The sequence below is a fragment of the Barnesiella intestinihominis YIT 11860 genome (assembly GCF_000296465.1).
In the GTDB taxonomy this organism is placed as follows: Bacteria; Bacteroidota; Bacteroidia; order Bacteroidales; family Barnesiellaceae; genus Barnesiella; species Barnesiella intestinihominis.
The window spans coordinates 550113-665455 of record NZ_JH815204.1 but is presented as its reverse complement, the minus strand read 5'-3'; the positions used below and the strand labels follow the sequence as shown (position 1 = coordinate 665455).

General features: G+C 42.6%; 98 protein-coding genes and 2 pseudogenes (1 of these 100 only partly in view). 65 read left to right on the top strand and 35 right to left on the bottom strand.

The genetic code is table 11. The annotated features are described in order from the left end of the window. Positions 1 to 175, bottom strand: the start of a protein-coding gene (locus HMPREF9448_RS07585; protein ID WP_008862007.1) for a DUF2461 domain-containing protein. Its footprint begins 491 nt before the window's first position; the window shows 175 of its 666 coding nt (coding positions 1-175); its start codon is at positions 173 to 175; its stop codon lies beyond the left edge, outside the window. A 178-nt stretch (positions 176 to 353) separates the two neighbouring features. Between HMPREF9448_RS07585 and HMPREF9448_RS07580 the strand changes: the two genes are divergently transcribed. Further along, the gene (locus tag HMPREF9448_RS07580) at positions 354 to 2315 is read left to right on the top strand and encodes an OPT family oligopeptide transporter (protein ID WP_008862006.1); all 1962 of its coding nucleotides are present in this window, start codon (positions 354 to 356) and stop codon (positions 2313 to 2315) included. 95 nt (positions 2316 to 2410) lie between these two features. After that, a complete protein-coding gene (locus HMPREF9448_RS07575) occupies positions 2411 to 2983 on the top strand; it encodes a sugar O-acetyltransferase (protein WP_008862005.1) in 573 nt (190 codons plus the stop codon). 128 nt (positions 2984 to 3111) lie between these two features. Here HMPREF9448_RS07575 and HMPREF9448_RS07570 read toward each other — a convergent pair whose 3' ends face one another. From HMPREF9448_RS07570 to HMPREF9448_RS07545, 6 genes are all read right to left on the bottom strand, one after another. Next, positions 3112 to 3558: a YhcH/YjgK/YiaL family protein gene (locus HMPREF9448_RS07570; protein WP_008862004.1), complete on the bottom strand. Its 447-nt coding sequence runs from the start codon at positions 3556 to 3558 to the stop codon at positions 3112 to 3114. A gap of 8 nt (positions 3559 to 3566) precedes the next feature. Beyond that, the gene (locus tag HMPREF9448_RS07565) at positions 3567 to 4328 is read right to left on the bottom strand and encodes a CDGSH iron-sulfur domain-containing protein (RefSeq protein ID WP_008862003.1); all 762 of its coding nucleotides are present in this window, start codon (positions 4326 to 4328) and stop codon (positions 3567 to 3569) included. A gap of 61 nt (positions 4329 to 4389) precedes the next feature. Then, positions 4390 to 5148 (bottom strand): MBL fold metallo-hydrolase, encoded by a 759-nt coding sequence (locus HMPREF9448_RS07560; RefSeq protein WP_040296123.1) that lies wholly within the window; start codon positions 5146 to 5148, stop codon positions 4390 to 4392. Positions 5149 to 5153: 5 nt separating this feature from the next. Further along, complete coding sequence (gene murB, locus HMPREF9448_RS07555) at positions 5154 to 6170, bottom strand: UDP-N-acetylmuramate dehydrogenase (protein WP_008862001.1); 1017 nt, start codon at positions 6168 to 6170, stop codon at positions 5154 to 5156. Position 6171: 1 nt separating this feature from the next. Then, entirely contained in the window at positions 6172 to 7107 is a 936-nt protein-coding gene (locus tag HMPREF9448_RS07550; RefSeq protein WP_008862000.1) for a hypothetical protein, read from the bottom strand. Between the two features lie 496 nt (positions 7108 to 7603). After that, positions 7604 to 8149, bottom strand: coding sequence for a hypothetical protein (locus HMPREF9448_RS07545; RefSeq protein ID WP_008861999.1), 546 nt, complete (start codon positions 8147 to 8149; stop codon positions 7604 to 7606). Between the two features lie 437 nt (positions 8150 to 8586). Between HMPREF9448_RS07545 and HMPREF9448_RS14195 the strand changes: the two genes are divergently transcribed. The 12 genes and pseudogenes from HMPREF9448_RS14195 (at position 8587) to HMPREF9448_RS14185 (ending at position 27500) form a co-directional block, all read left to right on the top strand. After that, the gene (locus HMPREF9448_RS14195) at positions 8587 to 8991 is read left to right on the top strand and encodes a hypothetical protein (RefSeq protein ID WP_008861998.1); all 405 of its coding nucleotides are present in this window, start codon (positions 8587 to 8589) and stop codon (positions 8989 to 8991) included. Position 8992: 1 nt separating this feature from the next. After that, positions 8993 to 10252, top strand: a pseudogene (gene bioA, locus HMPREF9448_RS07530) (adenosylmethionine--8-amino-7-oxononanoate transaminase); the annotation flags it as partial. Continuing rightward, positions 10252 to 11418 carry an 8-amino-7-oxononanoate synthase gene (locus tag HMPREF9448_RS07525; RefSeq protein WP_008861996.1) on the top strand — a complete coding sequence of 389 codons (1167 nt, stop codon included), beginning with the start codon at positions 10252 to 10254 and terminating at the stop codon, positions 11416 to 11418. The pseudogene bioA and the gene HMPREF9448_RS07525, both read left to right, overlap by 1 nt. Further along, positions 11415 to 12803, top strand: coding sequence for a malonyl-ACP O-methyltransferase BioC (bioC, locus tag HMPREF9448_RS14190; RefSeq protein ID WP_008861995.1), 1389 nt, complete (start codon positions 11415 to 11417; stop codon positions 12801 to 12803). The genes HMPREF9448_RS07525 and bioC overlap by 4 nt, the downstream gene beginning before the upstream one ends. After that, positions 12800 to 13447 (top strand): dethiobiotin synthase, encoded by a 648-nt coding sequence (gene bioD / locus HMPREF9448_RS07510; protein ID WP_008861994.1) that lies wholly within the window; start codon positions 12800 to 12802, stop codon positions 13445 to 13447. Before bioC ends, bioD begins: the two co-directional genes overlap by 4 nt. 178 nt (positions 13448 to 13625) lie before the next feature. Then, positions 13626 to 14795 (top strand): C40 family peptidase, encoded by a 1170-nt coding sequence (locus HMPREF9448_RS07505; protein WP_040296118.1) that lies wholly within the window; start codon positions 13626 to 13628, stop codon positions 14793 to 14795. Between the two features lie 7 nt (positions 14796 to 14802). Beyond that, positions 14803 to 15933: a dipeptide epimerase gene (locus tag HMPREF9448_RS07500; protein ID WP_008861992.1), complete on the top strand. Its 1131-nt coding sequence runs from the start codon at positions 14803 to 14805 to the stop codon at positions 15931 to 15933. Between the two features lie 143 nt (positions 15934 to 16076). Further along, a complete protein-coding gene (locus HMPREF9448_RS07495) occupies positions 16077 to 16775 on the top strand; it encodes a hypothetical protein (protein ID WP_008861991.1) in 699 nt (232 codons plus the stop codon). Positions 16776 to 17504: 729 nt separating this feature from the next. Continuing rightward, on the top strand, positions 17505 to 19193 hold the full coding sequence (locus HMPREF9448_RS07485; RefSeq protein WP_008861989.1) for a helix-turn-helix transcriptional regulator: 1689 nt from the start codon (positions 17505 to 17507) through the stop codon (positions 19191 to 19193). 224 nt (positions 19194 to 19417) lie between these two features. Then, positions 19418 to 22696 carry a choice-of-anchor J domain-containing protein gene (locus HMPREF9448_RS07480; protein ID WP_008861987.1) on the top strand — a complete coding sequence of 1093 codons (3279 nt, stop codon included), beginning with the start codon at positions 19418 to 19420 and terminating at the stop codon, positions 22694 to 22696. Between the two features lie 357 nt (positions 22697 to 23053). Continuing rightward, a complete protein-coding gene (locus tag HMPREF9448_RS07475; RefSeq protein ID WP_008861986.1) occupies positions 23054 to 23836 on the top strand; it encodes a formate/nitrite transporter family protein in 783 nt (260 codons plus the stop codon). A gap of 409 nt (positions 23837 to 24245) precedes the next feature. Then, on the top strand, positions 24246 to 27500 hold the full coding sequence (locus HMPREF9448_RS14185) for a metallophosphoesterase (RefSeq protein WP_008861985.1): 3255 nt from the start codon (positions 24246 to 24248) through the stop codon (positions 27498 to 27500). 56 nt (positions 27501 to 27556) lie between these two features. Here HMPREF9448_RS14185 and glmM read toward each other — a convergent pair whose 3' ends face one another. The 3 genes from glmM to HMPREF9448_RS07455 are packed head-to-tail and all read right to left on the bottom strand — an operon-like array spanning position 27557 to position 30593. Further along, positions 27557 to 28948, bottom strand: a complete 1392-nt coding sequence (gene glmM / locus HMPREF9448_RS07465; RefSeq protein WP_008861984.1) for a phosphoglucosamine mutase — start codon at positions 28946 to 28948, stop codon at positions 27557 to 27559. Between the two features lie 6 nt (positions 28949 to 28954). Next, a complete protein-coding gene (locus tag HMPREF9448_RS07460; protein WP_008861983.1) occupies positions 28955 to 29539 on the bottom strand; it encodes a DUF4827 family protein in 585 nt (194 codons plus the stop codon). A 16-nt stretch (positions 29540 to 29555) separates the two neighbouring features. Then, on the bottom strand, positions 29556 to 30593 hold the full coding sequence (locus HMPREF9448_RS07455) for a DHH family phosphoesterase (RefSeq protein WP_008861982.1): 1038 nt from the start codon (positions 30591 to 30593) through the stop codon (positions 29556 to 29558). Positions 30594 to 30938: 345 nt separating this feature from the next. On the opposite strand from HMPREF9448_RS07455, the gene HMPREF9448_RS07450 reads away from it, so the two are divergent. From HMPREF9448_RS07450 to HMPREF9448_RS07430, 5 genes are all read left to right on the top strand, one after another. Further along, positions 30939 to 32894 (top strand): protein-disulfide reductase DsbD family protein, encoded by a 1956-nt coding sequence (locus HMPREF9448_RS07450; protein WP_008861981.1) that lies wholly within the window; start codon positions 30939 to 30941, stop codon positions 32892 to 32894. 4 nt (positions 32895 to 32898) lie between these two features. After that, positions 32899 to 33687, top strand: a complete 789-nt coding sequence (mazG, locus tag HMPREF9448_RS07445) for a nucleoside triphosphate pyrophosphohydrolase (protein WP_008861980.1) — start codon at positions 32899 to 32901, stop codon at positions 33685 to 33687. 63 nt (positions 33688 to 33750) lie between these two features. After that, on the top strand, positions 33751 to 35388 hold the full coding sequence (locus HMPREF9448_RS07440; RefSeq protein ID WP_008861979.1) for a hypothetical protein: 1638 nt from the start codon (positions 33751 to 33753) through the stop codon (positions 35386 to 35388). A 126-nt stretch (positions 35389 to 35514) separates the two neighbouring features. Continuing rightward, a complete protein-coding gene (locus tag HMPREF9448_RS07435) occupies positions 35515 to 37578 on the top strand; it encodes a DNA topoisomerase 3 (protein ID WP_040296029.1) in 2064 nt (687 codons plus the stop codon). After that, on the top strand, positions 37571 to 38113 hold the full coding sequence (locus HMPREF9448_RS07430; protein WP_008861977.1) for an NUDIX hydrolase: 543 nt from the start codon (positions 37571 to 37573) through the stop codon (positions 38111 to 38113). Before HMPREF9448_RS07435 ends, HMPREF9448_RS07430 begins: the two co-directional genes overlap by 8 nt. A 116-nt stretch (positions 38114 to 38229) precedes the next feature. Here HMPREF9448_RS07430 and ybaK read toward each other — a convergent pair whose 3' ends face one another. From ybaK to tilS, 5 genes are all read right to left on the bottom strand, one after another. Then, positions 38230 to 38706 (bottom strand): Cys-tRNA(Pro) deacylase, encoded by a 477-nt coding sequence (gene ybaK, locus HMPREF9448_RS07425; RefSeq protein ID WP_008861976.1) that lies wholly within the window; start codon positions 38704 to 38706, stop codon positions 38230 to 38232. 105 nt (positions 38707 to 38811) lie between these two features. Continuing rightward, positions 38812 to 39501, bottom strand: coding sequence for a 2,3-diphosphoglycerate-dependent phosphoglycerate mutase (gpmA, locus tag HMPREF9448_RS07420; protein ID WP_008861975.1), 690 nt, complete (start codon positions 39499 to 39501; stop codon positions 38812 to 38814). A 7-nt stretch (positions 39502 to 39508) separates the two neighbouring features. Next, positions 39509 to 39994, bottom strand: a complete 486-nt coding sequence (locus HMPREF9448_RS07415; protein ID WP_008861974.1) for a hypothetical protein — start codon at positions 39992 to 39994, stop codon at positions 39509 to 39511. Positions 39995 to 40110: 116 nt separating this feature from the next. Next, positions 40111 to 42183, bottom strand: coding sequence for a transcription termination factor Rho (gene rho / locus HMPREF9448_RS07410; protein ID WP_008861973.1), 2073 nt, complete (start codon positions 42181 to 42183; stop codon positions 40111 to 40113). 197 nt (positions 42184 to 42380) lie between these two features. After that, positions 42381 to 43751 (bottom strand): tRNA lysidine(34) synthetase TilS, encoded by a 1371-nt coding sequence (tilS, locus tag HMPREF9448_RS07405; RefSeq protein ID WP_087879924.1) that lies wholly within the window; start codon positions 43749 to 43751, stop codon positions 42381 to 42383. A gap of 137 nt (positions 43752 to 43888) precedes the next feature. Between tilS and pheS the strand changes: the two genes are divergently transcribed. Genes pheS through nth form a run of 3 tightly spaced genes read left to right on the top strand, consistent with a single transcriptional unit; the run spans position 43889 to position 45976 of the window. Continuing rightward, positions 43889 to 44908 (top strand): phenylalanine--tRNA ligase subunit alpha, encoded by a 1020-nt coding sequence (pheS, locus tag HMPREF9448_RS07400; protein WP_008861971.1) that lies wholly within the window; start codon positions 43889 to 43891, stop codon positions 44906 to 44908. An 11-nt stretch (positions 44909 to 44919) separates the two neighbouring features. After that, a complete protein-coding gene (gene crcB / locus HMPREF9448_RS07395) occupies positions 44920 to 45315 on the top strand; it encodes a fluoride efflux transporter CrcB (RefSeq protein ID WP_008861970.1) in 396 nt (131 codons plus the stop codon). Between the two features lie 4 nt (positions 45316 to 45319). After that, positions 45320 to 45976, top strand: coding sequence for an endonuclease III (gene nth / locus HMPREF9448_RS07390; protein ID WP_008861969.1), 657 nt, complete (start codon positions 45320 to 45322; stop codon positions 45974 to 45976). 36 nt (positions 45977 to 46012) lie between these two features. On the opposite strand, the gene HMPREF9448_RS07385 is transcribed toward nth, so the two are convergent. Together HMPREF9448_RS07385 and HMPREF9448_RS07380 are read right to left on the bottom strand one after the other, a co-directional pair. Further along, positions 46013 to 46987, bottom strand: coding sequence for a type I phosphomannose isomerase catalytic subunit (locus HMPREF9448_RS07385; RefSeq protein ID WP_008861968.1), 975 nt, complete (start codon positions 46985 to 46987; stop codon positions 46013 to 46015). Positions 46988 to 47016: 29 nt separating this feature from the next. Continuing rightward, positions 47017 to 48471 carry a glycoside hydrolase family 10 protein gene (locus HMPREF9448_RS07380; RefSeq protein ID WP_008861967.1) on the bottom strand — a complete coding sequence of 485 codons (1455 nt, stop codon included), beginning with the start codon at positions 48469 to 48471 and terminating at the stop codon, positions 47017 to 47019. A gap of 225 nt (positions 48472 to 48696) precedes the next feature. Between HMPREF9448_RS07380 and HMPREF9448_RS07375 the strand changes: the two genes are divergently transcribed. From HMPREF9448_RS07375 to HMPREF9448_RS07255, 25 genes are all read left to right on the top strand, one after another. Next, positions 48697 to 49329 carry a trimeric intracellular cation channel family protein gene (locus HMPREF9448_RS07375; RefSeq protein WP_008861966.1) on the top strand — a complete coding sequence of 211 codons (633 nt, stop codon included), beginning with the start codon at positions 48697 to 48699 and terminating at the stop codon, positions 49327 to 49329. Positions 49330 to 49338: 9 nt separating this feature from the next. Then, entirely contained in the window at positions 49339 to 49746 is a 408-nt protein-coding gene (locus HMPREF9448_RS07370) for a GtrA family protein (protein WP_008861965.1), read from the top strand. A 12-nt stretch (positions 49747 to 49758) separates the two neighbouring features. Further along, complete coding sequence (locus tag HMPREF9448_RS07365) at positions 49759 to 50712, top strand: glycosyltransferase family 2 protein (RefSeq protein WP_008861964.1); 954 nt, start codon at positions 49759 to 49761, stop codon at positions 50710 to 50712. A gap of 14 nt (positions 50713 to 50726) precedes the next feature. After that, positions 50727 to 52445, top strand: a complete 1719-nt coding sequence (locus HMPREF9448_RS07360; RefSeq protein ID WP_008861963.1) for an ArnT family glycosyltransferase — start codon at positions 50727 to 50729, stop codon at positions 52443 to 52445. Between the two features lie 77 nt (positions 52446 to 52522). Then, positions 52523 to 53203 carry a response regulator transcription factor gene (locus tag HMPREF9448_RS07355; RefSeq protein ID WP_008861962.1) on the top strand — a complete coding sequence of 227 codons (681 nt, stop codon included), beginning with the start codon at positions 52523 to 52525 and terminating at the stop codon, positions 53201 to 53203. 3 nt (positions 53204 to 53206) lie between these two features. Beyond that, positions 53207 to 54982 (top strand): sensor histidine kinase, encoded by a 1776-nt coding sequence (locus tag HMPREF9448_RS07350; protein ID WP_008861961.1) that lies wholly within the window; start codon positions 53207 to 53209, stop codon positions 54980 to 54982. Positions 54983 to 55080: 98 nt separating this feature from the next. Beyond that, positions 55081 to 56739: an AMP-binding protein gene (locus HMPREF9448_RS07345; protein WP_008861960.1), complete on the top strand. Its 1659-nt coding sequence runs from the start codon at positions 55081 to 55083 to the stop codon at positions 56737 to 56739. A 98-nt stretch (positions 56740 to 56837) separates the two neighbouring features. Further along, a complete protein-coding gene (locus HMPREF9448_RS07340) occupies positions 56838 to 58796 on the top strand; it encodes a putative porin (protein ID WP_008861959.1) in 1959 nt (652 codons plus the stop codon). Positions 58797 to 58800: 4 nt separating this feature from the next. Then, positions 58801 to 59607, top strand: coding sequence for a transporter substrate-binding domain-containing protein (locus HMPREF9448_RS07335; RefSeq protein ID WP_008861958.1), 807 nt, complete (start codon positions 58801 to 58803; stop codon positions 59605 to 59607). 40 nt (positions 59608 to 59647) lie between these two features. Beyond that, a complete protein-coding gene (locus HMPREF9448_RS07330; protein ID WP_008861957.1) occupies positions 59648 to 60073 on the top strand; it encodes a SoxR reducing system RseC family protein in 426 nt (141 codons plus the stop codon). A 3-nt stretch (positions 60074 to 60076) separates the two neighbouring features. Further along, positions 60077 to 60922, top strand: a complete 846-nt coding sequence (locus HMPREF9448_RS07325; RefSeq protein ID WP_008861956.1) for an RnfABCDGE type electron transport complex subunit B — start codon at positions 60077 to 60079, stop codon at positions 60920 to 60922. Next, positions 60916 to 62250 (top strand): electron transport complex subunit RsxC, encoded by a 1335-nt coding sequence (gene rsxC, locus HMPREF9448_RS07320; RefSeq protein WP_008861955.1) that lies wholly within the window; start codon positions 60916 to 60918, stop codon positions 62248 to 62250. The genes HMPREF9448_RS07325 and rsxC overlap by 7 nt, the downstream gene beginning before the upstream one ends. An 11-nt stretch (positions 62251 to 62261) precedes the next feature. Continuing rightward, positions 62262 to 63263, top strand: a complete 1002-nt coding sequence (locus HMPREF9448_RS07315; protein WP_008861954.1) for an RnfABCDGE type electron transport complex subunit D — start codon at positions 62262 to 62264, stop codon at positions 63261 to 63263. Beyond that, on the top strand, positions 63260 to 63868 hold the full coding sequence (locus HMPREF9448_RS07310; protein WP_008861953.1) for an RnfABCDGE type electron transport complex subunit G: 609 nt from the start codon (positions 63260 to 63262) through the stop codon (positions 63866 to 63868). The genes HMPREF9448_RS07315 and HMPREF9448_RS07310 overlap by 4 nt, the downstream gene beginning before the upstream one ends. Beyond that, entirely contained in the window at positions 63861 to 64445 is a 585-nt protein-coding gene (locus HMPREF9448_RS07305; protein WP_008861952.1) for an RnfABCDGE type electron transport complex subunit E, read from the top strand. Before HMPREF9448_RS07310 ends, HMPREF9448_RS07305 begins: the two co-directional genes overlap by 8 nt. A 2-nt stretch (positions 64446 to 64447) precedes the next feature. Next, positions 64448 to 65029 carry an electron transport complex subunit RsxA gene (gene rsxA, locus HMPREF9448_RS07300; protein WP_008861951.1) on the top strand — a complete coding sequence of 194 codons (582 nt, stop codon included), beginning with the start codon at positions 64448 to 64450 and terminating at the stop codon, positions 65027 to 65029. 218 nt (positions 65030 to 65247) lie between these two features. Next, positions 65248 to 65475, top strand: coding sequence for a 4Fe-4S binding protein (locus HMPREF9448_RS07295; protein WP_008861950.1), 228 nt, complete (start codon positions 65248 to 65250; stop codon positions 65473 to 65475). Positions 65476 to 65502: 27 nt separating this feature from the next. Then, the gene (locus HMPREF9448_RS07290; RefSeq protein WP_008861949.1) at positions 65503 to 66582 is read left to right on the top strand and encodes a 3-methyl-2-oxobutanoate dehydrogenase subunit VorB; all 1080 of its coding nucleotides are present in this window, start codon (positions 65503 to 65505) and stop codon (positions 66580 to 66582) included. Positions 66583 to 66620: 38 nt separating this feature from the next. After that, a complete protein-coding gene (locus HMPREF9448_RS07285; RefSeq protein WP_008861948.1) occupies positions 66621 to 67382 on the top strand; it encodes a thiamine pyrophosphate-dependent enzyme in 762 nt (253 codons plus the stop codon). 15 nt (positions 67383 to 67397) lie between these two features. Then, complete coding sequence (locus HMPREF9448_RS07280; RefSeq protein WP_008861947.1) at positions 67398 to 67940, top strand: 2-oxoacid:acceptor oxidoreductase family protein; 543 nt, start codon at positions 67398 to 67400, stop codon at positions 67938 to 67940. A gap of 169 nt (positions 67941 to 68109) precedes the next feature. Next, positions 68110 to 68565: a DUF4252 domain-containing protein gene (locus HMPREF9448_RS07275; RefSeq protein ID WP_008861946.1), complete on the top strand. Its 456-nt coding sequence runs from the start codon at positions 68110 to 68112 to the stop codon at positions 68563 to 68565. A 20-nt stretch (positions 68566 to 68585) separates the two neighbouring features. Beyond that, positions 68586 to 69020 (top strand): DUF4252 domain-containing protein, encoded by a 435-nt coding sequence (locus HMPREF9448_RS07270; protein WP_008861945.1) that lies wholly within the window; start codon positions 68586 to 68588, stop codon positions 69018 to 69020. Between the two features lie 2 nt (positions 69021 to 69022). Then, positions 69023 to 69520, top strand: a complete 498-nt coding sequence (locus HMPREF9448_RS07265; RefSeq protein WP_008861944.1) for an RNA polymerase sigma factor — start codon at positions 69023 to 69025, stop codon at positions 69518 to 69520. Beyond that, positions 69517 to 70011 carry an anti-sigma factor family protein gene (locus tag HMPREF9448_RS07260; RefSeq protein ID WP_008861943.1) on the top strand — a complete coding sequence of 165 codons (495 nt, stop codon included), beginning with the start codon at positions 69517 to 69519 and terminating at the stop codon, positions 70009 to 70011. Before HMPREF9448_RS07265 ends, HMPREF9448_RS07260 begins: the two co-directional genes overlap by 4 nt. Before the next feature lie 2 nt (positions 70012 to 70013). After that, positions 70014 to 70493: a DUF4252 domain-containing protein gene (locus HMPREF9448_RS07255; RefSeq protein ID WP_008861942.1), complete on the top strand. Its 480-nt coding sequence runs from the start codon at positions 70014 to 70016 to the stop codon at positions 70491 to 70493. Positions 70494 to 70749: 256 nt separating this feature from the next. Here the strand turns inward: HMPREF9448_RS07255 and HMPREF9448_RS07250 are convergent, their stop codons facing one another. The 3 genes from HMPREF9448_RS07250 to HMPREF9448_RS07240 are packed head-to-tail and all read right to left on the bottom strand — an operon-like array spanning position 70750 to position 72573. Then, positions 70750 to 71337 carry a hypothetical protein gene (locus HMPREF9448_RS07250; RefSeq protein WP_008861941.1) on the bottom strand — a complete coding sequence of 196 codons (588 nt, stop codon included), beginning with the start codon at positions 71335 to 71337 and terminating at the stop codon, positions 70750 to 70752. Continuing rightward, positions 71327 to 71623, bottom strand: coding sequence for a DUF2089 family protein (locus tag HMPREF9448_RS07245; RefSeq protein WP_008861940.1), 297 nt, complete (start codon positions 71621 to 71623; stop codon positions 71327 to 71329). Before HMPREF9448_RS07245 ends, HMPREF9448_RS07250 begins: the two co-directional genes overlap by 11 nt. Further along, complete coding sequence (locus tag HMPREF9448_RS07240) at positions 71620 to 72573, bottom strand: alpha/beta hydrolase (RefSeq protein ID WP_008861939.1); 954 nt, start codon at positions 72571 to 72573, stop codon at positions 71620 to 71622. The genes HMPREF9448_RS07245 and HMPREF9448_RS07240 overlap by 4 nt, the downstream gene beginning before the upstream one ends. A gap of 250 nt (positions 72574 to 72823) precedes the next feature. On the opposite strand from HMPREF9448_RS07240, the gene HMPREF9448_RS07235 reads away from it, so the two are divergent. Beyond that, the gene (locus HMPREF9448_RS07235; protein ID WP_008861938.1) at positions 72824 to 73942 is read left to right on the top strand and encodes a DUF362 domain-containing protein; all 1119 of its coding nucleotides are present in this window, start codon (positions 72824 to 72826) and stop codon (positions 73940 to 73942) included. 27 nt (positions 73943 to 73969) lie between these two features. Here HMPREF9448_RS07235 and HMPREF9448_RS07230 read toward each other — a convergent pair whose 3' ends face one another. The 9 genes from HMPREF9448_RS07230 to HMPREF9448_RS07185 all read right to left on the bottom strand — a co-directional run bounded on the left by HMPREF9448_RS07230 (position 73970) and on the right by HMPREF9448_RS07185 (position 86819). Then, positions 73970 to 74560, bottom strand: a complete 591-nt coding sequence (locus tag HMPREF9448_RS07230; RefSeq protein WP_008861937.1) for an HAD-IB family hydrolase — start codon at positions 74558 to 74560, stop codon at positions 73970 to 73972. A gap of 5 nt (positions 74561 to 74565) precedes the next feature. Continuing rightward, positions 74566 to 75447, bottom strand: coding sequence for a decaprenyl-phosphate phosphoribosyltransferase (locus HMPREF9448_RS07225; protein ID WP_008861936.1), 882 nt, complete (start codon positions 75445 to 75447; stop codon positions 74566 to 74568). Between the two features lie 235 nt (positions 75448 to 75682). After that, on the bottom strand, positions 75683 to 77248 hold the full coding sequence (locus HMPREF9448_RS07220; protein ID WP_008861935.1) for a DUF3943 domain-containing protein: 1566 nt from the start codon (positions 77246 to 77248) through the stop codon (positions 75683 to 75685). 190 nt (positions 77249 to 77438) lie between these two features. After that, positions 77439 to 80093 (bottom strand): AsmA-like C-terminal region-containing protein, encoded by a 2655-nt coding sequence (locus HMPREF9448_RS07210; protein WP_229033563.1) that lies wholly within the window; start codon positions 80091 to 80093, stop codon positions 77439 to 77441. 9 nt (positions 80094 to 80102) lie between these two features. Next, a complete protein-coding gene (locus tag HMPREF9448_RS07205; RefSeq protein WP_008861933.1) occupies positions 80103 to 82142 on the bottom strand; it encodes a tetratricopeptide repeat protein in 2040 nt (679 codons plus the stop codon). Between the two features lie 92 nt (positions 82143 to 82234). Beyond that, positions 82235 to 83863 (bottom strand): OmpP1/FadL family transporter, encoded by a 1629-nt coding sequence (locus tag HMPREF9448_RS07200; RefSeq protein ID WP_008861932.1) that lies wholly within the window; start codon positions 83861 to 83863, stop codon positions 82235 to 82237. A 28-nt stretch (positions 83864 to 83891) separates the two neighbouring features. Next, on the bottom strand, positions 83892 to 85229 hold the full coding sequence (locus tag HMPREF9448_RS07195; RefSeq protein ID WP_008861931.1) for a hypothetical protein: 1338 nt from the start codon (positions 85227 to 85229) through the stop codon (positions 83892 to 83894). Positions 85230 to 85483: 254 nt separating this feature from the next. Then, a complete protein-coding gene (locus HMPREF9448_RS07190; protein WP_008861930.1) occupies positions 85484 to 86038 on the bottom strand; it encodes an HdeD family acid-resistance protein in 555 nt (184 codons plus the stop codon). 67 nt (positions 86039 to 86105) lie between these two features. Continuing rightward, positions 86106 to 86819 (bottom strand): tRNA1(Val) (adenine(37)-N6)-methyltransferase, encoded by a 714-nt coding sequence (locus HMPREF9448_RS07185; protein WP_040296109.1) that lies wholly within the window; start codon positions 86817 to 86819, stop codon positions 86106 to 86108. A 193-nt stretch (positions 86820 to 87012) separates the two neighbouring features. On the opposite strand from HMPREF9448_RS07185, the gene lon reads away from it, so the two are divergent. Beyond that, positions 87013 to 89445, top strand: a complete 2433-nt coding sequence (gene lon, locus HMPREF9448_RS07180; protein WP_371417637.1) for an endopeptidase La — start codon at positions 87013 to 87015, stop codon at positions 89443 to 89445. A gap of 8 nt (positions 89446 to 89453) precedes the next feature. Beyond that, positions 89454 to 90518 carry a D-2-hydroxyacid dehydrogenase gene (locus HMPREF9448_RS07175; RefSeq protein WP_008861927.1) on the top strand — a complete coding sequence of 355 codons (1065 nt, stop codon included), beginning with the start codon at positions 89454 to 89456 and terminating at the stop codon, positions 90516 to 90518. Positions 90519 to 90728: 210 nt separating this feature from the next. Here the strand turns inward: HMPREF9448_RS07175 and HMPREF9448_RS14430 are convergent, their stop codons facing one another. Together HMPREF9448_RS14430 and HMPREF9448_RS15000 are read right to left on the bottom strand one after the other, a co-directional pair. Next, positions 90729 to 90980 (bottom strand): pentapeptide repeat-containing protein, encoded by a 252-nt coding sequence (locus HMPREF9448_RS14430; protein WP_008861926.1) that lies wholly within the window; start codon positions 90978 to 90980, stop codon positions 90729 to 90731. Next, positions 90977 to 91207 (bottom strand): annotated as a pseudogene (locus HMPREF9448_RS15000) (pentapeptide repeat-containing protein); the annotation flags it as partial. The gene HMPREF9448_RS14430 and the pseudogene HMPREF9448_RS15000, both read right to left, overlap by 4 nt. 231 nt (positions 91208 to 91438) lie before the next feature. On the opposite strand from HMPREF9448_RS15000, the gene HMPREF9448_RS07165 reads away from it, so the two are divergent. The 6 genes from HMPREF9448_RS07165 (at position 91439) to lpdA (ending at position 98177) form a co-directional block, all read left to right on the top strand. Continuing rightward, positions 91439 to 92413 (top strand): lipoate--protein ligase, encoded by a 975-nt coding sequence (locus HMPREF9448_RS07165; RefSeq protein ID WP_008861925.1) that lies wholly within the window; start codon positions 91439 to 91441, stop codon positions 92411 to 92413. 29 nt (positions 92414 to 92442) lie between these two features. Then, positions 92443 to 93537 (top strand): glycine cleavage system aminomethyltransferase GcvT, encoded by a 1095-nt coding sequence (gcvT, locus tag HMPREF9448_RS07160; RefSeq protein WP_008861924.1) that lies wholly within the window; start codon positions 92443 to 92445, stop codon positions 93535 to 93537. Between the two features lie 28 nt (positions 93538 to 93565). Continuing rightward, the gene (gcvH, locus tag HMPREF9448_RS07155; protein WP_008861923.1) at positions 93566 to 93943 is read left to right on the top strand and encodes a glycine cleavage system protein GcvH; all 378 of its coding nucleotides are present in this window, start codon (positions 93566 to 93568) and stop codon (positions 93941 to 93943) included. Between the two features lie 18 nt (positions 93944 to 93961). Beyond that, positions 93962 to 95290: an aminomethyl-transferring glycine dehydrogenase subunit GcvPA gene (gene gcvPA, locus HMPREF9448_RS07150; protein ID WP_008861922.1), complete on the top strand. Its 1329-nt coding sequence runs from the start codon at positions 93962 to 93964 to the stop codon at positions 95288 to 95290. A gap of 3 nt (positions 95291 to 95293) precedes the next feature. Continuing rightward, positions 95294 to 96757 (top strand): aminomethyl-transferring glycine dehydrogenase subunit GcvPB, encoded by a 1464-nt coding sequence (gene gcvPB / locus HMPREF9448_RS07145; protein WP_008861921.1) that lies wholly within the window; start codon positions 95294 to 95296, stop codon positions 96755 to 96757. Between the two features lie 70 nt (positions 96758 to 96827). Continuing rightward, positions 96828 to 98177 carry a dihydrolipoyl dehydrogenase gene (lpdA, locus tag HMPREF9448_RS07140; protein WP_008861920.1) on the top strand — a complete coding sequence of 450 codons (1350 nt, stop codon included), beginning with the start codon at positions 96828 to 96830 and terminating at the stop codon, positions 98175 to 98177. A 71-nt stretch (positions 98178 to 98248) separates the two neighbouring features. Here the strand turns inward: lpdA and HMPREF9448_RS07135 are convergent, their stop codons facing one another. Further along, positions 98249 to 99505, bottom strand: coding sequence for a Por secretion system sorting domain-containing protein (locus HMPREF9448_RS07135; RefSeq protein WP_008861919.1), 1257 nt, complete (start codon positions 99503 to 99505; stop codon positions 98249 to 98251). A 550-nt stretch (positions 99506 to 100055) separates the two neighbouring features. On the opposite strand from HMPREF9448_RS07135, the gene dnaG reads away from it, so the two are divergent. The 4 genes from dnaG to HMPREF9448_RS07115 all read left to right on the top strand — a co-directional run bounded on the left by dnaG (position 100056) and on the right by HMPREF9448_RS07115 (position 105107). Next, positions 100056 to 102299, top strand: coding sequence for a DNA primase (gene dnaG, locus HMPREF9448_RS07130; protein ID WP_040296107.1), 2244 nt, complete (start codon positions 100056 to 100058; stop codon positions 102297 to 102299). 122 nt (positions 102300 to 102421) lie between these two features. Then, positions 102422 to 103354, top strand: coding sequence for an ABC transporter ATP-binding protein (locus HMPREF9448_RS07125; protein ID WP_008861917.1), 933 nt, complete (start codon positions 102422 to 102424; stop codon positions 103352 to 103354). Positions 103355 to 103365: 11 nt separating this feature from the next. Continuing rightward, positions 103366 to 104706, top strand: coding sequence for an ABC transporter permease (locus HMPREF9448_RS07120; protein ID WP_008861916.1), 1341 nt, complete (start codon positions 103366 to 103368; stop codon positions 104704 to 104706). A gap of 83 nt (positions 104707 to 104789) precedes the next feature. Next, positions 104790 to 105107, top strand: a complete 318-nt coding sequence (locus tag HMPREF9448_RS07115) for a hypothetical protein (protein ID WP_157260353.1) — start codon at positions 104790 to 104792, stop codon at positions 105105 to 105107. A 95-nt stretch (positions 105108 to 105202) separates the two neighbouring features. Here HMPREF9448_RS07115 and HMPREF9448_RS07110 read toward each other — a convergent pair whose 3' ends face one another. Genes HMPREF9448_RS07110 through HMPREF9448_RS07100 form a run of 3 tightly spaced genes read right to left on the bottom strand, consistent with a single transcriptional unit; the run spans position 105203 to position 106881 of the window. Further along, a complete protein-coding gene (locus HMPREF9448_RS07110) occupies positions 105203 to 105988 on the bottom strand; it encodes an amidohydrolase (protein WP_008861914.1) in 786 nt (261 codons plus the stop codon). A gap of 54 nt (positions 105989 to 106042) precedes the next feature. Further along, positions 106043 to 106591: a lysophospholipid acyltransferase family protein gene (locus HMPREF9448_RS07105; RefSeq protein ID WP_008861913.1), complete on the bottom strand. Its 549-nt coding sequence runs from the start codon at positions 106589 to 106591 to the stop codon at positions 106043 to 106045. Positions 106592 to 106599: 8 nt separating this feature from the next. Continuing rightward, positions 106600 to 106881 carry a hypothetical protein gene (locus HMPREF9448_RS07100; protein WP_008861912.1) on the bottom strand — a complete coding sequence of 94 codons (282 nt, stop codon included), beginning with the start codon at positions 106879 to 106881 and terminating at the stop codon, positions 106600 to 106602. Between the two features lie 219 nt (positions 106882 to 107100). Between HMPREF9448_RS07100 and HMPREF9448_RS07095 the strand changes: the two genes are divergently transcribed. From HMPREF9448_RS07095 to HMPREF9448_RS07075, 5 genes are all read left to right on the top strand, one after another. After that, entirely contained in the window at positions 107101 to 108753 is a 1653-nt protein-coding gene (locus tag HMPREF9448_RS07095; protein WP_008861911.1) for a glycosyltransferase, read from the top strand. A 23-nt stretch (positions 108754 to 108776) separates the two neighbouring features. Next, positions 108777 to 111332, top strand: a complete 2556-nt coding sequence (gene glgP / locus HMPREF9448_RS07090) for an alpha-glucan family phosphorylase (protein ID WP_008861910.1) — start codon at positions 108777 to 108779, stop codon at positions 111330 to 111332. A 248-nt stretch (positions 111333 to 111580) separates the two neighbouring features. Next, positions 111581 to 112693 (top strand): peptide chain release factor 1, encoded by a 1113-nt coding sequence (prfA, locus tag HMPREF9448_RS07085; protein ID WP_008861909.1) that lies wholly within the window; start codon positions 111581 to 111583, stop codon positions 112691 to 112693. A 12-nt stretch (positions 112694 to 112705) separates the two neighbouring features. Next, on the top strand, positions 112706 to 113536 hold the full coding sequence (gene pyrF / locus HMPREF9448_RS07080; protein WP_008861908.1) for an orotidine-5'-phosphate decarboxylase: 831 nt from the start codon (positions 112706 to 112708) through the stop codon (positions 113534 to 113536). Between the two features lie 96 nt (positions 113537 to 113632). Then, complete coding sequence (locus HMPREF9448_RS07075; RefSeq protein WP_008861907.1) at positions 113633 to 114895, top strand: phosphoglycerate kinase; 1263 nt, start codon at positions 113633 to 113635, stop codon at positions 114893 to 114895. Positions 114896 to 115343 lie beyond the last annotated feature (448 nt).

The window sequence follows — 115343 nt, the reverse complement described above, 5'->3', positions numbered from 1 at the left end:
TCTTAGCCTCCAACCCCACGATATCTTCGTCGAACTGCGATATTTGCTGTATAAGTTCTTGGATTTTCTCAACAAACAAAGGACGCAACCGATCATACTCTTCCTTATGAGCTTGAAACCATTCTCTATTGTTGTTTTCTCTCAATCGGGACAAATAATCCAATATTTCTTTCATCTTCTCAGTGTTTATACCGTAACAAATGTACAAGTTTTTTTACTTTCTTCCTCGCATAAATTTTCATTTTGTAATATAATTATCAAAAACGCCGCCTAAGTTATCGGCTATATTTGCATTTTTTATTAACTTGCCACGTTTTTAAGAAAAAGCAATACACAAAAAATAAAAATATAATATGGAAACAAACGAAAAACAACCTGTCGATTTGCCCGAAAACGCATTTCGGGAATTAAAACCGGGCGAAGAATACAAACCCATTCTTTCGCCCGAAAAAGTCTATCCCGAAGTCAATGCATGGTCAGTCTCGTGGGGTATTGTCATGGCTGTTATCTTCTCGGCCGCCGCAGCATTTCTAGGATTGAAAGTCGGCCAAGTATTCGAGGCCGCCATACCTATCGCCATAATAGCCGTAGGACTATCGGGAGCCGCTAAACGGAAAAACGCATTGGGCGAGAACGTGATTATCCAGTCCATCGGAGCCTGTTCAGGAGTGATTGTCGCCGGTGCTATCTTCACTTTGCCGGCTCTATACATTTTACAAGCCAAATACCCCGAACTGACCGTGAACTTTATGGAAGTATTCATGAGTTCACTGCTAGGCGGTATATTGGGTATCTTGTTTCTCATTCCGTTCCGCAAATATTTCGTTTCGGATATGCACGGGAAATACCCCTTCCCCGAAGCTACGGCTACGACTCAGGTACTTGTTTCGGGAGAAAAAGCCGGTAACCAAGCCAAGCCTTTGATTCTGGCAGGATTGGTGGGTGGTCTGTACGATTTTTGCCTCTCGACGTTCGGCTGGTGGAGCGAAGTGCTTACCACCCGCATTTTACCGTGGGGAACAGAGATCGCCAACCAAGCGAAAATGGTATTTAAAGTGAATACAGGCGCAGCCGTGTTAGGACTCGGATACATTGTCGGCTTGAAATACTGCTTGATTATTTGTTCCGGCTCTCTTTTCGTTTGGTTCGTCATCATTCCTCTGCTGGGCAGCATACCCGGTAGCGAATTAGCAGCGGCTGCTCCCGAACAAATATTTACCGATTACGGCCGGTACATAGGTATCGGCGGTATAGCTATGGCGGGAGTGATAGGTATTATCCGCTCTTGGGGTATCATTAAAGGAGCCGTAGGACTGGCTACAAAAGAATTTTCGGGGAAAAATAAGGAAGCGATAGAGGATCAAGCCCCCCGCACACAACGAGACCTCTCTATGAAATTCATCATCTCGGCTGCCGTATTCGCCTTGATTATCACATTCCTATTCTTCTATTTGGGAGTTATCAATAATTTCATGCAAGCAACGGTCGCTTTCTTGGTAGTCGCCGGAATTTCATTCCTGTTCACCACCGTAGCGGCAAATGCTATCGCTATCGTGGGAACGAACCCCGTTTCGGGAATGACACTGATGACACTGATTTTAGCGTCGGTTATCCTTGTGGCGGTCGGACTTAAAGGGACAAGCGGAATGGTTGCCGCGTTGGTTATTGGAGGAGTGGTCTGTACGGCGCTCTCGATGGCCGGTGGATTCATTACCGACTTGAAAATAGGTTACTGGATAGGCTCCACTCCTCGCAAACAAGAGACTTGGAAATTCCTCGGTACACTCGTCTCTGCCGCAACCGTAGGAGGTGTTATTCTCATTCTGAACAAATCGTACGGATTCTCCGGGGAAAACGCGTTGGTAGCACCTCAGGCCAATGCTATGGCGGCAGTTATCGAGCCCCTCATGATGGGACAAGGCGCACCGTGGCTGCTCTACGGAATCGGTGCTATTCTTGCCGTTCTGCTGACATGGCTGAATGTCCCGGCTTTGGCGTTCGCTTTGGGTATGTTCATTCCGTTGGAACTAAATACACCTTTGGTCATCGGAGGGCTTATCAGTTGGTATGTAGGCAGCCGTTCAAAAGATACCGCTCTGAACAAAGCCCGTTTGGATAAGGGCACATTATTGGCTTCGGGATTCATTGCCGGCGGTGCGCTCATGGGAGTCGTCAGTGCGGGAATGAAATTTGCAGGATTCGAGTATACCCACGATTTGAGTGAAGCGACTCTGCAAACTGTCGGATTGATTATGTATTTGCTGCTCATTGCCTTTTTAACCATATCGAGCATGAAAGCAAAAAAACAAGATTAGAAACTTCTTGATGTGAATCATAAAAACGGATTGAGATATTAAAATTTCAATCCGTTTTTCGTATATTTGTTAGACCATGAGAATAATTTAAGATTATGAAAACAGAAAAAGAGAAAATGCTTGCCGGAGAGCCCTATGATTGCGGTGACACGGAATTAATCAACAGATGGCATAAAGCAAAGCAATTACAAAAAGAATATAACGATACCCCATCTGACGATATAGAAAAACTATCCTCATTATTAGACGATTTAATTGGATCAAGAGGAGAAAATGTTTGGATTTCAGCTCCCTTCTTCGTGGACTACGGTGAGAATATACATATCGGGCGAAATGTGGAAATAAATATGAACTGCGTATTTTTGGATTGTAATACCATCACTATCGGCGATTATTCGGGAATAGGTCCGGGTGTACATATCTATACAGTCTTCCATCACACCGCACCTCAGGAACGTTTGGGCGAAAACAGCAGTTTTTGGAAATCTCTCACCAAACCGGTGAACATCGGGAAAAACGTTTGGATTGGAGGTGGTAGTATAATCTTACCCGGCGTAACCATAGGAGACGGTACGACAATCGGAGCGGGAAGTGTCGTCACCAAATCTACACCCGCCAATTGCATAGCCGTCGGAAATCCTTGCAAAGTAATAAAGGATAATTTATAAAAGTAACCATATACGACAAACAATACTCGAAATCTCGTGGTAACAAAATTTAGGGTATTGTCGTATATATATTTGCCTTTGTAAATAATACGAATAAAAATATTTATCGATTCTCAATCGATACCCGATCACAACTTTATTTTAGCACAAATTTTGCGCAGTCTACCCTCCCCGATAATAGGAGCATGGCCGTCCTCTGGAAATACAATTAGGAACTGACCGGGATATACGGTGAAATAAGTCGACGGCCTATCGGAATAAAAGGCACAATCTTTCTCCTCGGAATACGCTTGCTGCACCTCCTTCAAATCGCACAGAGGCTTCCACCCCACTATTTCAGGAGCATCAAGAGGGACATGCACATCGAGGTAACGTCGATGTACCTCTATAACCTGTTCCGATTGAGAACGTAATATCGGATAATCGTTGTTGATGAAAACTCGATCACCGTCCAATTCGATACGCCCAATCGAATCGGAAAGAAAATCATGCTCTTTAATATAACTGAAAAGTTTCCCCAGCAAAGGATGCAAAGCCTCTACCCGCTTCGTGTCACTCAAATCTCCTAAAATCATATATCGTCTTATTCTACTTCTGCTTCCTGCTCCATCGGTAATTTGTCATGCCATTTAGCCGACACATGTGTCCCGTCGCAAAAAGGCTTGTTTTGCGATTGTCCGCACCGACACAAGGTAACCCTGTTTCTTATCTCATAACTGCTTCCGTCCGAACTTTCTATACGAATTCCTCCCTTTACCCAAATGGGGCCACTGACTTTAATCACAGGGTCTTCGATCAATCCTATCGCCGGATCAAATGGAGGTTCAAAAATCTCGCCTGTTTCTTTATCCCAAACGACCAAACGGCCGGCCGGACAATGCTCGGCTTCATGAATGACTAAATCACGTTCTTCTTGGGATTCGGCCGTTTGTACCAAATTCCAAATTCTACCGTAGGCATCGCAAAAACGAGCGAAAGCGCAATATTCTTCATTATCAGCGAGCACCATAGTTGGCCCTATATATTCTTCGGCATCTTCCAATAAAGGCTTATGAGAGGCCGTCTCTTTCGGGTCCCAGTCCGTGTGATGATGGGAACCATCGCAATAAGGCTTGTTCTTGGATGCTCCGCATCGGCATAAAGCCGTAGGCTCCTCTGTCGTACTAAAATGGTTACCCTTACGATAGGTCCAAGAAGAACCTTCGTCATTAGGAACTATAATCTCTTGATCCATAGGAGGATTACCATAAAGCAAATAAGGGCCGTCCGGCGTAATCTTTATATAGAATTTCGCGGGAGCCATACGAGAACCGGCTTCGATAGCAGTTTGAATTGTTTTTGCCATAATCAAATTGTTTTTTATTCTTATAGCTAAAACAAGCTATAAAGAAGATGGTTCAAAATAATCACAAGCTGTCGATAACCAAACCATCGTATGCGAAATGCACATGGGCAGGCAATTCTTTTTCTACCTCCGAAGTCAATCCCATATGATGACTCATGTGAACCAAGTAGGCTTCCCGCGGCCCCACTCTATCGATGATTCGCGACGCATCGGCTAACGTTTGATGCGAAAGATGGGGCTTTTTCCGCAAAGCATTTACGACCAATACATCTATATCTTTTAACTTCTCATATTCCGATTCAGGAATAGTAAGAGCATCCGTTATATAAGCAAACCGTCCTATACGATACCCCAAGATAGGCAATTTATAATGCATCACCCTTATGGGAACAATTTCTATTCCAGCTATTAAAAACGGTGACAAACCTATCTCCTGCAAACAAATATTGGGAACTCCCGGATAGCGATGATCGGCAAAACAATAAGGCAACCTGTTTCGTATTCCCTCGGCGACCGAAGGCTCCAAATAAATAGGAACAGTACCGTTTTCCCCGAAAGGACGCAAATCGTCTATCCCTCCGGTATGGTCATAATGTATATGAGTAACCAATACCGCATCGATTCGTTTAATATGGAATCGCAACATTTGCTGACGAAAATCGGGGCCACAATCAATCAATATGTTCTTACCCTCTATCTCAACTATGGCCGAGGTTCTCAACCGACTGTCCCTCGGATCGGTAGAAGTACATACCGAACACGTACAACCGATTTGCGGTATTCCGGTTGAAGTTCCTGTCCCTAAGAAAGTAACCTGCATCATACTCATTCAATATAATTAACCTCAGGATTGATAACGATACCATAAGTGTCCGATACCGATTTACGAATCATTTCCGCGAGAGCAACCACATCGTTGGGCTTTGCATTGTTTTTATTTATCAATACCAAGCACTGCTTCTCATAAACCGCCGCACCGCCGAAACTTTTTCCTTTCCAGCCGCAACGATCGATAAGCCAACCGGCAGGGACCTTAACATGCATATCGTCTACGACGTAATGAGGCATATCGGGATAAGACGATTTCAGCTTCTCATATTGTTCCGTAGAAATTACAGGATTCATGAAAAAACTACCGGCACTGCCATATTCATCGGGTTCCGGCAATTTCGACCGCCTGATTTCTATGACAACTTTACGGACATCTGCGATAGAAATGTCATCGCCGGGCAATGAAGCCCGCAGATTTCCATAATCCAAATGCAGCTCGGGCGATTTTTGCAATCTGTACACTACCGATGTAACGATATATCTACCCTTCCAATCGTGCTTGAAAACACTGCTTCTGTAACCATACCTACACTCTGCATTTCGAAAGGTACGGGATTCGCAAGTCTCGACATCTACCGCTTTTACTTCATGGATAATATCTTTCACCTCCACGCCGTAAGCTCCTATATTTTGAATAGCGCTCGCTCCCACTTCGCCCGGTATATACGACAAATTCTCGGCTCCCCCCCAACCGTTAGAGACCGTCCAAGCGACGAAGTCGTCCCACACGACACCTGCTCCTATTTCCACAAGCACCTCGGTATCGGTCTCCTCCGACACAGCCATGCCCTGTATGGCAGAATGCAACAATACGCCATTGTACATTTCTTTTACAAAAAGCAAATTGCTTCCCCCTCCTATCGGGAAAAAAGTATGTTCCCGCAATAAATCGGACTGCAACAACGTCACCAGCTCCTCGACCGTTTCATACTCTACAAACCACTTGGTATAAACGGGTATGCGGAATGTATGCCTGTCCTTTATAAAATAATTCTCCTCTATCTTAATCATATCATAACCTATAATCGGCCAACAAATCATCGACAAAAAACAGATACGCTCCCGAGTTGTATATCCACTGCTCTCTCAATCCGCTGTATGTGGGAATCTTCTTCACCTCGTTCGGATTGCCCAACGAAAGTTTACATTCGGCCTTCGTCATACCCGTTTTTACTTTTCCCAACGTAATTTGCTCCCAAGCATCGTCCTGTATTTCCTTATATTGCAAACGCGGATTCTCGAAAGAAAACAAGCGGTCGAACGTGATATATTGGGAGCGGGACGAAGAAAGCAATGACATGAAAACTCCCGCTTGATTTCCTTTATCGTCCTCGAACCAAACTTCGACCGGCAACACGTTATTTCCCGGACGAATATCCACAACTCGGACAGGTATCAACTTTCGCCCCTCTATCGCTTCCGATTTTTCATTGTACCACATAGGCGTTTTTATATACAGAACTCTGTCTTTCAAAAGGGAGCGAGCCATATTTAAATCATCGATATCGATGAACGGAGGTATCAATGGCGTATATTTCAACCGACCGATCTCCTCCCGGGTCTTCCCTGTTTCATAGCGAAACTTATGACCTTCGCAATCGAATAACAAAACAACTTTGTCGTCCCCGCCGAAAGGACTTTCTTCTATACTTCCGGCATACGTAAAAATTTTTCCCTTCAAAGAGATACTATCCGGGAATGTAGGCTTTTCCGGTCTGAAAACGAACGAAAGTTTTTCATCGGTATAATAAAATGGCTTTCCTATGCGCCACGTATCGCACCCTTGTTGAACGAAATAAGACTCTATAAAACGATCTTCGGGACTCTGTGCCGCAATTTCGCCTGTATCGGGCATAGTTATTTTCTTTGTACTCTCGACTCCTGTAAAACAAGAGGTTACGAAAATACACAAAACCGTTGCCACCATATAAACTATACCAGTTCTCATATCTCATTAAATTCCGATGATTTCCATTTATCTATGTTATATGAATCATAGACGTATAATTTACAAAGATAGCGAAAGGTGAGCGCAGAGACAAACGGAAATCACATTCCCGACTTGGCTATGCCGAACCGCATCCTATCTTCGTATTTACAAAGATAGCAGAAGCGATGTAGAGAAACAAATTTATTTTAGATTTTCATAAAATCAGCTTAACTAATTGAAAAATAAACTTTTATCTAATTATTTAAGAAGTAGAGGCAACGATTTAGCAACATATAAGGCTTGCAGTCCCGTGTCGATTCCACACAATAAGAACCGTCGAGTTATCCATTATAGTCTGCAAATCGCTCCTTTACTATTTATTGTGCGGGAACCATACCGCACAACAATAAAAATGAGATGTATAGTGTTAAATTCTATTCATTGTATTTCTGTCATTTCGAGATTGCTAACGGGGTACAGTTTGCCACCATTAGAATAGGCGCCTGTTATCCAACTACGCAATCTGTTCTATTCGACTTTTTTGACATAAAGGATAAGAAGCAATGAACGGTTCTATTTTTTGTTTCATTTCAACAAATGAAACCCCGTAAAAATACAAGGCTGTCCATTCATTACCTTCCCAATAACTATAAAAACGACCTATGCCATTCATTGCTGATTCCATCTGCTCAATGACGTGATTGATATCGCAACTCTCATAAATTTCATCTGGTAAATCCGTTCCATTGACATAAAAAGCCAATCCCTCCAAAGTCCCTACTTCTATCTTAATTTCAGGTACTGTGCATAATAAAGCTGAGCCTTTGGGGATTCCTATTATATTCATAAGCTCCACCAAACGGTTTACACTATCTTGTTTATCATCATTTAGGTGAATCTCTATATCACAGGATACAATTTCTCCGGTTTGTCTTTGTAGTGTTCCTCCACCCGTTACTTCTCCCAATTTTCCCTTTTCAAGAATTTCTTGAAGTGCATCTTCCAAATCATGTCTGTGCATGGGTTGCAAACGTGAGTTCAAATTCAATGTTAGGTCCATATTTTCTATGATTTTATTTGTTGGATAAATTATACTATCAGCCGATTTGACTGTTGTTCTTTTCAAACATATCACTTTGTGAACAAATATAGTGAAAGGTGAGTGCAGAGACAAGAGGGAATTATATTTCCGATTTGACTATGCCGAACCGAATCCTATATTCGTGTTTACAAATATAGCGAAAGGCGAGAGCAAAGACAAGAGGAAATCCCATTTCCGACTTGGCTATACCGAGCCGCATCCTATATTCGTGGTTACAAATATAAAAAAGTAATGTACACCACGAACGACACACCGCACTTTTTTCGGTAAATCGGGCAGTATTTAACATTTATAGCTCGAACTACTATCTTACACCGTCAGCCGTTTTTTTATCCGCACGATTTCAATAAGAAAAAAAGAGAAGTCGTTTCTAATTTTTTTCGTACTTTTGCGATATGGAAACTTCTACCTCCTTATCGGTTCACAGGGTATGGTTCCGCCGATGGAATCGCCACAACTATGCTACCTTTTGCAGTATAGGCAAATGTGTAAACATAGGAAGTGTCCGTAAGGAAATAGCCGACAAGTCTTTGAAAAAAGGACTTTCCACAACTTCCACCGATACTGTCGTGGGAAATATGGAACGTTCGGATAAACCGTCCGAAGAAGAACACACGGCGGGAAGTTTTTTTCTCCCCAAAATTTTGGCGAGTACCGTAGATACTCCGGTGACAAGCTGCTCCACCGGTCATTCGTGCGACAATAAACAGACATTTACTAACTATATATTCCGGGATAACAGCGGCCGTTTCGCTTTATACCGGATTTTTCATATTCTAAAAACGCTTGCTTATGGATAATTTTGATGCCGAACATCTATGGCATCCCTACACCTCGACCATTGCCCCCCTGCCCTGCTATCCCGTCAAGAGGGCGGAAGGGGTATACATAGAATTGGAAAACGGACAAAAGCTCATTGACGGCATGTCGTCATGGTGGGCAGCCGTACACGGATACAACAACCCCACGCTCAACAAGGCGGCGGAAGAGCAACTGAAAAAAATGTCGCACGTCATGTTCGGTGGGCTCACCCACCAACCGGCGATCGACCTCGGGAAACTGCTTTTGCAAATCGTTCCCCCGTCCATACAACACATATTTTATTGCGATTCGGGTTCCGTATCGGTCGAAGTCGCCATGAAAATGGCTATACAATATTGGCACGCCCGCGGAAAGGTCTCTAAATGTAACCTCATCACCATACGGTCGGGGTATCATGGCGACACATGGAATGCCATGTCGGTGTGCGACCCGGTAACCGGTATGCACTCCATTTTCGGGGATGCGCTCCCCACCCGCTATTTTGTTCCGTCTCCCTCCTGCCGATTCGACGACGAATGGGATCCCGCCTGTATCGCTCCTCTTCGGGAAGCCATAGAAGCCCATCACGAAGAATTGGCGGCACTTATCCTCGAACCCATCGTGCAAGGAGCCGGCGGCATGTGGTTCTATCACCCGCAATACCTTCGGGAAGCCAAGCAGCTATGCGAACGATACAACCTGCTGCTCATTTTCGACGAAATCGCCACCGGATTCGGCCGCACCGGGAAACTGTTCGCTTGGGAACATGCGGGAGTCACCCCCGACATCATGTGCATAGGCAAAGCCCTGACCGGAGGATACATGACTATGGCGGCCACTTTGACGACACACGAAGTCGCCCACACGATTTCCAGCGGGAATCCGGGAGTATTCATGCACGGGCCCACCTTCATGGGTAACCCTTTGGCCTGTGCCGTGGCCTGTGCGTCCGTCTCTCTCCTCCTCTCTTCCGGCTGGAAAGAGAAAGTCGCCGCCATCGAAGCCCAGTTAAAACGGGAGCTGAGTCCGGCGGCGACACTGCCCCAAGTTTCCGACGTAAGAATACTGGGTGCTATCGGAGTCATCGAAATGAAAAAACCAGTCGATATGGCTTCCATACAGAAACAATTTGTCGAGCGGGGCATTTGGGTAAGGCCGTTCGGGAAATTGGTATACATCATGCCGCCGTTCATCATAACCCCTTCCCAACTTTCCACACTCACCTCGGCTCTGTTGGAGGTAGTAAAAACCCTGCGATAATGAATACCTATTCTTCCCAATTGGAACAACTCTCTCGACAAGGAAATTTGCGATCCTTGCCGGCCGTGGATGCACAAGGCCTGTCCATCGTCCGTGACGGGAACACCATGTTGAATTTCTCCTCGAACGATTATCTGGGACTGGCCGATGACACGAACCTGAAAAAGGAATTTTTGCAAAACCTGAATTCCCGTAATGTTCGTTTTTCCTCGACATCTTCTCGGTTGTTGACCGGCAATTTCCCCGTGTACGCTCGATTGGAAAAAAGACTCGCCGAACTGTACAAAGCCGAAGCCTCTCTCGTATTCAACAGCGGTTACCATGCCAACAGCGGCATCCTGCCGGCAGTGACCGACAACCGCTCTTTGATTTTGGCCGATAAACTCGTCCATGCGAGCATAGTCGACGGGATAGGACTCTCCAAAGCCCGCTGCATACGCTACCGACATAACGATTACGAACAATTGGAACGGTTGGTTTCCGAGTCGGCCTCGCAATACGAAGCGATATTCATCGTGACCGAAAGCATATTCAGCATGGACGGTGACGAATGCGACTTGCCCCGCTTGGTGGCGTTGAAGAAACACTACCCCAATATTTACCTGTATGTCGACGAAGCCCATGCTTTCGGCGTGAGAGGTCAATGCGGATTGGGCTGCGCCGAAGAACAAGACGTTATTAAAGAGATAGATTTCTTGGTCGGCACGTTCGGAAAAGCGGCCGCCTCGGTAGGAGCATTCGTTATCTGCTCCGATGAAATGAAACGATATTTGGTCAACAAAATGCGGACGCTGATTTTTACGACCGCATTGCCACCTGTCAATCTCGAATGGACGCTGTTCATCATCGATAAAATCGTCGATATGCAATCGCACCGGGAACATTTGGAGGCAATCGGCCACAAAGTAAGACAAGCGCTCAATCCGTTGAACGGAGCGATTGTCAGCAGCAGCAGCCACATCGTCCCTTTCGTATTGGGCGAAACGGAACGCACCGTACAAACCGCCTTAAAATTACAGCACGAAGGCTTTTATCTGTTGCCGGTTCGCCCGCCCACCGTACCACAAGGAACCTCCCGGTTAAGGATTTCGCTGAGCGCCGGACATACCGACACGGAGATAGACCAGCTCATTCACACGTTAACCAAGATTTCATCGGGCCTATGATACAAACTTTCATTTCTCGCAGACACACCGACGACTTAATCCTCCTCTTCGCCGGTTGGGGAATGGATACGCATCCGTTTGCCTATCTGAGTCACATAGGCTGCGACTGTTGTGTCTGCTACGACTACACCGACCTGAACTTCGACACCACCCCATTCCTCGACTATAAAAACATCGAAGTCTATGCGTGGTCGTTTGGCGTTTGGGCGGCGGCAACGGTCTTACCCGATAAAGGACTCCCCATAAGACACGCCACGGCCATCAACGGAACCGAATGCGGAATCGACATCGAGAAAGGCATCCCCCCCGAAATATTCCGGGCGACTCTCGAACATTTGAACGAAGCGAGCTTGAAAAAATTCTACCGGCGCATGTGTTGCGAACACCTCGACGATTTTAAGGAGGCTTTCCCCGAAAGAGACATGAACAGCTTGTACGACGAATTGCGTGCCATAGGCGAGAACATAACCCTGCACCCTCGTCCCCGTTTCCGTTGGGACAAAGCGATAATCGGGACAAGAGACCTCATATTTCCCGCAAGAAACCAAGTGAACGCATGGGAAGGGACAACGGTCGTTCAAGAGCTGGACGAACCCCATTTTTTCCATTTCCGCCCGGTTGTGTTGGAAAATAGGCTCGACAAAGCGACCATTAAAAACAGCTTCGGAAATGCAGCCTCCACCTATGAACGGGAAGGCCTTATCCAAAGCCGGATAGCCCGACAGCTGAACGACAAGATTCCGAGCCGTTTGAACAAATGCATCGACAATATACTGGAAATCGGTTGCGGGACAGGAAAACTGACCCGCTGCCTCATCGACAGGTTCCCCGATGCCCGGTTCACGATAAACGACCTGTCGCCCGAAATGAAAGACTACATAACCGCATTGCCGTTCAAACAGTTGAGTTTCAAGGAAGGCGATGCCGAAAAAATCGAGTTCGACGAAACATACCATTTAATTACCTCCGCTTCGACGATTCAATGGTTCACCGATTTGGAAGGATTCTTGAAGCGCATATCCGGCAATTTGTCCGATACGGGCACGATCGCTGTCAGCACATTCGCAGCCGGCAATCTGCCCGAAATACAATCTTTAATGACCGCAGAAATGCCCTATTGGGAGTATGCCGAGTTAAAACGATTGTTCGAAAAACACTTTCGGGTCGAACTTTTCGAACAAGAGGAATACACCCTTCGTTTCGACACTCCCGTCGAGTTACTCCGGCATCTCAAAAACACCGGCGTGACAGGTATTTCGGGACACTCCCGGCAAAAAGGATTCGACTTTATAAAGCGATATAGAAAGACTTTCGACGGGAAAAAAGAGATCACGCTCACCTATCGACCCGTCTACATCGTCGCACATAAAAAAACACAGATATGAAAGGAACTTTTTTTATCACCGGTATAGATACCAACATCGGGAAAAGTTACGCCACGGGGTGGCTGGCGCGTGAATGGAACAGCAAAGGGATTAAAACGATCACTCAAAAAATGATACAGACCGGGAATGTAGGCCACTCCGAAGACATAGACCTGCATCGGGAAATTATGGGAATACCGTTCACCCCGGAGGATAAGGAGCGAATCACATTCCCCATTGTCTATTCCTACCCCGCTTCTCCGCATTTGGCAGCCGAGATAGACGACCGCATTATTCCCATAGAAAAAATAACAGAGTCTACCCGGATACTCCAAAGCAGGTACGACGTGGTTCTGCTCGAAGGAGCCGGAGGTTTGATGGTTCCTATTACTCGCCGATACCTGACGGTCGATTACATCGCCGACCAAAAGCTGCCGGTTATCTTGGTAACGTCCGGACGTTTGGGCAGCATCAACCACACGCTGCTCTCTATCGAAGCGCTGGTAAATAGGAATATTCCCCTTTACGGAATGGTCTACAATACCTTTCCGAAAACAGACGAGCGGATAGACAAAGACACCGAGGAATATTTGAAAACCTATTTGAACGAACATTTTCCCCAAGCACATTTTTGGACACTACCCGAGATTGCTTTACACCGATAACCGGATTGTAAAAAACAGATGAAATTTATCGGGTTGTAAAGTTCGATCTATCGAGGCTTTTCAATATATTTGTAGCTACGAAGATAAGAAGCGGTTCGGCATAGCCAAGTCGGAAATGCGATTTCCGTTTACACGGCTCTTACCGTTCGCTATAATTGTTTACTATTCGAACACCCCCATGAACACATCGACTGTAAAGATCATACTTTGTTTTCTGTTGATTATCCCGATTATGGCAAATGCCCAGTCCAATGATATGCAAACTTGGATAGAACAAATCGGACGGCAATATGCACCCGATTCCCGCACAGCCGTTTATACGGTATCGAGCGAGCTATTGAACGATTCTATCCATATTCTGAAAGGAAAGTGCGACAACCGGCAAGCCGTCGAAACATTGCTCCGAACGCTCGACACGGCCGGTATCTCCTATATAAATGCGATAAAGCTACTGCCCGACCGTCGTCTTGGCGAAAAGACAAGAGGTATTGTCACAGTCTGCTGTGCACATTTGAGAAGCGAGCCGAGGCATTCGGCCGAGATGGTCTCTCAGGCTATTCTCGGTACGCCCCTGCTCATCTTGGAAGAGCAAAAGGGTTGGTACAGAGTGCAAACTCCCGATAATTACATCAGTTGGATAATCGCAAATTCGATCTCCGTAAAAACTACTGCCGAGTGGACCGAATGGAAAAATGCCACCCGATATGTCTATACCGGACTGCAAGGCTATGTATATGCCTCCGCAGATAAAAATGCCGAGACCGTGTCCGACATCGTATCGGGCTGTATTCTGCAAGCCGCAGGAAAGGCGGGAAAAAAGTTCATACCTGTGTCTTTCCCCGATGGAAGAACCGGATTCTTGAAACACGACGAATGTCGCGAACTCTCCGAGTGGGCATCGACCCCTGTAAACATGAATAAAATCATACAGACCGCCGAAGGAATGATGGGAACGACTTACCTCTGGGGCGGCACTTCGGTCAAAAGTGCCGACTGTTCGGGATTTGTCAAAACGGCCTATTTTTCTGCCGGAATCATTCTCTCCCGTGATGCTTCGCAACAAGCCCTCACCGGCGACATCATGCCGGCAGAACAACGGGACGAATGTCAGACCGGAGACCTCCTGTTCTTCGGCAACGCCCCCGGCAAAGTCTCGCACGTGGCTCTCTACCTGAACGATGGGAAATATATACACTCTTCGGGACAAGTCAAAATAAACAGTATCGATTCTGCTGATACCGACTATTACGCTATTCCGCTTCTCGGTATCAGCAGAATCGTGAACAAGATAGGGACTCCGGGAATCACGACCGTAAAACGACACCCGTGGTACTTCGAGCAAAAATAAACTGAAAATGGACAGACGAGATTTTTTGCGCAAAAGTGCGATAGGCACATTAGGATTGACACTATCCCCCGCTTTTTTTAATAGTTGCGGAACTTCCGTATCCAAAGGAACAAGTTCAGATAGATTGCAACTTTCTTTCAAACCGTATGATTTGAAATTGAAACACGCCTTCAATTTGGCGAAAAGTTCTCGTACCCACACCCCCGATGTACAAGTACAACTCCGTTTCGGAGAATGGACAGGATACGGAGAAGCCTCCATGCCGCCTTATTTGGGCGAAACCCAAGAATCGGTATGCCGCTTTCTTGGGCAACTCGACTTGAAGCAGTTTACCGATCCTTTCCGCATGGAAGAAATTCTCGACTATGTAGATTCCGTTGCACCCGACAACCGGTCGGCAAAAGCATCGGTAGATATAGCTTTGCACGATCTCGTCGGTAAAATCATGGGACAACCGTGGTACAAAATATGGGGACTCTCCCCCGAAAAATGCCCCGATACCTCCTTTACTATCGGGATAGATACCGCAGAAGTTGTCCGTCAGAAACTGCGGGAAGCATCCCCCTACAATGTATTGAAAATCAAGATGGGATTGGACAACGATAAAGAATTGGTAAAAATCATTCGTTCAGAGACCGACCGCCCCATCTGTGTCGATGTCAATCAAGGTTGGGACAATAAGGAGTATGCGCTCGAAATGATACAATGGCTTAGTGAACAAAACTGCCTGTTCGTGGAACAACCCATGCCCAAAGAAAAGATAAACGAACAGGCTTGGCTCCACGAACGCGCTCCTCTGCCTATCATCGCCGATGAATTTTTGCAACGTATGCCCGATGTACGACGAGCATACGGGCTCTACGATGGTATCAATATAAAACTAATGAAAAGCACCGGTATGCGCGAAGCCTACCGAATGGCCATATTGGCAAGAGCTTTGGATATGAAAGTGATGATCGGTTGCATGACCGAGACCTCCTGTGCCATCTCTGCCGCGGCACAACTGTCGCCGTTGGCCCACTGGGCCGACCTTGACGGAAACCTGCTTATATCCAACGATCTATTCGATGGAGTGAAAATTGTCGAAGGAAAAATAACACTGCTGGATCGCCCCGGCATTGGAGTCGTTCCATTATAAATTTATTTTCCAAAAATTGTGACAAGTCCATAACAGAAATAACAAAAATAAAAAACGGTAAGAACGTCTCTTTCATCAAAGTATCATCATGCCATAAACCTCCGACAACAAGAATATACCTTTGTCGAAAAAACAAACGAGCGATGATAGATACAAGATTCGACACGAGCATAGATTTAAGAGGAGAAATCGAGAACTACCGTCAAGTAGCCCTAATCAAGTACTACAAGATGCTCCTCGAAATCGATCCTAAAAAGGACCGGTTGACCTTGCTCGCCGTCCTTCGATGTATCGACAAGCTCGAAAGACATTCCCAAGAGAGAAAACGTCCCCGCTGCGACCGGAAGAAAATGCAAGCCGATGGAACACTCGCTTGGCACTACCAAAAGAGAAACCAACTCTTTCGGAAAGCCGGGCTATACGACATCGAGTCCACACAGTACCTTGTCGACCACGAAGAGATATTCGACACACCCGAGGAACGGGAGGAACGCGAACAATTCGAAGCCTGCCGGCGCGAAGCGCTCAGGAAACAAGAGGAAAGAAAAAACGAGGAGAACGAAAAAGCCGCCTCGGAAACCGCATCAACCCCCGAAAACAGAGAAGAAAAAGAATCCGATTCATACGAAAGAAAACCCGGTGACACCCCCGAATCATTAGAAAATGAATTCGGGAACCGGGAAGAGAACCTTACGAATCACATCGATACACCGGAATATCGGCCCAGTCCCCTTTCGCCTCTTTCCGGCAATATCTGGTGCGAAACTTACGTAAGAACTCCGATCGGTGAACCGAATCCCGGATTCCATGCCGCCTCTTTCGGCTGCAATAGACGAGAATAAAAGAAAATATTTCATTCTCCAAATACACATCTCACCCCCCTGTATCCCATTTTCTTGTGGAATACAGGGCAGAGGCATATATCCACACAAAACAACGATCAAAAACAATCAGGGCTCTGTCGATAATTAATGGGGATTACCCGTTTTATACCTCTAACTCCTCAATCAAAGATTATATAATATCTTCTCAATCCCTCCGTCACTTCGTGCCACCTCCCCTATGGCTGCGCCACACCCCGCAATGCTACGAGGCACGGCAAGGGAGAAGGACAAACACGATCCGTCTCATTCGATAAATAATACGATAGAAGGGTATTAAACCTCCTCCTCTGTGTTTTGCACAGCAAAATATAGGGGAGGTGGCACGAAGTGACGGAGGGGTTAATTCAATGGATATATCGAAAAATACAGGCAGTAACGGAGAAAAAGTCAAGCATCGGCCTCTCCCCTGCCATGTTCCGTAGCTTTACGAAACAGTATAGAGGAGAGGGATTGCAAAAAAACGTTTAATTGTAAAATGTATTCCCCTCGCCTGTGGGTACTTCCGCCCTATCGCACAGCACTTTTATGAACCTGTAAATTTGCCTGTGCTTTTTCTTTGCACTATCTTTGTTGTCGAAAGGTACAATATTGTTAAATAACAAACAAGACCTACCGGTTGCACATACCACAAAAAGAGTGATAAACTGGTAATGATTACCCGACTTTAAGCTCTTAATCAGCATTCGAATGAACAGCATTTTATCATACATATTTCTGATAATATTGCTTCTCTCCGGCTGTAAGGAACAGGAGAAGAACGCCATGACCGTACAGACGCCTGCAACACATACAGATTCCTACGCACTTATCAAAAGTTGGGGAGAGTACGTACGTAAAGGAGAATACGAAATACTGATAGACACAGCTAAAACTTACTACCGTAAAGCCATTGCCAACCACGACAAGAAAACACAAGCCTATGTGGGCGCATACATCGGACAAGCTTATATACTTTCCGGCCAAGCAGACTCCATGTTCACGTATTTTAATGCAGCTATTCCCTATGTAGAAGAATATCACGACACCTATATACAGACCATTATAGCCAACGGGTTAGGAATAAACGCACGCAATACGACACTCAATTACAATGCCTCCCTCGCCTACTTCCAAGAGGCTCTGCAATATGCCGACGCAAGTGAGGATAAAACAAATTATTATATCATTTTAAGCAATATGACGAGGATTTACTACCTTCGAAACGACCCCTCAGGTATAAAATACGCATTGGAGGTATACGAAGGGGGAAGCAAACTACATAATGATTATGTACGCTTTCTCGGCGCATTGAACGTTGCCACCATGTACTATCTTTCGAAAAATTATGACGAAGCGCTACATTATATATCTGAAGCCACCGCCATTGCGACACATATGGCCAACACCGACGAACCGGACGTAATCCACGGGAACATACTTGCCGCCATTGGAAAACCTCAACAAGCCGAACTATATTTCCGAAAAGTACTAAACCACACGCAACGCACCAATATAGACGTACTCACCGAAGCCTACCTTTATTACGGCAACTTTCTGAAAGCGGAAAGACGTTACGACGAAGCAAATACAGCTTACCAAAATGGGCTTATACTAGCCGAACAGCAAAACCATTACTATTACCGCCTCCAATTTTACAAAGGTATGGCCGAGTTATTTCAAGAAAAAGGAGATATTGCTATGGCATCCCAACATAAGGAAAGACATCAATCCCTCGCCGATAGCATTTTTAATATAGAACAAGAACGTTCATTCAGCCACATGATACTAAACTACGAGACAGAAAAAGCTGAAAAAGAACTTAGCCGAAAAGAACTGCTCTTGTCTGAAAAGAACCGGAAACTTCAATTAGCCGTCTTCGTGACCGGGCTCATAGCCGTCATACTCATAGCTCTATATGTTCTTTATGTACGGAAGAACCACATGTACCGGCAACTGGTGATATTATACGACACCCACCGTCAGCGGGAAAGACAACTGCTCGAACAACGGGACGAGAAAACCGATCTGGTAAACACCAGCCAGAAAAACAAAGCACTCTTTGATGCCGTAGAAAAGCTGATGAACGACGAACACTTATACCGCAGCAACAGTATCTCCATCGACATGCTCGTAGAACGGCTTCACTCCAACCGCACCTACTTGTCGCGCATGTTTACGGAGCAAAACACCTCTTTCTCCGAATACATCAATTCATACCGCATCCGGGAAGCGCTCGCTCTGTTATCTGAGCCTGAAAATGACATTCCTCTGAAAGTGCTTTCCGATTCGCTCGGCTACAACTCACTTTCTTCTTTTTACAGAGCATTCCAAAAAGAAATGGGAGTTCCTCCTTCCCGTTTCCGCCAAGAAATAAAAAAACTACATTTGGACTCGTAATCCCTCTCAACCCACTTTTAAACACAGCTAATCCTCTTTATCCAACCAGAGTCGTATACCTCAGCTGATATTTCCCGGCATACCCTCAATCTTTTCGCAAATTATCAAAATTGACAAATTGAGAAGATTTATATTTTTCTGCTTTCTTTTCATCAACTATTTTTGTATTTAATAATAAATAGGTATTAAAAACCATCGTATATTCATCAAATTTTAGTTATCGCATGAAAAGAGTTTTAAATTTGTTTTTGGCAGTGCTGCTTGTATGCACTGTAAACGGTTTGGGAGACTTGCAAGCCCAATCAAACAACAAAGTGGCACAGTTAGAGAAACTGTCCGCCATAGAAAAAAAACCGCAGAAAACAATCCGCAAGCGAACTGCTGCTATCCGTCATTCTCTGAAAACCGCTGCTTCCGCTGAAAGTGTAAAACTGTTCGGCTGTATGACCTACTCTTCCAAGTGGAGTACTTCCGAAAATGGGGAATTCGGCATTTATTCCTTCCCCGCAGAGGAAGGAACCGCTTTCACGCCAGTCAAAACAGCAGCCGATTTCAATCTGTCGGCAGCCGTCTATGCCGACGGGAAATTCTGCGGATACCGAGTCACGACCTACGGCTCTACCGTGTATGGCGTCAATTACTACCTCTTCGACACGGACGGCTGGACGCGAGACATACAGCAGACACTCAAAGCCTCGTACGACAACTATCCTATCAGCCTCGCTTACGATAGCAAGACCAAAACCATTTACGGACAATTCATGTCCGAAGCAGGTACGACGAGGCTCTGCACGGTCGACCTACTCTCCGGACAACCAACACAAGTGGCAAGCACCGGCGACCGCATGTACTTCACTCTGTCTTTTGACAAAGAAGGGACTCTTTACGGCATAGCCGATGATGGCAACCTTTATACTATCAACACCGCCACGGGCACGGCAGCCTCCATCGGCGCCACTGGGATCATGCCCTCAAACAGTCAAAGCGCAACTATCGACCTGAACACAGGTAAAATGTATTGGGCTGCCATCAACAACAAATTGCAATCCGCCCTCTATGAAGTCAACCTCGACAACGGCAAGGCTTCACTCGTGAGCGATTATGACGAAACCGTCGTCCTACTCGGACTTTACACTGTGCCACCGGCAGCAGCCCTTCAAGCACCCGCAGCCGTCGATAAGCTGAGCGTAAACTATACTTCGCCGGAAAGATTAGATGCCAACATTACCTTCACCGCTCCAAACAAAACATTCGAAGGAGACAAACTGGAAGGTTCGTTGGAGGTATCCATCTACGTCGACCACCAAAAGCTCACACTCGAAAACGCAACAGTCGTTGCCGGAGCCGAATTCTCCACGCTTTACACCTTTACGGAAGGCACGCACAAAGTGGAAGCTTTCGTATCGAACGCCGAAGGTGACGGTGTGAAAAGCAAAATCGAAATCTACGCCGGCATAGATAGCCCCGCAGCCGTGGGCAATCTGCAATTCACACTGGAAGACAACCATGCCACCGTAAGCTGGGAGGCTCCCGTCAATGGAGCCAACGGCGGACACTTCGACGCCGAACTACTGAAATATATCCTCGTGCGCTATCCCGGCAATGATACGATAAATGCCGAATACACGGCGACCGTTTTCACGGAAGACCTGCCAGACGTGCTGGGCAATTACTACTACACGGTAACAGCGGTAGCTGAAAAAGCGGGAGTCTCCACCGAATCGAACCGCATCCACTTCGGCTCGGCGTTCAAGGGTGAATTTAAAGAAACGTTCGACCACGCCAGCGCACTCGACATCTTCACCATTATCGATGCCAACGAAGACGGCAAGACTTGGGCTTGGATAAACAATGCTGCCGGAAGCGACCAGTTAGACAAGAACGCCGACGATTGGATCATCACACCTCCCATCGAATTGGGAACGGATTATCTGTATAAACTGTCATTCAAAACAAAAGGATACGGTGAATTCTACACAGAAAGTTTCAGCACCGCATTCGGTTCCAAAAACACGGTTGAAGGTATGCTTAATGCGCTTGGCGACTACACAGTCAGCGGTGACACTTACCTCGAAAAGTCATCGGTCATTGAAGTACAGGAAGCAGGCACTTACTACTTCGGCTTCCACCACACAAGCCAAGGTATGTATATGCTTTACATAGACGACATCGTTATCGAGCCATTCATACCGACCACCGCTCCCGATTCGGTAACCGACTTCACCGCCACTCCCGATCCGACCGGCGCCTTGAAAGCTGTTCTGACATTCAAAGCCCCGAACAAAGCCATCAATGGCGATGAACTCACCACCCTCTCCAAAATCGAGATTCTCAAGGAAGGGAACGTTATCCTAACTGAAAATGAAGTGGAAAAAGGGAAAGAATACTCCTTCACGGTCGATGGCGTGCAAGGTATGAACCATTATAACGTCATCGTGTACGATGAACAAGGACGCGGGCGCGATGCCGAAAAGTCTGTTTTCATCGGCACGGATATCCCGCAACACGTACAAAACCTCATTGCCAGTTGGGACGATGAAAACGACCAGGCCGCTCTATTGACGTGGGATGCCCCGGCGGAAACAGGAGCCAACGGAGGATTCATCAATCCCGAAGAGCTGACTTACAACTACGGGACATACCTTTTCGGCAGTATAATAGACATGGCTACCGGCATAAAAGAAACCTCTTATCTCATGACAACTGCCGGGCTTACCAAACAAACTTACACACAAGGATACATCTGCGCCGTGTCTGCCGGAGGTAAGGGTGCTTACACCCCATTCGGCATTATGTTGGGTACGCCTCTCGCATTCCCCTTCGCCGAATCGTTTACCCAAGGAAACGTTTCCACCGAAACATGGTCGGTAGCTACCGTAGGCGGAGATGATGCGTGGGGTATGTATCAGAACGGCGGTTCTCTGGACGCTCAAGATGAAGATAACGGCTACGCCATGTTGGTAAATAAAAAAGCGGAAGCAGATGACAGTCGCCTTGAATCCCCTATTATCAACATTACCGGGCAAGACAAACTCACGCTTGAATTCTACCTGCACACGGAAGACGCAGAACTGACGGTAGAAACCACCGTAAACGGCACAATCTACGAAGCAGCAAGCGAGGCTCTTCGATCGGACGGTTCTAACGAATGGACCAAAGTAAGCCTCCCGCTCGACCAATTGGCCGGCAATAAACGCATACAGTTAGGTTTCCGTGGGAAAACAGAAAAAGCCGGTGCACGCATAGCCATAGACAACATTACCTTGACTTCCGGCAGTACCGGTATAGCAGATAACACAGCAGACAACAGCTCGATATACAGCGAAGGACGAAACATCATATTGACCGGATTGAAAGGAGTACAGGTCACCGTTTACTCGCTCGATGGTAAAACGATAACGAATGCCTCTTTGCATACGGATTACGAAGTCATTCCCATGCAGCACGCAGGCTGCTACCTTGTCCATACAGAAAAAGGAGTTACCAAAGTACTCGTCAAATAGCCATAAAACAAATTCATGCTTAACTGGCCGATAAATAGATTTACTTATTTGTCGGTACACCCAATCACCCAAACGGCTGCCGATAGAAAATCGACAGCCGTTTTTACTATATTCCTCTAAGTATTTTCCTCGATAATCCCCCCGCCAACCTCCCAAACAATATTTTATAATAAAAACAAATAAAGTAGTGCGTATATTATTTTAATTGTCTACCTTTGATGACGAATTTCCAGCAATAAAAAATGTGGCAATCAAAGTAATATTTGTGGTTGCTATAACAAAGATAACAAAAGGTAAATCTTGTTTGTGGTTTGACAATGTAGAACCGTCTCCTATCCTCGTAATTACAAATTTATCATGTCATTTTCTACACCCGCCGAAATAGTAGCCCAAGCCGAACGGGCTGCACTGAATAAAATCTCGTTATCCTTTCCTCGAACGCTCGTCGCAGCAATGCTGGCAGGGATTTACATCGCTATGGGAGGACTTCTCTCCCTACTCATCGGATACGGATTCCCCGAATGGACAGCAGGAAATCCGGGGTTACAAAAACTATTGTCAGGTTGCATGTTCCCTTTGGGACTTATCTTGGTCGTTTTGGCCGGGGCAGAGCTTTTCACCGGTAACAATGCCGTGCTGATTCCCGGATTTATGAAGAAGAAATACGGAATCATGCCCATATTGAAAAACTGGACGATCGTCTATATAGGCAATTTCATAGGAGCGATTTTCTTCGTTTATATAATGGTATGGTGTACGGGCATCGTTGATGCCGACCCGTGGAAAAGCGCCATTGTCCAAATCGCACAAGCCAAAGTAGACATGTCTGGGTGGGTCGTCTTCCTCAAAGGAATCGGAGCGAATTGGTTAGTTTGCCTCGCTGTCTGGCTTGGATTCAGTGCACACTCCACCGCTGGGAAAATGATGGGTCTCTGGTTTCCGGTCATGTGTTTCGTCGCCATAGGTTACGAACACAGCATAGCTAATATGTTCTTTATCCCATTAGGCATGCTGCAAGGAGCTGCGATAAGTTGGAGCGATTTCATCTTGGCAAATCTCATTCCTGCCACATTCGGCAACATCGTAGGCGGAGCCCTGTTTGTCGGCTGTATTTACAGTTATCTGTACACCAAGCGATAAATTCATTCGACTATCTACCGTACAGACTGTCACCGAGGAAAACCTCACCACCGATATTGCAAACCTCTTGAACGAAAGGCTATAATATACCTACCCCATCAACAAAAATGTTCTAAAATTCTCATTCAAAAGAAAGCAATCCTTTCAATTTCATCTGTTCTTCATTCCGATATAAGGAGCAAATAATTCTTCTATTGGCTTATTCCTCTGTATAAGGTTTCGATATATTTCATTTCGAAAGTATCCGAAAGGTATATCTATATCCACAGACAAGACACAAACACCTAATTGTCAATTTATTAAAATATATCCATTCAAAATATGTGCTATAAAACATATAAAAATAAGAAATCAAATATGCCCGTTTAAAATAATTTTATAACAAATTCATTAACAAATAATTAATATTATGAAACAAAAATTATCTTGCTTGACATTATCGATAGCCTTATTGGCATCGAGTAATTGGTGTAATGCCACAAACCGATATGTATCGGCAGGTTGTGATGGTGACGGGTTATCTTGGGCTACCGCAAAAGGTTCCATCAAATCGGCCGTAGAAAGCTGCCATACAGGAGATACGGTATTTGTGTCTTCGGGACTCTACAATGAATATGTATCTATTGTAGACGGAGTAAATATTTTAGGCGGATATAATGCAGATACAGGTGCACGAAACATCGAAACATTCGAAACCATACTCGACGGAACAGGTTTGGGAAAATACTTAATCGTCAAATACGATTCCCCGTGCGAAAATCCAACCCTCATAGAAGGACTTACACTTCAAAATGCCGAACATAGCAGCGATGGAGGAGCAGCTTATATCCGGGCGAATATTACTCTTTCGAAATGCCGTATCAAAAACTGTAAAGGACAAAACGGAGGAGGAGTTTTCAATGATGGAGGAGTTATAAAAGATTGTATTATAGAGCTATGCTCCTCCACCAGTTCCGGTGGTGCGATACGTAACTCCGGTGGTATTGTCGAAAACTGTATCATGCGAGGCAATCAAGGCAAATATGGAACCATACGCAACGAGAACGGCGGTATCGTCAGAAACTGTATTATCCATAACAATTCGGCAACAGTAAGCGGTTGGCCCAATAGTGGTGGTATTTATAATCCTTCCGGCATTGTGGCAAACTGTATAATAGCTTGTAATTATGGCTCCCAATATGCCGCAATCCATAGTGAAGGAAAAACAATCAATACGATTTGTTGGAACAATCAAGCAGAAGAAGGATTCGGCGATCCTATCGCTTTTATTGAAGGAAACGGTTCGAGCCACAACGCGGCGGTCAGTGGATTTGCCGATGCCAAAGATGCTTTAACTCTAAGTTCCATAAATACAGATGCGACCGGGCCCAACTTCAAATCCCCCACTCTATTTATAGGTATTCCCACCTCTGCCGCCGATATAGAAGCCATGCGTGCAGCAGACTGGACATTCTCAAATAACTCCCCGTGTATCGACAAAGGGGTTGCCGATAACGATGCTCCTGCCTACGACATAAAAGGGACCGTTCGTCCCAAAGGAACCGGATATGATTTGGGAGCTTATGAATATGATCCAGAAGCAAAAGATGTAGCTGTACAATCTGTTTCTCTGACACTTAAATCTCTATCTATTGAAGAAGAGCAACAACAGTGGTTATCTGCTATCGTACTACCGTCCGATGCCTCTAATAAAAAAGTTTCTTGGAATTCTTTAAACAATTCGATAGCTGTCGTCGAGGGTGGATTAGTTACAGGAAAAGGTATAGGCGAAACAAAAATTATCGTTACGACCCTAGACGGCAACTTTAAAGATACTTGCCACATAACAGTCACCGAAAAACCTGTTATCATTATACACCCCGATGTATTAGAAGCCGATAAACTGTCACAAGATGACTATACGATTCCCTCTTACATAAAAATGCTTATGGCCAAAGAGGCCGCAAGAGCTGACAGCTCTCAAATCAACCTTCTCGCCTTGAAAGAAGAGGTTCAAGCACTCGTACCCAAAGGTATGCCCTATTGCGTAGTTACAAATATCAACGGAGACCCGTCCACCCGAATGGCTTTCGCTTGGTTTACAAACAGTGGTATTTCTTCCGGGAAAGTACAAATTGTAGCCAAAAGCAATGCTGTCGAATCGGATTTTACAAATGCCACAGAAATAGAAGCGGCTCATCAAGCTGCAAACAATCTAAATTATGCGGTAAGTACCAGTGGCATATTAAAAGCAGCCGCACTACCCACTAACACAAAATTCAATTACACAAGCCATAAAGCCATCGCTACCGGACTTACCCCGAATACAACCTATTCCTATCGTGTGGGATATGATGGGAATTGGAGCGATATTAAATCCTTCATTACAGCTAATACGAACAAGGAAGAATTTAAATTCTTATATATGACAGACTCCCATATTATGGACAATGAGTATGTAGAAAATGCACGATGGTCTGCAATCACGGCAGCCCAACAAGTTCCCGATGCAAAATTCTTGTTGTTCACAGGTGATTTTGTAGAAACAGGAACAGAACAAAACTCCGAATGGGAATGGGAACAATGGTTCGAAGTAAGCATGAAACCTCTTTTATCCCGAATGGCCTTAGCTCCGACCGATGGAAACCACGATGACACTCCTAATTTGAATTATACATATCATTTCAATACCGACAAGACTTTCAACGAAACAGCGACAGTCAAACCTCAATTCGATGGAATTACCTACTCATTCGTTTATGGCGATGCTTTATTTATGGTATATAGCCATCAAGATTTTTGGCGGGGAAGTTACAGTTATGCGAATGGGACCAGTACATATCTGAGCAACGACGTAGCCAATTGGTTTAGAGACCAAGTAGAAAAATATCCCGATACCAAATGGAGAATTGCTGCCGTACATAAAAACTTATTTACCGGTAGCGGACATCAGACCGATGAAGACGGGGCTTTGTTCAGAGCCACCCTACTGCCTGTATTTCAAGAATTGAACATAGATTTTGTCATACAAGGGCATGACCACATTTATGAAGTAATGGGTCCCATAAACAATACGACGAAAACGATCGTTCCGGGAAGCGTGACAAATGTAGAACTAGTTTCTCCCGACAGCAATAAAAACCCCAAAGGACAACAAGGCGGGACATTCAATGTAAAGGACGGGACTCTTTACTTTGTAAACGGAACCTGTGGACGAAAACGTTACTATCCTTATACACAAGACGAAATGGAAGCAGGATTTGACAAACATAAAGTCGAAGGTTATTGGGATTTATTCACAGGGAAATATGGACAACCCGGAGCACCTGCATTTAGTGAAATAAGCGTAAGCAGTTCTGAAATAGAAGTCAAAACATACACATCGGATGCAAATGCCCAAGCGACTCTATTCGATACTTTCAAAATCGTGAAAAACGGAAATACAGGAATCGAAGAAAACAAACAATCGGCAAAGTTGTATCCTACCTATGCAAAAGATAAAATTAATACTACCGAGAGCGATATAATTCGAGTAAACGCCATAGACCTTACCGGGAAAATATACCCCCTGCCTTTTGACAATCAGCATATAGATGTCTCAAATCTGACCGACGGTATATATGTAGTACAGATATTCACAAACGAAAAAACGAGAAGCGAACGGATTGTAAAAACATCTAGATAAAAACAGAAGGAGGAGGCTCGACGAGTCTCCTCCTTCTGTCAGAATATAATCATGCATTATTTCCTTGTCATCTCTGCAATTACAGCCATTACTCCGGCAGCTGTCTCTTCGGCCAATCCGGGAGTACGGGCTTCGGAATACACTCGAATGATAGGCTCCGTATTGGACTTACGCAAATGCACCCAACGATCGGGAAAATCGATCTTTACTCCATCGATATCCGTAATATCGTATTGAGCATACTTTTCCTTAACAGCAACCAACAAGGCATCGACATCGATATCGGGAGTAAGTTGTATTTTCTGTTTGGCTATACTGTAAGCCGGATATGTGGCTTTCAACTGGCTGACAGTCTTTTTCTCTTTCGCCAAATGCGACAAGAATAAAGCGATACCCACCAAAGCGTCACGACCGTAATGGCTGGCCGGATAAATCACACCGCCATTGCCCTCGCCGCCTATAACCGCTCCGGTCTGTTTCATCAAAGTCACTACATTGACCTCTCCCACGGCCGAGGCGTTATATTGTTGTCCATACAGACGTGTGACATCGCGCAACGCTCTCGAAGAACTTAGGTTCGAAACCGTATTTCCGGGAGTATGTTTCAACACATAATCCGCCACAGCGACTAAGGTATATTCTTCGACAAACATTTCGCCATTCTCGCATACGATTGCCAAACGGTCTACATCGGGATCCACAACGAATCCGACGTCGGCTTTTCCTTCCTTCATTACACCGGCTATTTGAGTTAAATTTTCCGGAAGAGGTTCGGGGTTATGAGGGAATTTTCCGTCAGGCGTACAGTTCAGTTCTATAACGTCTTTTACTCCCAAAGCCTTTAACAATTCAGGGATAACAATACCGCCTACCGAATTTACACAATCTATGGCTACTTTGAATCCGGCCGAGCGAATCGCATCGACATCGACCAAATCCAATGCCAAAACACTCTCGATATGTTTTTGCGTATATGTGTTGTTTTCATACAAACGCCCCAAATGATCGACGTCTGCAAAATCGAATGCCTCGGCAGCAGCTATATTTAATACTTCTTGTCCCTCGGCGGCATTAAGAAATTCACCTTTCTCATTCAGCAATTTCAAAGCATTCCATTGTTTGGGATTGTGACTTGCTGTCAATATAATTCCACCGCAAGCCTTCTCCATAGTCACGGCAATCTCGGTGGTCGGAGTAGTAGCCAATCCGATGTTCACGACATCGAATCCCATTCCCATAAGAGTCCCGATAACCGTATGTTTCACCATCTCGCCAGAGATGCGGGCATCACGTCCGACAACAATTTTGTTCGTTTTTACCGGTGTGTTTTTACGAATAAAGGTAGCATACGCTGCCGTAAACTTAACGATATCCAAAGGATTCAGCCCATCGCCGGCTTTTCCTCCGATTGTACCGCGAATTCCTGAAATAGATTTAATGAGAGACATTTTGTTTTATTTTGATTTGTTATAGCTAATAGTATACAGATACGGTATAACCGTAGAAGTTTCAGCCGTAAATCCCAACTTTGCACGAATCAACAAATTGACTTTACATTCATTGCCGAGAAAATACATCGGGTATTGAATACCCGTCCCATATTGAGTTGTCGAAGACAATGTCGTTTCACCGAAACGAATCGTTATGTAATCGGCCGGATTCGTATTACCCACCGGATCGGGATTCTCGCCATTCATCAATGCTTTCAAATCGACCCTAAGAAAACGAATGTTTACATCATTCCCCTTCTCAAAACGATCGTCTTGTATCCCGGCATCAAGAACCTGCATATATACATTGCCGTCATCGTCCAAACGATAATAGGGCACTGCCAACGTATCGTTGTTACCGACATCTTGCAAAGTAACAAATACCGAATCGGCCGGAATGCTGTTAATTACTATTTTATCGGCCAAAAAGGCTTTCACCGCCTTATCTTCTTCTTTCAACAAATCGGCATAGGATTTTCCATTATCGCAAGACGATAATACCATCATAACCGTAAAAAAAACAAATAAAATTCGTGCTATCTTTACCATATTTATCAAATACTTCTTAGTCTTTATCCTTCACCATATATTTATCATACAAAGGTAGTATACTCCTTAACAGAGCCTGAGCCTCTTCCATCGTACCATGAAATTCTCCACCGGCGGCATTTAAATGCCCTCCGCCGTTGAAATGCTCCGCAGCAACTTTATTAACCGGGAAAAATCCTTTGGAACGCATAGAGACTTTTATATACTCCTTATCCTCTCTGAAAAAAGTAGAAAACCTTATTCCTTCGATACCCAAAGGTACGTTTACCAGACCCTCGCTGTCACCCTTGTGATAATCATACCGCTTCAATTCTTCTCGGGTAAGCGATATCATAGCCGCCTTATATTCCGGGAAAACTTCCATTTTCTCACTGACGGCATATCCGTTCAATTTTATCTTATCTACCGAATTGGTATTATATACCAAAGCATAAATTTTATCTTTATTGATACCTAATTTTACCAACTCTGCTATGATGTAATACATTTCGGGAATGTTGGAGTTATAGGTAAAATTCCCCGTATCGGTCATCATTCCCGTGTAGATGGCTTCTGCGGAATACAGCCCCATGCGATCAAACATACCCATGCGACAAATCAACCTGAAAATCAATTCGCTGGTTGATGCAACCTCCGGGTGAGAGATGGTAACATCGCAAAAATCCTCCGGATTCAAATGATGGTCGATAAGGACTTTCTTCGCTTCGGATAAAGACACAGACTTTTGCAACCGGTCGATACGGCTGATAGCATTAAAATCCAAACAGAATATAAGCTCAGCCTCCGACATCAATTTTTCGGCAAACTCGGGATAACGAGTATAGACTACGATTTCTTTCGTCCCTTTCAAAAACAGAAGATTCCTAGGGAGTAAATCCGGGACAACCACATTTACTTCTTTCCCTAACCCATCAAGAAAATGATACAACCCCAACGAAGCTCCGATAGCATCTCCATCAGGAGATACATGACATGTAATCACAATCTTTTCCTTTTTCTCCAAGAACTTACGAACCTGCTGTATTTTTTCTTCTGCAATTATCTTATTGATCATTTGTCTTTATTGTCTGATTTTTACTTAACGATGAAAAGACTATACTTACATTCATGGCAAAGGTAAAAATTATTATCCACATAGCGAACACTATTTTTGTTCATCTACATATTTTATCTATTATTTCCCAAATCATATCGCCGAATCGGTTTTCGATTTGACTAATATGCACTATCTTTGCAAAAATGCGAAAATAGGCGACACTCGGCATAACCAAATAAATTTGTTTCTGCCCTCGTTTGCACTATCTTTGCAAAAATGCGAAAATAGGCGGCACTCGGCATAATCAAATAAATTTGTTTCTGCCCTCGTTTGCACTATCTTTGCCACACAAAATTGGGTAATATGAAAAAGTTTTTAGGTTTATTGATCGTCGGCATGCTTTTTTGCATGAGTAGTTATTCTCAAATTATAGAGCCTGTCAAATGGAAAGTTTCCATGCAAGGAGAAGGTAATGAGAAGGAGATTGTTTTTCACGCATATATAGAAGATGGTTGGCATTTATATGCTACCGATATTCCCTCCGGAGGACCTATTCCTACTTCGTTCTCTTTCGACGATATATCTAATGTGTCGTTAAAGGGAGATGTAACCCCGTCTAAACGACCTCATGAAGAATATAGCGCTTTATTCGATATGAAATTGGGGTGGTATAATTCTACAATAGATTTCAAGCAAACTATATTTATAGAAAATCCCGATAGTTTTAAAATTACAGGATACATTACTTACCAAGCGTGTAACGATGTAACTTGTTTGCCTCCAACCAAACATGAATTTTCCTTTGGAGAAAGCAAAACTCCAACGACAACCGCCCCGGTTATGACTCCTGTAAATCTTAATACAAACTCATCTTCCAATTTAACCAGTCAAAAAGGCTGGCAGCCAGTAGTTGAAGAACTTCGAGCAATGAGTACCGAAAAATTATTGCAAGAAAGTTCTCTTTGGTTTATTTTCATATCGGGATTTATCGGAGGATTGTTAGCATTACTAACACCCTGTGTTTGGCCCATGATTCCCCTAACAGTGAGCTTTTTCCTGAAAAAACAACAAAGCCGGCACAAGGCGATCGGCGAAGCCATCTTATACGGTTTGTCCATCATCATTATCTATGTAGGACTGGGTTTACTGATTACCCTACTATTCGGAGCCAGTGCCCTTAACGATTTAGCGACAAACGCTTTGTTCAACATACTGTTTTTCGCACTGTTGGTTCTTTTCGCAGTCTCCTTCTTCGGGGCTTTCGATATAACCCTACCTGCATCATGGAGTAATAAACTCGATAGGAAGGCCGACACCGCAACCGGTATCATCGCTATCTTTTTCATGGCGTTTACATTGGTTTTGGTTTCTTTCTCTTGTACCGGACCCATAATCGGCACTCTATTAGTAGAAGCCGCTTCTTGGGGCGGGACGCTCGCACCTGCTGTCGGAATGGGAGGTTTCGCCATCGCCTTAGCCATACCGTTCGCATTATTTGCCATGTTCCCTTCTTTAATGAAACAATTGCCTAAATCGGGAGGCTGGTTAAACACCGTCAAAGTCATATTAGGCTTTTTGGAATTGGCATTATCACTTAAATTCCTATCGGTAGCCGATCTCGCCTATGGGTGGCACATACTCGACCGGGAAACATTTTTGGTGCTTTGGATCGTTATCTTCGCATTGTTGGGATTTTATCTGCTCGGTAAGCTCAACTTTTCGCACGATTCCCCGATTAAACACGTCTCCGTCCCCCGTCTATTCCTCGCCATCATTTCGCTATCTTTTTCATTATATATGATTCCCGGATTGTGGGGAGCTCCGTTAAAAGCGATCAGTGCATTCGCGCCCCCCTTATATACCCAGGATTTCAACTTATATAATAAAGAAGTTCACGCAGCTTTCAACGACTATAACGAGGGTTTGGCGTACGCCCGACAAGAAAAGAAGCCCATACTCATCGACTTTTCGGGGTATGGTTGTGTCAACTGCCGTAAAATGGAGGCTTCCGTGTGGACCGACCCGGTTGTAAAACAGATTCTTGAAAACAAATACGTACTTATTACCTTAATGGTCGATGACAAAGAAAAATTAAAGAAGCCCATTACGGTAACCGAAAATGGGAAATCGGTAAAACTAACGACCGTCGGTGAAAAATGGAGTTTCTTACAAAGACATAAATTCGGAGCCAATGCTCAACCATACTATGTTATTATCAATAGTGACGGAGAGCCATTAGCCGCCCCATACGGATACAATGAAAGCGTAGCTAAATTTATCGATTTCTTACAAAAAGGACTAAAAGCATTTAATAAATAAACACATGTCACACACGAGAGAAGAAAAAATAGAGGCATTCGGCCGGTTTATCGATATCCTCGATATTCTACGCGAAAAGTGTCCGTGGGATCATAAGCAAACGAATGAAAGTTTACGTCCCAACACGATAGAAGAGACCTACGAACTCTGTGATGCTCTTATCAGAAAGGACAACGAAGCCACTAAAAAAGAGTTGGGAGACGTATTGTTACATATCGCTTTCTATGCTAAAATAGGAGAAGAAAACGGTTCTTTCGATATTGCCGATGTTTGCAATGCTCTTTGTGAAAAACTAATCTATCGCCACCCTCATGTATTCGGTACAACCCATGTCGATGGATCGAACGAGGTTGAGCAAAATTGGGAGGAACTCAAACTGAAAGAAAAAGGCGGTAATAAAACCGTACTCGAAGGCGTGCCATCGGCCTTACCGGCTCTAATAAAGGCTTATCGAATACAAGATAAAGCACGCAATGTAGGCTTCGACTGGGAAGAAAAAAGCCAAGTCTGGGACAAAGTTTTTGAAGAGTTCGGCGAACTGAAAAATGAAATAGAAAACATGAACCCGGATAATATGGAAAATGAATTCGGAGATCTATTTTTCAGTCTCATCAATGCGGCAAGACTTTATGACATCAACCCGGAAAATGCATTGGAACATACGAACCAAAAGTTTATACGACGGTTTAACTACCTCGAACAGGAAACATTACAAAAAGGTAAAAATCTAAAAGATATGTCTCTCGCCGAAATGGATGCCATTTGGGACGAAGCCAAACAAAAAGGACTGTAATCAAATTGAACTTACTACGGCTCTCATTTGTTCATTCGCTATAACACATATAACGAATCACTAATGAGAGCTTTTTTATCACTCTTCCTACCTCTGCTCATATCTTCGCTTCATGCAGAAAAAATAATAACCAACCCGAACTGGGTCGCTCGAAATACGCCGGTTGTAACAGTCGACAGCATTCTATTACGAGACACCGTAAGCCGAATGTACATCACGCTAAAACAACTACCACATACGTCTCTCACCATACACGACGATTGGGTCGTCCAAGACAGTATAAAACGGTTTTCTGGGAAAGTACGGGATATAGACGGTGTCGATTTCGACCGAATTTTCCAATTCGATAGCGACAGTACGATCCATATAGAAATGGATTTTCCTGCACTCCCTCCGTCCTTAACGGAGGTCGATATCATCGGAAATCAAAAATCCAACGAAATCAGAATTATAGGTTTATCTCTAACCGAAAAAAGGAACAAGACTTCCATATATCCACAACCCAACCCTATATACAGATCTGCTACACCAGCAATAACCTTCGACACAGACACAGCTATACTACAAGGTAAATTCGTCGGATATCACAAACGGTTGAATTTACCCGACGGGAAAATCATACTGGACGATCTGTTCTCCGGGAAACAGACCGAAATAAACATTCCTATCGCACCAGACGGTTCGTTCTCCGCAAAAATCCCTACACGCTATCCAATCCAACAAAAACTAATTTTTGGGGATCGATATATCCCTTTTTATATCGAATCAACAGATACGCTTTACATAGAAACGTATTTGGACGAATTATTCGCTCCCTATCGATATTCAGGAGAAATAGAACAAAACTGCGTTCATTCGACATACCGAGGCAAGAATGCCCGAATCAATTACGAATTAAGGGAAATACGATTAAAAAACATTTCAGAAACGGAAGATTGGATAAAAAGCCTAAACACCCTTTCAACACAAAAATATTATACTTCGGAAGAAAATAAATTTAAAGTAAAACTTGAATATGTAAACTCGAAATATAATCAAGGAGAAATATCTGATACATCTTATCATTTATCAATTCTAAATAATTACTATAATTTTATTTATCATATATTTGTATATATGAATATTATAGACGAAAATATTATAAACGAATATAGTATTAAAAATATAGATTATATATCATTCGCAGATATTTTTGCCATGAATGACCCTTTATCTACGACTTCGGAATATTACCTGCCTTTTTTAATGTTATTGGAAAGTTGGAGAGCCATGACGACACCTCCTAATTGGGAATATTCAGACTTTATAAAAGCTCTCGAAAAGCGAAATATGGACTTATCAAATACCGAAAAAGAGACTCTGAAATTTGTATTCGGAGAGATCCAAACGCCACCCGATAATGTAGAAAGAACCATAGAGTCGTTCAACAAAAAATCCGAAAAAGAACAAATTTCCATGAGAGAAGAGAAACTCCGAGCACTCAGAAAACAAACATACGAAACCTATTTCGGACCATCTACCGATTTCACTTGCCAGCTTATTAATACCCTCTCGATCATCAGGCTTATACACTCCCTCGACAGGAAACTGACTGAAACTGAAATAAAAGAATTTACCGCCCCGATTACCGACCGCAGACTTCTAAAAGTTATCGACCAGACAAATTTTTCTTACAAGCCCCAATCTCTACAAGGCCATTGACCGGATATTACGAAGAATGAAAATAAAAATGTAACTTTGCATTCGGAAAAGAGCAGCAGTAAGACACGACCGGAAAAACGGATTTTGTCGTTCCTTGTTTCTTCGTTTAAACTACAAAACAATATAATGAAAGTCTGTATAGCCGAAAAACCCAGTGTAGCCAAAGAAATAGCCGATATAGTAGGCGCAAAAAACCGACATGACGGATATTACGAAGGAAACGGCTATCAGGTGACTTGGACTTTCGGCCATCTCTGCACATTAAAAGAGCCTCATGAATATACCGACTCGTGGAAACAATGGACATTGAGATCCCTGCCCATGATACCCACCCGATTCGGGATTAAATTAATCTCCGACCGGGGTATCGAAAAACAATTCGGTATCATAGAATCGCTCATGTCCAACGCCGAAGCCGTCATAAACTGTGGTGATGCCGGTCAAGAAGGGGAACTCATTCAACGATGGGTTATGCAAAAAGCTGCTTGTAAATGCCCGGTCTACCGCCTTTGGATATCGTCCTTGACAGAAGAAGCCATACGAGAGGGATTTCAAAATCTCAAACCTCAAACAGAATTCGACTCTCTTTATTTTGCCGGACTTTCACGGGCTATCGGCGATTGGTTATTAGGAATGAACGCTACCCGGCTTTACACGTTGAAATATGGACAGAACCGTCAAGTCCTTTCCATCGGGAGGGTACAGACTCCCACTTTGGCATTAATCGTAAACCGTCAACTCGAAATCGAACATTTTGTTCCTCAACCTTATTGGGAATTGAAAACCTTATATCGGGAAACGACATTCGCCGTCACCAAAGGGAAATTTCAAACCGAAGCAGAGGGAAAAGAATTTCTACAAAAGATAGAGGGATTCCCCTTCACGGTTACCGATATAACGACCAAACAAGGAAAAGAAGCGCCACCGAGATTATTCGACTTAACCAGCCTTCAAGTCGAGTGTAATAAAAAATTCTCTTTCTCGGCAGAAAACACTTTGAAAATCATTCAGTCGCTTTACGAAAAAAAAGTAACCACCTACCCTCGCGTCGACACTACATTTCTAAGCGACGACATATATCCGAAGGTTCCGGGCATAATGTCGGCATTAACAGCTTACACAACATTAACAGCCCTTTTTTCGACCGGGAAGATCCCCAAGAGCAAAAAGGTATTCGACAACTCCAAAGTGACCGATCACCATGCTATCATTCCCACGAACGTAAAGGCAACCAACCTCACGGGCGAAGAGCAAAAAGTGTACGACTTAGTGGCCCGAAGATTTATTGCGGCATTCTATCCCGATTGTATCGTTTCCAATACGGTCGTACTGGGCGAGGTAAATCAAATCGAATTTAAAGCCACGGGGAAACAAATCTTATCTCCGGGGTGGAGAACCGTATTCGGGAAAGAAGAAAATAACGAAGAGTTGGAAAGCACCTTGCCTGCTTTCACCAAAGGTGAAACCGGCCCCCACACACCTTCTTTGGCAGAAAAATGGACCCAGCCTCCCAAACCGTATACCGAAGCCACATTATTGCGAGCCATGGAGACGGCTGGAAAATCGGTAGAGGACGAAGAACTGAGAGATGCCTTGAAAGAAAACGGTATCGGACGTCCTTCCACGAGAGCCGCCATTATTGAAACGCTGTTCAAACGCCACTATATCCGTAAAGAAAGGAAGAATCTGGTTGCCACTCAAACAGGAGTGGAACTAATCGGGACTATTCGCAACGAGTTGCTAAAATCGGCCGAATTGACCGGTATTTGGGAAAACAAATTGCGTAAAATAGAACGCAACGAATATCGTGCCGCCGATTTCCTGGAAGAACTGAAAAAAATGGTGGGCGAAATCGTTTTGTACGTACTAAGCGACAATTCCGGCAAAATCACAGCGGCTCCACCCCCGGAGGAACCGAAGAAAAAATCAACGACATCGGCCAAACCCGGGAAGAAAAAAACAACAAATAAAACATCTACGGAGAAGAAACCAAAAGAACAACTTTTATCATGTCCCGTATGCCACACCGGCCATATCATACAGGGAAAGACGGCATACGGATGCAGCCGATGGAAAGAAGGATGCGGTTTCAGGTTGCCATTCGACGAAGCCGGGAACCCTCTCGATGAAGAAACGCTGCAAAAACGTATTCAAGACTATAACCCGAATACTCATTTGAATCATGAATAAAGAAGAATGGTTTCCTCTGATAGACGAACAAGGTAACACAATAGGAAAAGCGACCCGCCGTGAATGCCACAACGGATCGAAATTACTCCACCCGGTAGTCCACCTACATATTATAAATAACGACGGGGAGTTGTATCTTCAAAAGCGATCGACGAATAAAGACATTCAACCCGGCAAATGGGATACGGCCGTAGGCGGTCATATCGATTACGGGGAGACCGTCGAAGAAGCGTTGGCAAGAGAAGTTCGCGAAGAGTTGGGAATCACGCATTTCATTCCGATACATGTGCTTACTTATATCTTCGAATCGGATCAGGAACGCGAGATGGTAAACACATTCTATACGGTATATACCGGAAAAATGCAAATCGATCCAGTCGAAATCGACGACGGAAAGTTCTGGACATTTTCAGAAATACATGAAAATATGGGGAAAGGAATCTTCACTCCTAATTTCGAACAAGAATTTCTCCGCATAGAATCCCGGCTTATCCGAGCCTTTAAACAGGAAACTATGAAAAAAGACTGTGAATAAAGACGAAGACTCTGTTCACACCTATGTATCCCCCTTCGGGTTCTATAATCATCTTATATGGACAAGACATTTTACACCCTGTGGACTAATCACACTGAATCTATCGCGTACCAAGATTAACCGACAAGGTCTCCGACCTCCGCTGAAACAAACTCTATAAGAGCCCCGGCTGCTATTTTTATCTGTAATCCTCGTTGTCCGGCACTAATATAAATAGGGTCATGCGACAGACAACTTTCGTGGATATATACAGGATAATTTTTCTTCATGCCAATGGGAGAACAACCACCCCGAATATATCCGGTAGTCGGCAACAGTTCCTTCATGGCAATCATCTCGGCACTCTTATTTCCCGATATTTTAGCAGCCTTTTTCAAATCGACCTCTTTGTCGCCCGGAATCACACAAACGAATATCCCGTGTTTATCGCCACGCAATACCAAAGTCTTGAATACTTGTTCTATATTCTCACCCAGTTGTTCGGCAACATGAGTAGCAGCTAAATTATTCTCGTCGACTTCATAGGGAATCAATTCGTATGGTATTTTCGCCCTATCCAACAGCCGAGCCGCATTCGTCTTATTCGTCTTCATACCTAAATCAATAATCGGACAAATATAGCTATTTACAGAAAACCGAAAAAGAATATATCATGGAAGCTAAAAAAGATTTTACTTCCACAGCCCATGCTGCTTATTTTACCCCAAATAGTATTGATTCAAAACCGTTAAATTTTCTCCTAATTCAAGGATTAAAGGTTTTCCCGTGGGTATTTCTACATCTACAATTTGTTTGGGCGATAAATTTTGTAGCATCATTATCAAGGCCCTCAAACTATTTCCATGAGCTGCAACCAGTATCGTTTTGCCTTTCTCAGCCTCTGGCAAAATACGCTCTTTCCAACAAGGCAACACTCTATGAACAGTATCTTCAAGCGATTCACCATGAGGTAACAGTTTTTCTTGAACCATCTGATAACGGGCATCATGAGCCGGATATCTGGGATCCTCGTCTCCTACTTGCGGAGGTCTGACATCATAACTCCGTCGCCAAATATGAACTTGCTCCGCCCCATACTTCTCAGATGTTTCCAACTTATTCAAGCCTTGCAGCGCACCATAATGTCGTTCATTGAGCCTCCAATCTTTATATGCCGGAGTCCACAACCTATCCAATTCTTCCATAACTAAAAAGCGAGTAACAATAGCACGCTTTAACAAAGACGTAAACGAAATATCGGGATATATGGAAAAACTCCGTAACAGCTCTCCTGCCCGACGAGCTTCATCTCTCCCCTTTTCGGACAATGGGACATCTGTCCACCCCGTAAATCGGTTCTCCTTATTCCATATACTCTCTCCATGCCGGAGCAAAATCAATTTATTCATCGAGGATTCAATTATTGTAATATATATTCAAGTTCTCCCAGATACCCTCAGAATCGGTTATATTCATGGAAGTTAATATTTCGGATACATTTATCAGAGGTAACGGATAATTTTTGAACACTGTATTTTGCGTACGTAGTGCCAACATTCCTCTCATCGACCCGATTGATATACTCAATAACAATGCAAGTAACCGAGTATCAACTGTGACTTGGGAATTTTCGAGCTTAACAAAATCCTTCAATTTCTCAATTTTATAAACCACAGCGATTCTATAAAAAAGAAGTTCTTGACCGATAAAATTACGACGACGAATATAACGGACTCCTGTTATCAACTTAAAATAATCCCGTTTAACATCGGGATAAATATTTACCACAAACTTAACCGGAATAATCTCTTTTCCTATATTTATCGATTTTTTTGCCGCAGGACAGGTAAAATCTAACTCCTCTATATGTTCCAAACTCAGTTGTATCGAGGGTATCTCCATTTTCTTATACATTTATTCATATAACACACACTCTGTTCACTTTGTTTGGTCCATATAAAAAGAAGGCCGGTGAATTGGAATTTTCACCGGCCTTCTTTTTATATCTATTACGATACTCAATCGTTCATCGACAGCAAAAGTTCTTCATTCGAAGAAGTACGCTCCATACGGTCTCGCATAAATTCCATTGCCTCTATCGAATTCATATCGGACAAGTATCGACGCAATATCCACATACGGTTGAGTGTGTCTTTCGGTAACAACAAATCGTCCCGACGAGTACTCGATGCCGTGATGTCAACAGCCGGGAAAATGCGTTTGTTAGACAATTTCCGATCGAGCTGCAACTCCATATTACCCGTTCCCTTGAACTCCTCGAATATCACCTCGTCCATCTTCGAACCGGTCTCGGTCAAAGCAGTAGCGATAATCGTAAGGCTTCCCCCGTTCTCTATATTACGAGCCGCACCGAAAAAGCGTTTAGGCTTATGCAACGCATTGGCATCGACACCACCAGAGAGCACTTTACCGGAGGCCGGAGAAACCGTATTATAAGCTCTCGCCAAACGAGTGATGGAGTCTAACAGAATGACAACATCGTGACCACATTCAACCATACGTTTGGCTTTTTCCAATACGATACTAGCCACTTTCACATGACGTTCGGCCGGCTCGTCGAAAGTAGATGAGATAACCTCGGCTTTTACACTACGGGCCATATCGGTAACCTCTTCGGGACGCTCGTCGATCAACAATATAATCATATAAACCTCCGGGTGATTCTCAGAGATAGCATTGGCTATATCTTTCAACAACACGGTCTTACCCGTCTTAGGAGGTGCAACGATCAATCCACGCTGTCCTTTACCGATAGGAGAAAACATATCGACCACACGAGTAGATAAATTACAGTATTTTCCACTCGTCAAATCAAATTTTTCATCGGGGAAAAGAGGAGTAAGATGATCGAACGGGACACGGTCTCGAACATATTCGGGTGTGCGACCATTTATTTTCTCCACCTTCACCAGCGGAAAATATTTCTCTCCTTCCTTAGGAGGACGAATAGGTCCTTCAACGACATCGCCCGTCTTCAAACCAAACAACTTTATTTGCGATTGAGAAACATAGACATCATCGGGAGAAGTCAAATAATTGTAGTCGGACGAACGAAGAAATCCATACCCATCGGGCATCATCTCCAATACCCCCACACCTGTCAATATTCCATCGAAATCGTATGGTCTCTCGACAGGTTTCGGCTCAGGGACAAACGTTTGTTGATTATTCGAGTTTTGGTTTTGCCCATTGTTATTTCCTGCATTATTCTGGCTATTCCTATTCTGTGGGACGAATGTGCGCTGTCCTCTCGGAACAAATCTTTGCTTTTCGCTATGTGGGAAGAATGTCTGTAACGACGATGTAGGCAACGGTGCTTGTTGTCCTTGATTTGCGGTAGCGGGCTGTTGTTGAATAATTTCCTGTTGCTTGTTTTCTACCGGGGTGGAAGGCGTTGTAACCGGAACAGAAGGCGAGGGTGTTTGCAGTGTGTTTTGAGCTTCATTTATCAATTCAGCTGGAAGAGCTTTCTTTTGTATCCGTTTGCGTTGTTTGGGTTGCCCTCCTTGTGTACTTTGCTGAGGAAGCTCTTCGTTTTCATTGGAACCGCTATTTTCCACCAACGCCATAGAGCTTTCTTTTAAATTCTCAAATAGTTCGGCTACCGGCTCTTTCAAAGCGGGATGAGAAGATAACCCAGTCTCTTCTATAATAGAAGGAATATCTTTTACTTCTATAACATTATCCTGTTTTGAATCTTCTTTTTTCGAGGTTTCACTCGTTACATCGCTTTTTTTCTTTCTGCCTTTCTTTTTCACCTCTTTCGTATCTTCCACACCTGTCGATTCCACAGATGGAGACGGTGTCGGCTCCGTATTTGATTTACTTTCTAGTTCATTCGGTTTTTCAAGTACAGGCTTCTCTTTATTTTTCTTAGGTTTAGGACCTCTCTTTTTCGGAGCAGGAGGATTAGCGGCAGCTTTACTTGCCATATCAATAGCTTGTTGATCAAGAATTTTATAGACAAGATCTTCTTGTTCTATACCATCAATCTTTTGGATACCCATTTCAGCAGCTATCACTTTCAACTGGTCAAGAGTTTTAGCGCTCAATTCTAAAATATTATACATGAATAAATAAATATGATTTACACTTTATATTTATTAAAGCTACCTGCATGATTACTCATACTGGCTGAAAGAACAAATATAATTATTGGATTTTTGAATTTACTGCGTACAGAATTTCACTACGCAATTTCACCGTACAAATATACGGCCGATTTGTCAAACAAAACAAGAAATGTAAAAATAAGTTTATTATTTAACTATTTTTCATATTTAAATTCGATTATTCTCTTTGTATCCACAGTCACTCGATATCCATCGGCCGCACGCTCTCCCAATATCCATATTATCGTATTTCCCGAACATAGCAGCAAAGCATTGGCTTTATCGATTAGAGAATATTTTTTATCTCTAAAATAATCGCTCAATTTACGGCTGCCTCTCATTCCAAAGGGGGTAAAACGATCTCCCGTCTCCCACCGGCGAATAATTAGCGGAAATACAAGTTTGTCCAAGTCGAAACAAGCATAGGATTTATCACGAGAGAAACAATACGTTTCATCGTTGTCCAGACATCGATACAATAAATTTCCGTGTAACAAAGTTCCACATTCTTCGAGACTTTCGATTTTCTCTACCACCGTCCCAGCCTCTTCTCTTTCCTGTGATTCCAATATCAAATATTCCCTGTCTTTAACGATTCTGTAATTCCGAGATAAAAACACCTTCCCAGAAATACCGCCACAAGACGATATTATCTCTGTTATCTGTTCGGAAACAAAGCCGTAAGGAGTCAAAAATTCAAATAAGAAAGCCTTAGGCGACGGAAGCTGTTTCAGTTTCTCCACCGGAATATAAATATATTCACCTTTATATTCCAACACGTTTTGCTCCTGCTCATGTATAGCCGCTTTATAGACCGATTCCACTTCCCTCAAATTCAAAATAGAAGAATATATGGAATGGTCAACCGACGGATTGATCGAACGTAACAAAGGCAATACTTGTAATCGAATTTTATTTCTGATATAAACCGATTCTAAATTGGTACAATCGACCACATACGACACCCCATGTTCCGACAAATACGATTCTATATCTTTACGGGAAACGGTCAACAACGGTCGCACAACAAATCCGTTACGTGGTTTCATCGACGTAAGACCGGCAATCCCGGTTCCTCGAATTAAATTCAGCAACAGGGTTTCCACACTATCGTCCCGATGATGGGCCACGGCTATCGCCTGTGCCCGATATTGTTTCCTTTTCTCTTCAAACCAATCATATCGCAGTTGGCGGCAAGCCATCTCGACCGACACATTATTGGTCATCGCATAACATGAAGCATCAAACGAAATCTCCTCGAACGGCAAATTCCACTCAAAAGCTATCTGCCGAGTAAAATTCCTGTCCCGCAAAGATTCTTCACCTCTCAAATTGAAATTACAGTGACAGACTATACACGAATATCCCAAACTCTTCAAGACATGAAGTAACGCAATAGAGTCGGCTCCTCCGCTCACACCAACGATAACAGGGCCAGATTTGTCTAAAAGTTTTTTATCCTCGACAAACTCGTGTATACTTTGTAAAAATGGAGAGACAGACATATCGTTACTTCTTAAATTCATAACAAAATTAGTAATAAAGGAATATTTTTTCAGCAGATTCCCTTTTTTATTCGTCAAAAAAAATATTTCTCAAAAATCCACCCAAAAAGAAGTCATTTATTATTAAATTTGCATTTAAAAATAAGAATTATACAGGTATGATTGAAAAAATCCAACGTATCAAAGCAGAAATCGAGGCATTAAAAGTTTCTAAATCAGAAGATTTAGAGAATATTCGTATAAAATATCTAAGTAAAAAAGGAGAAATTTCTCAACTTTTCAATGATTTCAGAACTGTCGCCGCCGAACAAAAGAGAGAAGTAGGAAAACAACTGAATGAATTGAAGACTCTTGCAACAGAAAGAATCAATGCCTTGAAAAGCGAATTCGAAGATACCCATTCGGAATCTCAAAATATAGACTTGACACGAACAGCCTACCCCATTCCGTTAGGATCGAGACACCCGCTTTCCTTAGTAAAAAACGAAATATGCGATATCTTCGCCCGTTTGGGATTTTCAATTGCAGAAGGTCCCGAAATCGAAGACGATTGGCATGTGTTCTCAGCATTGAATTTTGCCGAAGACCACCCGGCTCGCGATATGCAGGACACATTCTTTATACAACGTTCTCCCGATATTCTTCTTCGTACACACACCTCGTCTGTACAAACAAGAACGATGGAGCACTCCCAACCCCCTATCCGCATCATTTGTCCGGGTCGTGTTTACCGCAACGAAGCTATATCTTACCGGGCACACTGCTTTTTCCATCAAGTAGAAGCCTTATATATAGACAAAAATGTTTCTTTTGCCGATTTGAAGCAAGCGTTGCTTTATTTTGCCAAAGAAATGTTCGGATCAGAAACTCAAATTCGACTCCGTCCTTCTTATTTCCCGTTTACCGAACCTTCTGCCGAAATGGATATATCCTGTAATATCTGCGGGGGTAAAGGATGTGCATTTTGCAAACATACCGGTTGGGTCGAAATTCTGGGTTGCGGCATGGTAGACCCCAATGTCCTCGAAGCATGTGGCATAGATAGTAAAATATACAGCGGTTATGCATTAGGCATGGGTATCGAACGAGTCACCAATCTGAAATATAAAGTCAAAGATTTACGAATGTTCTCTGAGAACGATGTACGTTTCCTCGAAGAATTCGAATCGGCTCATTAAAATTTATGTGAATGGAGTTTTGTAAAGTCGCTTGTGTTCTCGCGGGAGGAGGCATAGGTTCTGTTGCAAGGTTTTTTATCGCTTCGGAAATTCAACGTCTTTTCCCGGCTTATCCGTGGGGAACATTATGCGTAAACTTAGCAGGCTCTTTTATCATCGGGATACTTTGGGCTTTTTGTTATTCTTTTGATTTTTCACCTAATCTGAGAGTTTTTTTATTCGTCGGATTATTAGGTGGATTTACCACGTTCTCCTCATTCTCTTTGGAAACGATGAATCTATTGAATTTAGGGAAAGTCCACAGTGCCCTATTCTATATCATCGGTACTAATCTCGGAGGTATTATTGCCGTTTTCGGAGGATTTTTCTTAGCGAAATATAGTCTTCATATGATAAAATTTTTATAACGCCATGACTACCAAAGAAAGATATGCCGGAGTCATTAAATGGTTTCAAGAAAACAAACCTATCGCCGAAACCGAATTGCAATATCACGACCCATTTCAATTACTGATTGCAGTCATTCTGTCGGCACAATGTACCGACAAACGGGTAAACATGATAACCCCGGCTCTATTCGAAGCATTCCCTACTCCACAAGATCTGGCCGCAGCTACACCGGAAGAAGTTTATACATACATTAAAAGCGTATCATATCCCAATAACAAATCGAAACATTTGGTGGGAATGGCTCGTACACTCATCGAACAGTTCAACGGTGTCGTACCTTCCGAAATAGAAGATTTGCAAAAATTACCGGGAGTGGGTCGAAAAACAGCCAACGTCATAGCATCGGTCGTATTTAACAAAGAAGCGATGGCTGTCGATACTCACGTTTTCAGAGTCTCCAACAGAATCGGACTTACCAACCATTCAAAAACTCCCCTCGAAACAGAAAAAACATTGGTAAAAAATATTCCGGGACACCTACTCCCCATCGCACATCATTGGTTGATTCTACACGGACGTTACATTTGTATGGCTCGCAAACCCAATTGCTTGGAATGCGGAATCCGCCCATATTGCAAATATTACAATCATAACCAAAAGAATAATGCCGAAGAATAATTCTCCGGCATTATTCTTTTTATAAAAAACACTTCATTATTCGGGAATATAACATTCGAGTAACTTCGCAGAAGTTTCTGCCTCGATTGTCACCCATGAGAGTGTAGCGGGAATCAATGCGGTTTGTCCTTGATGTAAAGATATCGTGTAACCGTTATTATCGGTCAATCGCACTTTTCCACCCATACACATATAGATAACGAACGAATCATGTCCCGAAACGGAACGCTTCACACTTTTATCCACTTCGATTAAATTCGTTTCGAAATACGGGCATTTGACTAAACCGACAGCATCGTTATTTTTAGCCGCATAATCGGTTCGTAAATTATCATACATTTTAAAATCGACTGCATCGATAGACTGCTCGATATGCAACTCTCTGGCATTGCCCTGCGCATCTCTACGATCATAATCGTATATGCGATAAGTAATATCGGAGCTTTGCTGAATCTCGGCTATCAATATTCCCTCACAAATAGCATGAATACGGCCTGCCGGAAGAAAGAACACATCGCCGCTTTTCACTTCATGAAATTGCAATACGTCGGTAATCGTATTATTTTTGATTCGCTCTACATACTCTGCGGGAGTTATTTGCTTAGAAAATCCCGAATAGAGGCCTGCTCCCGGTTTAGCGTCGATGACATACCACATCTCGGTTTTCCCAAATGAATTGTGCCGGGCCATCGCCAACTCATCATTGGGGTGAACTTGAATAGAGAGATTATCGTGTGCGTCGATAAATTTAATCAACAACGGGAATTTATCGGCATAGCGAGCTGCGACATGCTTCCCCAGCAAATTCGCCCCGTCGCGCTTAATCAACTCCGTAATCGTTTTCCCTTTATCTTCCCCTTCGCTAACGACCGATATACGATCGCCTACTTGTGAAATTTCCCAACTTTCACCGATACCGGGGTGAACTTCGGGTAACTGTTTGAATCGGCTGATTTCTTCTCCCCCCCAAATCATAGGACGAAGAATGTCTTCAAATTTCAAAGGATACATAGCTTTTATTTTTTATATCAACATTATAATTATAGAGTTATTCGATACTTATCCGGTTCTATATTTTTACCCGTCCAAAACGCAGGCTTGCTCTCGGTCCCATACCTGTCACGAGCCACTATGGCATAATTCCTATAAGGAATCGACAATGAACATGAATGTATATTTTTAGGTAATACAGCCACTATCTGATCTCCTGTATTCATATCCAAAGAATCATTTGTCGCATACAATACATAGGTGAATGCACCATCTGCCGGACTCCAAGAAATATTAGAAATGCCGCCCTGTGTCTCCACTCGTAAATTGTTCGGGGTATCCGGTATTTGCGATATAGGATTTTTCAACCCGGGTGTCAAGGCCGGATACCTGTAAAAACAGGAAACGAGCCATTGCCTCAAAATCGTATGCGTATGTAAATTTTCATATCGGAAATAGGCCTGTCCCACTCCCATTTTCCGAGTGGTCTCGATTTGTCTCTTTATTTCTATGAAAGGCCAATTACCTTCGTTCTTATCCAACCGGTAAACTCCCAAGCCACTTATTACTTTTCCGGGAGGACAAGAATTTGTCCAGTCATACAAGAACGGATAATAATTTTCTTCTCTGAAATACATCATCGGGACAATAAAATCATGCCGTCCGCTCTGCAACCAATCTTTCGGATTTTGCGAAACAGCCTCCATGCAGCTCCATTCCGCAGGGAAACCTTCTAATGAAGCATATCTACCTAACGGTGAACTACTGACTTTCACCCACGGCTTTAATCGTTTCACCTCTTCATAAATGGCTGTGACGATACCGGTTATATTGTCTTCTCTCCAACGAAACAAAGACTTGCTTCTACTTCCCCACTTCCTAAACGAATCGGAATCGGGAAATTTCATCGCATTATCGGGATAACGCACATAATCCAAATGAATACCGTCGACATCATATTTAGAAACGACTTCCCCGACTAATGCTCTTAAATAATCCTTCACCGCCGGATTCCCCGGATCGAGAAACCATTCCCCCGATAATTGCTTACACCATGAACGATGGCGGGCAACAACCGAAGAACGACCTTGTTTTTTCACTTGCCTATTCGATCCCACCGGAAAAGTGACGAGCCAAGCGTGGCATTCGATGGCCCGTTTATGACATTCCTCAATGACGAAAGCAAGAGGATCGTATCCGGGTTCCCGCCCATGACTTAAAACGGCAGCCCACGGTTCGTATCGAGAAGAATAAAAAACCTCACCTCGAATACGCGCTTGAAAAAACACCGTATTGATTCCTACCGATTGCAACTCATCGAGAATATAGCACAACTCTTTTTGCTGTATATATCTATCGGACAAAACCTTTACCGGACGCGAAGGCCAATCCAATCCCCAGTTCGTTGTTATCCACACCGCCCTCATTTCATATTTCGGAGAAGAAGGAAATATGGAAACACAGATAAAACAAACTGAAAGAAGTATTAGCAGTCGTTTTTTCATTAAAGATTTGTATTAAGAGAAATAGTGCAAACAAAAGCAGAAACAAATTTATCGGACTCTACGAGCACAGTCTATTTCCACATTTGGTGCAAAGGTACATTTTTATTCCCACAAAATAGCTTTACAGAACTTATTTCATACGACAAAAACTCAACTCCCAAAAATAAAATAAGAACGACAGATTATCATAAAAAATAGTACCTTTGCAATTCCATACGAAAGATTATGAATACAACTTTCGCCACCATATTAGAAATTGTCGGCACACTGGCCTTCGCCATTAGTGGCATTCGATTAGCAGCCGCAAAACAATTCGATTGGTTCGGAGCCTATGCTGTCGGGCTTGTAACAGCCATAGGAGGTGGAACGCTCCGAGATGTCTTGTTGAATGCAACTCCTTTCTGGATGATAAACGGCAGCTACCTCACCGTAACGGCCATAGCTCTTATTTTCGTCATTATTTTCAAACAATACTTGGTAAAACTCGAAAATACGTTCTTCATATTCGATACGATCGGGTTAGCTCTATTTGTCGTCGTGGGAGTAGAAAAAACACTTATGTTCGGATTTCCGTTTTGGGTAGCGATCGTCATGGGAACCATTACGGGATCGGTCGGCAGTATCATTCGCGATATCCTCATCAACGAAGAACCTCTGCTATTTCGTAAAGACATCTATGCCTTAGCTTGTGTCGCCGGAGGAATCATGTTTTATCTAGGAGAAAAAATGGGGTTCAACAGTATAACCAACCAATCCATTTGCGGCATATCGGTCGTTGCGGTTCGCTTACTCGCTGTAAAATTTCACTGGTCTTTGCCAGCCTTGAAAGATGACACGACCAACCCCATTAAAGACTGACATTTCATCATGTTCGAACGACTGAAAAAATACGATAAAAAAGCAATAGGACAATTTATTCGTTTCGGTATTGTCGGTATCATAAATACCCTTATAACGCTTATCGTCATTTACTTCCTGCAAGAGATTCTACATGTAAAATATACCATATCCAATTTTATAGGCTATATAGCAGGTGTCGTCAATAGTTTCTTCTGGAACAAACTTTGGGTATTTAAAAAATTAAATAGTAACTTTATCCGCGAAGCCATCTTATTCCTCGTCTGTTTCGGGATATGCTATGGCATACAATTTATATCGTTACTCATTTTGGTAGAGATATTATATGTACCCGATTCTTGGGCTCAACTTTTGAGTATGATCGTATATACACTGTGTAATTTCATTATGAATAGATGTATCACTTTTAAAAAATAAAAGTTTCATACCATGAAAGTATCTGTAATCATTCCCTGTTATAACGAAGAAGAAGTACTACCCTTGTCCCATAAGCGATTTTCCCAAGTAATGGAAAGTACGGCTCACGATTATGAACTTATTTTCGTTAACGATGGGAGCAAAGACCACACAGAAGAACTTTTACTCGGTTTCGCCAACGATGATCCTCATACAAAAGTAATATCGTTTTCCAGAAACTTCGGACATCAAAATGCCGTGAGTGCAGGATTACACAACTGTACCGGAGACATTGCCGTTATCATCGATGTGGACCTGCAAGACCCGCCCGAAGTTATTCCCCAAATGATAGATACTTATTTGAAAGAAGGCAGTAATGTCGTATATGCGGTACGCAATAAACGTGAAGGGGAAACTTTCATGAAAAAATTCACCGCCAAGATTTATTATCGCATGCTCAACTCTCTATCTGACTACACATTTCCTGTCGATACAGGCGATTTCAGGCTCATCGATCGCAAGGTTTTGGATGCATTCAAACAGTTTCCCGAAAAGCATAAATATTTGCGGGGACTTTTCAGTTGGATGGGATTTAAACAAACTCCGTTCTATTATACCCGTAACGAACGTGCTGCCGGCAGAACGAAATATTCCATACGAAAAATGTTTTCATTAGCCTCGGCCGGTATCTTCGGTTTTTCTAAAAAGCCATTAAAATTGGCCATATCATTAGGAACACTTTCCATTTTTATAGCATTGGCTTTTGCTATCTGGATATTTATCATGTACCTTTCCGGCAAAGAATCTATCGTTCCGGGGTGGTCTTCGACAATCATTACTATCGTATTTTTAGGTGGAGTGCAATTGTTTACCATCGGAATACTCGGAGAGTACATTGGAAATATCTTCGATGAAACCAAAAATCGCCCAGAATACATTATAGATAAAAAAATCAATTTTGATCCTCATAACAACCAAACGATTTAAAGACTATCCCCATTATGAATGTGCCTAAAATAAGTTCCAAGACATCTCTATTTCTTTTACTGTTAGTCATCAGTACCTTAACGATCATACCCTATTTGGGGCTAACCAACTTCCACACCAAAGGAGAACCCCGGGAAGCCATCGTGGCAGTCAGTATGTTACAAAACGACAACTGGATACTACCTATAAACAATGGCGGAGACATCGCCTACAAACCTCCTTTTTTTCATTGGTGTATCGCAGCGTTGTCCCTTCCTGTCGGAGAGGTAACAGAGTTCACTTCGCGCCTTCCTTCGGCACTGGCGGCAATCCTTATGGCAATCGTGTGTTTTCTCTTTTTTGCCAAACGTAGCAGAAACGACATAGCATTCCTTGCCTCTCTATTGCTGCTGTCGGGATTTGAAGTGCATCGAGCTGCAATGGCGTCGCGAGTCGATATGGTACTGACCTGCTTCATCGTCTTAGCCATGCTCCAATTATATCGATGGTGGGAACTCGGGTTGAAAGGAATCCCCATTTGGGCAATACTATTTATGAGTATAGCTACGCTCACTAAGGGACCGGTGGGCATCGTACTTCCATGCGCCGTAATCGGCATATTCCTTCTTTTCCAAAAAGTGTCTGTATGGAAAGCCTTCTATAAAATTATCCCCATAGCACTACTATCCTGTATCTTGCCTTTACTCTGGTATTATGCGGCCTATCAACAGGGAGGAGAAGCATTTCTACGGCTCGTTATGGAAGAAAACGTCGATCGCTTCTTGGGAAAAATGTCATACGGTTCACACGAGCAACCCATCATCTATTATGTTTATATTACCTTAGCGGGTTGGTTACCATGGTCGCTTTTAGTTATCATGTCATTATTTACCTTAAAATACAAGAGACCACAGAGTACGGTCAAACTATATTGGGAACGATTCAAAGACTATATCACACACATGGATAAAATGAGACTGTTCAGTCTCTTATCCATTGTCATCATATTCGTTTTTTATTGTATCCCCAAAAGTAAAAGATCGGTATATATTCTTCCCATTTACCCATTCATAGCCTATTTTTTGGCAGAATACATGCTCTTTCTACTCAAACAAAGACCGCGAATATGGAGAATATTTTCAATTTTCATAGCTTTTATCGGGGGATTTTTATTGGTGGTTCTAACTATCGTCAAAAGCGGAATTATAGACAAATACGTCATGTCTTCTACGAGTGACATCAGTCACTATGTAACAGCCCTTTCCGAATCGTGGGATATCATATTCATCATTACTGCCATATTTATAGTATTCTTAATTTATGACATCTATAAGAGCAAACGATACCTAACCTATAATAACCGTTATCTTTACTCGGTCGTAGCCCTGTTTTTCGGCATTCAACTGATGTTGGACGCTTCTACTTTGCCGGCTATACTTAATGCAAAATCGATGAAACCGTTTGCAGACAAAGTAGTATCGACTGTCCCAAATGGAGAGATATATTCTTATGTATCGTCCTCTATGATGCGATTTTTCATTATTAATTTTTATGCACAAAACCGAGTCATTGACTTCGAAAAAGAAATGCCTAAAAATGGTTATTTACTCGTTGGCGAACGGGATTTCAATTATATAAAAGAAAAGTACGGAGAACAATATACTTTTGAACAAACCCTACGAAGCGACCGTAAGGGAAACGACGTGAAAGATTATATTCTACTTTTCAATTTTCAAGAAAACACAGCAGAATGAAGATTAAAAAGTAAAATGTTTGTCACATTGTTGAAATATCTGTTTCTCAATTTTGCACTATCATAAAAATTGAAACTATGGCCAATTACAAAATTTTAGTCGTCGATGACGAAGAAGATTTATGCGAAATTTTGAAATTCAATTTGGAGGTCGAAGGATATGACGTAGATACGGCAAATTCGGCAGAAGAAGCGCTACAAATGAACCTGACCAATTATAACTTATTGTTGCTCGATGTCATGATGGGCGAAATGAACGGATTCAAAATGGCCTCTCTGTTAAGAAAAAACGAGAAGCTGAAACATATTCCCATCATTTTTTTAACGGCCAAAGATACCGAAGACGACAAACTCATGGGATTTAATATCGGTGCGGACGATTATATATCGAAACCGTTTTCTATCCGAGAAGTGATCGCAAGGGTCAAAGCCGTACTAAGACGGATTGTAGACAAAGAAGACCCGGCTATTTTACAATTTGAAAAATTGTACATAGACCCTGTAAAAAAACGAGCGTTCATAGACAATACAGAACTCCCATTGACTAAAAAAGAATTTGAAATATTATCCCTCCTGCTTTCCCACCCGGGACAAGTTTTCTCTCGTGAAGAAATATTATCGAAAATATGGACAGACGAGGTATATGTTTTAGACAGAACTATCGATGTCAATATTACCCGCCTACGCAAAAAAATAGGAGAATACGGTAAGCGCATCGTAACTCGTCTCGGATACGGATATTGTTTTGAAACAGCTTAATTTATGTCTACCGAGAAGGTTCGAAAATCTATGACGTTCGATAGAAAATTATTTTTTTCTATCGGCTCTCTTTTCATCGTTTTTATCGCTATTATTTTACTATTCGAATATAATCTAGAAAAAGAAAACCGACAGCAATCTCTAAATGCCCTTTTACAAGATTATAACGAACTCATATATTCCCAAATTAAAAACAAAGAGATAGACCAAATTTCAATCGACTCCATCATACAGAGTATTACTCGAAAACCTCTAAGAGTAACTATTATATCGGCACACTCTGGAAAAGTGTTGCTCGAAAGCCAACAAGAAAAAGAACCAAACTCCATCGCAAACAACCATTTGGACCGCCCCGAAATAAGATCATCTCTAAAAAATGGGAATGGATATGCCATTCGATATTCTCAATCGTTCAAAAAAAATTTCTTCTATTCAGCTAAACGATATGACGATTGGATCATACGTTCCTCACTTCCTTTCGAACGGGAGAAATTTTCCATACTCAGTCCCAATAACGAATTCATATATTTCATGTTAGCGATATCGATTTTCGCCATACTGTTGCTTTATTATTTTTGCCACAGCTTGGGGAAATCCATTGCCGCTCTCAGCCAGCTATCTCAACAGGCAGAACAGGGAAAGCCTATACACATTACTATAAAATCAGGGGTAGACGACATTGGCAATATTACCCAAAGTCTTACTCACATTTATGATAATTTATTAAAAACCAAAGAGAAACTATCCATAGAGCAAGAGAAACTATTCAAGCATTTACAGTTCTCCAAAGAAGGATTGGCCTTTTTTTCCAAAGATAAAAGGATTATTATGGCCAATAATCTTTTTATTCAGTATCTCAATTTTATCACAGACAATACCCTATCTCCCTCCGACTATTTATTTAAAGAGGCCAATCTGAAAAAAATCAACAATTTCATTTCTCAAAAGCTCTATGAACAAAACGAACAGGAGGAATTTATTTCGGAGTCTATGGTTATAGACAAAGGAAGCCGAACTTTCCTCATAGAATGTATCATATTTCAAGACCATACATTTGAAATAGCCATTAACGATATTACCCAACAAGAACAAGAAAGCCGGTTAAAACGCCAACTTACTCAAAACATCGCTCACGAACTTAAAACCCCGGTCAGCAGTATCCGCGGATATATGGAGACCATTCTTTCCACCGAAATGGACGATAGCCGGAAAAAAATGTTTATGGAGCGTTGCTACGCACAATCCAAACGATTGACCGATTTACTAAGAGATATTTCAATGCTCAATAGGCTGGACGAATCTAAGGACCTCTATGACACGGATAATACCGATTTACAAAAAATCATCAATGAAGTTATTAACGAATCACAAGCGGCCTTGACAGAACGGGAAATGACCGTCGAGACGAAAAACCTCCACGAACGAATGTCCATAAATGGAAATTATTCCTTATTGTACTCCATTTTCAGAAATCTTACAGACAATGCCATAGCCTATGCCGGTATAGGAACAAAAATCACGATAGACTGTTATCTCGAAGATAGCAAATATTATTATTTCTCTTTCTCCGACAACGGAATCGGTGTCCCCGAAGAACATTTGAACAGATTATTCGAAAGATTTTACCGGGTTGATAAAGGTCGGTCCCGCAAACTCGGAGGAACCGGATTGGGACTTGCCATTGTTAAAAACGCCGTTCTCTTCCATAAAGGAGAGATATGGGTAAAAAACGGTTTATCAGGAGGGTTGAACATTCTTTTTTCATTACGAAAAGTTTAGGAACCCTATTCCTCTTTTCCCAAAATAGACACAGAAACATTAGGATTATTCAGGAAATCTCGTAACTTTGTAAAATCATGACATAAAAACTTGATTTTATGAACAACGAGAGTTTCAATAAATACATCGAACAAGCCATTAAAGAAAATTGGGAAAGAATCGCATTAAGTGATTTCGACGGTGTATCTTATCATTATAAAGACATTGCCCGCAAAATAGCCAAAATACATCTCTTATTAGAAAGTGCCGAAATAAAAAAAGGAGACAAAATAGCTATCTGCGGTAAAAACTCAGCTCATTGGGCAGTAGCCTTTTTTGCGGCAATCACCTATGGGGCCGTACCCGTCCCCATCTTACATGAATTCAAAGCAGACAATATACACCACATTGTCAATCACTCGGAAGCAAAACTGCTATTTGTCGGAGATATTGTCTGGGAAGACTTGAACGAAACGCTAATGAAAAACCTGAAAGGAATCTTCCTATTAAATGACTTTTCCTTATTAAGATCAAAAAGTGAAAAGCTGACGGATATGCGGAACCGATTAAACGAATACTTCGGGAAAAAATATCCTGCCCGATTTACCCCTGATGCCGTAAGCTATTACGAAGATTCTCCCGAGGAACTCGCCGTTATCAATTACACCTCGGGCTCCACCGGTTTTTCAAAAGGAGTAATGCTCCCCTACCGCAGTTTATGGTCCAATGTCAAATTTTGTTTAGACCATTTACCGTTCTTGTCCGCAGGTGACGGTATTGTTTGTATGTTGCCGATGGCACACATGTACGGCATGGTTATAGAAATGATACACCCATTTTTAAAAGGCTGTCACTTGCATTTCCTGACTCGGATTCCCTCTCCTAAGATCATCATGGATGCTTTTGCTACGGTAAAGCCCAAACTAATTATAGCCGTTCCTCTCATCATCGAAAAAATTATCAGAACCAAAGTGTTTCCTTTATTAGAGAAACCTTTGATGAAACTTCTTTTAAAAGTTCCATTCTTAGACACTCAGTTATTGGCAAAAATCAACGATAAACTTTACGAAACGTTCGGAGGAAACCTCTCTCAAATGATTATCGGAGGTGCGGCTTTAAATAGAGATGTAGAACAATTCCTGCGTCGTATCAATTTTCCCTTTACCGTAGGATATGGCATGACCGAGTGCGGTCCGCTCATCTCTTATGCCCCGTGGAACGAGACTCGAATCGGCTCTTGTGGGCGGATAGTGGACCGTATGGAAGGAAGAGTAAACTCTTCGGATTCAGAAAATATCGTAGGTGAACTGCAAGTGAAAGGTACGAATATCATGCTGGGATACTTCAAAAACGAAGAAGCTACTCAGGCGATATTCACCGAGGACGGCTGGATGAAAACCGGAGACTTATGTACGATAGATGCCGATGGGTTCATATATTTGAGAGGGAGAAATAAAAACATGATATTGGGTCCGTCCGGGCAAAACATTTATCCGGAAGAAATCGAAGATCGACTGAATAATATGCCCTATGTATGCGAATCGCTCATCATCGAACAAGACGGCAAATTGGTCGCTCTCGTTTACCCCGATATAGAAAACGCACAACATTCGAATATATCCGGCCATGCATTAGAAACTCTGATGGAAGAAAACATATCGACCCTCAACAAAGAACTTCCGGCTTATAGCCAAATCAGCCGTCTTAAAATCTATTATGAAGAGTTCGAAAAAACACCTAAACGAAGTATAAAACGATATCTTTACCAAAGCCATTAAAGGCCATTGGATTAAAAAAGAAAAAGAATTAAACGCCGGCAAAATATACAAAAACACATCGTTTGTAATTGCCGGCTTTTTCATATCTTTGCAAACCGATGAGAAAGGCCTGTATTATCATATTATCCGTACTTTTCTGTTCACTTTTTTCAGAGGCTAAGAAAAAACAGGATATTCCTGCTCCTTATGCATGGAGTATTACCCAGCCGTTAGGGTCGAGATATGATGTTCCTATGGATACTCTCATGCACAATTTTTACAGCACGGATATTCCTTCCAGCTATTCAACGGCTTATGGGACGACCGGGAATCTCGGCGCTGCTGCTTTTTCCAAAATATTTTTCGACAGGCCTTTACCCTCTGAATTTATATTTAAAGATCCATTCGGCCATTGGATACAAACAGCCTCTTCATGGAAATTCTATAATTCACACATACCTTATACCCAACTATCTTATCTGACAGGAGGCTCGAAACAAACTGCCCAAGATGATTTAAAAGCTGTTTTCTCTGGAAATTTTAATCAGAAACTGGAATTCGGAGGTAGCATCAATTATATCCTATCGAGAGGCCACTACCAGCATCAAGCGACGAAAGACCTTGCATACAGTATCTTCGGAAGCTATTTGGGAGACCGATACGATATTCAATTTTTTCTTAATACATATAATTTCGTAAACCAAGAAAACGGAGGTATCTCGGACGATACATACATACTTCGTCCCGAAGAGGTACAAGGAGGACAATCGAGCGTAAACACCCAAACGATTCCAACCAATCTGACGGATGCGTACAACCGTATTCGCGGTAAAGAATACTATGCCACCCAACGATATAAATTCGGGTTCTATCAAGAAGAAGAGCAAGACACAACCGTGATACGTACATTCATTCCCGTCACCAGCATTATACACACCATCGAGTATAACGAAAATAAGCATAGGTTTGTCAATCAATCGGCAACCGAAGACACTACCTACTTCGCGAACACCTATTTAGGTCTTGGAGGGACGAATGAAGAAACCCGATACCAGTCTATACGAAATACTTTCGGAATATCATTACTCGAAGGATTCAATAAGTATGCAAAGATGGGATTGGCGGCTTACGCCACTTACGAATATCGCCATTTTTCCCTGCCTCAGGACACCCTTTCGGCTGGAACTACAATAGAGGGATTGACTCCACGTCCCGATATATCCAATCCTCGCAGCCACGGAGAAAGTCTTCTATGGGTCGGTGGAGAAATTTCAAAACAAAAGGGAGAATTACTGACTTATCATGTAAACGGAAAATTCGGACTTGCCGGAGCAATCATAGGTGATATCGACGTCACTGCCGATATTCGCAGCCGATTCAGGCTTTGGAACGACACCGTTCAACTAAGGGCTTATGGATTTTTCAAAAACACCGAACCTTCTTATTTCTATAAGAAATACACTTCCAATCACTTCATTTGGGACAATGATTTCGGGAAAACACGTCGAATGAGAGTCGGAGGTGAATTCAACATAAAACGGTGGAGAACCAAATTGAACGTCGGTGTCGAAAATATACAAAATTATATCTATTTCGACAATAATAGCTTGCCCCGGCAAGAGAGCTCCATGATACAAGTATTCCACGCAAAACTCAATCAGGATTTTAAATTTGGAGTTTTTAATTGGGAAAACGAAATAGTTTACCAAAAATCGAGCAAACCATCGATAATCCCCTTACCCGAATTGAGCGTATATAGCAATATGTACCTTTTATTCAGAATCGCCAAAGTATTGCATGTTCAATTAGGTGTAGATTGCCGTTACTATACAAAATATAAAAGCGAGGCTTTCCAACCGGCGACCTTAACTTTTCATACCCAAGATGAAATCGAAGTGGGAAATTATCCTTTCATGAACGCATATATAAATATGAAATTGAAACAAACTCGTTTCTTTGTCATGATGTCGCACGTGAATCAAGGGATATTCGGGGGAAATAACTACTTCTCATTACCACATTATCCGTTAAATCCAAGTATGTTTCAAATGGGGTTATCCATAGATTTTTCCAATTAACGATATGAAGCTCAAACGACACATATTTATATATGCCGCGCTATTGATAATAGTTGTCGGAACAATGATATGGTTGCGTCCCCGAAACACTTACCGACCGAGAACTTTCGAGGAAATCAAAGCCGATGGTGTTTTGAGGATCGTTACGGATTATACCCCATTGTCTTACTATTTACAAGGCGACAGCCTATCGGGATTCGACTACGAATTGGCCCGTATGGTAGGTAATCGAAGCGGGCTTTCCATTGAGATAACCCCAGAAGTTAACCTAAGCAAAAGTATCGATGGATTGAAAAAAGGCCAGTACGACATCATTGCCCGTCAATTGCCCGTAACGTCCGAAATCAAGGAAGAATTGGCTTTTACCATACCCATTCAACTGAACAAACAAGTATTGGTTCAAAGAAAAGATCCAAAAGCGCAAAAAAAACTGATAAGAAACCAACTAGATTTGGCCGGAAAAACTCTATACATCGTTAGTGATGCTCCTACAAGATTACGCATTCACAACTTGTCTCGTGAAATAGGCGATACCATATATATACAAGAAGAAAAGACATACGGGGCCGAACAGCTCATCATGATGGTCGCTACTGGGGAAATCGACTTAGCCGTATGCGACAAAGCAATAGCCCAGCAAATGAGCAAAGATTATCCCCAAATAGACTGTAATACCGATATAAGTTTTACTCAGTTCCAATCATGGGCCCTCAGAAAAGACGACTCGATATTACTCGACAGCTTGAACAAATGGATTTCTGAAATTCAAAAAGAAGACAAATATAAAAAATTGTACAATTCTTATTTCTGACAGATAAAAATAAACAAAGGATTAAAAAAGTTTTTCTCGTATGAAACGACCTGATATAGAGCACGAAGGTATTATAACAGGTATTTCCAAATCGCATATATTCGTGCGCATCATACAACACTCGGCTTGCGCAGGTTGTCATGCGGCTTCATTGTGCACGACAACCGACCAAAAAGAAAAAATCATCGAGGTTGAAAAATGCGATTTTCCCATACAGATAGGAGATAAAGTTTCGGTAGCTCTTTCTACCTCGGCAGGATACAGAGCTATATGGTTTACGGCAGCCCTCCCGGTAATTCTCATTATGCTGTCGCTCGTCATCAATGAACGAATAGGAATAAACGAACTATATTCGGGGTTATGTGCCCTTGTTGTATTAGCGATATATTACACGATACTATATTTCTATCGCGATCGACTGAAAAAACGATTTAGATTTTTCTTGAAACCAATACATGTCTCATAACTTATGGTAACGGCAATCATCATACTAAGTATTATCGGACTCATCAGCGCAACATTACTTTACATCATTTCCCGTAAATTCCATGTAGAAGAAGATTCTCGAATCGACGAAATAGAATCTATTCTTCCGGGAGCGAATTGCGGCGGTTGCGGATATGCCGGATGTCGGAATTTCGCCGAACAATGCACGAAGGCCACATCGTTAGACAGTCTGTTATGTCCCGTCGGGGGTAATGAGGTTATGCAAAAGATTGCTCCCATTCTTGGCCTGAATGCTGTGGAAAAAGCTCCTCGTATCGCCGTTATCCGTTGCAATGGCTCTTGCGAGAACCGCCCGCAAACCAGCCATTACGAAGGCGCACACAGCTGCGCGGTCGTTTCCTCGCTTTATACCGGCGAGAGTAATTGTAATTATGGGTGTCTTGGCGAAGGAGATTGTGCGGCAGCTTGCGAATTCGGAGGTATCACGATGGATCCCGTCACCCGACTTCCCCGTATCGATTCCAACATTTGCGTTGCCTGTGGTTCTTGTGTAAAAGCCTGCCCCAGACATTTAATCGAGCTACGGAAGAAACAAGAATCCATGATATATGTGGCTTGCAATAACAAAGACAAAGGCATCATCGCCCGCAAAGTTTGTTCCGTCGCCTGCATAGGTTGTGGGAAATGTGTCAAGACCTGCCCCGAAAAAGCTATTTCTCTATCAGACAATTTAGCGTATATCGACGATAACCTCTGTCTATCATGCCAAGCGTGTGTCGACGGATGCCCTACCCATGCGATACATGCCGAAATAAGAAACAATATCAGGGAAACATCAACCCCCAGAAAGGAAACTGCAATATGTTAAAAACATTCCGCATAGGAGGCATACACCCCAAAGAGAATAAACTGACATCGCAATGCCCAGTAACCGCCATTCCGGTTCCCCGGCAAGTCTCTCTGATGCTCAACCAGCACATCGGAGCGCCGGCCAATTGCATTGTCAAGAAAGGCGATACCGTAAAAGTGGGGACTCTCATCGCCGAGGCCAACGGATTCTTATCGTCCAACATACACTCCCCGGTATCGGGAACCGTCTCGAAAATAGACAAAATAGCTAACGCATTCGGAATATATTCTCAGGCAATTATCATCGATACGGAAGGAGATGATTGGGAGGAATATATAGACCGGACTCCCTCTTTGGAAAAAGAGATTACTTTATCTTCAAATGAAATTATACAAAAAATAGCACAAAACGGTATTGTCGGTTTAGGCGGTGCGACTTTTCCCACCCATGTAAAACTGACACCTCCCAAAGAATTCAAGCCTACGGTCCTCATCGTCAATGCGACGGAATGCGAACCCTACCTGACGGACGACCATGCTCTCATGCTCGAATCGCCCGAACAAATTATAATAGGCTGTCACATTCTAATGAAAGCTATCCATGTAAAACAGGCTTATATAGGAGTAGAAAATAACAAAAGAGACGCTATTGCCCTACTAAAAAAGCATGCCGAAAAATATCCGGGCATAGAAATAGTGCCCCTCCGTACCCGATACCCGCAAGGCGGTGAAAAGCAGCTCATCGATGCCATTCTTCATAAGCAAGTAGCAAATGGGGCATTACCGGTTTCGACCGGAGCTATCGTCCAAAATGTCGGAACCGCTTTTGCCGTGTATGAAGCCGTTCAGAAAAATAAACCGCTCGTAGAGCGTATCGTCACCGTTACAGGAGACGGTGTTAAACAACCGGGGAATTACCGGATAAGATTGGGTATGCCTATCCGTGAGCTGATAGAGATTGCCGGCGGTCTTCCCTCCGACAGCGCAAAGGTCATTCTCGGAGGCCCCATGATGGGAAAAGCGGTTTCCAATCTAGATGCCCCTATTCCCAAAGGCTGTTCGGGTATCTTGATATTAAACGAAGCCCATGCGCACCGGAGCGAAACCTCTTCCTGTATCAGATGCGGCAAATGCGTTTCTGCATGTCCTATGGGACTCGAACCTTATCTCTTGGCCAAATTGTCAGAAAATCATTTGTTCGAGAGAGCGGAAAAAGAACTCATCACCGCATGTCTGGAATGTGGCTGTTGTGCTTATAGTTGTCCGTCAAACCGTCCTATACTCGATTATATACGAATAGGGAAAAATGCAGTAAACCAAATCATACGATCCAGAAAACAATCTTAATTTATCTCGCAATGGAATTAACCGTATCGCCAGCCCCTCACATACACGATAATTTAACCGTCTCGAAATGCATGTACAATGTCATCATCGCATTGCTGCCTGCATTCGCCGTTTCCCTTTATTTTTTCGGAATCGGGGCTTTAATCGTTACTCTCTCGTCTATACTCTCTTGCGTCATTGTCGAATATCTAATCCAGAAATATTTACTGAAAGAAAAGCCTTCTATCGGTAACGGTTCGGCCATACTCACCGGATTGCTGCTGGCCTTCAACCTGCCCTCCAATCTGCCGATATGGATCGTTGTCATCGGTTCTATCGTTGCGATAGGGATTGCCAAAATGTCTTTCGGAGGCTTAGGGAACAATCTTTTCAATCCGGCTTTGGCGGGACGGGTATTTCTTCTCATATCCTTCCCTACCCAGATGACCCAATGGCCTCGGCCAATCGTATCACGGTGGAACTATACCGATACCGAGACCGGAGCAACACTACTTTCTAAATTAAAAGAAGAGGGAAGCCAGTGGATCGAACAAATAGATATCGCTAATCTATGGATTGGAAATCAAGGAGGTAGTTTAGGTGAAGTAGGCGCTATCGCCCTACTAATCGGTTTTGCCTATCTGCTTTACCGGAAAATCATCAGTTGGCATATACCCGTCTCTATCCTCTTGACAGTCTTCTTATTCAGTTTCGTCTTGGCATGCGGGCAAGAAACAGGCAATATGCAAAATATACCCATGTGGCAATATGCATTCGACTTTGCCCTCATTCAGCTATTGTCCGGCGGACTTTTGTTAGGGGCTATATATATGGCGACCGACTACGTGACCTCGCCCATGACCTCCAAAGGAATGATTATCTACGGAATCGGTATAGGTATCTTGACCGTCGTTATACGCCAATGGGGAGGTTACCCCGAAGGAGTTTCTTTCGCAATCCTTATCATGAATGCTTTTACACCGCTTATCAATAATTATATCAAACCCAAACGTTTCGGCAACCATCGATCATGAAGAAAAAAGATTCTACATTTTGGAACATGCTTTGGTCTCTGACCTTGATAACCGCCGTGGCCGGCGGACTATTGGGATATACCCATCGACTTACCCAAGAACCCATAGCACGTGCGACTAAGGCAGGAAGAGAAAAAGCAATCCAACAAGTCATTCCGAAATACGACAACTCCCCAATAGACGAACAATGCTCCTACACTGTCCGTAATGAATACGGTGAGACTACGGCGATCGTCTATCCAGCAAAAAAAGAGGGTATTCTCGTCGGAGCCGCTGTCGAATGCAGCAACTCCACAGGGTACGGTGGCGAAATACGTATTATCGTGGGTTTCGAAGCCGATGGAACGATTCGGGACTATCGAGTCCTGAAACATCAGGAAACGCCCGGATTGGGCGCAAAAATGGACGAATGGTTCAGAACCGAGAAAAATAATCAGAATATCATCGGGAAATCGCCGGTTCGCAACAAATTACAAGTTAAACAAGATTCAGGCGACATAGATGCCATCACAGCCGCGACAATTACATCGAGAGCTTTTTTGGCGGCCATACAAACCGCCTATACGGCTTATGCCGAATCTATGAAAGGAGGCAATCATGAGTAAAACGAAAATACTTTTAAACGGAATTATAAAAGAAAATCCGACTTTCGTCCTTCTATTGGGCATGTGCCCCACCTTAGGAACGACCACCTCGGCCATAGGAGGTTTGGGTATGGGACTTTCTACCCTGTTTGTGCTAATTTGCTCCAACGTCGCAATCTCGATGGTCAAAAACTTTATCCCCGATAAAGTGCGAATACCCGCTTTCATCGTTATTATAGCCACGTTCGTAACCATTCTACAACTGTGTATGCAAGCCTATTTACCCGATTTATATGAAACACTCGGACTTTTTATACCCTTGATTGTCGTTAATTGCATTTTATTGGGACGAGCCGAGGCCTTTGCCGCCAAGCACAATCCGGTGGACTCCTTTTTCGACGGGCTCGGTATTGGACTCGGTTTTACATTTGCCCTTACCTTACTGGGTTGTATCCGTGAATTTTTAGGAACAGGACACGTATTCGGTATCTCGGTTTATCCCGAAGAATATGGGTCTCTCATCTTTATCCTCGCCCCCGGTGCATTTATCGCATTAGGCTTTTTAATCGCTATTATCCATACACTTAAAACCCGCTGATTATGCTCACCTATATCTCTATATTCGTTACCGCCATATTTGTAAACAATATAGTTCTATCCCAATTCTTGGGAATCTGCCCCTTTCTCGGGGTCTCCAAACGTATCGACTCGGCACTGGGTATGGGTGCGGCGGTAACTTTCGTCATGACCATAGCGACGATAGTTACCTATTTATTACAAACCTATTTATTGATGCCGATGAAACTGGACTATATGCAAACCATTGTTTTCATACTGGTTATTGCCGCATTGGTCCAGCTACTCGAAATTATCATCAAAAAAATAGCACCTTCCCTCTATCAGGCCTTAGGCGTTTTCCTGCCATTAATCACTACAAACTGCACGATATTGGGTGTCGCATTGATCGTTATTCAAAAAAATCTATCGCTTCTCGAAGCTACCGTTTATGCCATATCGACAGCAATCGGATTCACATTGGCTTTGGTAATCTTTGCCGGGATGCGTGAACAAATGAGTTTATCCCATATTCCCAAAGCCATGCAAGGCACACCAATCGCACTCATCGCCGCCGGATTACTGGCTATGGCCTTTATGGGTTTTTCGGGTATCAAAATAGGATAACTATCAATTTATAAGTAATACACCATTATAAATTATGTTATAAAACATAATAAGACAAAAATATTACATTTTATCCATATTCGATATATTTTTTAATTAGACTATTAATTTAAAAGTCAATCATTTACACCGATAGGTAGTTTAACAAAAAAACTACCTATTTTACTATCAATTTAAAAATATATTTTTTATATTTGTGGAACTAAAAACAAAATCATATGGCTAATATTAAAGGTGCTGTTGTCGTTAACAAAGAGCGTTGCAAAGGTTGTGAGCTATGTGTAGTAGCGTGTCCGTGCCAAGTTTTGGCATTACAGCCGACCGAAGTTAATGACAAAGGTTATCATTATGCTTTTATGCAGAATCCCGACGCTTGTATCGGGTGTGCAAGTTGTGGTCTTGTATGCCCCGACGGGTGTATCACTGTTTATAAAGTAAAATTATAACCGGTTTAATCTCTAAATCCGTTAATTATGAAAGAAGATATAAAACTAATGAAGGGTAACGAAGCCATAGCACATGCCGCCATACGCTACGGAGCCGACGGTTACTTCGGATACCCTATTACGCCCCAGTCGGAAGTCATGGAAACACTCATGGAAGAAAAACCGTGGGAAACGACCGGAATGGTAGTACTACAAGCCGAAAGCGAAGTTGCAGCTATCAATATGGTGTATGGTGGAGCTAGTTGCGGTAAAGCCGTGATGACATCGTCTTCCAGTCCCGGTGTCAGCTTGAAACAGGAAGGAATTTCCTATTTGGCCGGTGCAGAACTACCCTGTTTAATCGTCAATGTGATGAGAGGAGGTCCGGGTCTCGGAACCATACAACCAAGTCAAGCCGATTATTTCCAAGCCGTGAAGGGAGGCGGTCACGGCGATTATCATTTAATCGCATTAGCTCCCGCTTCGGTTCAAGAGATGGCCGACTTCGTGGCATTGGGATTCGATCTCGCTTTCAAATACCGCAACCCGGCTATTATTCTAGCCGATGGAATTATCGGGCAAATGATGGAAAAAGTGGTACTTCCGCCTTTCCGCAAACGCCGTACAGAAGAAGAAATAAGGGAACAAAATCCGTGGGCGACATTAGGAAAAACCAAAAATCGGAAGAGAAATGTCATCACCTCTCTCGAACTCGATCCGGCAATTATGGAGCAGAATAACATTCGCTTCCAATCCACCTACAAACGTATCAGTGAAAATGAAGTCCGCTTCGAGGAAATCAATTGCGAAAACGCCGACTATCTGATTGTCGCATTCGGCTCCATGTCGCGTATATGCCAAAAGACAATCGAGCTGGCAGCAGAAGAAGGTATCAAAATAGGATTGTTGAGACCCATCACGCTATGGCCGTTCCCGACGGAAGCTATCGCTCGCCATGCAAATCATGTGAAAGGAATCCTATCGGCCGAGTTGAATGCCGGACAAATGGTAGAAGACGTTCGATTGGCTGTCAACGGAAAAGTGCGAGTAGAACATTTCGGACGCTTGGGCGGAATCGTACCTACCCCCGACGAAGTTCTTAACGCTCTCAAAGAAAAACTAATGTAAATACCCGAACCTTTATCTGGTTCATAATTTTTATGCACATGGATATCAACGAAATTATAAAGCCCGAAAACTTGGTTTACACTAAACCTCGGCTGATGAACGATAATCCCATGCACTACTGTCCGGGTTGCAGTCACGGAGTAGTACATAAACTTATTGCCGAAGTTATAGACGAAATGGGTATTGAAGAAGAAACGATCGGTATCGCTCCCGTAGGCTGTGCTGTTTTTGCCTATAATTATCTCGACATCGATTGGATCGAGGCTGCCCACGGACGTGCGCCGGCCATCGCATCGGCCGTAAAACGGCTCAACCCCAAGAAAATGGTATTCACCTATCAGGGTGACGGCGACTTGGCCGCCATTGGAACGGCCGAAACCATTCACGCCTGCAATCGCGGCGAGAATATAGCCATCATATTTATCAACAACGGTATATACGGAATGACCGGCGGACAAATGGCTCCTACTACACTAGAAGGAATGGTGACCTCTACCTGTCCCTACGGACGGAATGTCGCACTGAACGGTTATCCTTTACGAATTGCTGAATTGGTAGAACGGGTGGACGGAACTTGTTACGTGACTCGTCAAAGTGTACACACTCCCGCCTCTATCCGCAAAGCGAAAAAAGCAATCCGGTTGGCTTTCGAAAACGCAATGGCCGGAAAAGGCACATCTTTGGTAGAAGTCGTATCGACTTGTAATTCGGGCTGGAAAATGTCGCCGGCAAAGGCTAACAAATGGATGGAGGAAAACATGTTTGCCAAATACCCGATGGGAGACCTCAAAAACGTATAATTAAAAACTACGGATATGAAAGAAGAAATTATCATAGCAGGATTCGGAGGACAAGGTGTACTCTCTATGGGGAAAATATTAGCCTACTCTGGACTGATGGAAGATAAAGAGGTTACGTGGATGCCCTCATACGGACCGGAACAACGCGGAGGAACGGCAAACGTAACAGTCATACTCAGCGATGAACGTATAAGTTCTCCGGTATTGAATGCATTCGATGTGGCTGTTATTCTGAACCAACCTTCTCTTGAAAAATTCGAAGGCAAAGTAAAGCCCGGCGGTATACTCATCTATGACGGATACGGAATACACCACCCGCCTACGAGAACGGATATCAATGTATATTGCATCAACGCTATGGAAGCTGCCATAGAAATGAACAATACCAAAGCATTCAACATGATCGTATTGGGAGGCTTACTAAAACTAAGACCAATGGTAAGCATGGAAAATGTACTGAAAGGACTGAAAAAGTCGCTGCCCGAACGACATCATCATCTCATTCCCATGAATGAGCAAGCTATACTCAAAGGAATGGAGATTATTCGCAAAGTCTGAAACGGCTAATTTTATAATACTAAAAAAGCGAGGTGAAAAAAGAAAATCATTTTTCCCTCGCTTTTTTTATTTTTCTTTGTAACATATTTATTATTTATCCGTCTCCTATATGAAAGGCCCTAAAAGGTGCACCGGTCTAAATTAAAGTAACAACTAAAAAACAACAGATATGAAAACAAAAATTTTGATTTTAGCGCTTGCAGCATTTTGCAGTTTCTCTTCTATCTCCGCCAGCAATTGTATCGACAACTTATTCAATACGGCTTCCCGAATGCCCAATGCAGAGAAAGTAAACCTCAATTCATTCGTTTTGGGATTACTCAAACCGTTTTCGTCAGAACTGAAAGGAATAAAATCGATGAGTATTATCGATGCTGAAAATATCTCGTCCAAAGATTATACGAGATTCGAGAAAATAATAACACAATGCGATTCCGACGGCTATGAAACAGTAACCAGCTCGAACGAAGAAAACGAGATTGTCCGAATCCTGATGAAAATAGAAAAAGAAAAAATTCGGGAAATCGTCATTATCTCCCTCGAAGAAAATGAAATCAGTTTAATCCGAATCAAAGGGAAAATCGATCCTAATCAAATGCAGAATATCATAGAAGACAACGCATAATAAACAATAAATACATCACTATGAAATCAAGAATTTTTCTTCTTATTATAGTACTATTGTCGACTCTGCAAATTTCATTCGCCAATAACAAAATTGATAATCTTTTCAAAAAAACGAAGGAGCTGCCAAATGCCGAATACTATACGGAAGATTTCAAAAATCCTCAGGTAAAAGGCGTAGTTGACGGTGTTAAGGCCATTGAAGTAGTAGAAGCCGATATAGACAACGCAACCTATCTAGCCCTAAAAAAAGAAATTGAAGAAGTAGACTTTAAACCCTATGAAACGATTCTCACTACCAGTGAAGACGATGAATTTGTAAAAATCCTTATCAAGTCTACTCCGAAGAAGATAAAAGAAATAGTAGTCATATCCCTGTATTCAGACGAAATTAACGTTGTACGTTGCAAAGGGAACTTAAAATCCGACATGCTCGAAAAATCTAAAACGAACTAGATATGACTCATCAAGAGTTCAAAGCGAGATTTCTACCCTGTCATAAGAAAATGTATTACATTGCTTTTCGATATCTTGGAAATGAATACGATGCAGAAGATATGGTACAAAACACCTATCTGAAACTATGGGAGAAACGGGAAAGTCTTGAAAACATAGAAAACAACGAGGCTTATGCCATCACAACGATAAAACATTTATGCCTCGACACACTAAGAGCGCCACAAATCGAGACGGACAACGATTCTGTATTAGTTCAAAAGACAGAGCCTACGCCACAACCCGATACGGCCTATGAAATAAAAGAAGACATGAAGGTTCTGTTGAACATCATAAATAAACTTCCCGAACAACAACGTAAAATTCTACTTTTAAGGCATTTCGAAGACAAAAGCACTGACGAGATAGAAACCGAAACCGGTTTGAGTAACGCCAATATACGGGTACTTCTCTCCCGGGCCAGAAAAACGATTAAAGAACTATTCATACAAAGATTATGAATGAACAAGAATTACGACAACAAATAGACATGTTCTTCAAAGGAGAGCTATCGGATACCGAAGAACAAGGATTGAGAGACTATCTCGCAACCCACGAAGTTCCAGAGGATTTTATTCAAGAGAAGCGCATCATTTTATCTCTTATACCCGATCGTTCGGTACATATTCCCGATCATCTGGAAGAAAAATTATCGTCATACATAGATCGGTTGCCCGATAAAAAGAGGCAGATTCTTTTTTCCCGAAATTGGAAATGGATAAGCGGTATTGCTGCCGGTATTATATTAGCGATTTCCACCGGATTATACGTGTACCGGCAACCATCTTCCAAACGACTCAGCAATCAAGAAATATATGCCTGTGCCGAGGCTCAACGAGCTTTAATTCTCGTTTCCCAGAAATTAAATAAGGGGACGAACCAATGGCAACAAGCCCAAAAAGAAATTATCGAGACCAATCGAATAGTCAATAAACATCTAAAATACAAATAATTATGAAACGGACAATTTATATTCTATTATTAGCTGTATTCGGTATTCTTTCAGCTACTGCCGAAAACAACTTCATAGAAAAATTCGCTAATCAAAAAGGAGTGACATACGTCAACATATCGAAGGCATTGCTGAATATGATGCCCGAAGGACAAATCGACGCAGAAGGATTAAATCTAAAAGCTGTTATCAACGAGTTAGACCGAATTCAAATCTTAACTTGCGAGGACAATGAAGCTCTGATTCCTCAAATGCGAAAAGAAAGTATCGTATTTCAAAAAGCTCCATACGAAGAACTGATGAAAGTAAAAGACGACGGCGAGACCGTAGCTTTTTACGTGCAACCCAAAACAGACAAAAAGATCAAAGAATTAATCATGCTGGTCGATGACGGCGACTGTGGAGAATTTACTGTTATACGTCTATTAGGAGATATTTCAATAACCCATCTTCAAGAGTTGACAAAAGACGCAGGGTTATAAACCTTATCCGCAAACCGATATTGAAAGGGGGCAAATAAAATCATTGCCCCCTTTCAAATTATTAGAAGCTGTTTTAAATTTATTCCGAGACAGATTGAGCCCTATGTTGAAGCAGATTGGAGTCCGAGATATGCAGTCAATAGTGGGCTATTGACAAAAATCAAGGGATTCAAGATGCGAGACAGGGGCGCAATATGGCCGGAACATACCTGCTTGCAATGATAATATTATTTCTCAATAAATTTAAAACAGCTTTTTAATAACACAGCCCTATTAAATAACGACAAAGAATATCTCCGCCGAAAGTTCCTACAATAAACACAATCCACAAATTACGCCCCCTTAAATTACAAGAAACCGAAATAGCTCGAAATATCCAATACAAAACCCAGATCGCAATCAAAAGACTCAAAGCCCCTATCCAAATAGCCGAAAAAAGAAACATTTTATCGGATAGCGCATCCTCTATGGCCTGTAACGACTGTATGGACATGAAATGCCGTACCGGTGGGAAAGTCATGCACAAAGCCAACAAAACAAAAGGCAGCTGGGAAAAAGCAACTGTTCCTAGAACGTCTATCGGACGAACATGGGAACGACTGCAAAACAGGCTCAATATATAAACCAATAACGAAGGTATCAACCAAATCACCAAATGCTCCACGACAAAACACCACCACTCGCTATGAGGAGCTCCACCATAATGAAGCAATCCATGAAAATGCACATCTGCCCCATAAGCGATCACAGTCGTTATAACTATGCCCAATATCCCCCACCCGGCAGCTTTATAACCGGCTACTTTATAAAAAGGATTCGATATAAATTTCCAACTATCTTTCATTTTCTTCCATGTTATTGAGTTTCTCTATTAAATCATCTAAATAATTGCGCACAGTAGGATAACTTACCCCCATCTTTTTCGCCATATCCTTCAAACTGCCGCTCGCTTTTACAAATTCAAGCATAAATCGTAGCTCTTCTTCATTCAAGCTGGTCAAAACCGGTAGTTCAAATTCTCCCGACACCTCTGTCGCACAACGACCGCAAATCATTTTTGATACTCTAAGCGGAGCATCGCATGCAGGACACCGCAAGGGCAATTTTTTTCTAGTCACACTTGTCGTCATCGTTTCACAAATTTTTCAATCGTTATCAATAAATCCTCTTGAACGGGTAAATCGGGATTAGCATAAGTAGCCTGCTGAACTTGCATATCGACCGACTCACACGTTTTCAACACATGATTCATATCTTTCAAAATCTGGAATTGTGCCTTCGGTAAAGATTGTTTCAACAGTTTGGCATCCTCCTCCGACACCTGTACATCTTTATCGCCTTGTAAAATCAATACCGGCTGCCTCAATTTCGCAATCACCTCTTGTGGATTATACCGATACCACGATATAAGATAAGGTTGAACAGATGGACGGAATAAAGTCATCAATCCCATAGGAATATTGGATACTTCCTTTCCAGCTTTCAGCGAATCGTTGATCGATTTTACCAGATGCCGGACCTCTGCCGGTTGCCCCGACAGTTGCTCTTCTATTATATCATAAGCCGGCCGACCGGCTCCTGCCAACGAAATAAAACCTTTTACCTTCGGATTATCGACACTCGCCAACATACCAATCAAAGAACCCTCACTATGCCCCAAAACAAATACATCGGAAAAACGACTATCCTCGCTCAGCCGATCTATCCAGCCCTGAACATCTGTCACATAATCTTCGAACCTAAGGTCTCTCTCTTTTTTAGTAGCCGCAGAACTCGAAGCAATTCCCCTTTTATCGAAACGGAGAGTCGCAATACCTCGCTGCGCCAACCCCTCCGCCAACAATTTCAATGAATTATTCTTCATAGAAAATCCGCCGGAATTCGTATTTCCGTCCATATCGGTAGGCCCCGAACCGGCTATCAGCAAAACTATCGGTGGCTTTTTAGCATCCGGTAATCCTATTTTACCGTTAATTTTTCCCGTAGGTGTATCCAATGACACCGATTGTTCCTCCATAGCCCTCACAGTTACCGACAAAGACAAAATAGAGAATAAAATGATTAATCTTAATTGTTTCATATATATTTTCATTTACTTCTTATGACACAAAAATAATACAATCATGATAAAACGACAAACAATCTTCAATTTTATTTATTATATAATTAATTTTATTCATATCAAATAAAATAAAAGATAATAATACAATCATGATTTTTCCTTATTTTTGCAACAAATGTAAGAAACGAACAGTCTACCGGGAAAATCGAACATCGCCGTTTTAACGATAGATTTTACATTTTCTACCACTAACTTAAAACAAATTTCTATGGATAAATCCAAAGTATTCTTTACCAATCTGCACACGACTCCTTCGAGCAATCTACTCGACAAGATGGAGCGTTTAATCAAACGAGCCGGAATCGAAAGTATCGATTTCAAAGACCAATTCGTAGCTATAAAAATACACTTCGGAGAACCGGGAAATTTAGCATATCTCCGTCCGAACTATGCAGCTCGACTGGCAACCCTACTCCGCTCTTGGGGAGCAAAACCCTTCCTTACCGACTGCAACACGCTCTACTCCGGACGACGTGCCAACGCGGTAGACCATTTACAAAGCGCCATGGAAAATGGATATAACCCCATTTCAGCACAATGCCAAGTCATTATCGCCGACGGTTTGAAAGGAACGGAATACCGTGAAATACCTTTAAATGGGGAGTACTGCAAGGCTCCGAAAATTGGATCGGCATTAGCCGATGCCGATATAGTTATCTCAATGACTCACTTCAAAGGTCATGAGCAAGCCGGATTCGGCGGTGCTTTAAAAAACTTAGGAATGGGAGGAGCGAGCGTAGGCGGTAAACTAGAATTGCACTGTAATTCTCAACCCAAAATCGAAACAGAGAACTGTAAAGGCTGTAACATCTGTGTCAAGCATTGCGCCCACGATGCCATACACTTGAACCAAAACCATAAAGCCGAAATAGATTATACCAAATGTGTCGGTTGCGGGCAATGTGTCGCTTTATGCCAACACGATGCAGCCGTAATGGGAGAATGCGATACATCTGAACGTTTGAACTATAAAATAGCCGAATATACCCAAGCCATATTGAAGGACAAGCCTCATTTCCACATCAGTTTCATTATGAATGTTTCACCTGAATGCGACTGTTGGAATCACAACGATGCCGCCATTATCCCCGATTTGGGAATACTCGCATCATTCGACCCGGTCGCTTTGGACAAGGCTTGCGCCGATATGGTCATCGCAGCACCGGCAATCAATGGCAGTTGTCTGACTGAGAAACACCCGCACGAACATCTCGAAGGCGCCGATAAATTCCATCTGATGCACCCCGATACCAATTGGCAAGCCGGACTCGAACATGCACAAAAGATCGGATTAGGAGTTATGCAATACGAATTGATTACAGTATAAGACCGCTATCCCCCAAAGAGGAATCGATCACAGGGCACGGTAATGGGATTCGTTGGCATATTTCAATAGCTGCGAATCCCCTTTACTGTCGCCATATACGATCAAGTAATTATTTTCTAAATCGGGAATCTGTTCCAGCAGCCTCACAACCTTCTCCTGTCCATAACAATTTTTATTCGAAAAGAAACCGGTCAGACAACCTTCACCGTCCACTTCGATCTCGGTAGATAATATGTCCCGGATACCTAAATCGGAAGCAAAAGGTTTGATCCAATTATAAATACTTGCACTTACAATAAAAACCCTATTGCATTTCTGCAATTGTTCCCATATAGCAATCCTTGCACTTTGCCGAACAAGAGCCTTTCCTTCCTTTTGAAAAAATTCCTCGCACAACCGATTGAAATCCTCCAACCTCATTCCTTTGAAAAAATGAGAAAATATTTGTTGCTTCACCTTCCAATTCGGATAAAGCCCTAATTTATACGCCAAAAGTTGCGGAGCATACCTAAGAAAACCCGCATAGAACGAAACAGGTCCTCTCACAAATTTGATAAATTCCAAAAGTGTATCTTTGGTAGTAACCGTTCCATCAAAATCGAAAACAGCAATTCTCATATTCCTCAAAAATAAATCAGAACCCCGAAAGACAGAACCCAGCCCACGATACAAACATGGATAAACCGGTCGTGTATCAATATCTTTGTAGGACTGCCGCTATTCTTATCTACCACTGTCAACTGCAAATAACGTAAGATTCCAGCCAAAACCCATATCGTAGTCAGATAGAGATTGGAGGTCCCCATTCTTTCGATCACCTCCGGTGATACAGTATACATAATGTAACAAACGACCACGATAACCCCGACAAGAGTTATCGCCATATTGATAAACTCCAAATTATAACGGGCTATATTAAGCCTCATCTTATCTCCGGTCCGCTCATAAATGAGTACGTCGTCCCGCCTTTTGGCAAACGACAAAAACAGAGCCAACAGAAACGTCATCAAGATAATCCACGGCGAAATCCATATCCCCGTAACGACTCCACCCGCAAGAACCCTTAACACAAAGCCTATCGATATCACAAAAACATCGACCAACGCAATATGTTTCAACCAAAAACAATAGGCTATATTCAAAATAAAATAAATACCGACATTTATCAGCAACACGTGCCGTACGGTTGAATCATAAACAAATGTCAAAGCGATTGCCAAGACCAACAACAGAGCCATTATACCATATCCGGCTCCCACCGATACTATACCCGAAGCGATAGGTCGCCGGCACTTAGTCGGATGCAAGCGATCGGATTCTCTATCGCAAATATCATTCAAACAATATATAGACCCAGCGACCAAACAGTAAATAACAAAAGCAATCAATGCGGAGCTCAAACAAGCCCCGTCACCCAACTTCCGGCTAAAAAATATCGGAAGAAAAATAAATACATTTTTAAGCCACTGTTGAGGCCGAACGAGTGAAATTATATCTTTCACCATACTATTGGTATATTTTACACAACAAATATATAATATTATACAGAATAGTACAAAATATACACCTATCGTTTTCCCCAATACACAGCGACGATCGGAATAAATCTAATAAACAGACGATTTATTGCCCCATGTGTTTTTGCAATATGGGATATAAAAACTCGGCATAACGCATAAAAACAAGAAAAATATGTGTTTTCATATTCATATTTTACTATGTATAAATTTAGTAAATATCTCAAATATGATATGAAAACATAAGCCGAAATTCAAATGTGTCGGACAGAACATCGGGGAAATATTTATAATGTGATTTTCGCCGACACCAAGCTGTTTCGGCAGAGATACCCACCTTTGGACTAATAGCAAACGAACCACGTAGATTCATCATCTGCAAACGAGCGTCTCCGACAGCGCCTTGTGCATCGAGATAATGAGGATTCATATTTTCATAGTCCTTATGCTCATACCCCTTCCACGTGAAAATATGGTAATTCTCAAATCCCAAATAAATGCCGAACCGACGCTGCAAAGTAAACAAGCCGTTGAGGCGGATACTATATCCGCTTCCCATATTGTAATCACGGTCGTGAAATTGATAATAATCGCACAAAGCACCGCCAAGAGCCACTCCCGACACAAATCCGTTCAAGGCCAAAGTGTTATTTTCATGCAGTTTCATGCGATATAAAACACCGGGGCCATAGGATACAGTCTCGGAAATGCGAAACGGCACTTCGTTCGACTCATTATCCATTCTTCCGCTATTGTAATAGCTATAATTCTGGAATATACCGGCAAACAATTCATTCCCATTTTTATAATCATGTTCCCGGCCCCATATAGAAGCGCAAATATTTACGTCCCCGATAATGGGTTGATGGGCGAACATATTGAACAACATTCGAGCTGTAAAATGTTCGAACGGAACATTCCCTTCAATTTCGAACGGGTCGTTATAAATCAACGAGAAATCCATACACCCGACATGTATACTTCTGTTCTTGCCTTCCCTAATGTTATCGAGCATACGATACCCGGCCTCAAATCGAAAATGAAACGGGATAGTCGCTTCTTTATCCACATACCGAGGACCTATACGCCACGCTTCCCCTGTCATCAAACGATTGACTGCCCGTACCGGATTTAAAAACGCGGCGACTAACTCATGGGATGCCCTCTCCCACCCCCTAGCCTGTCCGTTCAAGACCAACGAAGACAGACGATAGGTTGTTTCCCCTAAGGCCATTCCGCCAAAGGTTGTAGACATTATATCGTTGATCGAGGCCGGTTGTGTCTCCATAAACCATTCCCAAATAGAACTTCCCAAGAGAGCATAAGGTGCAGATTCCCAAAAATTCAATCCGTTGGAACGGGCACTGCTGTAATAAAGATTACCTTGATATGGGTGTGAAAAAAGATTAGTCTCGAACTTGTCGTTATCCCACAACAAGCCGGTCTTAAAATTGTTTTTTATCGATGACCATGAAATTTGAGCATAGTCCTCTTTAATAAGATATCGGGTAAGCACATGAAACAAAAGATCTTCCGCCACTACCTCTGCACCAGCCAACCACGGACGTTTTTTTGCCGGTGCAGCCACATTTAAATGCGTCGGGACATTGCTACCTAACTGGAACAAAGAATTGATTTCAGGTTCTCCATTGCTCTCTACCACCAAAGTATCCATTTGTTCAACACCCGGCTCCGCTACCGAATCGGGCACAGTCACATTTGCGTTCAATGATAGCGCATCAGCACTAAGAATCGCCAATACGCAACAAAAATTTATACCTATTTTCACCTTCTTTTCTTTTATCGGCGACCAAGATAATCAATAAACTTGTAAGAGCATATCTGATGGGAGTTATCGGATAATGTTCCCGCACTTTGGAACAATATTTCGAGTTTACAAAAGGCTTCTCCTCTTCTTTCCACAAAAAGGGGAGACGAAATCGAATCTCGTCTCCCTTTTTCTTTCAATCGGAATTTTCTTATTCCGACCCACCATATTGTTTCTCTATCAATTTCTCGGCCTCGTTCTTTAACTTCTGAGCTTGTTTCTCTGCTTCTTCCACCAATTTCTTACCGGCTGCCTGAGCTGCGACTTTCGCCAAAGGATTCGATGCTTTGGAAATGAGCTTCTCGCTCTCCGATTTCGCCGTAGCGATCAATTTATTTCCCGCCTCTTCGGCCTGCTTACGAATAGCGGCTTTTTGAGCTTCTATATCTTCGGCATCCACTCCCAAAACTTCCGAAGCAATCACATTCGTCACGGCATTCTTAACAACCTCATCGGTATTCAACTTAATAGATGGCTTGGAGAACGTTCCTCCTATCGTCGCCGAAACATTACTTAAAGCCCCGGCCCCCGGAATATTGATTTTAGCTCGATAATCAATCGTCTGATCAAGGCCTGTAACACCAGAAAGATTCATTGTAATATTACCCAGCTTCATATCAAAAGGCGAAGTCTTTACTTTACCGTCCTTAATGGTAAAAGAGATTTTCAAATCTTTCGCTTCGATATTCTTCAATTTATCATTTTTCAACAGCGTTGCCAACTGGCTGAATACTTCGATATTTTGTAATTGAATATCGTTGGATTGAATGACACCATCGGCTGTCAAAGAACTTAAATCGGGCGACATCTGACTATCCAGAGCAGATTTCAGGTCGACCTTAACGGAATATGTTCCACCGGTTTTAGCAAAAATGGGGACAATCTTCTGAATCATGTCCAATTGCTCGAACGTTTTTTCAAAAGAGGCTTTTTGTATATCGAGGTCAAAATTAACCATAGGACGAACAACGCTCTCGGCCGTACTATAAATACCATTCGCCACCATTGCTCCACCGAATGCGTTCAAGCTCAACGGAGTCATTCGTACAGCACCGTCAGCAACGATAAGTTTACCCGTCACATTATCGAGTTCCATCTTTTGGAAAAGGATTTTCTTGAAGTCGGCACTTAAAGTCATATCGATATTCTTAGGAACTTCTATCACAGAAAGAGTCGTTGTATCGGCTTCGACGGTCTCTTCCCCCGAAGTTTCCGAGTCACTCATCAATTCGTTCAGGTCAAGCAGCGACGAAGTCACCGTCAAAGAGCCTTTTATAGTCTCATTTTTCAAAACGTACGCCAGATAATTGGATAAAGAACCATGGGCTTGAATATCGCTCTTTCCGACCTTAACATCGAGCTGAGACAACGACATGGCTTTGGCCGAAACCGAAGCCTGCGCCTTTTTCACTGCGACGGCAGGCAAACCTTTCATCGTTAAATCCATGTCGGCGACAGTCAGTGTTCCCTCTCCTCTTATATTCTGATAATTTTCTTTTTCAATATCGGACATACGGCCTGCAAATTGCAAATCGGCGGTAACGATACCACTCAGGGTTATAGAATCGCCCAAAGGATAAATATCCTTGATTTTCCCCAAATGAACCGTACCGTCGGCAGTAGCCTTGAAATTCAAATCCGATATAGGTGTAGAGGCATACAGCGCGGCCTTGAAAGGATTGCCTGCCATAGAGAGACGAAATTCCGATAAATCGATAATTGTTTTATCCAGACTTCCGCCCGGATTGCTCACCGAAGCACCTATATTGATTCCATCGACCGAAGCCGGCATTCCTTCATAGTTAAGTGTAGCATCTTTCACACCGAGCGTTAGCCCGAACTGGGGCATATTCTCACCGGCCATTCGCCCTTTTGCAAAAGCCGTAAGCGACATATTGCCTGTCGTGCGCAATTTATCGAAATTATTCTGATATATAGCCGGTATCAAAGAAAGTATCTCTTTAAAGTTTATCTCAGAAGTGTTTATCTTTAAGTCCATATCCATAGCCCCATCGTCGAGGAGCGCTACCCAACCATCGAGATTCAGGACAATGGCATTCAAGCTCAACGTGTTTTCTTTCAAAATAAATTTATTATTCTTCAAGTCGGCCGATACCGTTAACTTCGCTCCGGCCTCAGCCTGTTTCAAATAAGAAATACCCCCCATCGCGAAGTAAATATCTTTACAGGACAATTTACTGTCTATATCGGTCATATCGGCACTCATATCGCCCGATAGCTTCAAATTCAGTTTATCGGTATAGAATTGCATATGCGTGGAATCGTCCACATAAACGATCGTAGCATCGGCTATCTTAAAATTTTTCAATTTCAGACGGAAAGAAGATTCGCCCTCTACTTCGACCGTTTTTTCTTCTTCCACATCGGCCGTATCCGGTTTCATAATATCCCAATTCACCCGTCCATCGGCCAACTTCACCGCTTTTATCGACGGCTTGTCCAAAACGACGTAATTCACATCGAAACCTTTGTCACTAAACAGGCTCATTACATTTACAGCCACATCGATGGATTCAGCAGAAACCAACGTGTCGTTTTCAAAATCATCTATACCCGAAAGTGTCAAACCATTCAATTCGATAGACGCACTCGGGAAATGCGAAAAGAGACTGATATCGAGCGATTCAAAATCGAGCTTGGCATTCAACATCTCATTGGCCTCTTTTTTCACAATAGTTATCACTTTGTCTTTAAACATAAATGGCAAGACAAGCATGAATACCAAGATAACCGCCACGGTTACTCCGGTAATCTTCAATCCTTTTTTCAGACCTTTGTTCATCATAGTTATTATTTATTTGTTGTTCTGTTGTTTTTTCTCCCTCAACTCTTCTGCAATAGCCCAATGACGAGCGGCCATATCGGGCATTTCCAGCTTGATAAAAGTATCTCCAAGTCGATCGTGCGCCGTAGCATGTAACGGTTTTTGTTTAACGGCTTTTGCAAAATCGGATAATGCCGTTTCATAATCGCCTTGTTTATAGCGTAATTTACCCCGATTATATAGAGCTTTAAAACTCAACGGGCTCAACCTTACAGCTTCATTGTAACACGCCATAGCTCCATGTTCATCGCCTTGATCTTCGAGCGTAATTCCTTTCCTTACCCATGCATCGATCAACGTAGGATCGAGAGACAATGCTTTGTCAAAATTAGCCAAAGCCGCCCGCACATCCTTTGCCTTAGTTATACACTCGTTCCCTAATAGGTAATATTCATGTGCATATTTACGCAATACGGTATTCTTATCGGACAACGCCTGTTGAAGCTCCCGATTTTTAACACGCAACTGATTGATAACGTTCAATTTTTTACGAATATACCTCTGAATTACGGGTTTCTCAATATCATATCTCGTATGGATAGCCTTGAAAAAACTTTGTAACATCTTGTCAAAATCGCCTTCGTCGAAAGCATTCACAGCCTCGACATACAGACGATCGGCTTGTGCGAGCTTCAATGACTGTTCTATCAAAACAGAATCGTTGAAACCTTTGCTGAACCGTGCGATATCGGGATTTACGAATATATCCCGATGCGTGATCTGCCGTTTCAACACAATACCTTCCAAAGAGCGGCATCGACTCAAAGCCACATACGTCTGTCCCCCGGCAAAAGCCCCTCCCGTAAAATCGACAATCACGCGATTAAACGTCAATCCCTGACTCTTATGCACGGTAATAGCCCAAGCCAAACGAATGGGAAATTGTAAAAAAGTGCCCAATACACTTTCCTCGATAGTCTTTTCTTTTTCATTGTAGGTATATTTGATATTCTCCCAAACACAACGCTCCAACTCATACATCTCACCCGATTCAAGCACCACCTCGATTTTCTCATCGGGCGTTATATCCGAAATCATTCCTATCGTCCCGTTCACCCACCTGCGTTCCGGGTCATTCTTTATAAAAATCACTTGGGCTCCGGTCTTTACGACCAGTTCCAACGAAGTAGGCAAACTCCCCTCAGGGAAATCACCTTTTATCGTCCCCGTAAATGTATATTCTTTCCCCGGCAATCCAGATAGTCGGTTTTCATTGATATAGTCCACCTGATCCCTACGAGTCGCCAATGTAATCGAGAAATTATCTTTCTCAGGTTCATATTGCGGGAGATAACGGCTATTCAACAAATCGAGTTCTTCTCTCGTCGCAGTATTGTTTCTTATTTTATCCAATACTTCTACGAAACGCTCATCTTGCTGTCGGTACACTTTTTGCAACTCGATAGGGACCAACGACATTTCTCTAAAAACCCGTGCCGAAAAAAAATAGAAATTAGAATAAAACCGACTAAGAATATCTCGCATATCGGAAGTCACAACCGGCTCCAATTGATATACATCGCCTACTAACAATAACTGCTTGCCACCGAAAGGAAACCTCATATTACCCGAATAAACCCGTAACACACGATCGATAAAATCAATCATATCGGCCCGTACCATCGATATTTCATCGATAATAATCAATTCCACTTCACGCAGCAACTGTCGCTGCTTCTTATTGTATTTTAATAATTCATATATTCTTCCTCCCGCCAAACTCAAATCGGGATCGTCGGGCAACATGGGCCGAAACGGCATCTTAAAAAAAGAATGAATCGTACTACCACCCACATTAATCGCCGACACTCCTGTCGGGGCCAGAACTACATATTTCTTTTTGGTATGCTCGCACACATATTTCAAAAAAGTAGATTTGCCCGTACCCGCTTTCCCTGTCAAAAAAACTGACTGAGATGTATATTGAATCAAGCTCAAAGCGTCTTGAAATTCTTTATTCCCTGTATCTATCACAAAATTTTCTTCCATCTTGTCATGGAATTTTTCCATATCTTTTCAAAGATATACATTTCTTTTCAATAAAAAACAAAAGAGCAACTTAGATTTTAAGTCGCTCTTTCAAAATATATTTCCGTTCTGTCTTAGAACTTTACACCCAAAGTCAAAACAAAAGAATTATTATGGTCCGTCAACGAAGATATCTGAGGCGAAATGGCCAACGACGGCTCTGTCTGATCTGGATTATAAGGATTATCCACAGCAGCCGGCAACGGAGAGAACGGGAAAAGTTCGCTACGACGGTAGCGATGCATATAAGCCATATCTACATAAACATTCGAAAAGCGGTATCCCAACCCTACCGTAAAATAATTGGTCTCTCTATCTAAGGTAAACATCGTAAGCGTTCCGGCCGTAGGAATTTCGCGTCCCGACCTGTATTCCGATTTCACAGGGGAAGTCTGATAAGCATATCCTAAACGGGCACTAATTTGGGGTGTAATACGAAATTCGCCTCCGATTTTAAATGTATGCATAGGAGAAACCATCTCCGTAATTTCCTGATTAGTTTTATAAAAAGCATCGACCGAATAGGGATCGTCGAACGACATATTATTACTAGATGTATACTCGTAATCAAAACTTAAAATTCCACTTTGTCCAAAAACATAAGCAGCACTGGCTATCATACGCCACGGAGATTGAAATTCATAATCATAACTTCCACTCGGTGTTTCGGCTAAATCGTCATAACGTGTCCCCGATTCATTAAAATCATATTTCACCGATGCCACATACGAATCGGTCATTTTATAATAATTAGGAGTATGGAAAGCAAAGCCCAAACGGAAATTATCGGTGACTCTCATAATGACACCCAAATTGACTTTTATCCCCGATCCGTTCGTATGTAATGCATTTCTCATTAAGTACCAGCCGTCCACATTCGGGCTACCCGATGAGATATATCCTCCCGTAAAGTTTTCACCATACCCGCTTTGAATATCATAAGAAAAGTCGGTAACGGCAATTCCTAACCCCCAATAAAATACGTTATAGATATTTCCTCCGACATTAAAGTTGTATTCATCGATCGAACCTTTCTCCCGAACATAAAGATCTCCCGCTGTATTCGTACCGTTTCCTACTATACTATTCCATGAATCTCCTGTCGTACTTTTTGGATTTATCAAATAGGACTGATATCCCAATACATTCAACCACGGATTATTGTTATACGGGTCATAGCTACTCCCACTATTGTCTGGATAAGCTAAATCCGCAACATAATAACCTTCGGATAAATGGGCAATATACCCCGAAAGCGAACTGGCTCCGGTTATCCCCGAATAGCCGGCTTTATAGGAGCGGTCAAACGATTTTTGCTTATTATAGGCAAAACCGAAATTCAAATTTTTCAAGGCTTCCTGATTAAAACGGACAGTCCATACAAAGCCAAAATTATTACATGAAACATTAAACTTGCTATCGGACATTCTATTTCCAGCCGTATTCACCGAACTTACTTGATTGGAAAGGTCTATCGTTGCAGCTATATCGGAATTACGATAAACTCCTATACCTGCCGGATTCTGGCTCAATGTCGTAATATCCCCTCCTAATGCGCCAAAAGCGCCCGCCATACCCATATAACGAGCCGTTCCCCGTATGTCTTGTTGAGAATATTTCAAAGCATCAACAACTCCCTGACTGAAAAGCATTGAGCTGCTACATAGAGCAGCCAATGCCAAACCATATCTCACATTCTTCATATGTCTCATTTTGAAAATTCAACCCTATTTATCTGCGTCCACCACGTCCGCTACTGCTACTTCCCCGGGAAGACGTTCCACTTCCTCTCGACGAAGAAGAATGAGACGGAGCAGAATAACTACCGGAGGAACGACGACTCGACGAAGAACTATTCGAGTAACCCGAATTTCGATTGGAAGAAGGTGTACTGCGATTATACGAGGAACTACCTCGTCCACCATTTCCTATACTATTATAATTTCTTCTCGAAGAGTTTGTATTATTATTGATGGTCGTCTGTCTTCTACTTTGACTACTCGACGGGTTAGAAACCGTTCCTGAAAATGAGGAATTCCCCCTTCTGGAAGAATTTGCCTCCCCGAAACTATACCCCCGGTTGCCATTCGAATTGGAACTATTGCTTATTACAGTGCCTCGATTTGTACGTACTCCGTTTACCGATTGCGAACCGCGTCCGCCCGATGTAGAAGTTACATTTCCAACCGTACGACGACCGGTCGTATTTCCCGAAGTCCCTGTGCCGACAGTCGCACGCCGCCTGCTCGATGCAGCAGAGTTCCCGGAAGATATCGCACTACCGCCATAGCGGTTAGGAGTGCGGCCGTTGGGAGTGTACTGAGGACGATACGGTCTGTTCCAACCATAGTAAGGACGATCATAATAATGATGATGGTGATGGTGGTAGAAAGGAGGACGATACCATGAATTCCAGCCCCAACAACCGCCCCAACTGTAAAAAGGATCATATCCGAACGAGAATCCCCACGGACCCAAACTCCAACGCCAAGACCAGCTGGTATAAGAATATGGCGCCCATGTATAATTCCAATACCACGGATTTGTCCATGTCGGGGTTACCCACGCATAATTATCCGAGATATAAACATTCCAATCGTTATTATCCAAAAAATAAATATCGGAATAGAATGGGTCGCTTACCGAAACGACAAACTTTGGATTGTGGAAACGGCGAATGCGCAAAGCGTATTCATAATCCGAATCGGAGCCGTTAAAACCATTCAAATAATATCCGTCGTCACCATTTTCATCGACCACATTGTATTCTACATAATCTTCTTTCTGATTGGCCGCAATATCTTCAAGCGTCATATCGGAAGATTCTCCACGACGATTATATTCATCGACATCTCGAAAGTGATTATCCGACGTTGCCATCAATGTTTTTTTAACCGCAGCCTTCTCTTGAAGTTCTTTCTGGGCCTCTTTTTCTTTCTTTTCTACAACAGGATTTTTATCGTTCGGATTATAATAAATATCATCTTCGACTATATACGAGCCTGCCCCGGCAAAACCCGTCACCAACATCGACAATATAATCAACAGGGCAAATTTTTTTGTTTTCATAATCATCTCTCCTTAATCTTAAATTACTCTATTGAAATTATATCTATTAGACTCTCTTTTGCAAGAATAGTTTAATGACCTTTATTAAAAAGAGTCTAAAAACAGACTAAATGCTGCATCCCACTCCTATAATTTTTACAAATATACTCTTTTCCACTTTATAAAGAGCCTTCACAAAAGGTTTTAACTCCCTTAAACAAAAAGCGCCCCCTTATGGAGAGCGCTTTGAAACCTACCGAATAATTCCTTTTCCCCTATTGTTCCACGGGTCTCAAAGAATAACCGAAGAAAATAAGAGAAAAACCCCAATAAATAAAGGCAGCCGCACACAAAAAAATAATAGAAAACGCAGCCGTAAAAGGTGAAGCGAAGAATAACAATCCAAGTATCAACAATAACAACCCGTTAACCAAATACAACCACCAATATCTATGGGTAGAAACCATATTCAATGCAGAAAACAAATTCGCAATCCCTTTATACACAAAAATAAAGGCAAAAAAGAAAGGGAGCACAGCCTCGCTGAAAGATAAATTCCCGACTAATATAAACCCGATAAGTATATCGATAATTCCACCGGCAAGCCACCAACCCCATCCTCGAACTTTTTGTTTAACATTGCCCGATACAATGAGCTGAACAATTCCAAAAAGAATCAAAAGCCACCCTAACAACAGAGATAACACCTCGTATCCCAATGCCGGTTGAAACCATAGCCACAATCCGCAAGGGATCATCAATATACCCGTAATAATCAAAGCCCACCAATATTTGGTCTTTCCCCAAAAATGCATTGTTGCAATATCCATAATTATTTATTTTAAATGATACAATCTTTGCTATACAACACATGGGACACCGTAATTGTTTCAGTGACTACATCTTCAAATAAAAATCACGAGTAAGCATTATATATTCAAGAGTGTATCCCTCCCCTCTTTTCTCTATGGAAAAAGCATTTTCTTCCAATGGTCTACGAGCTCTACTCCACTCCGACAACAATCGTTTAGGAGCTTTACCCGAAATACCCGAAACATAAGTAAACCGCACCGGATAGAATCCATACAACGAAGCAATAAAAATAAGATGTTCTTGTAAATCGGCCGGAGATACCAAAGATAACTTCCCATCGGGCAACAATAAATAGAACGCACCCTCGAACAAAACTTCATAATCAAGAGTTCCCGTATGTCGAGCCCGTTCTCTCTTGCCATCGGGAGGGAGCAAAGAATCTATGAAATAAGGAGGATTAGATAAAATATGATGATACACCGGCTTTGTAGTTTTATCGTAAAACCTACAAAAATCCATACAATATACCGTTATCCTATCCTTCCACGGAGAAAGAGAGACATTGAACGCCGCCTCACTGGCCGCACCGAAGTCCAATTCTACGGCATCGATTCGAGCCAATGAACGTTGAGCCGCCATAATCGCTATCAATCCTGTTCCTGTACCGATATCCAAAATGCGATTCGATTTTTCCACTCTGCTCCAAGCGCCCAATAATACGCCGTCAGTACCGACTCTCATTGCCGAACGCTCCTGATGTATCGTAAACTGTTTAAACTTAAAAAAAGAATTTGCCATACCATCAATCATTTGCCCTGCAAAATAAACAAAAAAACATAATAATTTCGACAATGCCATGCTATTTGCTTAACTTTGGCACGCGACTTGTACAATAGAGTAAAACGATAGGTAAAAATAGGTTTAATGAAAAAACGACAAACCTAAACCTGTCAAAATGTCAATATTTAATCATACACCTAAGAACAATTATATGATCTGCGAAAACGACGAAAATACACCATCGATTATGCCTCTGTTTACAGAAATATCAGGACAAAACGATTCGGAATGTAAGACTTTAAATACAAAAGGATTGCCCATTCTTGCATTACGCAATATGGTATTATTCCCGGGAGTGGCTATCCCTGTCAACGTAGGAAGAACCAAATCCTTACAGTTGATCAAAGATGCCCAAAACAGTCACACCCCTATCGGTGTGGTTTGTCAGCGAGATGCCGCCGTAGAGGATCCGGGAAAAGACGATTTATACGAAGTAGGAGTTATCGGTGAAATCATCAAGATTCTGGAAATGCCCGACGAGAGTACGACTGTCATATTGCAAGGGAAAATGAAACGGTTTAGAATCGACGAAATTACCGAAACGTTCCCTTATATGAGAGCCAATGTATCGCTGGAAAATGAAATTTTACCCGATGCCAACGACAAGGAATTCGAGGCTTTGGTTTCTGCCTTGAAAGACTTGACTTTCGAACTGTTGAAAAATATCGGAGAACAAGCCAAAGAATTGGTATTTGCCATTCGGAATATAGATAGTGCGCATTATTTGGTCAATTTCTTAGGTGCGAATATTCCGTTATCTGCAACCCAAAAGCAAGAATTGCTCACCATCAGCAATATCAAAGAACGTTTGTTCAAACTCTATGAAATGCTGACACAAGAGGCTCAACTCTTACAAATCAAGGCCGACATACAGTCCAAAACGCGCGAAGACTTGAATCAGCAACAAAGAGAGCACTTCCTGCAACAACAGATACGCACCATACAGGAAGAATTGGGTGGGAACATGCAAGACCAAGATATTCAGGAATTGCGTGAACGAGCCGAAAAAAAGAAATGGGACAGTAAAACTGCCGAGATTTTCGAAAAAGAAATGAGAAAACTCGAAAGACTACACCCTCAATCGCCCGACTTCTCTGTACAATATACCTATTTGGACACGTTGTTAGAGCTTCCGTGGAACGAATATACCCAAGATAATTTCAACCTCAATCATGTCCAGAAACAATTAGACAAAGATCACTACGGATTGGATAAAGTCAAAGAACGTATCATCGAACATTTGGCTGTGCTGAAATTAAGAGGTGACATGAAATCACCTATCATCTGTCTGTATGGTCCTCCGGGCGTAGGAAAAACTTCGTTGGGAAAATCTGTCGCAGAAGCGTTGAACAGAAAATATATCCGTATCTCATTAGGCGGCCTACATGACGAAGCCGAAATAAGAGGACATCGCCGTACCTACATAGGAGCAATGCCGGGACGCATCATACAAGGGCTCATCAAAGCAAAAAGCTCGAACCCCGTTTTCGTATTGGACGAGATAGACAAAATAGGAAACGATTTCAAAGGCGATCCGGCTTCGGCCTTACTTGAAGTATTGGATCCAGAACAGAATAATGCGTTTCACGACAACTACATCGACATCGATTACGATTTGTCGAAAATTTTGTTCATCGCTACTGCCAACAATTTAAATACCATATCCCAACCTCTGCTCGACCGCATGGAACTAATCGACATCAGTGGATATATTATCGAAGAGAAAGTAGAGATAGGACGTCGGCATCTAGTACCGAAACAACTCGAAAATCACGGATTAAAGGAAGGTGATGTCGTTATTCCCAAAAAAGTAATGGCTGCAATAGTCGACCAATATACCCGCGAATCGGGCGTTCGGGAACTCGATAAAAAAATAGCCCGCATCATGCGAAAAGTCGCTCGACTGAAAGCCTCCGGTAAAGAATATAACCCCACCCTTTCTATCGACGATCTACACGAATATTTGGGCGCTCAGGAATACAACCGGGACAAATATGAAAACAACGACTATGCCGGTGTCGTAACGGGACTGGCATGGACAGCAGTCGGAGGCGAGATTCTGTTTGTCGAGTCAAGCCTGAGCAAGTCGAAAGGAGAAAAGCTCACCTTGACCGGGAACTTGGGCGATGTAATGAAAGAATCGGCGGTAATTGCCTTGCAATATATCAAATCGCATGCTTCGCTATTGGGTATCGATGAAGACATCTTCGATAAATGGGCCGTACATATCCATGTGCCGGAGGGCGCTATACCCAAAGACGGTCCCTCGGCCGGTATTACGATGGTAACTTCGCTGGCCTCGACTTTTACCCAACGAAAAGTGAAAGACCATTTAGCTATGACGGGTGAAATCACGTTACGGGGAAAAGTCCTTCCCGTAGGCGGTATCAAAGAAAAAATCCTCGCGGCCAAACGTGCAGGAATACGAGAGATCATACTCTCCGAAGAAAACCGAAAAGACATAGAGGAAATCAAAGAGTCCTATTTGAAAGGACTCACATTCCACTATGTAAAAAACATTACCGATGTCCTGAAAATAGCATTGACCGATGAAAAAGTAAAAAATGCCATTGACATTAAATAAAAGAGATTATGAGAGAGTGGAAAGTGACCGACGGATACAAAGTAAAAGCTGACGAGCTATCGTGGGAAGAGCTGAAAAACGCAACAGAAAACGTCATCGAAGAGAAACGCAAGTCTCATCGCATTGTCGTGCTCGACGGATACGGTTTGAATCCCGGAGATTTGTCGTGGGAGGGTATCGAAAGAATGGGTGAATTCACCGTTTATGACCGTACCTCTGTTGACGAAATCGTATCGCGGGCTGCTTTGGCCGACATCGTTCTCACAAACAAGACTCCATTGAGCGCAACCACATTGGAGCAACTACCTCATTTACGCTACATCGGTGTATTAGCCACCGGGTATAATATCGTCGATGTAGAAGCGGCAAAGAATAGAGGTATCGCAGTTACCAATATACCGGCTTACAGCAGCGAGTCGGTCGCACAAATGGTATTTGCACATCTGCTCAACATAGCCAGCGACGTTGCCGCCCATTCACAATGTGTGAAATCGGGAGAATGGGCGGACTGTAAAGATTTCACTTTTCAAAAAAGTCCCATATTCGAAATTGCAGGAAAAAATATCGGTATCATCGGGTTCGGTAATATAGGCAGCACAGTCGCAAGAATCGCTCATGCTTTCGGAATGAATGTTTTAGCCCAAACATCGAAAAAGAAAGACCAACTGCCCGACTATGTCACTCCCGTAACATTGGAGACCTTACTAGCCGAAAGCGATGTAATCACCCTGCATTGCCCTTTGACCGACACGACTCGTAATCTGATAAACGCCCGAACCATCGGGCTTATGAAGCCATCGGCCATTGTCATCAATACAGGACGGGGGCCTCTCGTTAACGAGCAGGATTTGGCCGACGCTTTGAACGAAGGTCGAATTAAAGCGGCCGGGGTAGATGTCCTATCGCAAGAACCTCCTCGAAAAGACAATCCGCTTATACACGCCCGTAATTGTTTCATCACTCCTCACATCGCATGGGCCACTTTCGAAGCTCGGGAAAGATTGATGAAGATTGCAACCGACAATATCCGGCAATATTTGGAAGGACACACGGTAAATCAAGTGAATATCTAAAATTACTAAGAAGCTGTTTTAAATTTATTCCGAGACAGATCGAGACCTATGTTGAAGCAGATTGGAGTCCGAGATATGCAGTCAATAGCGGGCTATTGACAAAAATCAAGGGATTCAAGATGCGAGACTGGGGCGCAATATGGCCGGAACATACCTGCTTAAAATGATAATATTATTTCTCAATAAATTTAAAACAGTTTCTAAATTAATCTACACTATACTGAAAGGTCGTAAAAGCCCGATTACTTCCGCCAGAGAGAATCGGGCTTTTCTCAATGAATTATGACGAGGATCTATTTCATATCCGATCGCGGTAGAGAAATCGGCTTGTTCTAAATTCGTATGAAAAAATACGGTTCTATTTAATACGGCACGGTCGAAATTAGCCTCCGCAAGATTACATTCGGTAAAATCCGCTTCTTCCAAATTGCAATCGATAAAGTTACATGACTTCAACTTCATACCGATAAACGAAAAAACTGCAACAGACATTTCTCAAAATCAAACGAAGAGAGCAATCCCTTACACCCGGTAAAATCGCCCCCCAACATCTTACACCCCACGAATCTCACATCTTGAAAAGAAACTCCGTAAATTTTACATAAACTAAAATCACAACGAATAAACTCACACCGAGAAAATAATACGTTTGTCAGTTTTGCACGGGCAAAACTGCATTCTTCGAATGTACACCCGTAAAACTACTCTCTATCCGATTCAATATCCGAAAAATCTACGCCTTTATATTTCAATCCCTCTTTCATTTTCTTACCTCTAATTTATTACTCTTCGCTTTTATGCAAAGATAAAAGGATTCTTCGTCTCGAAAATAAAATTCAAGAAAATTTCGGGTCAATGTATTTCCCATTACAAAAGAATATATAAATTTGTAAGGTATAATTTCAGCAGACCTGATACCTATGAAATATATCGCCCTACCGGATAAGGCCGTACGCCGTCTGTCTTTCTATTTGGCTATGGAGGAATACATAGCCCATAATCGGCCCGGTGAAGATTGCTTTTTCATGTGGCAGGTCAATCCCACGGTCATTTTCGGAAGAAACCAATTGATGGAAAACGAAATCAATTTCGACTATGTCCGCTCTCACAGAATAGAATATTACCGTCGTAAATCGGGAGGGGGTTGTGTCTATGCCGATTTCAGCAACATCATGTTCTCGTATATTACCGACGATTTCAATGTCAGTTTCACATTCGACCGTTACCTGCAATTAATCGCTCACACACTCAACAAACTAGGAGTAAAAGCTGTCGCCTCAGGGAGAAACGATATTACCGTCGATGGTAAAAAAGTATCGGGAAACGCTTTCTATCGCACGTCGGGCAGAAGTATCGTCCACGGTACTATGCTCTTCGATACCAACCTCGAAGATTTGGTTCTATCCATTACCCCCAACAACGAGAAACTCATTACTAAGGGAATCGAATCCGTCAGAAAAAGAGTAACCAACCTTAAAGAATATCTCGACATCGACATCGAAGAATTCAAGAGATTCATACGCTCGTCACTTTGTGATCACGAAGAATGTCTGACTCAAAAAGATATCGTTCACATTGAAAAAATAGAAACGGAATACCTCCGGGACGAATGGATATTGGGAAACAATCCCCGCTACACATGGATACGGAAAGGTTACGTCCCTGCCGGCGAAATAGAAATACGATTGGAAATCAAAAACGGAATCATCAAATCGATGAATTTAGTAGGAGATTATTTTCTCGTCGGAGAAATCGACGAATTTTTGAACAAATTTCAAAACGTTCCTTTCACACCTCAGTCTGTCAACCGCATTCTCGATGACAATCCCATCGAGAATTATATACGCCAACTGAGCAGAAAAAATTTCATCGATATATTATTCAATAACAATTAAAAAATTCTATAACAAAAAACCTGTTGACTATGGAAGATATATTAAAAACATGCCTGCACCAAAAACATCTCGACTTGGGAGCCAAAATGATGCCATTCGGCGGATTCGACATGCCCATCGAATATACGACAATCATCGAAGAGCATAATGCCGTACGCCATGCCGCCGGAATATTCGACGTTTCTCACATGGGCGAAATTCTCATCACAGGCCCCGATAGCGAGCGATACATCAATCATATTTTCACCAACGATATTCGAAATGCCGAAATCGGTAAAATCTTTTACGGCATGATGCTGTATCCCGAAGGTGGAACGGTAGACGACTTGCTGGTTTACAAAATGGAAGAAGAGCGATTTTTCTTGGTAGTAAATGCATCGAACATTGCAAAAGATTTCCAATGGATTGTGGAACATAGCACCGGATATGATCTGAAAATAGAAAATTTGTCGGACTACTACGGAGAAGTTGCCGTACAAGGACCTCACGCCGAAGCCTGCATAGAAAAACTTCTGAACCTCGATGTGAAAGACCTGCTTTTCTATACCTGCAAAGAAATGAAATACGAGAACGAAACGATAATCGTATCGCGCACCGGATATACGGGAGAAGACGGCTTCGAACTATACGGTAGCCACGATTTCATCAATCGGGTATGGGATATATTGGTGGATTCCAAACAAGTTCTTCCCTGTGGATTAGGTTGCCGCGACACGCTGCGGTTCGAAGTAGGTCTTCCCCTGTATGGACATGAGCTCGAAAAAGACATTACTCCCATCGAAGCCGGGTTGGGTATGTTCGTAAAACTCGACAAGGAAGAATTCATCGGCAAAGAGGCCATCATTTTGCAAAAAGCAGAAGGCATAAAAAGAAAAATCGTAGGTATCGAATTAGCAGACAAAGCCATTCCGCGTAGCGGCTACGAAGTTTATGCCGATGGAAAAGTCATCGGACACGTCACCACGGGTTACAATTCAATCTCTACCGGGAAAAGTGTATGTATGGCTCTCATCGACAGTGCGCACGCCGCATTGGGGACCGAAGTGGAGATACACATTCGCAAAAAATTTTTCAAAGGAACGGTTGTTAAGAAACGCTTCTACGAAAAAAATTATAAAAAATGATTTATTGACAACTTAAAAACAAATAATTATGAGTACAGTATTAGACGGACTTTATTACTCCGAATCACACGAATGGTTAAAAGTAGAAGGCGAATTTGGATATATCGGTATCACGGATTATGCACAACATCAATTAGGTAATGTCGTTTACGTCGATCTTCCCGAAGTGGACGACGAACTGAATCAAGGAGAAGAGTTCGGTGCAGTCGAAAGCGTAAAGGCCGCCAGCGACCTGTTATCGCCCATCAGCGGTATCGTCGTGGAGATTAACGACAAACTGGAAGACAAGCCCGAATTATTGAACGAAGATGCTTTCGGGAACTGGATTTGCAAAGTTAAAATCAACGATAAGGCCGAACTGGACAGTCTGATGAATGCCGAAGCCTACAAAGCCATTTGCGAATAATCGACGGAGGAACACATCATGTACAAATATTTCCCGCATACCGAAGCCGATATTTCCGAAATGCTGGGGAAGATAGGGTTATCGTCTCTCGATGAGCTTTATGCCGAGATTCCCGAAAACATTCGCTTCGACAAAGATTATGATTTGAAAAAATCGATGTCCGAAGATGAAGTCAGAAACTACTTTCGGGAATTAGGAAAGACGAACAAAAAACTCATTCCCTTTGCCGGAGGCGGCGCTTACGACCATTATGCCCCTGCGGTTATCGGCCAACTTATCTCCCGTTCGGAATACCTCACGGCCTATACTCCCTATCAGCCCGAAATTTCTCAGGGAACACTACAATATATATTCGAGTTTCAAAGCATGATATGCGAGCTGACCGGTATGGAATGTTGCAATGCTTCCATGTACGACGGAGCTACGGCCGCAGCCGAAGCCATGCTCATGTCGATTGCCCATGCCAAGAAACGCAATAAAGTCATTGTTTCCCAAACACTGAATCCCAGAGTCATCGAGGTTATCGAAACCTACGCCCGTTTCCACGGGGTAAATCTGGAAATGATTCCCGAAAAAGAAGGTGTCACCGACAAAGCCGTCATGGAGAAACTGCTCGAAGCCGACGATGTGGCCGGTGTTATTGCAAGTACCCCGAACCGCTATGGAATCATCGAAGACTTTTCCGGATTCGCCGACAATGCTCATGCACACAAAGCGTTGTTTATCGTCTATGCCGACCCCTCGGCTATGGCCGTGCTGAAAACGCCCGGCGAATGGGGAGCCGACATCGCTTGCGGCGATGGACAGACATTGGGGATGCCTTTGAATTTCGGAGGCCCTTATGTCGGTTATCTCGCAGCCACCCGCGATTTAGTACGGAAATTACCAGGACGTATCGTCGGAGCCACAACCGATGTGGACGGTAAACGGGCGTTTGTACTTACCTTACAGGCAAGGGAACAACATATTCGTCGCCAAAAGGCGAACAGCAACATTTGTTCCAACCAATCCCTCATGGCTCTGTATGTAACGATATACATGGCTCTAATGGGAAAACAAGGAATGAAAGAAGTCAATGAGAAATCCTATGCGGGAGCGCACTACCTGTGCGACAAATTACTGGAAACGGGTAAATTTTCGCTCTGTTTCGACAAGCCGTTCTTAAAAGAGTTTGCCGTAAAAACGACCTTGAATCGGGACACACTCCTGAAACATCTCGAAGAAAAAGGCTTCTTGGCCGGTATTCCTGTCGAGGGAACCGACGACGCTCTCCTATTCTGCGTGACCGAAAAACGCACCCGGGAAGAAATAGACAATCTGGTATCATTAATCGAAAAGGAGGGATAAGCCATGAAATACTACGATAAGCTGATTTTTGAAATTTCAAAACCGGGACGCATAGGGTATTCCCTGCAACAATCCGACTTCGGGAACTATTCCTTAACCGACCTCCCGCAATCTTTGCGCAGAGGGACGGAGGCCGAACTCCCCGAAGTGAGCGAACTCGATGTCGTGCGTCATTATACCAACGTCTCCAATAAAAATTTCGGAGTTGAAACCGGGTTCTATCCATTGGGTTCTTGTACGATGAAATACAATCCCAAAATCAATGAAGAAATGGCTTCTATGGAATCGTTCACGGCATTGCACCCATTACAATCCGAAAATTCCATACAAGGGGCTTTACGTCTTTATTACGAATTGGCTCATGTTCTATCCGAGATTTCAGGTCTGGCAGAATTTACACTAAATCCATTTGCCGGAGCCCACGGTGAATTGACCGGTCTAATGTTGATGAGACAATACCACATCAAGCGAGGAGACTTAAAGCGCACCAAAGTAATCGTCCCCGACAGTGCCCACGGTACAAATCCCGCCAGTGCGGCAGTGTGTGGATTGGAGATTGTCGAAGTTCCTTCCACGCCCGAAGGTACGATAGATGTTACGAAACTCGAACCGTTGCTCGACGATACGATAGCCGGTATCATGATGACCAACCCCAACACATTGGGTATTTTCGAGAAAGAGATACCCCAAATTGCCGAATTGGTACATGGTTGCGGAGGCCTACTCTACTACGACGGAGCGAACCTCAATCCCTTGTTGGGGCGTTGCCGTCCCGGCGACATGGGTTTCGACATTATGCACATCAATTTGCATAAAACCTTTTCCACCCCTCACGGAGGAGGCGGCCCCGGCAGTGGTCCCGTAGGCGTTGCCCCTGCACTCGTCGATTATTTGCCCCGCCCAAGAATCATTAAAAAAGGTGACAAATACTCCATCGAAGGAGGAAGCGACAGTATGGGGCGCATTTCGGGATTCTTCGGGAACTTCGGAGTGATGATGCGAGCATACGCCTATATCCTGTCACTGGGAAAAGAACAGATAAAACACGTGGGAGAATTAGCGACATTAAATGCGAACTACGTAAAAGAATCGCTGAAAGACTGTTACTATCTGCCCATCGAAGGCATCTGTAAACATGAATTCGTATTCGACGGATTGCTCGACAAGTCCACAGGAGTGACTACATTGGACATCGCCAAACGACTGCTAGACTACGGTTACCATGCGCCCACGATCTATTTCCCCTTGTTGTTCCATCAGTCGATTATGATCGAACCGACCGAAACGGAATCGAAAGAGACTCTCGACGAGTTTATAGAGGTGATGCGCACGGTCGCCCACGAAGCGATCGAAAACCCCGATTTGGTAAAAAGCGCGCCCCACTCCACTCCGGTGAGAAGGCTCGACGAAACCACAGCGGCGAAAAATCCGATTTTACGATTCAAAGATTTACAAAAACAATCATAATATTCAACTATCGGAGACCAAGAAAGAGACAAACCTCTTTCTCCTCTCCGATTTTTTATAAAATTCAAGTATGAACAGCGATGTCATCATCATCGGAGCCGGCCCCGGAGGTTACGAAACGGCCGTATACGCAGCGAAAAAGGGGCTGAGTGTAACCTTGTTCGAACAGCGGAAAGCAGGGGGAACCTGCCTCCACGAAGGCTGTATTCCTACAAAATGCCTTTGCCGTAGCGCCGAAATAGCCGATACAATAACCGATTGCGATACATGGGGATTCCATGTTTCTGCCCCGACAATCGATTTCCGACGTATCATGGAACGGAAAAACGAGGTTGTCGCCCAACTGACATCGGGCATAGAATTTCTATTGAAGCACAAACTTATCACCTACATTTCCGAACGTGCCGAACTGTTCGATGCACATACGGTAATATCGGAATCGGGTGAGAAATATACCGCCGCACACATACTCATCGCTACCGGCTCGACAGCCAAAAGACCTCCGATCGAAGGTTGTGACCTACCCGGCGTACTCACTTCGACCGAAATGCTCGACATCGACCATATTCCCCAAAAACTGTGTATCATTGGAGCCGGAGTCATCGGGCTCGAATTCGCCTCTATCTTCCGTAGTTTCGGCAGCACGGTCACCATGCTCGAATACGCCAAAGAAATTCTTCCCAACTTCGACAGCGACATCAGTAAGCGTCTGAAACAAGTACTATCCAAACGGGGTATCGAATTTTACAACCAAGCTGCCGTCGAATCGATTGAACGAAGCGGAGCACAACTGCTCGTGCACTACACCCACAAAGGTAAAGAATGCTCCACCGAGGCCGACATCGTCCTGATTGCCGTAGGTCGAAGCCCAAGAGTAGAGAGCATAGGGCTGGATAATGCCGGTATACGATATTCGCCCAAAGGAATCGAAACCGACGATACGCTCCGAACCAATATCCCCGGGATCTATGCCATAGGAGATGTAAACGGTCATTGCATGCTTGCCCACGCCGCATCTTTTCAAGGTCGCAAAGTAATCGACCACATTCTCGGTATCGACAATAGAATAAAGCTCGACATCATTCCTGCGGCTGTTTTCACTCGTCCAGAAGCCGGTATGGTGGGACTCACCGAAGAGGAATGCAAACAACGCGGCGTACCGTTCACGGTAAAAAAAACTTTGTTCCGAGCCAATGGAAAAGCCATCAGTATGGGAGAGCCTAACGGTCTGTGCAAACTCATAGCCGATGAAAACGGAAAAATCATAGGAGCACATATATTCGGAGCTCATGCAGCCGATTTAGTGCAGGAAGTATCTGCCCTCATGAACAGAGAAACGACCGTAGCCCAATTAAAAGAAATGATACATGCACACCCCACCCTTTCGGAAATTCTGCAAGAGTGTGCCCGGGAATTCTAAACACCATCTACCATAAAGAAAGGCTTCCCGTAACGCAGGAAGCCTTTCTTTATATTTAATCAAACTCAATCTTACTTCATTACTTTGGCAATCGTATTACCGGCCTTTACGATATAGACTCCGGAAGCGGACAACGAAAACTCATTGTCGCCTTCGCCCCCCTCATAAGAAGCAACCAATACACCAGCCATATTATATACACTCACCGTTTCCGGTTTATCCAATACGACGTGCAACTTGTCGTGTATAAAGATCTTTTCTCTGCTGGCCTTCAATCCCTCAACAGCGCTGGATTCACCAACGAAAATAATTTCGGACGGATCTGAGTTGTCATTAACATTTCCGGTTTGCATATTTACATCAAGAGCTATCACAGCATATGCAAACTCATCGACAACACCTTCTGTCTCGATATCTTTTTCTATGGTAAAGAAAGTGGCAGAAGTCTCGGGAGTTTGTCGATAATCATACACCTCCATAAATTCAGTACCCGCAGTGAAATCTCGCGATACCAAAAAAGTCTTTAATTTCACATCGCCTGTATTCTGCATTGCCCCAACAGTATACAAATAAAATCCGGCAGACTCGCTTGACGGCACTTCTACCTTATACATACCCTCCAATGTCGTCTCTTCAAAAGAAATTGTTCCAAATGACATAGATTGATCATTCCCATCAGCATCTATATAGTAATAGCCAATCCCTATTTTATCACCCACAGCACCTTCGGCCGTAATACCGAAATAAACAGTTTCATTTTCACCCTCACCGCTAAAATCCATCTCCGGAGTTTGTAATTCAGTCTGCCCCTTAGAAGAAGTTTGAGGGAATATAATAGACTGATCCCCTATCTTTCCATAAAAAAGAATCCAGTCCCAACGGTAGGTATAGCCATCAAGATAATTGGTAAACTCCTCCGGAACAGCTTCTGCAAAATAAAAATCCTCATACAAGGAAATATAATCAACATCTTGCGTAGTCGTAAAATGCCTGTAAGTTTGTACCGAATAATAATTCGCCCCGGAAACCGTGTTCCAATTCGCTACAAATCCGACATCCGATACATTCGTTGCAGGTAGAGCTTCCGGTGCAGCTAACGCAGCAATTTGTGCATCTTTTTTCATCAGATGTTTTCGATTCTCTTTTACAAAATCAAATTTCAAGGCAGAAGCCGGTTTGGAGATAGCTCTGTTCATCATAGGCATATCCACCTTTTCCATCGACATGCACTCCGCAGGAACTGCATCACTCAACACAAATGGCGACCGAGCCAGCCCTGCACTTACCGATAAAGCCACAAAGGCCACACAAAAAGTAAATTTTTTCATACTGTTTTCTTTAAAATTATTACTTCCATTGAATAAACTCTTTACAAATATAATAATATTAAAGAACTAGTACAACTTTATAACAAAAAAATAAAATATATATATATTTATATTCAATAAAAACAAAATAAGTCGAGGGACATAAGGATTTCTGAAACCCAGTTCTTCTTATACAACGAATATCATGCGTATCTCACCAGCTATTCGTATACACCGACAACTCCCATTAAATATCAACAAAGGAATAAAGAAAAACGAAAGGGTTTAAAAAAGGAAAGGTTGTCTCACGACAACCAATCTTCATTAACCTTAAATCTAATACTATGAAAAACACATTGCAAATGTATGAATTTTCTAATACGACAGCAAGGTTTTGCTTCAAAAAGATTCAACAGCTAACATTATTTAGTTATTGAACAAATATTTTTAGTAAAATTCATTCAATAAAAAACATTTTATTTCTATAATTTACTCCTGTTTGAAAAATATAAATCACCCCAATTATTATCGCAAAGAAATAACTATCTTCGTGGAGAAAAAGAAAAAAGGAATGATAGACCAAGCAACCATCGATAGAATTATGGCCGCTACCGATATCGTAGAGGTAGTATCAGACTTCGTAAGTCTACGTAAGAGAGGTGCTAATTATTGGGGGTTGTGTCCGTTTCATGATGATAAAACCCCTTCGTTCAGCGTATCTCAATCCAAAGGTGTTTGTAAATGTTTCAGTTGCGGCAAAGGAGGTAGTGCGATCCATTTCATTATGGAACATGAGCAACTATCGTATTACGAAGCACTGAAATATTTAGCGAAAAAATACAATATCGAAATTCATGAGAAAGAGTTGACCGATGAGGAAAAACAGAAAAGAAGCGACCGCGAAAGTATGTTTATCATCAACGCTTTCGCTCAAAATTTTTTCAGTAAATCGCTATTAGAAAACGAAGAGGGACGCACTGTGGGGTTAGCCTATTTCAGAGAAAGAGGCTTTAATGAAGATATTATTCGAAAATTCGGATTGGGCTACTCTCCTGAAAAGCGAGATGCACTTGCACAAGAAGCTAAGAAACAAGGTTACAAAACCGATTATTTATTAAAAACAGGGCTTTGCCGTGAAGGTCAAAACAACCGTATTTACGACCTGTTTGCCGGAAGAGTGATGTTTCCAGTATATAGTGTGTCGGGGAAAGTCGTCGCATTCGGAGGCCGAATTCTCAAATCGGGTGTAAAAATCAGTAAATATTTCAATTCTCCCGAATCGGACATTTATCACAAGAGTAATGAACTATACGGTATTTTCCAAGCTAAACGAGCTATCGAAAAAGAGAAATGTTGTTATCTGGTAGAAGGATATACCGACGTATTATCCATGCATCAATCCGGCATTGAAAATGTCGTAGCCTCCTCAGGAACCGCATTGACTCCCGGACAAATACGATTGATACATCGATTTACCGAAAACATCACAGTTCTATACGATGGTGATGCTCCGGGCATAAAAGCGTCACTGCGAGGTATAGACCTGATACTTCAAGAGGGACTTAACATCAAGGTCGTCTTACTTCCCGATGGCGAAGACCCCGACTCTTTCTCCAAAAGCCAAAGTGCCGAATCATTTACCCAATATATAAAATCACATGAAACGGATTTTATCCGATTCAAAACTCAATTACTATTGGAAGATGCCGGAGAAGACCCTATAAAACGGGCCGGTATCATTTCGAATATCGTACAAAGTATTTCACTTATACCCGATACCATTGTAAGATCGGTTTACGTGCAAGAATGCAGTCGGTTATTACAAATCGACGAACAAGTCCTTTTATTCGAATTGAACAAAATGCGACAACAACGGGCAGAACAACAATCTACCCGAGACCGATATCAATCTTCCCAATCGCAGACGGTGAGACCGGCTGTGATCCAGGACTCTTTTGGAAATAATATATCTGTAAATCAAGTCTCCGACGCAGAGGGTGCAACACCTGTCTCATCAGAAATACCGGAAACAGATAAAAATATCCCCCTCCCTACCCCTACCTCTTTATCGTCAAAAAGAGAAAATAGATCACCCTTAGATAAATATGAACGAGAATTAATCCGTTACGTCGTACGATATGGTTACCGTGATTTATTCGAAACGGCCACGGGTACTTGGCAAAAAGTATGGGAGTATATTGTCGAAGAACTCGCGATCGATAATATCGCATTCAGCAACCCTCTCTATAAACATATTATAGAACTGGCTTCCCAACAGCGCGAACACGTTGCGCAGCAAGTCTCTTCTTTGCGACAAGAGCTATTACCGAAAGTCCAAGACCAAATAAATAAGATAATCGAACAAATTCGTTTAGAAAACGGCGATATTACCGACAAACAAAGAAAGGAGGCCGAAGCACGAGAAAATATAACCGAGCAAATGGAAGAAGAGTTACAAACTTTCGAAAGCAATTTTCTCGAACGTTATTTTACGACCTACCCCGACACTCAAATAAGTTTATTAGCCGTAGATTTAGTCAGCGATAAATACCAGTTGAGTAAAGTACACACCAAGTATCAAAAAGTAGAGACCGAATCCGATAGACTATGGGAACTCATTCCGCGAGCTATTTATGAATTAAAAAATGCTATTCTCGAACAGACGATCAAACAAATACAGGAAAAAATAAAAGAAGCCACACAAAATAAAGATAATGAAAAGATAATCGAACTAATGGAACAGAATGTAGAATTAAATCAATTGAGAACCACTTTGGCCAAACAAATAGGAGATCGCATTATTTCTCCTAAATAATATATACAATTCAATATTTATTTATCGAAAAACAATAAAATTTTATCATTTTTATTGTATAATTAAAATTTTATATATTCCTTTGTTCCGTCAATAACACACCTATTATTCAAATTAAAGCTATGTATTACCTCGAAGCCAACCACATTGTTAAACAATATGCTTCTCATCGGGCTCTCGACAATGTTACCGTACATGTTCCCGAAAACGGCATTTACGGACTATTAGGCCCCAATGGAGCCGGGAAAACAACGTTAATCCGTATTATCAACCAAATTACAGCACCCGACGAAGGCGAAGTTTTAATAAAAGGGCGCCCTTTACACCCCTCAGATGTGGAACACATCGGTTACCTACCCGAAGAACGTGGACTCTACAAAAAGATGAAGGTAGGAGAACAAATTTTATACTTGGCTCAATTGAAAGGATTATCGAAAAACGATGCCAAAGAAGGCATGAAATATTGGCTGAACAAATTCGACATAAAAGGTTGGGAAAAGAAAAAAATAGAAGAGCTCTCAAAAGGTATGCAACAGAAAATACAATTTATCACTACCGTTATGCATAACCCCAAACTACTGATTTTTGACGAGCCGTTCAGTGGTTTCGACCCCGTCAATGCCAATCTGTTGAAACAAGAAATTCTCGAAATGAGAGACAAAGGCGCTACGATCATATTCTCTACCCACAATATGGGATCTGTCGAAGAGCTCTGCGACGAGATCAGCCTCATCAATCGTTCGCATGTCGTCTTACAAGGCGAAATAAACAATATTCGCGAACAGCACAAAAAACATCTCTTCAAAATCGAAGTACAACGAGGGAATCTGCAAAGCAACGATCTATATGAAATATTGGAGACAAAAGAACGACACGCCAATTTTACATATACACTGCGTAAACGAAATGCCCAAATGAGCAACAACGAACTCATCTCCCTGCTCACGCTACAATGCCAGTTATCGGGATTTGAAGAGATTCTGCCCACCATGAACGAAATTTTTATTGAAACCGTGGGAGAATCGGCTCTTAAAGAAAATACAAACATCAAGTAAATCTGAATATTATGAGTAAAATATCTCTTATTATAGAACGCGAATATCTGACTCGCGTCCAAAAAAAATCGTTCATCTTAATGACGATACTCTCACCGATTGTCATGGTCGCCTTGATATTCGCACCTATTTGGCTCGCACAACTATCGAGCGATGAAGTCAGACAAATAGCCATTATAGACCAAACCGGTCTTTACAAGAATATTTACGAAAACTCCGAAGAATACCAGTTCACCTATACGCAGGGAATACTCAACCCGGCGGAAATGCGAGCCGAAGAATCCCAACCCTATGCTTACATTATTATCAAAGATAATCTGTTGAACAATCCCAAAGGTATGACCATCTACTCTCAAAAGCAAATAACGAACAGCTGCGAGTCGATGATCACGTCGCAAATGGAAGAGTTTTTGAAAAACGAGAAATTATTGTCATATAATATTCCTAATATCAAACAAATCATAGACGATTCCGACATAAACCTACATGTCGACACTATACGCTTGGAAGAAGACGGCGCCGAAACACAAACCTCATCAGAAATGGTCATGGTTATCGGTATGGCCATGACACTGATCATATATATGTTTCTCATGCTCTACGGAGGCCAAGTCATGTCGAGTGTCATGCAGGAAAAAACCAACCGAATTGTGGAAGTAATGGTTTCATCGGTAAAACCTTTCGAGCTGATGATCGGCAAAATCACCAGTATCGGACTGGTAGGCCTCACCCAACTGGGCATTTGGATTCTTTTTATCATCGGGATATTTTTGTCTGCGGGAGCGATTTTCTCTTTTAGCGGTGGTATGGATACGGCCAATATCGAAAACATGACCGCCGTCGCAGGGAACATGAACGGTGTAGATGCAGCTCAACTCACAGGAAAAATGGGAGCCATGCAAGAAATCCAAAACATGCTGGGAAGTATCAATCTCACCCAGTTGCTCATATGTTTCGTATTATTCTTTATCGGAGGTTATATTCTGTATGCTTCCTTATTCGCAGCCATAGGATCGGCAGTCGATAATGAGTCGGATACGCAACAATTTATGGTTCCCATTACCTTTATTATCATCTTCGCCCTATATGCAGGCATATTCAGTGCCGAGAATCCCGACGGACCGTTAGCCATGTGGTGTTCGATGATACCGTTTACCTCCCCCATCGTCATGATGGTAAGAATCCCCTTTGGGGTATCTACATGGGAGTTGATAGTATCGATGATTATCCTCTACGGTTCTGCCATCGGACTGGCGTGGATAGCCGGAAGAATATACCGGGTGGGAATACTCATGTATGGCAAAAAGCCCAGCTACAAAGAAATGATAAAATGGATACGTTATAAGGCATAAAAAACATTATGAAAAACTCTCGATACCTCATTCTTGTCTTTTGTGGGCTATTACTATTTTCCTGTACCGGTAATAAATATATTGTGGAAAGAACCCCAAAACACAACAATCCGGTCGATGAAATATCGTGGCTGAAAAAACGGAAAAAAGAATTCGAGAAAAGAGAATGCCAAATAACTCTTTATGAAAAAGACGGGAAAAACTACTACGCCGTTTTTGCGACTACTCCCAGAGCGTTCGACAAAAACACGACCGTCGTTTACGACCAAGAAGGTAACATTTGTTTAAAATTCGGAGGGCTGATACCTCCACACAAACGAGAAGCCGTAAAAAAGTTTTTTGAAAATGCAGAAAACAAAGGTACTATCTGGAAGTGCAAACAACGACATAAAAAGGAGTAAAATCTCTATTCAGCTTTCATAAATTACACACGATAATTCTGGCAGTGGCTCGGGAGAGTCTCTGCCTTTCTTTTTTGTGTTGAAAAAATAATTCGTTATTTTTTCAACACAAATTCATCGGCATCTTTCCAAACCGGGAACTTTTCCCGAAAAGACTTTAATTTAGATAAATCCAATTCCACATTTACTACTTGGGGCACAAACGGTTCTGATTCTGCGATAACTTCGCCTTTAACCCCTATTGCCATCGTATCTCCTCTATAAACCATCGATGTTTCGTCTTGCCCGATTCTGTTCACGCCACAAACATAAGCCGCATTTTCGATAGCCCGGGCTATTAACAAATTTCTCCAAGCATACGAACGGGATTGAGGCCAATTTGCCACAAATAACAGCAAATCATATTCGTTACCTACATTTCTACACCAAACGGGAAAACGCAAATCATAACAAACGAGCAAACAAATATTCCAGCCTCTATAATTTACTATAAGCTTTTCCGACCCTGAGACAAAATGACGACCTTCTTCTCCCATTCGGAATAAATGTCTCTTATCATAATAGTGTTCCGATCCATCGGGCTCGATAAAAAATCCCCTATTAAAACAAACATTACCAGCCCGAGCAATAAAACTACCGGCTATCGCCACATTATAATTTCGAGACCATTTCTTTACCTCGGTAATAGTTTCTCCATCGATACACTCTGCCAAATCTTCCGCACGCATGGAAAAACCGGTCGTAAACATCTCGGGAAAAACCACCAAATCGCAGTCTCCCGTTATATGGGAAAGGATTGTGGCATACTTGTCTAAATTAGCTCTTTTATCCTCCCAAACAATATCGGTCTGTATCAACGAAACTCTCAAAACATCACCCATACTACTGAAACTAAAAAAGGGCAGAATAAACGAATTCTGCCCCTTATATGAATACTACAATCCGGTAACAAAATTTTCGGGTCGTCGTGCATGAAAACTTTTATAATAAGACTTTATCATGCGCATGTCTTTTTCCACATCTCCCGTCGGCATAAAAACTTTCTTTATGCCCACCTCCTTATCCTTATAATCGATATAGGCCAATACAATAGGAACCTCGGCATCTCTCGCTATATAATAAAAGCCTTTCTTCCAATCGGCATTCGCCTTGCGGGTAGCCTCCGGGGTTATCGCTATGGAAAAACGCTTTCGAGATTTGAAAATCTCAACAAGTTGCGACACCATATCGGTATGCCTATCCCTACTTACAGGAACCCCGCCCATCGACTTCAAGAGACTTCCCAAAGGAGGGAAAAACCACTCTTTTTTCATCATGAATCCAGCGTAACGACCGATAGAAAGATAAGCCAATTTCCCTATGAAAAAGTCCCAATTACTGGTATGGGGAGCCACACAGATAACACACTTCGGATAATCGGGGACATCAACCACCACCGTCCACCCGAAAAGTCTTAATATAAAAGAGCTGATTGCCCTCTTCATATTATTTATCAAGCATTTAGAGCCGCCAAATCTTCAAAAATCTCATCTATTGCTTTATCGAAGTCGGCACGGAGCTTTCGGTAATAAACTTTTACTTTCTTGGGATCTTTATCTCCATTAGCCCCTACTCGACATAAAAAATCATCTTGGATACCGATAATCTTTCCCATCAATGCATCTACCTTTTCGGCATCAGTACCCGGTATAAGATATTTATTACACAGACATTCCGATAACAATTCTCCGGCAACGTAATTAATCTCTTTCTTCAAAGTTCTCTTATTAGCCATAACTTTTTCTTTTTAAGTTTGTCAGACAAATATAATCCTATTTCTCGAAGTTTCCCAAAAAGATTCCCTTTTTTACCTAAGAAATATACAATCTCAATTCACTAAATATGACAAATCACCCGATTCTAAAAAACATTTTTTATCACTGAGTTACAAAATATTTGTTGTAACTTTGTTCGCTCTATTGCAAAACAATAGTATAATATTATTATAGTAATCATGGAAAAGCAACTTATACCTGATTATATATTTGAAGTAAGTTGGGAGGTTTGCAATAAAGTGGGCGGCATATATACCGTTCTTTCCACAAAAGCAAGAACGCTCCAAAAACTATATAAAGATAGAATTATTTTCATAGGACCGGATATCTGGGGAGATAAACCGTGTCCCTATTTTATCAGATCCAAAACTCTTCTGAAAGACTGGCATAAACAAGCCTCTTTACCCCAAAATATGAAAGTAAAGATAGGTCGGTGGGATATACCGGGCAGACCTATCGTCATATTAGTCGATTTCAAATCATTATATCCTTATAAAAACGATTTATATGGTGAAATGTGGAACCGGTATGGGGTAAACTCTTTACCAGCTTACGGAGACTATGACGAATCGTGTATATTCTCCTATGCGTCGGCTGTGGTTATCGAAAGTTTTTACAAGTTCATACAGGGTGAAAAATTTAAGGTCGTCGCCCATTTCGATGAATGGACCACAGGTATGGGACTACTTCACGTAAAGTACACTTTACCGCAAATCGCGACGCTTTTCACAACTCATGCGACATCTATCGGTCGTTCTATTGCAGGAAATGGGAAACCTCTATATGACTATTTAGCCGGTTACAACGGAGATCAGATGGCCGAAGAGTTGAACATGGTATCGAAACACTCCTTAGAAAAAAGTGCAGCCCACGAAGCAGATTGTTTCACAACAGTAAGCGACATTACGGCAAAAGAATGTTCTCAATTACTAGAACGAACACCCGACATCGTCACCCCGAATGGATTTGAGAGGGATTTTGTTCCGGCGGAAGAATCATACTCAACCAAACGTAACCTATCCCGTAAACGGTTATGTGATATTGTCGAAGCATTGACAGGGGAGCGACCGCAAAAAAATGCTTTCTTGATCGCCACATCGGGACGTTACGAATATAAAAACAAAGGGATAGACCTCTTTATCGATGCGGTTAAAAGAGTCTCAAAAAGTCCTGATTTAGAAAGAGAAATAGTAGCGTTTATTTTAGTCCCGGCTTGGGTGGAAGGTCCGAGAATTGACTTACAAAACAGGCTTCAATCCGCTACCTATGAGGCAACGCCCCTTCCCGCTCCCTTCATCACCCACACGCTTCACAATTACGATCAAGACAGTGTGGTTAATCAGATACATTATTTAAATTTAGATAACGAAGCTGGAAGCCGATTGAAAGTTATCTTCCTGCCGTCCTACCTCACCGGGAAAGACGGAATTGCCAACCTTTCGTACTACGATTTGTTAATAGGATTAGATGCTACGGCTTTTCCATCATATTACGAACCGTGGGGATATACACCTTTGGAAAGCATTGCGTTCGGAATACCCACGATCACTACCGATTTATCAGGGTTCGGGCAATGGATAAACAGCCGAAAGGAACAGGGTTTAGAGAAATCGGGTGTAAAAGTTTTGCATCGGGGAGATTTGAATTTTGTAGAAGTATCGGAAGATTTAGCCGACTCTATCCTCGCCCTCAGCCACTGCGGGAAAGCTCAACGAGCAAAAATAGGACAAGCGGCCACGAACGTTTCACTCGAAGCCGAATGGAAACATTTTATAGAATATTATACACAAGCATTCCACTTGGCTCTGAAAAAAGCAGCATTACGAAAATAATAAACTTATAATATATTTCAATTATGAAAGTACAAGTAAGCAATACAAACACTCCTAATTGGCGGGATATAACTGTTAAATCACAAGTCCCGACAGATTTGAAATGCTTAGAAATATTAGCTAAAAACCTATGGTGGTCATGGAATAATGAAGCCATAAACCTTTTCAAATCGATCGATAAAGATTTATGGAAATCGGTTCATGAAAACCCCGTTTTATTCCTACAACGCATTGGTTACGAAAAGCTCGAAGAAATAACCAAAGACAAACAAATCATGCGCAACATTCAAGATGTGTATGACAAGTTCGAGAAATATCTACAAGTAGAAAAACGAAAAGACGTTCCTTCCATTTCTTATTTCAGTATGGAGTATGGATTGAGCCACGTTCTGAAAATCTATTCGGGAGGGTTAGGTATCTTAGCAGGAGACTACTTAAAAGAAGCAAGTGACAGTAATATCGATATGACAGCCGTAGGATTCCTATACCGATACGGATATTTCACTCAAACTCTGTCGATGGACGGGCAGCAAATCGCCAACTATGAAGCCCAGAATTTCAATCAACTACCCATCGAGCAATTAACCGAACAAGACGGCAAACCGATGGTTCTCGAAGTTCCCTACCCGGGACGAATCGTCTATGCCCACATTTGGAGAGTAAATGTCGGTCGAATCAAATTATACCTGCTCGACACCGACCTCGATACGAATAGCGAATGGGATCGTCCTATCACTTACCAGCTCTACGGCGGCGACTGGGAAAACCGCATGAAACAAGAATATTTACTAGGAATCGGCGGTATCTTAATGTTGAATAAATTGGGAATCAAAACCGACCTATACCATTGTAACGAAGGCCATGCGGCATTACTGAATGTACAGAGATTGGTAGACTACGTACAAAACGACCACTTAAAATTTAACGAAGCTCTCGAAGTAGTACGGTCGTCTTCTCTTTATACCGTACACACCCCTGTTCCCGCAGGTCATGACTATTTCGATGAATCTCTTTTCGGGAAATACATGGGAGAATTTCCGGCCAAATTAGGGATAGAGTGGAAAGACCTGATGAATATGGGACGAGAAAATCCCGATACAAACGAAAAATTCTCAATGAGTGTATTCGCTTGCAATTCTTGTCAAGAAGTAAACGGGGTAAGCTGGTTGCACGGTAAAGTTTCACAGAAAATGTTCCAGCCCATTTGGAAAGGATATAGCCCCGACGAATTGCATGTCGGATATGTCACCAACGGTGTACACATGCCCACGTGGGCTGCTTCGGAATGGAAAGAATTCTATGTTAAGACTTTCGGTCCCGAATTCATGTCCCATCAATCCGATCCCAAAATGTGGGAAAAGATTTACGAAGTGGACGACGAAATCATCTGGAACATCAGACAAACTTTAAAAAATAAATTCGTTAAATTCGTCAAAGACGATTTTCGTGAAACTTGGTTGAAGAATCAAGGAGACCCTTCCCGTATTGTTTCGGTCCTCGAAAAAATCAATCCGAACGCTTTACTGATCGGTTTTGCTCGTCGTTTCGCCACTTATAAAAGAGCACACCTGTTATTCACAGACCTTGAACGACTCTCAAAAATAGTCAACAACCCCAATTATCCGGTACAATTTATCTTCTCGGGGAAAGCTCACCCCGCCGACGGAGCCGGACAGGGTTTGATAAAAAGAATTGTGGAAATTTCCCGTATGCCCGAATTCCTCGGTAAAATTATTTTCCTCGAAAATTACGACATGAAAGTCGCCAAACGGCTTATTTCCGGTGTCGATATTTGGTTAAATACCCCTACCCGTCCATTGGAAGCCTCCGGTACATCGGGCGAGAAAGCCGAAATGAACGGAGTACTCAACTTCTCCGTATTAGACGGCTGGTGGTACGAAGGATACAAAGAAGGAGCCGGCTGGGCACTTACCGATAAAAGAACTTTCCAAGACCAAAACCAACAAGATCAACTCGATGCGGCGACAATCTATTCCATGCTCGAAAATCAAATAGTACCCCTCTATTTCGCAAAAAACAGCAAAGGATATTCCCCGGAATGGATACAATACATCAAGAATTCCATCGCGAAGATTGCACCGGAGTTCACGATGGAACGCATGCTGCACGATTATATCGACCGGTTCTATCTGAAAGAAGGCAAACGTACCCGATTACTAAAAGCCGACCAATTCGCCAAAGCCAAAGAAATCGCAGCTTGGAAAGAAGAATTTGTATCCAAATGGAACGATATCGAGATCTGTTCCGTATCCATACCCGACGGATTGCTTTATAATCCGCACGTAGGTGAAGAATACGAAATGTCTGTCGTTTTGGATAATAAAGGCTTGGGCAACTGTTTGGGTGTAGAACTAGTCATAGCCAATGTAGAAGAAGGTAACACCGAGCCATACAAGACACTCGAAATGGAACCGGTTCAAACCGATGGAACGAAAGTAACTTATAAAATACAATACCAACTTAACGATTCAGGGGTCTTCCGCTATTCATTCCGAATGTATCCCAAAAATCCAGACCTGCCACATCGTCAAGATTTGGCCTACGTCCGTTGGTTTTAGTCTATAAAAATAGCCGAGTACCTTTCTCGGCTATTTTTATAGTTAAACCACGTTAAGCAAGGATAAACATCAAACATTATATAGATAAGTATGTTTAATACCTAAACTACTACTCTGTATGTGGGGTGGCTCGGCATAGACTTGGTTCCAAAAACTATCGTTCTATGCCGAGCCATCTTTTTCAATCCTTCTGTTAAAATAAATCGGGCGAAATTTCTTATCTTTGCCCAAAAGCAAAAATAGGCCGAATGAGCGAACAGACTACACTATTGGAAAAGTTGGAAGGACTGCTTATCCGATTCGAAGAAATAGGAACTTTGATTACCGACCCTGCCGTTATCGGCGATATGAAAAGGTTTGTAAAACTCACCAAAGAATATCGTGACCTCGAAAAAATATCGGAGGCAGCCAAACGATACAAACAAATACTTAACGGAATAGAAGAATCTCGCCGATTACTCGAAACCGAAAACGATCCCGAAATGAGGGATATGGCAAAGGAGGAACTCGATTCTTGCACGTCACAATTGCCGCAACTCGAAGAAGAAATAAAATTACTGTTGGTTCCTGCCGACCCCGAAGATAGCAAAAATGCCATCGTAGAAATACGGGGAGGAACAGGTGGAGACGAAGCAGCCATTTTCGCGGGAGACTTATTCCGCATGTATGCTAAATATTGCGAAACCAAAGGTTGGAAAGCCGAAGTCAGCAGTTACAGCGAGGGAGCGTCCGGCGGATACAAAGAAATCATTTTCACAGTATCGGGTGATAATGTATACGGCACACTCAAATATGAATCAGGAGTACACCGAGTACAAAGAGTCCCTGCCACCGAGACACAAGGCCGCGTGCACACCTCTGCGGCAACAGTGGCTGTATTGCCCGAAGCCGAAGAATTCGATGTCGAAATAAACGAAGGAGAAATAAAATGGGATACTTTCCGGTCGAGCGGAGCCGGAGGCCAAAACGTCAATAAAGTAGAATCGGGTGTACGGTTAAGATATATTTGGAAGAATCCCAACACCGGTGTCTCCGAAGAAATTCTTATCGAATGTACCGAAACCCGCGACCAACCTAAAAACAAAGAACGGGCACTCTCTCGTCTACGCTCGTTCATCTACGACAAAGAACACCAGAAATACATAGACGACATCGCCAGCAGGCGTAAAACAATGGTATCTACCGGAGACCGGTCGGCCAAAATCCGCACCTACAATTATCCTCAGGGACGTATCACCGACCATCGTATTAATTATACGATCTATAACTTACCTGCCTTCATGAATGGAGACATACAAGATTGTATAGACCATTTAATCGTGGCAGAGAATGCAGAACGATTAAAAGAGAGCGAACTATAATCCACATATATCATGAACAAGAAACAATTATTTGAAAATATCAAACGGAAAAAATCTTTCCTTTGCATTGGTCTGGATACCGATATGGAAAAGATACCGTCTCACTTGAAACAAGAAGAAGACCCCATTTTCACTTTTAACAAAGCTATTATCGATGCTACGGCCGATCTTTGCGTGGCCTATAAGCCCAATCTGGCTTTTTACGAGAGCTTAGGAATGCAAGGATGGGCCGCCTTTGAAAAGACTGTAAATTATATTCGGGAAAATTACCCCGACCAATTCATCATCGCCGATGCCAAACGTGGCGACATAGGAAACACATCGGAGCTATATGCTCGTAGCTTCTTCTGCCACCTCGATTTAGATGCCGTGACCGTAGCCCCTTACATGGGAGAAGACAGCGTGAAACCCTTTCTCGGCTATCCCGACAAGTGGGTCATTCTGCTCGGACTTACTTCGAATAAAGGATCTTATGACTTCCAATTGACAGCAGACTCTTACGGCGAACGGCTATTTGAAAAAGTAATACGCACGGCTCAAAATTGGGCCTCAGACGAACAGTTGATGTTTGTCGTCGGAGCGACACAAGGAAAACTATTCGAGGACGTACGCCGTATAGCTCCGCATAATTTCCTTTTAGTTCCGGGTGTAGGAGCGCAAGGTGGAAGCCTCGAAGAAGTGGCTCGATACGGCATGAACCGCGAATGCGGTTTACTCGTCAACTCTTCCCGAAAGATCATCTATGCTGCCACGGACGAGAAATTCGCAGAAGCTGCCCGGGAAGAAGCTCTAAAAGTACAATATGAAATGGAACATCTATTGCACGCAAAGGGACTACTTTGATTTTTAGAGAAAATAGCATTTAATAGTAAAAAGATAATCGATTTTTATCTAAATTTGCCAAAGAGTAAAAGAGTTACATACTAAATATTAAACGATATGCAAACACTTGACAATTACAATTTTGCTGGTAAGAAAGCATTTGTCCGCGTAGATTTTAACGTTCCTCTCGACGAGAACTTTAATATCACCGACGACACCCGTATGGTAAAAGCATTACCTACACTGAAAAAAATATTGGCCGATGGCGGTAGCCTCATCATCGGTTCTCACTTGGGACGCCCCAAAAAAGGTCCAGAAGACAAATTCTCTTTGCGTCATATCGTTGCACATTTGAGCGAATTGCTCGGAACCGAAGTAAAATTCGTAGATGAATGTGTTGGCGATAAAGTAAAAGCAGCCGTAGCCGCATTAAAACCCGGAGAAGTTCTTCTTCTCGAAAACTTGCGTTTCCATGCCGAAGAGGAAGGAAAGCCCAGAGGATTGGCCGAAGATGCCAGCGACGAAGAAAAAGCTGCTGCTAAAAAAGCGATCAAAGCCAGCCAAAAAGAATTTACGAAAGAACTCGCCGACTTGGCAGATGTTTATGTAAACGATGCCTTCGGTACGGCACATCGTGCTCATGCTTCTACGGCCTTGATGGCAGAATACTTCTCTCCCGAAAACAAAATGTTCGGATACCTCATGGGTAAAGAAGTTGCCGCCGTCGATAAAGTAATGAAAGAGATGGTTCGTCCTTTCACTGCTATTATGGGTGGTTCGAAAGTTTCTTCGAAAATCGATATTATCGAAAATCTATTGACCAAAGTAGATAACTTGATTATCGCCGGTGGTATGACCTATACTTTTACCAAAGCATTGGGCGGTAAAATCGGTAACTCCATCTGTGAAGACGACAAACTCGATTTAGCTCTCGAACTCATCAACAAGGCCAAAGCCAACCATGTAAATTTGGTTTTAGCAGTCGATGCCAAGATCGCCGACGATTTCTCGAACGATGCCAATACCGACTTCTGTGATGTCGATAAAATACCCGATGGTTGGGAAGGTATGGACATCGGTCCTAAATCCGAAGCTCTGTTCGCCGACGTAATCAAGAAATCGAAAACTATTCTGTGGAACGGTCCGACAGGAGTATTCGAATTCGATAACTTTACATCAGGTTCCCGTGCTGTTGCAGAGGCCATTGTAGAAGCAACTAAAAACGGAGCATTCTCTCTCGTAGGCGGGGGCGACTCTGTGGCTTGCGTAAATAAATTCGGATTGGCCGATAAAGTTTCATATGTATCAACCGGAGGTGGAGCTCTACTCGAAGCCATCGAAGGCAAAACTTTACCGGGTATAGCTGCCATACAAGGCTAACATACCCATAAATATTTATAAAAAACGTCCAAATTTTATTTGGACGTTTTTTATTACAAGTTAACATGGACCTATTTGGATATCAGTCGATAATTAACGGAGATTGTTCGTGTATATTTCCCTATATGGCTAACAATGTTCTCCGTAGTGCTACGGGACACGGTAGAGGAAAAAGAGATATATCCGGTATAAAAAGACTGATACGATGGCGTTTTCAACCCCTCCGTCACTTCGTGACACCTCCCCTATTGCTAACGCCACACCCCGTAATGCTACGAGGCACAGCAATGGAGGAGTTTAAAATATTAAAAGTGCTTTTTAACCCTCTCCCCCTGCCGTACTCCGCAACATGGCGGGTCGTTTTGAATAACATTGGAGCAGAGGAGAAAGGGAGATATACACCTCACCCTCTCCCCCTGCCGTACTCCGCAGCATGACGGGTCGTTTT

Excerpts from the sequence above, each read along its gene's own strand:
- HMPREF9448_RS07580 (WP_008862006.1), top strand. The coding sequence starts at position 354 with ATGGAAACAAACGAAAAACAACCTGTCGATTTGCCCGAAAACGCATTT.
- HMPREF9448_RS07575 (WP_008862005.1), top strand. The coding sequence starts at position 2,411 with ATGAAAACAGAAAAAGAGAAAATGCTTGCCGGAGAGCCCTATGATTGC.
- HMPREF9448_RS07570 (WP_008862004.1), bottom strand. The coding sequence starts at position 3,558 with ATGATTTTAGGAGATTTGAGTGACACGAAGCGGGTAGAGGCTTTGCAT.
- HMPREF9448_RS07565 (WP_008862003.1), bottom strand. The coding sequence starts at position 4,328 with ATGGCAAAAACAATTCAAACTGCTATCGAAGCCGGTTCTCGTATGGCT.
- HMPREF9448_RS07560 (WP_040296123.1), bottom strand. The coding sequence starts at position 5,148 with ATGCAGGTTACTTTCTTAGGGACAGGAACTTCAACCGGAATACCGCAA.
- murB (WP_008862001.1), bottom strand. The coding sequence starts at position 6,170 with ATGATTAAGATAGAGGAGAATTATTTTATAAAGGACAGGCATACATTC.
- HMPREF9448_RS07550 (WP_008862000.1), bottom strand. The coding sequence starts at position 7,107 with ATGAGAACTGGTATAGTTTATATGGTGGCAACGGTTTTGTGTATTTTC.
- HMPREF9448_RS07545 (WP_008861999.1), bottom strand. The coding sequence starts at position 8,149 with ATGGACCTAACATTGAATTTGAACTCACGTTTGCAACCCATGCACAGA.
- HMPREF9448_RS14195 (WP_008861998.1), top strand. The coding sequence starts at position 8,587 with ATGGAAACTTCTACCTCCTTATCGGTTCACAGGGTATGGTTCCGCCGA.
- HMPREF9448_RS07525 (WP_008861996.1), top strand. The coding sequence starts at position 10,252 with ATGAATACCTATTCTTCCCAATTGGAACAACTCTCTCGACAAGGAAAT.
- bioC (WP_008861995.1), top strand. The coding sequence starts at position 11,415 with ATGATACAAACTTTCATTTCTCGCAGACACACCGACGACTTAATCCTC.
- bioD (WP_008861994.1), top strand. The coding sequence starts at position 12,800 with ATGAAAGGAACTTTTTTTATCACCGGTATAGATACCAACATCGGGAAA.
- HMPREF9448_RS07505 (WP_040296118.1), top strand. The coding sequence starts at position 13,626 with ATGAACACATCGACTGTAAAGATCATACTTTGTTTTCTGTTGATTATC.
- HMPREF9448_RS07500 (WP_008861992.1), top strand. The coding sequence starts at position 14,803 with ATGGACAGACGAGATTTTTTGCGCAAAAGTGCGATAGGCACATTAGGA.
- HMPREF9448_RS07495 (WP_008861991.1), top strand. The coding sequence starts at position 16,077 with ATGATAGATACAAGATTCGACACGAGCATAGATTTAAGAGGAGAAATC.
- HMPREF9448_RS07485 (WP_008861989.1), top strand. The coding sequence starts at position 17,505 with ATGAACAGCATTTTATCATACATATTTCTGATAATATTGCTTCTCTCC.
- HMPREF9448_RS07480 (WP_008861987.1), top strand. The coding sequence starts at position 19,418 with ATGAAAAGAGTTTTAAATTTGTTTTTGGCAGTGCTGCTTGTATGCACT.
- HMPREF9448_RS07475 (WP_008861986.1), top strand. The coding sequence starts at position 23,054 with ATGTCATTTTCTACACCCGCCGAAATAGTAGCCCAAGCCGAACGGGCT.
- HMPREF9448_RS14185 (WP_008861985.1), top strand. The coding sequence starts at position 24,246 with ATGAAACAAAAATTATCTTGCTTGACATTATCGATAGCCTTATTGGCA.
- glmM (WP_008861984.1), bottom strand. The coding sequence starts at position 28,948 with ATGTCTCTCATTAAATCTATTTCAGGAATTCGCGGTACAATCGGAGGA.
- HMPREF9448_RS07460 (WP_008861983.1), bottom strand. The coding sequence starts at position 29,539 with ATGGTAAAGATAGCACGAATTTTATTTGTTTTTTTTACGGTTATGATG.
- HMPREF9448_RS07455 (WP_008861982.1), bottom strand. The coding sequence starts at position 30,593 with ATGATCAATAAGATAATTGCAGAAGAAAAAATACAGCAGGTTCGTAAG.
- HMPREF9448_RS07450 (WP_008861981.1), top strand. The coding sequence starts at position 30,939 with ATGAAAAAGTTTTTAGGTTTATTGATCGTCGGCATGCTTTTTTGCATG.
- mazG (WP_008861980.1), top strand. The coding sequence starts at position 32,899 with ATGTCACACACGAGAGAAGAAAAAATAGAGGCATTCGGCCGGTTTATC.
- HMPREF9448_RS07440 (WP_008861979.1), top strand. The coding sequence starts at position 33,751 with ATGAGAGCTTTTTTATCACTCTTCCTACCTCTGCTCATATCTTCGCTT.
- HMPREF9448_RS07435 (WP_040296029.1), top strand. The coding sequence starts at position 35,515 with ATGAAAGTCTGTATAGCCGAAAAACCCAGTGTAGCCAAAGAAATAGCC.
- HMPREF9448_RS07430 (WP_008861977.1), top strand. The coding sequence starts at position 37,571 with ATGAATAAAGAAGAATGGTTTCCTCTGATAGACGAACAAGGTAACACA.
- ybaK (WP_008861976.1), bottom strand. The coding sequence starts at position 38,706 with ATGAAGACGAATAAGACGAATGCGGCTCGGCTGTTGGATAGGGCGAAA.
- gpmA (WP_008861975.1), bottom strand. The coding sequence starts at position 39,501 with ATGAATAAATTGATTTTGCTCCGGCATGGAGAGAGTATATGGAATAAG.
- HMPREF9448_RS07415 (WP_008861974.1), bottom strand. The coding sequence starts at position 39,994 with ATGGAGATACCCTCGATACAACTGAGTTTGGAACATATAGAGGAGTTA.
- rho (WP_008861973.1), bottom strand. The coding sequence starts at position 42,183 with ATGTATAATATTTTAGAATTGAGCGCTAAAACTCTTGACCAGTTGAAA.
- tilS (WP_087879924.1), bottom strand. The coding sequence starts at position 43,751 with ATGAATTTAAGAAGTAACGATATGTCTGTCTCTCCATTTTTACAAAGT.
- pheS (WP_008861971.1), top strand. The coding sequence starts at position 43,889 with ATGATTGAAAAAATCCAACGTATCAAAGCAGAAATCGAGGCATTAAAA.
- crcB (WP_008861970.1), top strand. The coding sequence starts at position 44,920 with ATGGAGTTTTGTAAAGTCGCTTGTGTTCTCGCGGGAGGAGGCATAGGT.
- nth (WP_008861969.1), top strand. The coding sequence starts at position 45,320 with ATGACTACCAAAGAAAGATATGCCGGAGTCATTAAATGGTTTCAAGAA.
- HMPREF9448_RS07385 (WP_008861968.1), bottom strand. The coding sequence starts at position 46,987 with ATGTATCCTTTGAAATTTGAAGACATTCTTCGTCCTATGATTTGGGGG.
- HMPREF9448_RS07380 (WP_008861967.1), bottom strand. The coding sequence starts at position 48,471 with ATGAAAAAACGACTGCTAATACTTCTTTCAGTTTGTTTTATCTGTGTT.
- HMPREF9448_RS07375 (WP_008861966.1), top strand. The coding sequence starts at position 48,697 with ATGAATACAACTTTCGCCACCATATTAGAAATTGTCGGCACACTGGCC.
- HMPREF9448_RS07370 (WP_008861965.1), top strand. The coding sequence starts at position 49,339 with ATGTTCGAACGACTGAAAAAATACGATAAAAAAGCAATAGGACAATTT.
- HMPREF9448_RS07365 (WP_008861964.1), top strand. The coding sequence starts at position 49,759 with ATGAAAGTATCTGTAATCATTCCCTGTTATAACGAAGAAGAAGTACTA.
- HMPREF9448_RS07360 (WP_008861963.1), top strand. The coding sequence starts at position 50,727 with ATGAATGTGCCTAAAATAAGTTCCAAGACATCTCTATTTCTTTTACTG.
- HMPREF9448_RS07355 (WP_008861962.1), top strand. The coding sequence starts at position 52,523 with ATGGCCAATTACAAAATTTTAGTCGTCGATGACGAAGAAGATTTATGC.
- HMPREF9448_RS07350 (WP_008861961.1), top strand. The coding sequence starts at position 53,207 with ATGTCTACCGAGAAGGTTCGAAAATCTATGACGTTCGATAGAAAATTA.
- HMPREF9448_RS07345 (WP_008861960.1), top strand. The coding sequence starts at position 55,081 with ATGAACAACGAGAGTTTCAATAAATACATCGAACAAGCCATTAAAGAA.
- HMPREF9448_RS07340 (WP_008861959.1), top strand. The coding sequence starts at position 56,838 with ATGAGAAAGGCCTGTATTATCATATTATCCGTACTTTTCTGTTCACTT.
- HMPREF9448_RS07335 (WP_008861958.1), top strand. The coding sequence starts at position 58,801 with ATGAAGCTCAAACGACACATATTTATATATGCCGCGCTATTGATAATA.
- HMPREF9448_RS07330 (WP_008861957.1), top strand. The coding sequence starts at position 59,648 with ATGAAACGACCTGATATAGAGCACGAAGGTATTATAACAGGTATTTCC.
- HMPREF9448_RS07325 (WP_008861956.1), top strand. The coding sequence starts at position 60,077 with ATGGTAACGGCAATCATCATACTAAGTATTATCGGACTCATCAGCGCA.
- rsxC (WP_008861955.1), top strand. The coding sequence starts at position 60,916 with ATGTTAAAAACATTCCGCATAGGAGGCATACACCCCAAAGAGAATAAA.
- HMPREF9448_RS07315 (WP_008861954.1), top strand. The coding sequence starts at position 62,262 with ATGGAATTAACCGTATCGCCAGCCCCTCACATACACGATAATTTAACC.
- HMPREF9448_RS07310 (WP_008861953.1), top strand. The coding sequence starts at position 63,260 with ATGAAGAAAAAAGATTCTACATTTTGGAACATGCTTTGGTCTCTGACC.
- HMPREF9448_RS07305 (WP_008861952.1), top strand. The coding sequence starts at position 63,861 with ATGAGTAAAACGAAAATACTTTTAAACGGAATTATAAAAGAAAATCCG.
- rsxA (WP_008861951.1), top strand. The coding sequence starts at position 64,448 with ATGCTCACCTATATCTCTATATTCGTTACCGCCATATTTGTAAACAAT.
- HMPREF9448_RS07295 (WP_008861950.1), top strand. The coding sequence starts at position 65,248 with ATGGCTAATATTAAAGGTGCTGTTGTCGTTAACAAAGAGCGTTGCAAA.
- HMPREF9448_RS07290 (WP_008861949.1), top strand. The coding sequence starts at position 65,503 with ATGAAAGAAGATATAAAACTAATGAAGGGTAACGAAGCCATAGCACAT.
- HMPREF9448_RS07285 (WP_008861948.1), top strand. The coding sequence starts at position 66,621 with ATGGATATCAACGAAATTATAAAGCCCGAAAACTTGGTTTACACTAAA.
- HMPREF9448_RS07280 (WP_008861947.1), top strand. The coding sequence starts at position 67,398 with ATGAAAGAAGAAATTATCATAGCAGGATTCGGAGGACAAGGTGTACTC.
- HMPREF9448_RS07275 (WP_008861946.1), top strand. The coding sequence starts at position 68,110 with ATGAAAACAAAAATTTTGATTTTAGCGCTTGCAGCATTTTGCAGTTTC.
- HMPREF9448_RS07270 (WP_008861945.1), top strand. The coding sequence starts at position 68,586 with ATGAAATCAAGAATTTTTCTTCTTATTATAGTACTATTGTCGACTCTG.
- HMPREF9448_RS07265 (WP_008861944.1), top strand. The coding sequence starts at position 69,023 with ATGACTCATCAAGAGTTCAAAGCGAGATTTCTACCCTGTCATAAGAAA.
- HMPREF9448_RS07260 (WP_008861943.1), top strand. The coding sequence starts at position 69,517 with ATGAATGAACAAGAATTACGACAACAAATAGACATGTTCTTCAAAGGA.
- HMPREF9448_RS07255 (WP_008861942.1), top strand. The coding sequence starts at position 70,014 with ATGAAACGGACAATTTATATTCTATTATTAGCTGTATTCGGTATTCTT.
- HMPREF9448_RS07250 (WP_008861941.1), bottom strand. The coding sequence starts at position 71,337 with ATGAAAGATAGTTGGAAATTTATATCGAATCCTTTTTATAAAGTAGCC.
- HMPREF9448_RS07245 (WP_008861940.1), bottom strand. The coding sequence starts at position 71,623 with ATGACGACAAGTGTGACTAGAAAAAAATTGCCCTTGCGGTGTCCTGCA.
- HMPREF9448_RS07240 (WP_008861939.1), bottom strand. The coding sequence starts at position 72,573 with ATGAAACAATTAAGATTAATCATTTTATTCTCTATTTTGTCTTTGTCG.
- HMPREF9448_RS07235 (WP_008861938.1), top strand. The coding sequence starts at position 72,824 with ATGGATAAATCCAAAGTATTCTTTACCAATCTGCACACGACTCCTTCG.
- HMPREF9448_RS07230 (WP_008861937.1), bottom strand. The coding sequence starts at position 74,560 with ATGAGAATTGCTGTTTTCGATTTTGATGGAACGGTTACTACCAAAGAT.
- HMPREF9448_RS07225 (WP_008861936.1), bottom strand. The coding sequence starts at position 75,447 with ATGGTGAAAGATATAATTTCACTCGTTCGGCCTCAACAGTGGCTTAAA.
- HMPREF9448_RS07210 (WP_229033563.1), bottom strand. The coding sequence starts at position 80,093 with ATGATGAACAAAGGTCTGAAAAAAGGATTGAAGATTACCGGAGTAACC.
- HMPREF9448_RS07205 (WP_008861933.1), bottom strand. The coding sequence starts at position 82,142 with ATGGAAAAATTCCATGACAAGATGGAAGAAAATTTTGTGATAGATACA.
- HMPREF9448_RS07200 (WP_008861932.1), bottom strand. The coding sequence starts at position 83,863 with ATGAAGAATGTGAGATATGGTTTGGCATTGGCTGCTCTATGTAGCAGC.
- HMPREF9448_RS07195 (WP_008861931.1), bottom strand. The coding sequence starts at position 85,229 with ATGAAAACAAAAAAATTTGCCCTGTTGATTATATTGTCGATGTTGGTG.
- HMPREF9448_RS07190 (WP_008861930.1), bottom strand. The coding sequence starts at position 86,038 with ATGGATATTGCAACAATGCATTTTTGGGGAAAGACCAAATATTGGTGG.
- HMPREF9448_RS07185 (WP_040296109.1), bottom strand. The coding sequence starts at position 86,819 with ATGGCAAATTCTTTTTTTAAGTTTAAACAGTTTACGATACATCAGGAG.
- lon (WP_371417637.1), top strand. The coding sequence starts at position 87,013 with ATGATCTGCGAAAACGACGAAAATACACCATCGATTATGCCTCTGTTT.
- HMPREF9448_RS07175 (WP_008861927.1), top strand. The coding sequence starts at position 89,454 with ATGAGAGAGTGGAAAGTGACCGACGGATACAAAGTAAAAGCTGACGAG.
- HMPREF9448_RS14430 (WP_008861926.1), bottom strand. The coding sequence starts at position 90,980 with ATGAAGTTGAAGTCATGTAACTTTATCGATTGCAATTTGGAAGAAGCG.
- HMPREF9448_RS07165 (WP_008861925.1), top strand. The coding sequence starts at position 91,439 with ATGAAATATATCGCCCTACCGGATAAGGCCGTACGCCGTCTGTCTTTC.
- gcvT (WP_008861924.1), top strand. The coding sequence starts at position 92,443 with ATGGAAGATATATTAAAAACATGCCTGCACCAAAAACATCTCGACTTG.
- gcvH (WP_008861923.1), top strand. The coding sequence starts at position 93,566 with ATGAGTACAGTATTAGACGGACTTTATTACTCCGAATCACACGAATGG.
- gcvPA (WP_008861922.1), top strand. The coding sequence starts at position 93,962 with ATGTACAAATATTTCCCGCATACCGAAGCCGATATTTCCGAAATGCTG.
- gcvPB (WP_008861921.1), top strand. The coding sequence starts at position 95,294 with ATGAAATACTACGATAAGCTGATTTTTGAAATTTCAAAACCGGGACGC.
- lpdA (WP_008861920.1), top strand. The coding sequence starts at position 96,828 with ATGAACAGCGATGTCATCATCATCGGAGCCGGCCCCGGAGGTTACGAA.
- HMPREF9448_RS07135 (WP_008861919.1), bottom strand. The coding sequence starts at position 99,505 with ATGAAAAAATTTACTTTTTGTGTGGCCTTTGTGGCTTTATCGGTAAGT.
- dnaG (WP_040296107.1), top strand. The coding sequence starts at position 100,056 with ATGATAGACCAAGCAACCATCGATAGAATTATGGCCGCTACCGATATC.
- HMPREF9448_RS07125 (WP_008861917.1), top strand. The coding sequence starts at position 102,422 with ATGTATTACCTCGAAGCCAACCACATTGTTAAACAATATGCTTCTCAT.
- HMPREF9448_RS07120 (WP_008861916.1), top strand. The coding sequence starts at position 103,366 with ATGAGTAAAATATCTCTTATTATAGAACGCGAATATCTGACTCGCGTC.
- HMPREF9448_RS07110 (WP_008861914.1), bottom strand. The coding sequence starts at position 105,988 with ATGGGTGATGTTTTGAGAGTTTCGTTGATACAGACCGATATTGTTTGG.
- HMPREF9448_RS07105 (WP_008861913.1), bottom strand. The coding sequence starts at position 106,591 with ATGAAGAGGGCAATCAGCTCTTTTATATTAAGACTTTTCGGGTGGACG.
- HMPREF9448_RS07100 (WP_008861912.1), bottom strand. The coding sequence starts at position 106,881 with ATGGCTAATAAGAGAACTTTGAAGAAAGAGATTAATTACGTTGCCGGA.
- HMPREF9448_RS07095 (WP_008861911.1), top strand. The coding sequence starts at position 107,101 with ATGGAAAAGCAACTTATACCTGATTATATATTTGAAGTAAGTTGGGAG.
- glgP (WP_008861910.1), top strand. The coding sequence starts at position 108,777 with ATGAAAGTACAAGTAAGCAATACAAACACTCCTAATTGGCGGGATATA.
- prfA (WP_008861909.1), top strand. The coding sequence starts at position 111,581 with ATGAGCGAACAGACTACACTATTGGAAAAGTTGGAAGGACTGCTTATC.
- pyrF (WP_008861908.1), top strand. The coding sequence starts at position 112,706 with ATGAACAAGAAACAATTATTTGAAAATATCAAACGGAAAAAATCTTTC.
- HMPREF9448_RS07075 (WP_008861907.1), top strand. The coding sequence starts at position 113,633 with ATGCAAACACTTGACAATTACAATTTTGCTGGTAAGAAAGCATTTGTC.